This is a genomic window from Streptomyces sp. NPDC111520 (assembly GCF_055635295.1).
The window spans coordinates 53,670-169,012 of the sequence record NZ_JBVKBW010000016.1; the positions used below are offsets into that span (position 1 = coordinate 53,670).

At 73.7% G+C, this 115,343-nt stretch carries 89 protein-coding genes and 5 pseudogenes (2 of these 94 cut by a window edge); 51 read left to right on the forward strand and 43 right to left on the reverse strand.

Going from position 1 to position 115,343, the window contains the following annotated elements:
- Nucleotides 1–204, forward strand: partial view of a TetR/AcrR family transcriptional regulator gene (locus ACZ7MY_RS31665; protein WP_499606722.1) — the final stretch only. It extends 426 nt beyond the left edge of the window; only the last 204 of its 630 coding nucleotides appear in the window; the start codon falls outside the window, past its left edge; its stop codon occupies nt 202–204.
- A gap of 111 nt (nt 205–315) precedes the next feature.
- Here ACZ7MY_RS31665 and ACZ7MY_RS31670 read toward each other — a convergent pair whose 3' ends face one another.
- Nucleotides 316–4,038: a S8 family serine peptidase gene (locus ACZ7MY_RS31670; RefSeq protein WP_499606723.1), complete on the reverse strand. Its 3,723-nt coding sequence runs from the start codon at nt 4,036–4,038 to the stop codon at nt 316–318.
- Between the two features lie 234 nt (nt 4,039–4,272).
- On the opposite strand from ACZ7MY_RS31670, the gene ACZ7MY_RS31675 reads away from it, so the two are divergent.
- Entirely contained in the window at nt 4,273–4,773 is a 501-nt protein-coding gene (locus tag ACZ7MY_RS31675; protein WP_499606724.1) for a hypothetical protein, read from the forward strand.
- A gap of 9 nt (nt 4,774–4,782) precedes the next feature.
- Here the strand turns inward: ACZ7MY_RS31675 and ACZ7MY_RS31680 are convergent, their stop codons facing one another.
- Nucleotides 4,783–5,721 carry a LysR family transcriptional regulator gene (locus ACZ7MY_RS31680; protein WP_499606725.1) on the reverse strand — a complete coding sequence of 313 codons (939 nt, stop codon included), beginning with the start codon at nt 5,719–5,721 and terminating at the stop codon, nt 4,783–4,785.
- A 100-nt stretch (nt 5,722–5,821) separates the two neighbouring features.
- Between ACZ7MY_RS31680 and ACZ7MY_RS31685 the strand changes: the two genes are divergently transcribed.
- From ACZ7MY_RS31685 to ACZ7MY_RS31695, 3 genes are all read left to right on the forward strand, one after another.
- Nucleotides 5,822–6,607, forward strand: coding sequence for an SDR family NAD(P)-dependent oxidoreductase (locus ACZ7MY_RS31685; protein ID WP_499606726.1), 786 nt, complete (start codon nt 5,822–5,824; stop codon nt 6,605–6,607).
- 128 nt (nt 6,608–6,735) lie between these two features.
- Entirely contained in the window at nt 6,736–6,909 is a 174-nt protein-coding gene (locus ACZ7MY_RS31690) for a hypothetical protein (protein ID WP_499606727.1), read from the forward strand.
- An 88-nt stretch (nt 6,910–6,997) separates the two neighbouring features.
- Nucleotides 6,998–7,582 carry a thioredoxin domain-containing protein gene (locus tag ACZ7MY_RS31695; RefSeq protein WP_499606728.1) on the forward strand — a complete coding sequence of 195 codons (585 nt, stop codon included), beginning with the start codon at nt 6,998–7,000 and terminating at the stop codon, nt 7,580–7,582.
- Here ACZ7MY_RS31695 and ACZ7MY_RS31700 read toward each other — a convergent pair.
- From ACZ7MY_RS31700 to ACZ7MY_RS31720, 5 genes are all read right to left on the reverse strand, one after another.
- Entirely contained in the window at nt 7,545–7,931 is a 387-nt protein-coding gene (locus tag ACZ7MY_RS31700) for a thioesterase family protein (RefSeq protein WP_499606729.1), read from the reverse strand. The two genes, ACZ7MY_RS31695 and ACZ7MY_RS31700, sit on opposite strands and share 38 nt — an antisense overlap.
- Before the next feature lie 641 nt (nt 7,932–8,572).
- Complete coding sequence (locus tag ACZ7MY_RS31705) at nt 8,573–8,956, reverse strand: DUF488 domain-containing protein (RefSeq protein WP_499606839.1); 384 nt, start codon at nt 8,954–8,956, stop codon at nt 8,573–8,575.
- A gap of 78 nt (nt 8,957–9,034) precedes the next feature.
- Entirely contained in the window at nt 9,035–11,446 is a 2,412-nt protein-coding gene (locus ACZ7MY_RS31710; protein ID WP_499606730.1) for an ATP-binding SpoIIE family protein phosphatase, read from the reverse strand.
- A gap of 209 nt (nt 11,447–11,655) precedes the next feature.
- The gene (gene murQ / locus ACZ7MY_RS31715) at nt 11,656–12,552 is read right to left on the reverse strand and encodes an N-acetylmuramic acid 6-phosphate etherase (RefSeq protein WP_499606731.1); all 897 of its coding nucleotides are present in this window, start codon (nt 12,550–12,552) and stop codon (nt 11,656–11,658) included.
- Nucleotides 12,553–12,610: 58 nt separating this feature from the next.
- A complete protein-coding gene (locus ACZ7MY_RS31720; RefSeq protein WP_499606732.1) occupies nt 12,611–13,561 on the reverse strand; it encodes a MurR/RpiR family transcriptional regulator in 951 nt (316 codons plus the stop codon).
- 205 nt (nt 13,562–13,766) lie between these two features.
- On the opposite strand from ACZ7MY_RS31720, the gene ACZ7MY_RS31725 reads away from it, so the two are divergent.
- From ACZ7MY_RS31725 to ACZ7MY_RS31745, 5 genes are all read left to right on the forward strand, one after another.
- The gene (locus ACZ7MY_RS31725; protein ID WP_499606733.1) at nt 13,767–14,762 is read left to right on the forward strand and encodes an N-acetylglucosamine kinase; all 996 of its coding nucleotides are present in this window, start codon (nt 13,767–13,769) and stop codon (nt 14,760–14,762) included.
- Between the two features lie 8 nt (nt 14,763–14,770).
- On the forward strand, nt 14,771–16,354 hold the full coding sequence (locus ACZ7MY_RS31730) for a sodium:solute symporter (protein ID WP_499606734.1): 1,584 nt from the start codon (nt 14,771–14,773) through the stop codon (nt 16,352–16,354).
- Between the two features lie 89 nt (nt 16,355–16,443).
- Nucleotides 16,444–17,622, forward strand: coding sequence for an anhydro-N-acetylmuramic acid kinase (locus ACZ7MY_RS31735; protein ID WP_499606735.1), 1,179 nt, complete (start codon nt 16,444–16,446; stop codon nt 17,620–17,622).
- 43 nt (nt 17,623–17,665) lie between these two features.
- Entirely contained in the window at nt 17,666–20,524 is a 2,859-nt protein-coding gene (locus ACZ7MY_RS31740) for an FAD-binding and (Fe-S)-binding domain-containing protein (RefSeq protein ID WP_499606736.1), read from the forward strand.
- A 16-nt stretch (nt 20,525–20,540) separates the two neighbouring features.
- On the forward strand, nt 20,541–20,741 hold the full coding sequence (locus ACZ7MY_RS31745) for a hypothetical protein (protein ID WP_499606737.1): 201 nt from the start codon (nt 20,541–20,543) through the stop codon (nt 20,739–20,741).
- Between the two features lie 11 nt (nt 20,742–20,752).
- Here the strand turns inward: ACZ7MY_RS31745 and ACZ7MY_RS31750 are convergent, their stop codons facing one another.
- The gene (locus tag ACZ7MY_RS31750) at nt 20,753–21,934 is read right to left on the reverse strand and encodes a serpin family protein (protein ID WP_499606738.1); all 1,182 of its coding nucleotides are present in this window, start codon (nt 21,932–21,934) and stop codon (nt 20,753–20,755) included.
- Nucleotides 21,935–22,076: 142 nt separating this feature from the next.
- Here ACZ7MY_RS31750 and ACZ7MY_RS31755 point away from each other — a divergent pair, with 142 nt between their 5' ends.
- Nucleotides 22,077–22,295, forward strand: a complete 219-nt coding sequence (locus ACZ7MY_RS31755; protein ID WP_499606739.1) for a hypothetical protein — start codon at nt 22,077–22,079, stop codon at nt 22,293–22,295.
- Between the two features lie 33 nt (nt 22,296–22,328).
- Here ACZ7MY_RS31755 and ACZ7MY_RS31760 read toward each other — a convergent pair whose 3' ends face one another.
- From ACZ7MY_RS31760 to ACZ7MY_RS31780, 5 genes are all read right to left on the reverse strand, one after another.
- On the reverse strand, nt 22,329–22,805 hold the full coding sequence (locus ACZ7MY_RS31760) for an ATP-binding protein (protein ID WP_499606740.1): 477 nt from the start codon (nt 22,803–22,805) through the stop codon (nt 22,329–22,331).
- 130 nt (nt 22,806–22,935) lie between these two features.
- Nucleotides 22,936–23,988, reverse strand: a complete 1,053-nt coding sequence (locus ACZ7MY_RS31765; protein ID WP_499606741.1) for a hypothetical protein — start codon at nt 23,986–23,988, stop codon at nt 22,936–22,938.
- 365 nt (nt 23,989–24,353) lie between these two features.
- Nucleotides 24,354–26,234 (reverse strand): transketolase, encoded by a 1,881-nt coding sequence (locus tag ACZ7MY_RS31770; RefSeq protein ID WP_499606742.1) that lies wholly within the window; start codon nt 26,232–26,234, stop codon nt 24,354–24,356.
- Between the two features lie 96 nt (nt 26,235–26,330).
- Nucleotides 26,331–26,498, reverse strand: a complete 168-nt coding sequence (locus ACZ7MY_RS31775) for a hypothetical protein (protein ID WP_499606743.1) — start codon at nt 26,496–26,498, stop codon at nt 26,331–26,333.
- A 30-nt stretch (nt 26,499–26,528) separates the two neighbouring features.
- Entirely contained in the window at nt 26,529–26,885 is a 357-nt protein-coding gene (locus ACZ7MY_RS31780) for a PRC-barrel domain-containing protein (protein WP_499606744.1), read from the reverse strand.
- A 220-nt stretch (nt 26,886–27,105) separates the two neighbouring features.
- Between ACZ7MY_RS31780 and ACZ7MY_RS31785 the strand changes: the two genes are divergently transcribed.
- Complete coding sequence (locus ACZ7MY_RS31785) at nt 27,106–28,518, forward strand: RtcB family protein (protein WP_499606745.1); 1,413 nt, start codon at nt 27,106–27,108, stop codon at nt 28,516–28,518.
- A 57-nt stretch (nt 28,519–28,575) separates the two neighbouring features.
- Here the strand turns inward: ACZ7MY_RS31785 and ACZ7MY_RS31790 are convergent, their stop codons facing one another.
- From ACZ7MY_RS31790 to ACZ7MY_RS31805, 4 genes are all read right to left on the reverse strand, one after another.
- A complete protein-coding gene (locus ACZ7MY_RS31790) occupies nt 28,576–29,022 on the reverse strand; it encodes an archease (protein WP_499606746.1) in 447 nt (148 codons plus the stop codon).
- Nucleotides 29,023–29,070: 48 nt separating this feature from the next.
- A complete protein-coding gene (locus ACZ7MY_RS31795) occupies nt 29,071–30,222 on the reverse strand; it encodes a methyltransferase (protein ID WP_499606747.1) in 1,152 nt (383 codons plus the stop codon).
- 124 nt (nt 30,223–30,346) lie between these two features.
- A complete protein-coding gene (locus ACZ7MY_RS31800; RefSeq protein WP_499606748.1) occupies nt 30,347–31,237 on the reverse strand; it encodes an SCO4651 family lipoprotein in 891 nt (296 codons plus the stop codon).
- 296 nt (nt 31,238–31,533) lie between these two features.
- Nucleotides 31,534–32,082, reverse strand: a complete 549-nt coding sequence (locus tag ACZ7MY_RS31805) for a GNAT family N-acetyltransferase (protein ID WP_499606749.1) — start codon at nt 32,080–32,082, stop codon at nt 31,534–31,536.
- 415 nt (nt 32,083–32,497) lie between these two features.
- Between ACZ7MY_RS31805 and ACZ7MY_RS31810 the strand changes: the two genes are divergently transcribed.
- Nucleotides 32,498–35,776 carry a GH92 family glycosyl hydrolase gene (locus ACZ7MY_RS31810; RefSeq protein ID WP_499606750.1) on the forward strand — a complete coding sequence of 1,093 codons (3,279 nt, stop codon included), beginning with the start codon at nt 32,498–32,500 and terminating at the stop codon, nt 35,774–35,776.
- 109 nt (nt 35,777–35,885) lie between these two features.
- Here ACZ7MY_RS31810 and ACZ7MY_RS31815 read toward each other — a convergent pair whose 3' ends face one another.
- The gene (locus tag ACZ7MY_RS31815) at nt 35,886–39,632 is read right to left on the reverse strand and encodes a S8 family serine peptidase (RefSeq protein ID WP_499606751.1); all 3,747 of its coding nucleotides are present in this window, start codon (nt 39,630–39,632) and stop codon (nt 35,886–35,888) included.
- Nucleotides 39,633–39,883: 251 nt separating this feature from the next.
- On the opposite strand from ACZ7MY_RS31815, the gene ACZ7MY_RS31820 reads away from it, so the two are divergent.
- From ACZ7MY_RS31820 to ACZ7MY_RS31840, 5 genes are all read left to right on the forward strand, one after another.
- Complete coding sequence (locus tag ACZ7MY_RS31820; protein ID WP_499606752.1) at nt 39,884–40,885, forward strand: LuxR family transcriptional regulator; 1,002 nt, start codon at nt 39,884–39,886, stop codon at nt 40,883–40,885.
- A 94-nt stretch (nt 40,886–40,979) separates the two neighbouring features.
- The gene (locus ACZ7MY_RS31825) at nt 40,980–41,495 is read left to right on the forward strand and encodes a DUF302 domain-containing protein (protein WP_499606753.1); all 516 of its coding nucleotides are present in this window, start codon (nt 40,980–40,982) and stop codon (nt 41,493–41,495) included.
- 7 nt (nt 41,496–41,502) lie between these two features.
- Nucleotides 41,503–42,342, forward strand: a complete 840-nt coding sequence (locus tag ACZ7MY_RS31830; RefSeq protein WP_499606754.1) for an MBL fold metallo-hydrolase — start codon at nt 41,503–41,505, stop codon at nt 42,340–42,342.
- 112 nt (nt 42,343–42,454) lie between these two features.
- Nucleotides 42,455–43,339 (forward strand): class I SAM-dependent methyltransferase, encoded by an 885-nt coding sequence (locus ACZ7MY_RS31835; protein ID WP_499606755.1) that lies wholly within the window; start codon nt 42,455–42,457, stop codon nt 43,337–43,339.
- On the forward strand, nt 43,339–43,947 hold the full coding sequence (locus ACZ7MY_RS31840) for a TetR/AcrR family transcriptional regulator (protein WP_499606756.1): 609 nt from the start codon (nt 43,339–43,341) through the stop codon (nt 43,945–43,947). Before ACZ7MY_RS31835 ends, ACZ7MY_RS31840 begins: the two co-directional genes overlap by 1 nt.
- Nucleotides 43,948–43,983: 36 nt before the next feature.
- Here the strand turns inward: ACZ7MY_RS31840 and ACZ7MY_RS31845 are convergent, their stop codons facing one another.
- Nucleotides 43,984–45,174, reverse strand: coding sequence for an ROK family transcriptional regulator (locus ACZ7MY_RS31845; RefSeq protein WP_499606757.1), 1,191 nt, complete (start codon nt 45,172–45,174; stop codon nt 43,984–43,986).
- Nucleotides 45,175–45,439: 265 nt separating this feature from the next.
- Between ACZ7MY_RS31845 and mmsA the strand changes: the two genes are divergently transcribed.
- From mmsA to ACZ7MY_RS31860, 3 genes are all read left to right on the forward strand, one after another.
- Entirely contained in the window at nt 45,440–46,987 is a 1,548-nt protein-coding gene (mmsA, locus tag ACZ7MY_RS31850; RefSeq protein ID WP_499606758.1) for a multiple monosaccharide ABC transporter ATP-binding protein, read from the forward strand.
- Nucleotides 46,984–48,282, forward strand: a complete 1,299-nt coding sequence (mmsB, locus tag ACZ7MY_RS31855) for a multiple monosaccharide ABC transporter permease (protein ID WP_499606759.1) — start codon at nt 46,984–46,986, stop codon at nt 48,280–48,282. Before mmsA ends, mmsB begins: the two co-directional genes overlap by 4 nt.
- A gap of 79 nt (nt 48,283–48,361) precedes the next feature.
- Nucleotides 48,362–49,477: a substrate-binding domain-containing protein gene (locus ACZ7MY_RS31860; protein ID WP_499606760.1), complete on the forward strand. Its 1,116-nt coding sequence runs from the start codon at nt 48,362–48,364 to the stop codon at nt 49,475–49,477.
- A gap of 71 nt (nt 49,478–49,548) precedes the next feature.
- On the opposite strand, the gene ACZ7MY_RS31865 is transcribed toward ACZ7MY_RS31860, so the two are convergent.
- Together ACZ7MY_RS31865 and ACZ7MY_RS31870 are read right to left on the reverse strand one after the other, a co-directional pair.
- Nucleotides 49,549–49,899 (reverse strand): hypothetical protein, encoded by a 351-nt coding sequence (locus tag ACZ7MY_RS31865; RefSeq protein WP_499606761.1) that lies wholly within the window; start codon nt 49,897–49,899, stop codon nt 49,549–49,551.
- A gap of 204 nt (nt 49,900–50,103) precedes the next feature.
- Nucleotides 50,104–50,559: a carboxymuconolactone decarboxylase family protein gene (locus ACZ7MY_RS31870; RefSeq protein WP_499606762.1), complete on the reverse strand. Its 456-nt coding sequence runs from the start codon at nt 50,557–50,559 to the stop codon at nt 50,104–50,106.
- Nucleotides 50,560–50,737: 178 nt separating this feature from the next.
- Between ACZ7MY_RS31870 and ACZ7MY_RS31875 the strand changes: the two genes are divergently transcribed.
- Nucleotides 50,738–53,251 (forward strand): helix-turn-helix domain-containing protein, encoded by a 2,514-nt coding sequence (locus tag ACZ7MY_RS31875; protein ID WP_499606763.1) that lies wholly within the window; start codon nt 50,738–50,740, stop codon nt 53,249–53,251.
- Here the strand turns inward: ACZ7MY_RS31875 and ACZ7MY_RS31880 are convergent.
- Nucleotides 53,230–54,276, reverse strand: coding sequence for a DUF4331 family protein (locus ACZ7MY_RS31880; protein ID WP_499606764.1), 1,047 nt, complete (start codon nt 54,274–54,276; stop codon nt 53,230–53,232). The genes ACZ7MY_RS31875 and ACZ7MY_RS31880 overlap by 22 nt on opposite strands.
- Nucleotides 54,277–54,386: 110 nt before the next feature.
- On the reverse strand, nt 54,387–55,235 hold the full coding sequence (locus ACZ7MY_RS31885; protein WP_499606765.1) for a helix-turn-helix transcriptional regulator: 849 nt from the start codon (nt 55,233–55,235) through the stop codon (nt 54,387–54,389).
- Nucleotides 55,236–55,413: 178 nt separating this feature from the next.
- Here ACZ7MY_RS31885 and ACZ7MY_RS31890 point away from each other — a divergent pair, with 178 nt between their 5' ends.
- A complete protein-coding gene (locus ACZ7MY_RS31890) occupies nt 55,414–56,145 on the forward strand; it encodes an SDR family oxidoreductase (protein WP_499606766.1) in 732 nt (243 codons plus the stop codon).
- Nucleotides 56,146–56,274: 129 nt separating this feature from the next.
- Here ACZ7MY_RS31890 and ACZ7MY_RS31895 read toward each other — a convergent pair whose 3' ends face one another.
- The 8 genes from ACZ7MY_RS31895 to ACZ7MY_RS31930 all read right to left on the reverse strand — a co-directional run bounded on the left by ACZ7MY_RS31895 (nt 56,275) and on the right by ACZ7MY_RS31930 (nt 68,935).
- Nucleotides 56,275–56,499: a DUF6479 family protein gene (locus ACZ7MY_RS31895; RefSeq protein WP_499606767.1), complete on the reverse strand. Its 225-nt coding sequence runs from the start codon at nt 56,497–56,499 to the stop codon at nt 56,275–56,277.
- 97 nt (nt 56,500–56,596) lie between these two features.
- Nucleotides 56,597–57,046 carry an ATP-binding protein gene (locus tag ACZ7MY_RS31900; RefSeq protein WP_499606768.1) on the reverse strand — a complete coding sequence of 150 codons (450 nt, stop codon included), beginning with the start codon at nt 57,044–57,046 and terminating at the stop codon, nt 56,597–56,599.
- 62 nt (nt 57,047–57,108) lie between these two features.
- Nucleotides 57,109–58,131, reverse strand: coding sequence for a baeRF2 domain-containing protein (locus ACZ7MY_RS31905; protein ID WP_499606769.1), 1,023 nt, complete (start codon nt 58,129–58,131; stop codon nt 57,109–57,111).
- Between the two features lie 170 nt (nt 58,132–58,301).
- Complete coding sequence (locus ACZ7MY_RS31910) at nt 58,302–58,838, reverse strand: NUDIX hydrolase family protein (protein ID WP_499606770.1); 537 nt, start codon at nt 58,836–58,838, stop codon at nt 58,302–58,304.
- 77 nt (nt 58,839–58,915) lie between these two features.
- Complete coding sequence (locus tag ACZ7MY_RS31915) at nt 58,916–59,554, reverse strand: helix-turn-helix domain-containing protein (protein ID WP_499606771.1); 639 nt, start codon at nt 59,552–59,554, stop codon at nt 58,916–58,918.
- Between the two features lie 108 nt (nt 59,555–59,662).
- Nucleotides 59,663–60,616: a fatty acid desaturase family protein gene (locus tag ACZ7MY_RS31920; RefSeq protein ID WP_499606772.1), complete on the reverse strand. Its 954-nt coding sequence runs from the start codon at nt 60,614–60,616 to the stop codon at nt 59,663–59,665.
- Nucleotides 60,606–61,526, reverse strand: a complete 921-nt coding sequence (locus tag ACZ7MY_RS31925) for a pyridoxal-phosphate dependent enzyme (RefSeq protein ID WP_499606773.1) — start codon at nt 61,524–61,526, stop codon at nt 60,606–60,608. Before ACZ7MY_RS31925 ends, ACZ7MY_RS31920 begins: the two co-directional genes overlap by 11 nt.
- 80 nt (nt 61,527–61,606) lie before the next feature.
- Nucleotides 61,607–68,935 (reverse strand): non-ribosomal peptide synthetase/MFS transporter, encoded by a 7,329-nt coding sequence (locus ACZ7MY_RS31930; RefSeq protein ID WP_499606774.1) that lies wholly within the window; start codon nt 68,933–68,935, stop codon nt 61,607–61,609.
- Between the two features lie 314 nt (nt 68,936–69,249).
- On the opposite strand from ACZ7MY_RS31930, the gene ACZ7MY_RS31935 reads away from it, so the two are divergent.
- On the forward strand, nt 69,250–70,137 hold the full coding sequence (locus tag ACZ7MY_RS31935; protein ID WP_499606775.1) for a LysR family transcriptional regulator: 888 nt from the start codon (nt 69,250–69,252) through the stop codon (nt 70,135–70,137).
- Between the two features lie 99 nt (nt 70,138–70,236).
- Here the strand turns inward: ACZ7MY_RS31935 and ACZ7MY_RS31940 are convergent, their stop codons facing one another.
- The 3 genes and pseudogenes from ACZ7MY_RS31940 to ACZ7MY_RS31950 all read right to left on the reverse strand — a co-directional run.
- Entirely contained in the window at nt 70,237–71,484 is a 1,248-nt protein-coding gene (locus tag ACZ7MY_RS31940; RefSeq protein WP_499606776.1) for an MFS transporter, read from the reverse strand.
- A 186-nt stretch (nt 71,485–71,670) separates the two neighbouring features.
- A pseudogene (locus tag ACZ7MY_RS31945) lies at nt 71,671–72,959 on the reverse strand (cation:proton antiporter).
- A 2-nt stretch (nt 72,960–72,961) separates the two neighbouring features.
- Nucleotides 72,962–73,264 (reverse strand): annotated as a pseudogene (locus ACZ7MY_RS31950) (cation:proton antiporter regulatory subunit); the annotation flags it as partial.
- Here ACZ7MY_RS31950 and ACZ7MY_RS31955 point away from each other — a divergent pair.
- Nucleotides 73,197–73,631, forward strand: a complete 435-nt coding sequence (locus tag ACZ7MY_RS31955) for a DUF5753 domain-containing protein (protein ID WP_499606777.1) — start codon at nt 73,197–73,199, stop codon at nt 73,629–73,631. The pseudogene ACZ7MY_RS31950 and the gene ACZ7MY_RS31955 overlap by 68 nt on opposite strands.
- 155 nt (nt 73,632–73,786) lie before the next feature.
- Here ACZ7MY_RS31955 and ACZ7MY_RS31960 read toward each other — a convergent pair.
- From ACZ7MY_RS31960 to ACZ7MY_RS31980, 5 genes and pseudogenes are all read right to left on the reverse strand, one after another.
- Nucleotides 73,787–73,981, reverse strand: a pseudogene (locus ACZ7MY_RS31960) (helix-turn-helix domain-containing protein); the annotation flags it as partial.
- A gap of 1,696 nt (nt 73,982–75,677) precedes the next feature.
- Nucleotides 75,678–75,890 (reverse strand): annotated as a pseudogene (locus ACZ7MY_RS31965) (cation:proton antiporter regulatory subunit); the annotation flags it as partial.
- A gap of 391 nt (nt 75,891–76,281) precedes the next feature.
- Nucleotides 76,282–76,431: pseudogene (locus ACZ7MY_RS31970) on the reverse strand (ClpX C4-type zinc finger protein); the annotation flags it as partial.
- A gap of 112 nt (nt 76,432–76,543) precedes the next feature.
- Nucleotides 76,544–77,239, reverse strand: a complete 696-nt coding sequence (locus tag ACZ7MY_RS31975) for an SDR family oxidoreductase (protein WP_499606778.1) — start codon at nt 77,237–77,239, stop codon at nt 76,544–76,546.
- Between the two features lie 182 nt (nt 77,240–77,421).
- Nucleotides 77,422–77,862, reverse strand: coding sequence for a MarR family winged helix-turn-helix transcriptional regulator (locus ACZ7MY_RS31980; RefSeq protein WP_499606779.1), 441 nt, complete (start codon nt 77,860–77,862; stop codon nt 77,422–77,424).
- 164 nt (nt 77,863–78,026) lie between these two features.
- Here ACZ7MY_RS31980 and ACZ7MY_RS31985 point away from each other — a divergent pair, with 164 nt between their 5' ends.
- From ACZ7MY_RS31985 to ACZ7MY_RS32005, 5 genes are all read left to right on the forward strand, one after another.
- Nucleotides 78,027–79,481 (forward strand): MFS transporter, encoded by a 1,455-nt coding sequence (locus tag ACZ7MY_RS31985; protein ID WP_499606780.1) that lies wholly within the window; start codon nt 78,027–78,029, stop codon nt 79,479–79,481.
- A 364-nt stretch (nt 79,482–79,845) separates the two neighbouring features.
- Nucleotides 79,846–80,946: a polyprenyl synthetase family protein gene (locus ACZ7MY_RS31990; protein ID WP_499606781.1), complete on the forward strand. Its 1,101-nt coding sequence runs from the start codon at nt 79,846–79,848 to the stop codon at nt 80,944–80,946.
- 46 nt (nt 80,947–80,992) lie between these two features.
- Nucleotides 80,993–82,510 carry a phytoene desaturase family protein gene (gene crtI / locus ACZ7MY_RS31995; protein ID WP_499606782.1) on the forward strand — a complete coding sequence of 506 codons (1,518 nt, stop codon included), beginning with the start codon at nt 80,993–80,995 and terminating at the stop codon, nt 82,508–82,510.
- Nucleotides 82,507–83,508, forward strand: coding sequence for a phytoene/squalene synthase family protein (locus tag ACZ7MY_RS32000; protein WP_499606783.1), 1,002 nt, complete (start codon nt 82,507–82,509; stop codon nt 83,506–83,508). The genes crtI and ACZ7MY_RS32000 overlap by 4 nt, the downstream gene beginning before the upstream one ends.
- Entirely contained in the window at nt 83,505–84,521 is a 1,017-nt protein-coding gene (locus tag ACZ7MY_RS32005) for a Rieske (2Fe-2S) protein (protein ID WP_499606784.1), read from the forward strand. The genes ACZ7MY_RS32000 and ACZ7MY_RS32005 overlap by 4 nt, the downstream gene beginning before the upstream one ends.
- Nucleotides 84,522–84,560: 39 nt before the next feature.
- Here the strand turns inward: ACZ7MY_RS32005 and ACZ7MY_RS32010 are convergent, their stop codons facing one another.
- Both ACZ7MY_RS32010 and ACZ7MY_RS32015 read right to left on the reverse strand, forming a co-directional pair.
- A complete protein-coding gene (locus ACZ7MY_RS32010) occupies nt 84,561–86,132 on the reverse strand; it encodes an FAD-dependent oxidoreductase (RefSeq protein ID WP_499606785.1) in 1,572 nt (523 codons plus the stop codon).
- On the reverse strand, nt 86,123–87,340 hold the full coding sequence (locus tag ACZ7MY_RS32015) for a lycopene cyclase family protein (protein ID WP_499606786.1): 1,218 nt from the start codon (nt 87,338–87,340) through the stop codon (nt 86,123–86,125). The genes ACZ7MY_RS32010 and ACZ7MY_RS32015 overlap by 10 nt, the downstream gene beginning before the upstream one ends.
- A gap of 234 nt (nt 87,341–87,574) precedes the next feature.
- Between ACZ7MY_RS32015 and ACZ7MY_RS32020 the strand changes: the two genes are divergently transcribed.
- Entirely contained in the window at nt 87,575–88,384 is an 810-nt protein-coding gene (locus tag ACZ7MY_RS32020) for a class I SAM-dependent methyltransferase (protein WP_499606787.1), read from the forward strand.
- Here the strand turns inward: ACZ7MY_RS32020 and ACZ7MY_RS32025 are convergent.
- Together ACZ7MY_RS32025 and ACZ7MY_RS32030 are read right to left on the reverse strand one after the other, a co-directional pair.
- Nucleotides 88,346–91,777, reverse strand: coding sequence for a CARDB domain-containing protein (locus ACZ7MY_RS32025; protein ID WP_499606788.1), 3,432 nt, complete (start codon nt 91,775–91,777; stop codon nt 88,346–88,348). The two genes, ACZ7MY_RS32020 and ACZ7MY_RS32025, sit on opposite strands and share 39 nt — an antisense overlap.
- Before the next feature lie 471 nt (nt 91,778–92,248).
- On the reverse strand, nt 92,249–95,854 hold the full coding sequence (locus ACZ7MY_RS32030; RefSeq protein WP_499606789.1) for a S8 family serine peptidase: 3,606 nt from the start codon (nt 95,852–95,854) through the stop codon (nt 92,249–92,251).
- Between the two features lie 676 nt (nt 95,855–96,530).
- On the opposite strand from ACZ7MY_RS32030, the gene ACZ7MY_RS32035 reads away from it, so the two are divergent.
- From ACZ7MY_RS32035 to ACZ7MY_RS32130, 20 genes are all read left to right on the forward strand, one after another.
- The gene (locus tag ACZ7MY_RS32035; protein WP_499606790.1) at nt 96,531–97,319 is read left to right on the forward strand and encodes an SAM-dependent methyltransferase; all 789 of its coding nucleotides are present in this window, start codon (nt 96,531–96,533) and stop codon (nt 97,317–97,319) included.
- 237 nt (nt 97,320–97,556) lie between these two features.
- Nucleotides 97,557–97,790: a metallothionein gene (locus ACZ7MY_RS32040; protein ID WP_499606791.1), complete on the forward strand. Its 234-nt coding sequence runs from the start codon at nt 97,557–97,559 to the stop codon at nt 97,788–97,790.
- 87 nt (nt 97,791–97,877) lie between these two features.
- Nucleotides 97,878–98,111, forward strand: coding sequence for a ubiquitin family protein (locus tag ACZ7MY_RS32045; protein ID WP_499606792.1), 234 nt, complete (start codon nt 97,878–97,880; stop codon nt 98,109–98,111).
- 217 nt (nt 98,112–98,328) lie between these two features.
- A complete protein-coding gene (locus ACZ7MY_RS32050) occupies nt 98,329–100,728 on the forward strand; it encodes a glycoside hydrolase family 65 protein (RefSeq protein WP_499606793.1) in 2,400 nt (799 codons plus the stop codon).
- Nucleotides 100,729–100,790: 62 nt separating this feature from the next.
- Nucleotides 100,791–101,231: a hypothetical protein gene (locus ACZ7MY_RS32055; RefSeq protein WP_499606794.1), complete on the forward strand. Its 441-nt coding sequence runs from the start codon at nt 100,791–100,793 to the stop codon at nt 101,229–101,231.
- Nucleotides 101,232–101,341: 110 nt separating this feature from the next.
- Nucleotides 101,342–102,493 (forward strand): PLP-dependent cysteine synthase family protein, encoded by a 1,152-nt coding sequence (locus ACZ7MY_RS32060; RefSeq protein ID WP_499606795.1) that lies wholly within the window; start codon nt 101,342–101,344, stop codon nt 102,491–102,493.
- A complete protein-coding gene (locus ACZ7MY_RS32065) occupies nt 102,490–103,791 on the forward strand; it encodes an MDR family MFS transporter (RefSeq protein WP_499606796.1) in 1,302 nt (433 codons plus the stop codon). Before ACZ7MY_RS32060 ends, ACZ7MY_RS32065 begins: the two co-directional genes overlap by 4 nt.
- Nucleotides 103,792–103,952: 161 nt before the next feature.
- A complete protein-coding gene (locus tag ACZ7MY_RS32070; protein ID WP_499606797.1) occupies nt 103,953–104,681 on the forward strand; it encodes a helix-turn-helix domain-containing protein in 729 nt (242 codons plus the stop codon).
- Between the two features lie 136 nt (nt 104,682–104,817).
- Nucleotides 104,818–105,264 (forward strand): nitroreductase family deazaflavin-dependent oxidoreductase, encoded by a 447-nt coding sequence (locus ACZ7MY_RS32075; protein ID WP_499606798.1) that lies wholly within the window; start codon nt 104,818–104,820, stop codon nt 105,262–105,264.
- Between the two features lie 339 nt (nt 105,265–105,603).
- Entirely contained in the window at nt 105,604–106,218 is a 615-nt protein-coding gene (locus ACZ7MY_RS32080; protein ID WP_499606799.1) for an RNA polymerase sigma factor, read from the forward strand.
- Entirely contained in the window at nt 106,215–107,444 is a 1,230-nt protein-coding gene (locus ACZ7MY_RS32085; protein ID WP_499606800.1) for a CU044_5270 family protein, read from the forward strand. Before ACZ7MY_RS32080 ends, ACZ7MY_RS32085 begins: the two co-directional genes overlap by 4 nt.
- Before the next feature lie 444 nt (nt 107,445–107,888).
- Nucleotides 107,889–108,686, forward strand: a complete 798-nt coding sequence (locus ACZ7MY_RS32090) for a hypothetical protein (RefSeq protein WP_499606801.1) — start codon at nt 107,889–107,891, stop codon at nt 108,684–108,686.
- 26 nt (nt 108,687–108,712) lie between these two features.
- On the forward strand, nt 108,713–109,942 hold the full coding sequence (locus ACZ7MY_RS32095; RefSeq protein WP_499606802.1) for a L,D-transpeptidase: 1,230 nt from the start codon (nt 108,713–108,715) through the stop codon (nt 109,940–109,942).
- A 106-nt stretch (nt 109,943–110,048) separates the two neighbouring features.
- Nucleotides 110,049–110,642 (forward strand): TetR/AcrR family transcriptional regulator, encoded by a 594-nt coding sequence (locus ACZ7MY_RS32100; RefSeq protein WP_499606803.1) that lies wholly within the window; start codon nt 110,049–110,051, stop codon nt 110,640–110,642.
- A gap of 306 nt (nt 110,643–110,948) precedes the next feature.
- Nucleotides 110,949–111,701 carry an SDR family NAD(P)-dependent oxidoreductase gene (locus tag ACZ7MY_RS32105; RefSeq protein WP_499606804.1) on the forward strand — a complete coding sequence of 251 codons (753 nt, stop codon included), beginning with the start codon at nt 110,949–110,951 and terminating at the stop codon, nt 111,699–111,701.
- A gap of 169 nt (nt 111,702–111,870) precedes the next feature.
- A complete protein-coding gene (locus ACZ7MY_RS32110) occupies nt 111,871–112,467 on the forward strand; it encodes an NADPH-dependent F420 reductase (protein ID WP_499606805.1) in 597 nt (198 codons plus the stop codon).
- A gap of 168 nt (nt 112,468–112,635) precedes the next feature.
- Nucleotides 112,636–112,983, forward strand: coding sequence for a YciI family protein (locus ACZ7MY_RS32115; protein WP_499606806.1), 348 nt, complete (start codon nt 112,636–112,638; stop codon nt 112,981–112,983).
- Nucleotides 112,980–114,272: an RNA polymerase sigma factor gene (locus ACZ7MY_RS32120; protein WP_499606807.1), complete on the forward strand. Its 1,293-nt coding sequence runs from the start codon at nt 112,980–112,982 to the stop codon at nt 114,270–114,272. The genes ACZ7MY_RS32115 and ACZ7MY_RS32120 overlap by 4 nt, the downstream gene beginning before the upstream one ends.
- A gap of 72 nt (nt 114,273–114,344) precedes the next feature.
- A complete protein-coding gene (locus ACZ7MY_RS32125) occupies nt 114,345–115,124 on the forward strand; it encodes a class I SAM-dependent methyltransferase (protein ID WP_499606808.1) in 780 nt (259 codons plus the stop codon).
- Nucleotides 115,125–115,191: 67 nt separating this feature from the next.
- Nucleotides 115,192–115,343, forward strand: partial view of a GNAT family N-acetyltransferase gene (locus tag ACZ7MY_RS32130; RefSeq protein ID WP_499606809.1) — the beginning only. 823 nt of this gene lie beyond the right edge of the window; the window shows 152 of its 975 coding nt (coding positions 1–152); its start codon is at nt 115,192–115,194; its stop codon lies beyond the right edge, outside the window.

The following is a 115,343-nucleotide window of genomic DNA, read 5'->3' on the forward strand; positions in this document are numbered from 1 at the left end:
CGGTTGCGCCCCGACTTCGTCCTGGACGACCTGATCCTCGTCCTCATGGCCAACAAGGGGATCCACGCCGCGTCGGCCGCCACCCAGGTCGCGGCTTCCCGGCGCTTCGCGGGGCTGGTCATCCAGGCGTTCGAGGCCCGTCCCCGGCCCGCACCGCTGCCACCACCGGCACGGCTGGCACCCGCGGCGCCGCCCGAGCGCTGACCGCGGGCGAGCGCTGCCCCGCACGGCGTGGCGCGCGGCGGAACCGCCCGGGAACGCCGGTGGGCGGGGCCGCTGTTCGCGGTCCCGCCCACCGGGTGGTTCGCCGGGGTGTCAGCGCAGGCCGAACGCCCGGGTGATGGTCTGCGAGACGGTGTTGCCCTCCGCGTCCCGGGCGGTGACCCGGAGCGTGGCGAAGCCCGCGGACTTCGGGGCGCGCAGGCCCGTGCGCCAGCCGTCACCGCTGCGGTCCAGGCCGGCCCGCTGCCACGTCTTCCCGTCGTCGTAGGAGACCTCGAGCGAGGGCTTCCCGATGGCGGCGGTCGTGCCGGGCAGGTGCGAGGCGGTCACCGTCAGCTCGGCGTGCCGGTCGGCGCGGCCGGTCTTGTCGGTGTCCACCCCGTAGTCGAGCTGGATCAGCGGCAGCGACACAGCCGCCTCGGGGCCGGTGGCGGCCGAGGCGAAGTTCCACTCGGTCAGGGTGTGCGTCGAGTACGGGTGGGTCCAGGCCGCGCGGTCGTTGTCGACGACCAGCCGGTAGGGCAGCCGCTCGGGGGCGAGTCCGGTGATCGGCAGGTACTCGGCGTTGCCCCAGTTGAGCTGCCGGTCGCCCTGGTAGAGCGACATCCAGTCCTTGACGTCGTAGTTGCCGTAGGCCTCGCCGACGTGGCCGGAGCCGGAGTCGCCCCAGCCGGGTGCGGGGATGTAGACGCCGTCGAGGTAGCGCACCGGCTGGTAGCCGATCGGGCCCATCCGGGGGCGCTGGATCGGCCCGAACCAGGAGACCTCGCCGGTCTTCCCGGCCGGGTAGCGCAGCACGTCCATCGCGTGCTGCCCCGTCTCGCCCGCGATGAACGCGTCGTCCAGCCAGCTGGCGTCGGCGGTGACCCAGTCGGTCCGGTCGCCCTGGGCGGGGGTGGTGAGCTGGTTGCCGACCACCCAGCCGCGCCAGACGTCGGGGCGGAACTCCATCGCCTTGCCCTGGCGGTGGTTGCGGAAGGAGACGTCCACCTTTCCGAGGTCGTGCCGGCTGACGCGCCAGGTCGGGTCCGCCGGCACGGCGCCGGACCAGTGGTGCACCACGTCGTAGAGGTAGTCGGTGGTGGGGTTCGAGGTGACCTTCAGCTTGACCGGTCCGCGCCCGAGCGCGCCGATCAGGTCGGCACCCTGGTCGGCGTCGAGGGTCGCCACCGTCAGCGGCGCCGGGCTCTCCGGGCTCCACGGGGACTCGTCCCACGGCTGGAGCCGGCCGACGCCGTCGTTGACGACGACGAGCACCTGCGCGCCCGCCGCCGCGGCGGCCTGCGCCTGGGCCTGGATCGAGGACGGGTCGTCGCCCCGCACCACGACGGCCTTTCCGCGTACGTGTGTACGGGCCGGCTCGGCGGTCGTGCCCTCACCGGCGTAGACCGCGGTGAGCGTCCGGGTACCGGCGGGCAGCGGCTTGGCTCCGCGCTTGATCAGCGGGTCGGCGTAGGTCTTGGTGGCCGTCCCGATGGTCAGCGCCGGCTGTTCCAGGCGGAAGCGGGCACCGAACTCGAACTCGCCGTCGGTGACCTTCTTGCCGGTCGGGAGCGCCCAGATGCTGTCGTAGGTCGCGTTGGGCAGCATGGACGACTCGACCAGGCTGTCGCCGAAGGACCGGTGGACGTCCAGGCGCGGTGCGACGGCGGTGGTCTGCTGCGGGGCGCGCGCCAGGATCTGGCGCATCTTGCGGCCGTCGAGGGTGACGGTGCGGTCCTGGTCCAACTGCACGTCGTTGAAGGCGAGGAGCGCCATGCCGAGCGAGTGCGGGCCGCCCGCGCCCCGGACGTCCGCGGTGAGCCAGCCGCTGTAGGTGCCGACGGGCAGTCGCGCGGTGCCGGTGCCCGACTCGTCGAGGTCGATCGTCGTGAAGAGGCCCTTGGCGGTGAGCATGACCCGGCCGGCCAGCGGCTTGCCCGACCGGTCCTTGGCGGTGACGGTCAGGCTCTGCCGCCGGCCCTCCTTGGCGGCGCCGATCAGGGTCTTGGCGCGGACCGTTCCGGTGCCGTCCGTGCCGGTGACCATGCCGCTGAGCGACTGGTCGAGCGGGAGCCGGTCCAGGTCGGCGCTCAGGGAGACCGAGGCCGTACCGTGGGCCGGGACGGTGACCTTGTCCTCGGAGAGCGTGAACAGACCTGCCGGGGCCTTCGAGTCGATCGCCAGGTTCAGGGCGACCGGTGCGTCGCCGGTGTTGGTGTAGGTGACCTTCTGGACGTCCGTCTCGCCCGGCGTCTGGGGCCAGGCGTGGAAGCCGGAGAAGGCGCTGACGGTCGCGAAGACCGAGGTGTGGACGGCGGCCGGTGCGTCCAGGCGGCCGGCACCCGCCTCGTACGGGGAGTACGCCGGGGTGGCCTTGGAGCTGCTGACCAGCGCCTCCTTCAACTGCGGGCCGGTCCAGTCCGGGTGGGCGGCGGCCAGCAGCGCGGCGGAGCCCGCCACGTGCGGGGTCGCCATCGAGGTGCCGCTCATCGTGGTGTAGTAGCCCGAGCCCCGCTTGTAGTGGGAGCGGGCCGCCAGGATGTCTACACCGGGCGCGGTGATCTCCGGCTTCAGGCCGGCGTCGCCGTCACGCGGGCCGGTGCTGGAGAAGTCGGCGAGGTGGTCCGCGGAGTCCACGGCGCCGACGGTCAGCGCGGAGTCCGCGGCACCGGGGCTGCCGATGGTGTGCGGTCCGCTGTTGCCCGCCGCGATGACGAACAGCGCGCCGGTCTCGCGGCTGAGCCGGTCGACCGCCTGGCTCATGGGGTCGGTGTGGTCACCGGAACCGCCCAGGCTCATGCTGATGATCCTGGCCTGCTGGTCGCGGGCGGCCCATTCCATGCCCGCGATGATCCAGGACTCCTGGCCGCTGCCCTCGCTGTTGAGCACCTTGCCGATGTCCAGGCGGACACCGGGGGCGACGCCCCGCTCCTTCCCGTCGGATGCGCTGCCGGTACCCGCGATCGTCGAGGCGACGTGGGTGCCGTGACCCTGGTAGTCCAGGGTGTCCGGCTCGTCGGGGATGAAGCTGGCGCTGTCGGCGATCCGGTCGACGAGGTCGGGGTGTTCGGCGTCGACCCCGGTGTCGAGCACCGCGACCTTGACGCCCTCGCCGGTGTTGCCCTCCGCCCAGACCTTGTCCGCGCCGATCTGGGCGGTCGAGTCGGCCAGGTCGGCCTGCACCTTGCCGTCGAGCCAGACCTTGGCGACACCGCCCGCGAAGGCCGGCTTCGCCGAACGGGCCTCCGCCGTACCGGCACCGCCGGTCAGCGCCGACCAGAACGCCGGCGCCTGCGCCCGGTTCTGGGCGAGTGAAGCGCCCTGGATGCTGTCCAGCCGGCGGACGTCGGTCGAACCCGCCATCTTCGGCCGGGTGCGGGACTTGGCGGCGGCGTCGGTGTAGCTCACGATGAGCGGCAGCCGGGACGAGTGCGCGTCGTCGTAACCGTCGGCGATCAGCCGCGTCACGTTGAACAGCTGCTCGTCCAGCTTCCCGGCGCTGACGTAGGGCAGGACGGCGTCGGGGTAGACGTACGTCGCCCCGTCGACGACCGCCCGGTGGAAACCGGTGGTCGTGCCGCCGGCGCCCTGGAAGGACCGGATGACGGTGCCGTCGGCGGCGGTGCCGATGGTCACCTTGTCGCCGGTGATGAGGGTGACGGTGTGCGTTCCGCCGGTGCCGGGTGGCCGTTGTGCGGCGCCGGCGGCGGGCCCGCGACCGGCGTGGTCCGCGGATACGGCGGCCGTGGCCGGTATGACCCCGAGTGCCAGGGCGGCGACCACGCCGAGCGCGATCGCCCCTGACCTGGGCCGGGGGATGTGAACCGTGGGCAAGGGAACTCCTCAAGCCATGTGAAGAGTGGACGGCCATTGATCATCGAGGCGGTCATGTCCCCGCTCAAGGGCTACGCGGCGTCGCTCTTGTGCCATGGCACAGTTGTGTCATCGCAGGTCCGCCCGAACGCCGTCGAGTGCCGTCGAGTGGCGACAAGACCCGCTATGACCGGGAGTTCGGGCACACGGGAAACACCGGTGCGGCCGGGACGCCCGGGCGGGCAGCATGGTCCGGTGCCGGATCTGCTGTGGGACGACGTCCGCGACTTCTTCGACCCCGAGCTGATGGGGTCCCTTCCGGACGTGTGCGTGCCCGGCACCACGGCCGGCGACTGGCAGGCGGTGTTCGACCTCGTCCGCTCACGCGGCTGGGCGTGGACGTACGAACAGGATGGTGCGGCCGGGCCGCTGCCACGGGCTTCTGATGTGCTGGCGCGTCAGAATGATGCAGGGACACCGACGTTGCACGTCTCGCCGGTCCCGGCTGTGACCGCGGTGTTCCGGATGTACTCGGCCGAGGAGGTCGACTTCGACGTGGACCTGCGCGAGTTGCGGGGCCAGCGGGGCGTGGACGTCCTGTGCGCCTTCCTCAGAGCCGTCGGCCGTCGGCTCGGCAAGGCGGTGCTCATGTCCGCCGAAGGGGACCACGGGCACCCGGTGCTGGGTTTCGACCCCGCGGTCGGCCGTGTGGTGCTCATGGCTGCCGCAACGTCAAACAAGCCCCTGCGCACCTGACATCGGGCCTCACCAGTCGCGGGCCGCCGCCATGAGCCGTTCGCGTACGGCGGTGACCGGCGCGCGGGCGGGGGCGCCCGCCCGCGCGACCAGGAAGCCGGTGTTGATCGGCGGGTCCTGCGGCGTCAGCAACTCCACCAGTGCGCCGGACGCCAGCTCCGCCTCGCACAGGTAGCGGGGGAGCACCGTCGCGCCCGCGCCGGCGACGACGGCGGCGAGCACGCCGCGCAGGTCCGGGACGACGACGGCCGGCCGGGCGCTCAGCCGGGTGCGGAAGACGTGGCGCCAGTACCGGCGCAGGATCGGCAGGTCCTCGGCGTACGCCACCAGCGGGACCCCGTGCAGCGGGCCGGGGTCGTCGCAGGTGAGCCGCCCGAGCCCGGCCGCCCACTCCGGCGACGTCACCAGCACGAACTCCTCGTCCATCAGCGGCACCGCGGCCAGGGACCGGCCGCGCGGCCGCACCGCCGACAGGACGAGGTCGAAGCGGCCGGCGTGCAGGCCCTCGAGCAGTTCCTCGGCCAGGCCGGTCGTGACGCGCAGCAGGACGCCGCGCGCCGCCAGCCGCGCGAGGACGGGGAGCGCCCGTACCGACACCATCTCCGCAGGGCCCGCCAGGTGCACCGGTTCCTGGGGCGTCTCCGGTCCCGGCCGGCCGCGGCCGGCGACCTCGGCCAGCGCGTCCAGCGGCCCGGCGATCTGCCCGGCCAGTTCGTCGGCCACGGAGGTGGCGGCCACACCGCGCGGAAGCCGCTCGAAGAGCTGCCGGCCGAGCTGCTGCTCCAGGGCGCGCACCTGCGCGGTCACCGTCGGCTGCGAGACGCCCAGCATCCGGGCGGCCGTGGTGAGCGACCGGGCCCGGTGGACCGCCAGGAACGTGCGCAGCAGCCCCAGGTCCAGGGGGCCGCCGGGGACGGCCGCACTGCCATCGGGATTCTGATGAGCCATGTCGACGATCCTATTGGCCCGCCGATGGACGGGCGACCTAGGGTCGGGCATGTTCCACCGCCGGCCGACCGGCGGTCACCAGGCCAGAAAGGTGAACGACATGGCCACGATCCTCATCACCGGCGCGTCCGACGGGCTCGGCCGCGCCCTGGCGGAGGACCTCGCCGCCGACGGCGGGCACACCCTGCTGCTGCACGGCCGCGACCCCGAGCGGCTCGCCGCGGTCGCCGCGGCCACCGGGGGCGAACCGCACCGGGCCGACTTCTCCTCGCTCGCCGAGGTCCGGCGCCTGGCCGCCGCCGTCGCCGCCCGGCACGACCGGCTGGACGTGCTCGTCAACAACGCCGGCGTCGGCTTCCATGCGGAGGGCACCCGGCGGCAGACCTCCGCCGACGGGCACGAACTGCGCCTCGCCGTCAACTACCTGGCACCGCTCGTGCTGACCCGGGAACTCCTGCCGCTGCTCCGCCGTGCGGCGCCCGCCCGCATCGTGAACGTCGCCTCCATAGGCCAGCAACCGCTCGACCTCGACGACCCCGAACTCACCAGGGAGTACACCGACGTCGCCGCCTACTGCCGCTCCAAGCTGGCGCTCATCTGCCACAGCCTCGACCTCGCCGGGGAACTCGCCGGCACCGGCGTCACCGTCAACAGCGTGCACCCGGCGAGCTACATGCCCACCACCATGTCCCGGCGGTCGGGCATGGACGTCGTCGACACCCTGGAGCAGGGCGTCGCGGCCACCCGGCGCCTGGTCGACGCGCCCGAGCTGGCAGCGGTCACCGGCCGGTACTTCGAGGGGGAGAAGGAGGCCCGGGCGGCTGCCGAGGCGTACGACCCGGAGTACCGCCGGCGTCTCGCCGAGGTGACCGCTTCGCTGCTCTGACCCGGGGCCCCGCGCCCCGCACGGGCAGCCCCGGGGAACCGGCTCAGCAGCCGCGTCCGCGCCGCGCAGGTGGTTTCGACCACCGTCCCACGGGCACGCGGCCGGTGAGAGGTCGTGGAGGTGCCGGGATGAGCGCCGCAGAGAAGACGAAGGCGAAGATGGAGCAGGTCGTCGGGAAGACCGTGCGGAAGGCGGCCCACGCGATGCACAAGGAGAAGCTCGCCGCGAAGGGCGCCGCTCTGGAGACGCGCGGGAAGATGCGGGGCGCGAAGGAGAGCACCAAGGACGTCTTCAAGCACTGACCCCGCCGGCTGCGCACCCTCGGGCGGCCGTCCGTGCCGGGGCCGTGACCAGGTCGTGCCGTCCGGCCTGGTGTGGGACGCTCGAAGTATGATTCCGGCGAACACGACGGGCGCCGGCGGCACCACCATGTACTACGGCGACCCGGACAGCGCCCACGACCTCCAGGTGTTCCTCGAACTGCGGGACCGCCCCAGCCACACCATGGCGGAGAACCTGCTCGGCACCATGCGGAGGACCGCCGACGAGGGCGGCACGGTCCTGAAGTTCCACTTCGCGGCGGAGATCGACGACACCGTGGGCGGCATCGGCTCCCAGCGCGGGCTGAGCGCCCTCGCCGCGGCGAGCGACACGGGGCAGCGGCAGTTCATGGACTACCTGGCGGTGCTCCTCGCCGAGCAGCCGTTCCCGCCCGTGAACGACCGCTACGCCGAGACGCCGGTGCTGCTCTCGCTGGCCAGCCGGGTCGAGGCCCTGAGGTCCGCCGACTTCGACCGCAAGGTCACGGACGGCACCTACCTGAGCTGGGCCGGGGACGCGGTCGGCGGGTTCCGCTCCTTCGGCGTCGTGGGGACGCCCGTCGTCCGGTACGACGACGAGGTCGTTCCCGTGGTGTCGTTCGAGGGCGGCTCGGCGATCACCGCGCAGGAGTTCCTGGACCGTCTCCCGCGCTGAGCGCGGCCGCCAGGAAACGCTCCCGGTCGACCACCGCACGGTCGATCTCCCCCGTCGCGACGAGCCGGCCCGCGCCGTCCACGGCCCGTACGCGGAAGGTGAGGCGGCCGCCGGCGGGGGAGGGGGGAGGGTCCGCGGAGACGTCGACCTTGCCGCCGACCGGCGTGGCGCGGACGTGCTCGACGCGCAGCGCCGTCCCCACCGTCGTCTGGCCCGCCGTGGTGAAGGGTGCCGCCGCGTGCACCGTCTCCGCCTCCATCCAGGCGATCAACTGCGGCGTGGACAGTACGGGTACGTCTCCGCTGCCCACCGTCGTCGCGGTGTCGGCCTCGGTCACTACGTGGCGCATGCCACCACGCTAGCGCGCCCTCCCGTCGCCGGTAGACGATCCGCGCCGCCGGGGCGGCGGCCACGTGCCGCAGCGGGCCGGGGCGAGGAGAGAGGTGAACAGCCTCTCCCGGATGCCGTCCGCAGCCCGACGATCCGAAGGAAACGCCTGGAAGGGCGGCCAGTCGGAACCCGGAGGCGGGGCGGGGGAGACCCGGTTGCCGTGACGCATGTGCAGAGGCCAGTGTTCGTCGATGACCGTGACGGCCTGCTTGCACGCCTCGCAGGCAGTCGGCCACTCGGACATCCACAGGTACGCCGAGGCGCGGAGGCCCTCATGGGACAGCCCGCACAGCGTCGCACCGTAACCGTCGGCGGAGCGTGCGTGTGCCGAGTCGTACGCGTGGGCGACGTCCGCTGGGAGCTGAGGGGATTCCGCCCGCTCCCACGGTGTGTCGCCGTACTGCGGCAGTGAGACCTCGCGCGGGTCGTGGCCGAATTCGGTCCGTGCGTAGCACCGGGGACACAGCCGTCGTTCCTTCACCGCCGGGTCCCGCATCGACGGTTCTCCCACCGGCATGCTTCGCATCTCATGGCCACAGACATCGCAGGTCACACCGCATTGTGCCGCGGGGCCGCTCTGCAGGACCCGGAGGTGACCGCCTAGCGCCGCGAGGATCCCGAGGACGCCTCGGAGTCCAGCCAGTCGGCGAGCACCGCGGCCTCACTGTGGTCGGCGTCCTTGGTGGCGGTGAGCAAGGTGACCTTGCCGTCACCGGCGAGGTCGCGCAGGTGCTCGACGGCCGGCCGGTGATCGGCGTCCTCCAGCTCGGCGAGGTACCGGTCGCGGAACTCGGGGAAGCGCTCGGTGTCGTGGTGGTACCAGCGGCGCAGGTCCGCCGACGGCGCCACGTCGCGGAGCCATGCGTCCAGGTGGGCCCGTTCCTTGCTGACACCCCGGGGCCACAGCCGGTCGACGAGCACGCGCTTGCCCTCCTGCGGCGAGGCGTCCTCGTAGATCCGCCGGTAGCCGAACCGTCCCGCCATGGCCTTCGCCGCCTTCCCGGTGCCGCCGTACCCCCCCGCGATCTTCACTCTACCGGCGGTGCGCCGCCGCGGCCCGGCTCAGCCGGCCTGGTCCAGTTGCTGCTCCGACCAGATGATCTTCCCCCGTGCGGTGGGCCGGCTGCCCCAGCGGGTGGACAGCTGCGCCACCAGGAAGAGGCCGCGCCCGCCCTCGTCGAAGGTGCGTGCCCGGCGCAGGTGGGGGGCCGCGTTGCTGCCGTCGGTGACCTCGCAGATGAGGGAGCGGTCCTTGACGAGCCGCAGGCGGATGGGGGCGCGGCCGTGCCGCAGGGCGTTGGTGACCAGTTCGCTGACGATGAGCTCGGTGGCGAAGGCCCGGTCCTCCAGTCCCCAGTCGGCGAGCTTCGCGTTCACCTCGTCGCGCACCCCCGCGACGGCGGCGGGCTCGGCCGGCACGTCCCAGTGCGCGACGTCGGCGGCGTCCAGTGCGCGCGGGCGTGCGACGAGGAGCGCGGCGTCGTCACTGCCGCCCTCGGGGAGCAGGGTGTCCATGATGTCCTGGCAGACCGCGGTGATCGAGGACGTCGCCGCGGCCAGGGACGCCCGGAGCCTGGCGATCCCCTCGTCGATGTCCCGCTGCCGTGACTTGACCAGTCCGTCGGTGAACAGGACGAGCATGCAGTCCTCGGGCAGGGTGATCTCGACCGACTCGAACGGGAGCCCGCCCAGCCCCAGCGGCGGTCCCTCGGGGAGTTCCACCCGGTTGCTGGTGCCGTCCGCCAGCACCAGCAGGGGTTCCACGTGGGCGGCCCGGGCCATCCGGCACCGGCGCGAGACGGGGTCGTACACCGCGTAGAGGACCGAGGCCCCGACCTCCGGATCGGGGGCGTCGGCCGCTCTCTCCTGGTCCAGCCGGTTCACGATGTCGTCGAGCCCGGTGAGCAACTCCTCAGGGGGGAGGTCGACGTCGGCGAGGGTACGGACGACCGAGCGCAGACGGCCCATCGTCGCGGCCGCCCGCACCCCGTGTCCCACGACGTCGCCCATGACCAGGGCGACGCGGGCGCCGGACAGCGGGATCACGTCGAACCAGTCCCCGCCCACCCCCGCGGCGAGGTCGGCGGGACGGTAGCCGTAGGCGGCGTCGACCGCGTTCTGGACGGGCGGCTCCCGGGGCAGCAGGCTCTGCTGCAGCGTCAGGGCCGTACTGTGCTCGCGCTGGAAGTTGCGGGCGTTGTCGATCGACATGGCCGTCGTGGCGGCGAGTTCCTCGGCGAGCAGCAGGTCGTCGGCGTCGAACCCGGGCCCGCGGCGCAGGAACGTCACCACGCCGAGGGTGCTGCCCCGGGCGGTCAGCGGGGCGCAGATGGCTCCGCCGCGGGCGTTCCGGTCGAAGCCGCCCTCCAGCTCGGCCCAGATCGCGGCCTCGTGCGGCAGGTCGACCCGTACGGCCCGGCGCTCGGACAGGGCGCGGCCGGGCAGCGACCGCCGGTCCACGACGTGCCAGCCGGGGGTGTCGCCGGGCCCGTCGCAAGGGAGGCGGTCCAGCCGGGGGAGTGGCCACTCACGGCCGCTCGCGGCCGCGAGCCGGACCTCCACCGGGTCGCGGGAGGTCGTGCCGCCCCCGAGTGCCTGGGGCAGCAGGTGCACCATGGCGACATCGGCGAGGTCGGGCACCGCGAGGTCGGTGAGCTCATGGGCCGTGCTGCCGACGTCGAGGGAGAGCCCGATGCTCCGGCGGGCGTCGTTGAGCAGGATCAGCCGCCGGCGGGCCCAGTACTCCGCGGAGTTGTCCCGCGCCATCGAGCACAGTGCCACCACCGTGCCGCTCTCGTCCTGGAGGGGGTCCACGTGGATGGCCCATTGGCGGGGCCGCTTCTCCGCGGGCACCTGCTCGTGGGTGACGACGTACTGCGTGGTGCCGGTGTCACGGGCGCGGCGCAGCGCCTCCTCGACGGCGAAGTGCTGGCTGTCGGGGGTGAGGATCTCGGTGAGCCGGCGCCCGCGCATGGCGTCGACCTCGGCGTCGAACAGCCGGACCGTGCGCTCGTTGGCCCACAGCAGGCGCAGGCCGGGGGACCACACGACGATCGCCGCGGACGACTGGGACCAGGCGCGCTCCAGCATGGCGACGGTGCGGTCGGCCTCGTCGTCGCCGTCCTCGCCCGCCGAGGGGCCGGGCGGCCCGCTGACGAACCACACGGTGGAACGGCCGTCCGCGGACGCCGGCCGGATCATGACGTCCGCCTCGACCCGTCGCCCGTCCTTGTCCCGGAGCATCGTCCGGTCCGCCCAGCGGCGGGCGGCCAGGCCCGCCGCCAGGGTCCGGCGCGCGTCGGTGTCGACGAGGTCCAGCGCGGGCCGGCCGATCACCTCGTCGCGGCGGTAGCCGAGGATGCTCTCGGCTCCCGCGCTCCATCCGTCGACGCGGCCCGCCGGGTCGACGGAGATGACCGCGCCCTGGTGCGCCGCCGGTCCTCCGTGTGCGTCCCCCGGTTCCGCTGCGTGCATGTCGGGATCGTCTCGTCCATGGCCGTGTGTGGGGGCGGCTCGCCTCCCCAGGGGGAAACTGCCGCGTAGTGCGGCAGATTCCCCCGATCGCCGAGCCCTACACGGCGGGCGCGGTGACCGGGGGTGCGGACGGGGCGGCCGTGGCGTGGACCGTGCCGGACCGTCGTGACCGGAACGTCGTGCCCGGCCGGCGGCCGTGGCGGCCGGGATCAGGCCCGGCCGGCGGCGGTGCGGGTGTCGCCGTGGGCCTGCTCGATGCGCCGGGCGGCGTCCTCCGCGGTGCTGCCGGTGAGCAGCATGACGATGGCGGTCTTGGCGTGGCCGCCCGCGGCGTCCAGGGCTTCGGCCGCGGTGTCGGGGTCGGCGCCGGTGGCCTGGACGACCATGCGCCGTGCCCGGTCGACGAGCTTCTTGTTGGTGGCCCGCACGTCCACCATGAGGTTCCCGTAGACCTTGCCGAGGCGGACCATCGACGCGGTGGAGAGCATGTTGCAGACCATCTTCTCGGCGGTGCCGCCCTTGAGCCGGGTGGAGCCGGTGAGGATCTCCGGGCCGGTGGGCACCTCGATCGGGATGTCGGCGTAGCGGCTGACGAGGGCGTCGCTGTTGCAGGCCACCGAGACGGTCACGGCACCGCGCTTCGCGGCGTGCTGGAGGCCGCCGATGACGTACGGGGTACGGCCGCTCGCGGCGAGGCCGACGACGGTGTCCCGCTCGCCGATGCCGATCTCGTCGAGGTCGGCGACGGCCCGGGCGGGCTCGTCCTCGGCGCCCTCGACCGCGACGATGAAGGCGCCGGGGCCACCGGAGAGCAGGCCCACGACCTGCTCCGGCGCGGTGCCGAAGGTCGGCGGGCACTCGACGGCGTCGAGCAGGCCGATGCGGCCGCTGGTGCCGGCGCCGAGGTAGACCAGCCGGCCGCCGCGGCGCAGGGACTCGGTGATCGCCTCGACGGCGGTGCCGATCTCGGGGAGGGCCTCGCGGACGGCGAGGGCGACGGTCTGGTCCTCGGCGTTCATCACGGTCAGGAGCTCGGAGACCGGCATGCGGTCCAGTTCGGCGGTCCGCTCGTTGCGGGTCTCGGTGCCGAGTGTGCTGAGGTCCACGGCGCGGTCGTCCTTTCGGTGGTGCTGGTGGTGCGGGGGTGTGGTGCGGGGCCGGCGGTCAGTCTTCGGCCGGGGTGCGGCGCTGGGTCTGCGGGCGCCTGCGGCGTTGCACGGCCCCGTAGGTCTTCTGCAGCGCCGCGGTCGTGGCGTCGTAGGAGCGCTGGGCGACGCCGACGAACAGGCAGTCGATCACGGCGAGCTGGGCGATCCGGCTGACGGTGGCGCCGGAGCGGAAGGGGGTCTCGCGGGCACAGGTGGCGAGCACCAGGTCGGCGCTGTCGGCCAGGGTGGAGCCCGGGACGTTGGTCAGGGCGATGGTGGTGGCGCCGCGTTCCGCGGCGGCCTGCAGGGGCTCGACGGTGTCCTCGGTCTCCCCGGAGTGGGAGATCGCCAGGGCCACGTCGCCGGGGCCGAGGAGGGCGGTGGCGGTCAGGGCCGCGTGTCGGTCCGTCCAGATGAACGCCATGTGCCCGATGCGGTGCAGCTTCTGGTGCAGGTCCTGGCCGACGAAGGCGCTGGCGCCGATGCCGAAGATGTCCACGCGCCGGGCGCCCGCGACGGCGTCGACGGCCCGGCCGAGCGCCTCGACGTCCAGCGCGGCCCCGGAGTCCTCCAGGGCGCGGACCTCGTTGTAGACGATCTTGTGGACGATCTGTTCGAGGGTGTCGGTGGCGCTGATGTCGGTGCCCGGGGTCGGGCGCTCGCCGCCGAGGGCGTGCTCGCGGGCGGCGGCCGCGGCCAGCGCGAGCCGCAGCTGCGGGTAGTTGCCCAGCTTCATCGTCCGGCAGAAGCGCATCACGGTGGCGACCGAGGTGCTGGCCCGCTCGGCGAGGGCGCTGATGGACAGCTCCGCCGCCTGGGCCGGATCGGCCAGGACGGCCTCCGCCACCCGCCGCTCGGAGGGCGCCAGGCCGGGCATGGCCGCGCGGACCCGGGCCAGGATGTCGCCGCCGGAGGCGGTCTCCTGTGCCGGCGGCGCGGAGGCGGGGGTCGGGTCCTGGGAGGCCATGGATGGGTTCCCTCCTGAGTGGGTGGCGTCAGCGTAACCACGCCCCGTCGGCTGCGTCAAAAATTTACGTGATGCATTTCGTGAAGTTACTTATTGACATACGGAGGTCTGCCTTCCGATACTCGCTGCACCGCGATCCGCGCCGGTCACCGCCGACCGTGACCACCCGAGGTGCCGGATCCCGTACGACACGAGGGCGTGCCGCATGACAGCAGCAGTGGCTGTGGACCTGGGGAAGACGGGCTGCCGTGCCGTGCTCGTCGGCACGGACGGCACCGCCGGCCCCGTCCACGAGGTCCCGGGGGCACCCGGGCTCGCTGCCGAGGGCGGTGTCGAGGCCGCACGTGCCGCGGTGCGCGCCGCCGTCCTGCCGCTGATCGAGGGGCACGCCCCCGGCCGGCTCGCCGCCGTCTGCGTCGGCGCCGCCGGAGCGGCCGCGGCCCCCGAGGCCGCCCGCACCCTGGCAGGACTGCTGCTGCGGGACCTGCCCGCCGACGAGGTCGCCGTCACCAGCGACGCCGTCACCGCCCACGCGGGCGCCCTCGGCGGTCGTACGGGCGTGGTGCTGGCCATCGGCACCGGCTCGGTCGCCATCGGCATCGGCGAGGACGGCTCGTACGCCCGCGTCGACGGCTGGGGCCCCTGGCTCGGCGACGAGGGCAGCGGCGCGTGGATCGGGGTGACCGGCCTGCGGGCCGCACTGCGCGCCCACGACGGCCGCGGCCAGGCCACCGCCCTGCTGGCCGCCGCCACCCGGCGCTTCGGCGACCCGGACAGCCTGCCCGCGGCACTCGCCGCCGGCGGCAACCCCGCCCGCACCGCGGCCTCCTTCGCCCCGGACGTGGCCGAGGCGGCCGCCGCCGGAGACCCCGTCGCCGGCGTGATCGTCCGGGACGCCGCCGCCGCACTCGGCGAGGCCGTCCTCGCCGCCGCCGCCCGGATCAATGGCGAGGTCCTGCCCGTCACCGTCACCGGCGGGCTGACCGGCCTCGGTGAGCCGCTCATGGCGCCGCTGCGCGCGGCGCTCGAGGCCTCCCCGCGACCGCTGGACCCGCGGCCCCCGCTCGGGGACCCGCTGGACGGCGCGCGCCTGCTGGCACGGGACGCCACCGTGCCGCACGAACCCCACGTCGTCCGAGTCCGCCGGACGACGTCACCCACTGTCCCCACCGCGCCGGTGATCCCGCCGGCTGTTGTTTAGGAGCGAGCGTGCGTCAACTCGACCTCGTCGTGATCGTCGTCTATCTGGTCGCGATCGCCTGGATCGGACTGCGACTGGCCGGACGGCAGAAGACGGCGAAGGACTACTTCGTCGGCGAAGGGCACATGCCCTGGTGGACCGTCTCCTTCTCCGTGGTGGCCACCGAGACCAGCGTGCTGACCGTCATCAGCGTGCCCGGCGGTGCCTACAGCGGGCAGGGCTTCGGCAACGTCGAACTCGCCCTCGGCTACGTCATCGGCCGCGTGGTCGTCGCCACCGTGCTGATCCCCCTGTACAAGCGCGGCGGATTCGTCAGCGCCTACCAGTACCTGGGCAACAGATTCGGGTTGAAGCTGCAAGGGCTCGCCTCGGTGACCTTCGTCTTCACCCGCCTCCTCGCCGAGGGCGTCCGCCTGTTCGCCTCCGCGATCCCGATCAAGCTGCTGCTCGACGAGTTCGGCGTGAACGCGAGCTACCGCGTGATCATCATCGTCCTCACGCTGATCACCGTCGTCTACACCTACCTCGGTGGCATCAAGGCGGTCATCTGGACCGACGCCATCCAGATGGGCCTCTACCTCGGCGGCGCCATCCTCGCCATCGCCGTGCTCTCCGGCCACGTCGGCACCAGCGGCTTCTCCGACGCCCTGCACTCGGGCCACTTCAAGCTGTTCGACACCAACTTCGACCTCGCGCACATCCTCACCAGCCCGTTCGCCCTGCCGACCGCGATCATCGGCGGCGCCATCTTCGCGATGGCCAGCCACGGTTCCGACCAGCTGATCGTCCAGCGCGTCCTGGCCACCCGCTCCCTGCGCGACGGCCAGAAGGCCATGATCGCCTCCGGTGTCTTCGTCACCCTGCAGTTCGCCGCCTTCTCGCTCGTCGGCGCGCTGCTGTGGTCGTACAACAAGGGCAAGAGCTTCGCCGACCTGGGCCTGCACAGCTCCGACAACCTCTACCCGAACTTCATCCTGCACGGGCTGCCCGTGGTGATCTCCGGCCTGCTCGTGGCCGGCATCCTCGGCGCCGCGATGGGCTCCTTGTCCTCCGCGCTGAACTCCATGTCCAACTCGACCGTCGCCGACATCATCCACAGCTTCTTCCGCAGCACCCCCTCGGAGGAGTCGCTGCTCAAGCTCGCCCGGGTGATGACGCTGGTGTGGGCCGTGCTCATGGCGATCTTCGCCTGCGCCTTCAGCACCAGCACCGGCAACGTGTACATCACCGGACTGACCATCGCGGGCTACACCTACGGCGCGCTGCTCGGCGCCTTCCTGCTCGGCCGGATCGTCAGGCGCGCCAACGAGGTCGACGCGGTCGTCGCGTTCCTGGTCACGGTCGGCGTGATGACCTACATCGTGCGCTCGGTGAAGATCGACGTCACCGTGGCGGGCGCGACGGTGCCGACCGCCATCGCCGCCCAGTGGCTGGTGCCGATCGGCGTGGTGATCACCCTGGTCATCGGCGGTGTGATGAGCCTGTTCCACAAGGCCCCCGAGGTCCGCGAGGTGCACGAGGTCGAGCTGACCGACGGCGGACCGGAGTCCGGCTCCGGACCGGGTCGCGTCGCTGCGGGCGCCGGCGCCTGATGAGGACTCCCGGGGTGGGGGCCGCCGACGGGCGGCCCCCACCCCGGGGCACCACACGACCGCCCCGCACACAAGAGTTGGGAGAAGCCATGCGCGTGATCGGCCTGATGTCGGGCACCTCGTACGACGCCATCGAGGCGGCCGCCGCCGACCTCACCCTGGACGGCGAGACCCTGCACATGCGGCCGCTCGGCCACCTGTCCGTCGCCTACGAGGACGACCTGCGGGACCTCATCGGCGCGACACTGCCGCCCGCGACGACGACCACCCAGGACGTGTGCGCCCTGGACACCGGCATCGGCCGGGCCTTCGCGGGCGCCGCGGCACGCGCCCTCGACGAGCTGTGCGGCGCCGCCGCCGACCTCGTCGTCTCCCACGGCCAGACGATGCACCACTGGGTCGAGGACGGCACCGTCCGCGGCACCCTCCAACTCGGCCAGCCGGCCTGGATCGCCGAGGCCACCGGACTGCCGGTGGTGTCCGACCTGCGCAGCAGGGACGTGGCGGCCGGCGGCCAGGGCGCCCCGCTGGTCGGGATGACCGACACCCTCCTGCTGCGCGGACTGCCCGGGGTGCCGGCCGCCCTCAACCTCGGCGGCATCGCCAACATCACCGTCGTCGCCCCCGGCGCCGAACCGCTGGCCTTCGACACCGGCCCCGCCAACGCCCTGCTGGACGCGGCCGTACGCCACTTCACCGACGGCGCCGCCGCCTACGACGAGGACGGCCGCCGCGCGGCCGCCGGCCGCACCAGCCCCGACCTGCTCGAGGTCCTCCTCGACGACCCCTACTACCGCAGGCCCGCGCCGAAGAGCACCGGCAAGGAACTCTTCCACCTGCCCTACCTGCAGCGGGCGCTGGCCGCCGTGCCCACGCCCGGCACCGACGACGTCCTCGCCACCCTGACCAGGCTCACCGCCGTCACCGTCGCCGACGCCTGCCGGGCGCAGGGGGTCACCAGCCTCGTCGTCTCCGGCGGCGGTGCCCGCAACCCCGTCCTGATGCGCATGATCGGCGAGGAACTGCCCGGCGTGACGCTGCGTCCCAGCGACGAGCTGGGCCTGCCCTCCGACGCCAAGGAGGCCCTCGCCTTCGCCGTGCTCGGCTTCCTCACCGTCAACGGCCTGCCCGGCACCCTCACCTCGGGCACCGGCGCCCGCCGCGCCACGGTGCTGGGGAGCATCACCCCCGGCCTGGCCCCGCTGCGCCTGCCCGAACCCGCAGCACAGCCGCCCCGCCTGCTGCGGATCACCGGCCCCGTCCGCTGACCGCCGCGTGCCCCCGCGTCGTACCGTCGTCACCCGAGGAACCATGAGCACCCCCTCCGCCACCCCCGCCGGCACGTCCCGCACCGCCGACCCCGGCCCGGCCGCGTGGGCGGCCGACTGTGTCGCCGACCCCTCCCGGGTCTCCACCGACGTGCCCCGCAGGGTCGCGGCCGCCCACGACGCCTCCCCGTACCTCTTCACACCGCAGGCCGTGGTGCGCGCCGCCTCCGCCACCGAGGTCGGCGCGCTCATGGCCGGCGCGCACCGGGCCGGGATGCCGCTGACGCTGCGCTCCGGCGGCACGAGCCTGGCGGGACAGGCCGGCGGCGACGGCGTCCTGGTGGACGTCCGCACGCACTGGCGCTCCGCCGAAGTCCTCGACGACGGCCTGCGCATCCGCCTGCAGCCGGGACTCACGGTGCGCCAGGCCAACGCCCGGCTCGCCCGCCACGGTCGCCGCCTCGGCCCCGACCCGGCCAGCGAGAGCGCCTGCACCATCGGCGGGCTGGTCGCCAACAACTCCAGCGGCATGAACTGCGGCACCCAGGACAACGCCTACCGCACCATGGAGTCGCTGCAGTTCGTGCTCCCCTCGGGAAGCGTCGTCGACACCGCAGCCCCCGACGCGGACGCGGCGCTGCGCGCCCACGAGCCCGACCTGCACGCCGGGCTGCTCCGGCTGCGCGACCGGGTCCGCGGCTCCGCCGCCTCACGCGCCACCATCGAGCGGCTGTTCGCGATGAAGAACACCATGGGCTACGGGCTCAACTCGTTCCTCGACCACACCGACCCCGCCGACATCCTCGCCCACCTGATGATCGGCAGCGAGGGCACCCTCGGCTTCGTCGCGGAGGCCGTCTTCCGTACCGTCCCCCTGCTGCCGCACACCGCCACCGGCCTCCTGATCATGCCGGGCCTGGCCGAGGCGACCGACGCCCTGCCCGCGCTGCTGGCCGCCGGCGCCCGCACCGCCGAACTCCTCGACGCCGCCTCACTGCGCGTCGCCCAGCAGGCCGCCGACCCCGTCGAGGAACTGCGCGGGCTGCGGGTGGAGCGCCACGCCGCCCTGCTGGTGGAGTTCGCCGAGGACAGCGCCGAGGCGCTGGACGCCAGGGTGGCCGCCGCCCGCCCCGTCCTGGACCGGCTGCCCGCCGTCACCGGCTCCGCGCTCACCCGCGACGCCGCGGTGCGCGGCCGCCTCTGGCACCTGCGCAAGGGCCTCTACACGGCCGTCGCCGGGGCACGTCCCGCCGGGACGACCGCGCTCCTGGAGGACATCGCGGTGCCCATGGAGCGGCTGACCGGCACCTGCGAGGGCCTGATCGGCCTGTTCGACCGGTACGGCTACCAGGACGCCGTCATCTTCGGCCACGCCCGCGACGGCAACCTGCACTTCATGCTCACCCAGGACTTCGACACCCCCGCCGAGACCGAGCGCTACGCCCGCTTCACCGACGCCATGGTCGACCTCGTCCTGGACGCCGGCGGCACCCTGAAGGCCGAACACGGCACCGGCCGTGCCATGGCCCCCTTCGTCCACCGCCAGTACGGCGACGAACTCTACGACGTCATGCGCGAGTTGAAGCGGCTCTGCGACCCCCACGACGTCCTCAGCCCGGGCGTCCTGCTGACCGACGACCCGGCCGCGCACCTGCGGGACCTCAAGAGCGTCCCCCCGGTCGACCCCGCCGTCGACGCCTGCGTGGAATGCGGCTACTGCGAGCCCGTCTGCCCGACCGCCGACGTCACGACCACGCCCCGGCAGCGCATCGCCCTGCAGCGCGAGATCGCGCTGGCCACCGCCGCCGGCGACGAGGAACGCCGCCGCGCCCTGGAGGCGGACTACGCCTACGCGGCCGTCGACAGCTGTGCGGCCGACAGCCTGTGCGTCACCGCCTGCCCCGTCACCATCGACACCGGCGCCGTCATGAAGCGCCTGCGCGCGCAGCGCCACAGCCCCACCGCCCAGCGCCTCGGCAACACCACCGCCCGGCACTGGGGGAGCGCCGTCACCTCGGTGCGCGCCGCCCTCAACACCGCCCACGTCCTGCCCACCCCGGTCGCCCGCGCCGCGACCGGCGCGGCCCGCAGACTCGGGGCGACGGAACTGGTGCCCACCTGGTCCGGCGACATCCCGCGCGGCGGCCCGGCCCGCCCGGCGCCACGGCAGCCCGAAGGCGCGCGGGCGGTGTTCTTCGCCGCCTGCATCGGCAGCGTCTTCGCCCCCGAAGGGGACTCCGGCGGCGCGGCGGCGGCCTTCCTGCGGCTGTGCGAACGCGCCGGCGTCCAGGTCACCGTCCCGGACGGGCTGACCGGGCTGTGCTGCGGCACACCCTGGCAGTCCAAGGGCTACACCGACGGGCACCGCACCATGGCCGGCCGGACCCTGGAGGTCCTGTGGGAGGCCAGCGACGGCGGGCGGCTGCCGGTCGTGTGCGACGCCTCCTCCTGCACCCACGGGCTCGAGCAACTGGCCGACGCCCTCCCGGAGTCCGAGCGTGCCCGCTACTCGGCCCTGCGGTTCGTCGACAGCGTCGCCTTCACCGCGGAGCACCTGCTGCCCGCGCTGCCCGCCCCGCGCCGCATGGGCAGCATGGCGCTGCACCCCACGTGCTCCACCGTCCACCTGGGCATCGACGCGGCCCTCCGCCAGGTGGCGGCCGCGGTGAGCGAACAGGTCACCGTCCCCGACAACTGGGGCTGCTGCGCCTTCGCCGGGGACCGCGGCCTGCTCCACCCGGAGGTCACCGGGTCCGCGACGGCCGCCCAGGCGGCGGAGATCACCGCCGGCGCGTTCGACGCGTACGCCTCCTGCAACCGCACCTGCGAGATGGGCATGACCCGCGCCACCGGCCGCCCCTACCGGCACGTCCTGGAGCTGCTGGACGAGGCGACCGCCTGACGCGGCGGACGGGTCAGTGCCCGCCGGGTCCCGGCAGGTACGACCCGTCCGCGGTGCGCCCGACCACCTCGGCGTATGCCTTCCCCGCGCTGTCGACGCCGCCGTTGACGGTGCCCGCACGGTCCGGATACGTCTCTACGCCCTGTGGATCAGCCTGCACCTCGGCGTCGCCCTGGGCGGGGCGTACCTGAGCGTGTGGATCGTCGTGGCGCGTTGAGCGGCGGCGCGTCACGTCGTCCCTTCCTCGTCGGCGTCGGCCGCGTGCGACGCGTCCCAGTCGGGGAGGTCCGCGTTCACCCAGCCCGCGTTGAGCACCAGGCGGGAGGTCCGGTGGAGCGTCAGGAAGCCGATCGGCCCGAGGAACTCGACCTCCACGCACTTCGCCGCGTAGGGGGGCGGCATGCCCGCCCCCGCGGCGCCGAACGCCGTGACCGCGGCGGAGCGGTAGCCCTGCGCGCCGAAGGAGGCCGCCACCGTCTGCGCGGCGGCGCCCACCGCCAGCGGCTCGCCGCTGATCCCGGGGAAGTGGCCGCGCGAGCCGTCCTTGGCGGAAGCCAGCCCGAACAGCCCCGCGTGATCCAGCAGATCGTGATGCGCCGTCACCTCGAAGGGCGCCGTGGCGACCGACAGGAACGGCCTGCGGTTGGGTCCCCGCACCCGGGACACCAGGACCCCGGGGCCGGGCTCCCCGTACGGAAGCCGGTCACCGGGGACGGCCGGGTACGCGCGCCGCAGCGCGCCCAGGCCCGCCGCCAGCACCTCGCCGCCGGGCACGCCCGCCTCGCCGCGCAGCAGATGGACGTCGATCCCGCCACTGCCCAGCACCTTCAGCACCGTCACCCGGCCGCAGGGCGCGTCCAGCACCTCGGTGCGGTCCAGCAACGCGGTGGTCCGGTACAGCACACCGCCGTGGTCCTCGAACGGCCGCAGCCAGTCCGTCCTGACGGTCAGCGCCCCGGCCAGCACCAGCTCGGTGCCCTCGTCGAAGGGGATCGGCATCCGGGGGACCAGGCCGCCGGAACGCTTGTCGGCCCAGGCGTCCAGCGCCGCGCGGTCGGCGGCGACGTCACCGCTCAGCACCCCGTGCGCGGCCGGCGGCAACGCGACGGCCCACCCCGGCTCCAGCGGTAGCGCCGCGCTGCTCCACAGTCCGATCGCGGAGGCCACGCCCGGCAGTTCGCCGAGGCGGGCCAGCAGCCGCCCCGCCGCCTCGGCCGCCTCAGCGGCTCCGACGCCCGTCGCCCTCTCGAGTTCGTCCCGGGCCGCGCCGTCCGCCCCCGCCGCCAGCAGGGCCAGCAGCGGCCACACCCCCGCGGCGGAGAACACCGTCTCCTCGCCCTGCCGCAGTACCCTGCCCGCCCACCCCTCGGTCAGCGCGTTGACCGCGCGGACCGTCGTCGCGTCTCCCATGCCCGTGATCCTGGCAGCGCGGTCCCCGCGCGCCAACCGGGTTTCCCGGAAGCTCAGACGAGGCTCAAGCGGGAGGGACACGCCGCTGTTCCGCGGCTACCATCCAGGTCACGAGGCTGATGTCGCACGGGGGAGAGTCGCTGTGGTCGAATTCGGGATCCTCTTGTTCCTGCTGGTGTCCTTCGTGGCGTTCCTGGTCGTCAAGCTCCTGCGCCGCGGCTACCGCCGCACGGAGAACGCCGACGGCCTGCTCATCGAGCAGGCCCGCCGCGAGCAGGCCCACGCCGACCGCTGGACGTACAACTCGGCGACCGTGCACAACGCTCCGCTCACTCACGACCCGAACGTGTTCCGCCGCTGACCCGCGGTCGACCGTCGTCCACGACGGCGGGCCTCAGGGTGTCGGCTCCGCACCGGCACCGGCATCGGTACCGGAACCGGCACCGGAACCGGCATCGCCCGGGTTCCGAACAGGCGGCGTGAAGCACGCCGTTATGGTCTTGCCGTGGTGCTGTGCGTGCGTCTGCCAGCTGTCGGCGAGACCGTCCACGAGGGCGAGGCCGCGCCCGCCGGTGGCGTCCTCGTCGGCGTCGCGCGGGGAGGGCACCGTGTCGTCGTCATCGTGGACGCTGACGTGCAGGCACCGGCTGTCCCAGGTCAGGACGACCTCGGCGTCGCTGTGCGCGTGGACGTGCGCGTTCGTGATGAGCTCCGACACGGCCAGCAGGATGTCGTCGACCGTGCCCGGCGCGTCCTCCGTCCAGTCCAGGGCGGCGAGATGGTCCCGCGTCCACCGGCGGCCGGCGCGCACCCCGCCCGACACGGGGAACGACCGCGCCCAGCCGACGGCCTTCAGTGACGAGTCGGCCATCGCAGTGCTCCCTTCTGCTCCTTGACGGCAGGAGTACGCCTACCCCGCCTGCGCCCCCGCACCCGCGCTGCGCACGGACGGCGCGGATCCCCGCCGCGGTGCCGCGGCGGGGACCTCGTGGAGCGGTGGGTCAGACGGCGGCGCGGGTGCGCTGCTTGGCGGCGCTGATGACGTCGGCACGCCGGCGGTGCTGCCGCTCGTAGTCCATGGTCTGCCGGGCCAGCAGCGGTTCGGCGCCCCGCAGCCGGGCGGTGATCTGATCCGGGCTCATGGTGTCGTAGCCGGGCCAGGGCTGGTTGCCGCGCAGGTTCTCGATGGCGTTCAGGACCCCGACCCGGTCGCCGTGCTCGCGCTCGTAGTCCTCGATCATGGAGAGGTCCGCCTGTGAGAACAGGCGCAGCCGCTGGATGATCTCGGCGACCGGGAGCCGGTCGTAGTCCGCGAGCGGCAGGTCGATGGTGCCGGCCATCGGGGCGTGGGCCGCCGGGGCCTTGCCCGCCGGGCGCGGGGCGTCGGCCGCGGGCCGGGGCGCGGACCCGCCGCCGCCCGCCCAGACCGCCTGCAGTCGCTGGGCGGTGGTGCGCAGCGTGCGCACGGCGGCGTCGGCGATCCCGGCCGCGCCGTGGGGGCGCCGGCCGTCGCCGGCCGCCGTCGTGGCCAGGGCCAGCGCCTGTTCCTCGACGCTGGACTCCAGTTCGCGCAGCAGTTGCTCGTCCTGCCGGCGCAGCGTGGTCAGCAGGGCGGCGGCGCGGTCGTCCTGGGCGAGGGTGGCGATGCTCTCGCCGGCGCGGCAGGCGGCGAGCGCCCGTGCCGTGGCGGTGTACTCGTCCTCGGTGTTCCTCAACTGCTGGTGCTCGTCGGCGTGCGCCCCTCCGGGCAGGACGCCGCGGACCAGGCGGGCGCCGATGTGCAGGGGCGCCATCGCGGTGTGGAACGCGCCCGCCGACGCGGTCCTGACCATCTCGCCGGTGTCGCGCAGCAGGTGGCGCGGGCGCATGTCACGGACGTGGGTCTCGATGCGGGCGATGTGGTGCTGGGTCTGGGCGGCATGACGTTCCAGGGTCTGCCGATGGGGACCGGCGGGGGTGACGGCCATGTCGGCCCGGAACCGGTCGACCACCGCGGCGTGTGCCTCCCGCACATCCTCGAGCGCGGGTATGAGCGCATCCGTCGTCAATGTCATGCCTGCTCCCTTGTGGGGTTCGTGGGGGCCGCGAAGGCCGCCCTCGCGTGCGGCTGCGCCGCCGGGTGGGCGGGCACCGGCACCAGCGTGGGCGAAGCGGATGAAGATCGCCCGGCGAGCGGACACGGGACCGGGGCGTCTGCCGCTGCCCGACGCCGGTCCCGGGGGACGGCCCGGGGGCGCCCCAGCGAGCAGGCCGGTTAGCCCGTCCAGGTGACGGGCCACCCCGCGTTCACCGACCGCACGACGTGCGCGCGCCCCCTGTGCGACGGACCGCGGGCGGGTGCCGGGCGCGGGCACACGGCAGCGGCCGCCGTCACACAGGTGACGGCGGCCGCCGGTGCGCGTACCGGACGTGCCCCGGCTCAGCCGGAGACCAGCCGCTTCGCGGCCTCGGCGATGTGGGTGCGGGAGATTCCGGCGGCGTCCATGAGTTCCTCCGCCGTGCCCGATCCGGGCAGGTCACGGACGGCCAGGTGCGCGAAGGCGGGCCCTTGGTGCCGTGCGGCGAGGGCGGAGAGCACGGCCTCGCCCAGGCCGCCCTCCGGGTGGTGGTCCTCGGCGACGACCAGGGCACCGGTGTCGCGGGCGGCGCGGGCGAGGGCGTCGGCGTCCACGGGCTTGACCGAGTACAGGTCGATCACCCGGGCCGTGACGCCCTCGGCGGCCAGCGCGTCGGCCGCTGCCAGGCACTCGTGCAGCGTGACCCCGGCCCCGATCAGGGTGACCTCGTCGTCCCCGGACTGCCGCAGGGTCTTGGAACCGCCGACCGGGAAGGACTCGTCGGGCCCGTACAGGACGGGGTACGCCCCGCGCGTGGTGCGCAGGTAGGAGATGCCCTCGAGGTCGGCCTGGGCGGCCGTCAGCGCGGCGGCGGACGTGGCGTCGCTCGGGTACAGCACCGTGGATCCGTGGACCGCGCGCATCATCGACAGGTCCTCCACGCCCATCTGCGACGGCCCGTCCGCGCCGATCTCCACACCGCAGTGGCTGCCCGAAAGCGCCATCGAGATCTGCGAGATGGCCGCCATGCGGATGAAGTCGTGCGCCCGGGTGAGGAAGGCGGCGAACGTCGCGGCGTACGGACGGTAGCCGCGCACGGCCATGCCCACGGCCGAGGCGATCATCTGCTGCTCGGCGATGTACGTCTCGAAGTACCGCTCGGGGTAAGCCTTGCCGAAGTCCTCCGCGTGCGTGGAGTTGCCGACCTCGGCGTCCAGGACCACGACGTCGGGGCGGGCGCCGACGGCGACGAGCGCCTTGCCGAAGGCGACCCGGGTGGCGACGGCCTCGCCCATCCGGAACTGCGGCAGCTCCACGGGGGTCGTCGCGGTCATCGGCGGGCGCGGGGCGGCCTCGGGCGGCAGCGGCCCGCGGACGGTCAGGTGGCGCACGCCGCCGAGTTCCTCGATGGCGTGCTCGGCGAGGTCCGGCGGCAGCGGCTTGCCGTGCCAGCCCTCGTGGTCGGCGACCTCCGGGACACCCTGCCCCTTGACGGTCCTGGCCACGATGACGGTGGGCGCCTGCGCGTCCGCCGCGGTGGCCAGCGCCCGGTCGACGGCCTGGAGGTCGTGCCCGTCGACGACGAGCGCGCGGCAGCCGAAAGCCTCGACGCGGCGGGCGTACGCCTCGGTGTCCCACTGCAGTTCGGTGGGGCCGCGCTGCCCGAGCCGGTTGACGTCGACGATCGCGACGAAGTTGGGCAGTCGCCGCTGGCCCGCCTTGTCCAGGGCCTCCCACACCGAGCCCTCGGCCATCTCGCTGTCGCCGCACAGCACCCACACCCGGTACGGCTCGTGCTCCAGGTCGCGGCCCGCCGTGGCGATGCCCACGCCGTAGGCGATGCCCTGGCCCAGCGATCCCGTGGCCACGTCCACCCACGGCAGTACGGGGGTGGGGTGGCCCTGGAGGCGTGCCCCGAAGGTGCGGTACGTCGTCATGAGCTCGTGCTCGTCGACGGCGCCCGCGGCGTGGAACATCGCGTAGAGCAGGGGGGAGGCGTGTCCCTTGGAGAAGATCAGGTGGTCGTTGGCCGGGTTCTCGGGCTTTCGCCAGTCGTACTTCAGATGACGCGCCATCAGCACGGCCATCAGGTCGGCGGCGGACATACTGGAGGTGGGGTGGCCCGAGCCGGCCGCGGTGCTGGCCCGCACGGAGTCCACACGGAGCTGCTGGGCGAGTTCGAAGACCTGTTCCAGGTCGGTGTCCGGCCCGATCGGGCGGGCGGCGGCTTTCTGGTCCGTCATGACGGACTCCCTCTTCGCACGGAGGACTCTGCGTACCTGGTGCCTGCTACCCACCGGTTCGCGTCGCACTCGCCCGTATCGGCCGGGTCCCCGGCGTCAGCGCAGCGGTCCGCGGCGCGAACGCCGCCACCTGACGCCGACGAGGACGAGGTCGAGCACGAGCACGACGATGCCGATGACCAGCAGGTAGAGAAGACCCTCGGCGACCACGCCGATCAGCCCCAGCACCACGGCCACCAGGAGCAGGAACAGGAACAGCGCCACGGCCGGAACACCTCCTTGGCGCGAGGGTCGTCAGCGCCGGGCGAGCTTCCGTTCGCCTCCGGCGCCCGGGTGGTAGGCCATGTCGTAGTACTGGAAGATCTCCCCCTCCTGCTCGACGGGCAGGACGTCGTCCGTCCCGATGGACGGAGCCTTCCTCACCAGCCCCCTGGACTGGGCGACCTGGACGTAACCGGGCCCGACGACCGCCTCGTCGAGGGGCACGAACACCAGTCGGTGCCGAGTGGGCAGCCCGGTGCGCACCGTCGCCATGGCGGGCTCGTCGGTGGCGGTGTCGACGTAGACCGCCTCCAGCGCGCCGATCTTGTGCCCCTTGGGGTCGATGACGTCACGGTCGCGCCACTCGCGGATGTCGGCTGAATGGATCATGAGCTGCTCCTCGGTGGGGCGCCGGACTGGCGTCGTGGCCCCCGGCGCGGGCGCACCGGGACCGCCCTGGCCGGGCCGTCGCAGGTGAGTGCGTTCCTGCTCGTTTTCTCATGCTACGTCCGTCATCCGGATCCGGCCGGGGTTCCGTTTACCGGCGCCCGCCCCGGCAACGCGACCCACAGGGGCGTGTTCGCCCGCCGACCGGGCCCTGGAGGCCGTGATGGACGTCGTGGAAGAGGATCCCTACCGGTTCCGCATCGGCCGGCGCGCCCGGATGCGCGTCCCCGGTGTCGTGTTCGCCTCCCGCGACCTGCTCGGCCACGCCGGGAAGGCGCTGGAACAGGTCGTCAACGTCGCGACGCTGCCCGGCATCGTCACGGCCTCGTACGCCATGCCGGACGTCCACTGGGGCTACGGCTTCCCGATCGGCGGGGTCGCCGCGACGGACGTCGCCGACGGTGGCGTGGTCTCCCCGGGCGGGGTGGGCTTCGACATCTCCTGCGGCGTACGGCTGCTGGCCGCCGACTGCGACCGCGAGGCGGTCGGACCCGCCCTGCCCGCGATCATGGACGGGCTCGGCCAGGACACCCCGCGCGGCGCCGTCACCGGGGCCGTCTGGCACCTCGGCAGCGACCGCCTGCTGGAACGGGTGCTGGCGGGCGGGTCCCGCTACGCCGTGGAGGAGGGCCACGGCGAGGACGGCGACCTGCGGCGCTGCGAGGACGGCGGCACCGTGGCCGACGCCGACACCGGCGGGGTCGGCGCGCGTGCCCGCGAACGCGGCCTCGGACAGGTCGGCAGCCTCGGTTCCGGCAACCACTTCCTCGAGGTGCAGGAGGTCGCCGAGGTCTACGACGGGCCGGTCGCCGCCGCCTTCGGCCTCGCGCCCGGCCAGGTCTGCGTGATGATCCACTGCGGCTCCCGGGGGCTGGGGCACCAGATCTGCTCCGACCACGTGCGGGCGATGGACCGGGCGATGCGGCGGTACGGCATCGACGTCCCCGACCGGCAGCTCGCCTGCGCCCCGGCCGACTCGCCCGAGGGTCGCGCCTACCTCGGCGCGATGGCCGCCGCCGCCAACTACGCCCGGGCCAACCGCCAGCTCCTGGGGGAGCTGTCCCGCCGCGTCTTCCGCCGTGAGGCGGGGGTCCGTCTCACGCTCGTCTACGACGTGTCCCACAACCTGGCGAAGATCGAGGAGCACGAGGTGGACGGGGTGCCGCGCATCCTGTGCGTCCACCGCAAGGGCGCCACCCTGGCGCTCCCGCCCGGCCACCCGGACCTGCCCGCCGACCTGCGCGGCGTCGGCCAGCCCGTGCTCATCCCCGGCACCATGGGCACCTGCTCGTACGTCCTCACCGGCGTTCCCCGCGGCGACGCCTTCCACTCGACCTGCCACGGCGCCGGCCGGGAGCAGAGCCGGCACCAGGCCGCGCGCGGGGTCAGCGGCAGGGAGCTGCGGGCCCGGCTGGAGGCCCGCGGGATAAAGGTGCGCGCCTCGTCCTGGCGCGGGCTCGCCGAGGAGAAACCGGAAGCCTACAAGGACGTCTCGGCGGTGGTCGAGGCGAGCGAGGGCGCCGGACTGTGCCGCAGGGTCGTCCGGCTGGTGCCCCTGGGCGTGGTCAAGGGGTAGTCCCGTGGGACGGCACGCCGCGCGGGACCGCGGGCCGGACCCGGTCCGGACGCCCGCTCAGACGTCGACCGTTGCCGCGCAGGACCACCCGTACGGGCCCGGCGCCAGGTGCAGTTCGCCCAGCGAGACCGCCTTGGGAACGGCTCCGATGACCTCGACCGACCGGACGTCGGCCACCGCCATCCGCACGTCCAGCCCGCCGTCGTCCGACTCGGCCTCGACGTCGACGGGCACCTCCCCGTGCACCTCGAGCCGGAAGATGACCTCGTCGAGGAGGTCCGCCAGCAGGTCGTCGTCGGGGGCCTCCGCCACCGGTATCCGCCGCACGCACGCCGGACGTACCCCCGAGATGTCCGCGAAGCACTCGACCAGCCCCAGTACCGCCTCGACCAGGCACTGCTCCCGGGTCGGCCCCCACGCCTCGATCCGCACGTCGGCGGTGTGCGGCACCGCACGGTGTCCGCCCGCCTCCGCTCCTCCGCCGCCGTACGTCTCGTCCACCATGAGGAGCGTCTGCCCGGTCCGGGCCGCCTCAAGGGTCCCGCGGCCCGGTCAGCGCCTCACGGCCCGCAGGACCACGAACTTCGGATTGGCGGCGACGACCTCGCAGTTCCCGAAGAGCCGCCGCAGGCGCACGTGGTAGCCGAGGTGCCGGTTGCCGACGACCAGCAGCTCACCGCCGGGCCGCAGCGCGGACCGGGCGGTGACGAACATGCGCTGGGCCGTCGCGTCCGTGACCGCCTGGTGGGAGTGGAACGGCGGGTTGTTGAGGACGAGGTCGGCCCCGTCCGGCCCCAGCGCCGCCACGGCGTCGGCGGCGTCCCCGGCCAGGAACCGGGCCCTGCCCCCGGGCCCGGCGATCTCGCGGAAGGTCTCCTCGGCGGAGGCGACGGCCTGATGCGACTCGTCGACGAACAGCACCTCGCTGCCGGGGTTCGCCAGCGCCACCGCCGTCCCCACCACCCCGTTGCCGCAGCCCAGGTCGACCACGCGGTCCTGGCCCTCGCGCTTCGGCAGGTGCTCGAGCAGGAAGCGGGTGCCGATGTCCAGGTGGTCGGCGCAGAACACCCCCGCGTGGTTGGTGACGGTACGGCCGGACAGCGGGCCGATGCCGTCGGGCAGCGCGTACCGCAGCGGCCACGGGTTCGTCCCGCGGGCCGGCGCCGGATCGGGGGTGCTGAGGATCAGCCGCGCCTTGCGCACCGCGAGCGAGGTCCTGGTCGGCCCGACGATCCGCTCGAACAGCCGCAGCGTGGACGTGTGGATCTCGGTGACCATGCCCGTGCCGAGGACGACGGTGCCGGGGTGCAGCGCGGGCGCCAGCCGGTGCAGTTGGTCCTCCAGCAGCGCCAGGCTCTTCGGCACCCGGACCAGCAGCACGTCGATGCGGGCGGGCGGCTCGTCACGCGTGGTCAGCAACCGCGCCTGGGCGTCCGGCACATTGCGCCGCAGGTTCTCCAGCGTGGCCTGCTGCCCGAGGTGGGAGTCCGTGATCTGCGTGGGACGGTACGCGGCCAGCGCCGTCGTCAGCGCCCCCCAGCGGTCGCCCAGGACGACGGTCGTGCCGGTCAGGTCCGTCCCGGTCTCGGCGAGGTGCCGCAGGAGGTACTCGTCCGAGGCGTCCCACGCCCGCAGCGTCTCCCGCGGCTCCGCGGGGAATCGGGTCAGTTCGAGTGCGCCCCACGGCGTGCTGAAGAGGTTCATCGCCCCCTCAGGGTACGGGCTGCCCGCACCGCCCAGGGCTACCGGCCCGGGGGCCCCTGCCGCGACGCGGCGGGTCGGCCGGTGGGTGCGAGCGGTCGCCGCGCACCCACCGGCGCGTGGGGGATCAGCCCTGGGCGGCGCTCTTCAGGATCTCGGCGAACGTGGTGACGTCCTTAGCCGGGGGTGCCGTGACCGTGGAGGTCGCGCTGTAGGCGGACTGCACGATCGTCACCTTGGAAGGGCCCTTGGCCGTCTTGCCGGACTCCACGGTCTTGACGGCGAGGTCGTCGGAGCCGATCCACACCTCGACCTTGACGGTCTTCTTGAGGCCGGTGGCGTGCAGTTCCGTGACGTAGGCGTCGCGCTCGCCCTCACTGATGAGCTCGAGGACCGAGGTGTCCGCGGCCAGCTTGTCGATGTCCACCGTGCCCGTGTAGTGGGTCGCCGTGACACCAGACACCTGCTCTTCACCGGCCTTGGCGAGATCCGCCGCGGTGGACAGGGCGGCGATGCTCGTAGCGGGGCCGTGCGGCAGGTTGCCGGCCGGGTTGTCGTCCATATCGGCGCCGTCGAGCTTCAGCCACTTCTTGCCGGGCGCGGCCTCGGCCATCTCCCCCTCGATCGGGAAGTACACGCCGCCATCGGCGATCATCATGTGCACCTTGCCGTCGGGGCCGGCCATGTCCCGCAGGTCGGCGTCCGAGCCGGCGTCCATGCTCAGCTCGGCCCCCTCGGAGCCCTTCTTCCAGCTCAGGGTGCCCTCGGCCTTGGTGTTGCCGTCGGCCGGGTCGACGGAGTCGACGGTGACCTTCGCGGAAGCCTGCTCCTCCACCGCCTTGGCGGCGTTCCGCAGCGCGTCGACCGGGGAGACCTCCTTCTTCTCCGCCGGCTCGGCGGCGGAGCTCTGGGACGACGCGGCCTTCGGTGCGTCCTTCGTGGAGTCGCCGCAGGCCGCGAGACCGAGTGCGAGGGTGCCGGTCGCAGCGGTGATCGCCACAAGTCGACGAATGCGCATGAAAAGTTCCCCTACAAAGTAAAATTTTTACAATGATCAACGGCCCTGAACGATACAACAGCCCTCGGACACAAGTGCGAGCAGCCTGCGCGTAGTGACCGGGGCACGGCTGAGATCCGCCCGTGCGGGGCGACATCACCGGTCAGGACCTGTTACCGACGCTGATCGCGGACGCCGTTCTCAGGTGGACGCCGACGGGGGTCCGGCAGATCAGGCCGGTGGCCTTCGCCCCCGGCGACCCACGGCCTCCTGGCTGCCGCGCTCGGTCGCGGCCGGCGCCGCAGCCCGGAGCCGCGTCAGGTGATCGTGATCCGGTAGCGCCGTACGGCGGCCGATCCGGCCTCCCCGGCACCGTCGACCTCGCCTCCGCCCTCGCCTCCGTCTTCGAGGACGCCACCGTTCCGCTCGATCGTCCGCGCGGAGGCGGCGTTGTCGGCCTCGCAGACGACGAGGACCCGGTCCAGCCCGAGCGCGCGGGCCTCGCCCACCATGCGCCCCAGGGCCCAGGTGGCCAGTCCGCGGCGGCGCGAGGACGGCCGGACGCCGTAGCCGATGTGCCCGTACCGCTCCACGTGGTCCGCCGGCCCCAGCCGCAGGGCGATGCCGCCGTGCACGCGGTCGCCCTCGACGATCCACCGGTACGTACAGCCGTGCCCCGCGGCCACCGCCTCCGGCTCCGCCTGCGCGGCCAGCACCGCGACCCAGGCCGCGAACCCGTCCGGCGTGCCGACCTCGTCGGACGGCCCCAGCCCGAAGCCGTCCTCGTGCCGGCCGGGACCCCACTCGTGGTGCGCCTCGAGCCAGGCGGAGTGCAGGCGGGCACTGGGCGCGATGAGTTCGGGCATGCGGCGACGATATCCAGGGGCGGACGTCGAACGGATGTCCGCACCGGGGTGGGAATCGGGTGTGCGTGTGGGCGGCGCTGCCCATTTCGGCGACGTGCCGAAGCTCCATCAGATCGTCGCCGTGGCAAAGGGCGTCACGTCGAGGTTCCTCGGGGAATCGACACCGGAGGAGTTACGGGGCCGGCGGTGGGGGCGGAGCCGGTGCGTGCGTGGGGGGCTTGTGGCGGAACCGTGGTGCGCGACAACGTTGTCAACTTGAACCGGGCATGACTATACCGGCCGGAGAGGCAACGTTGTCAAGGGAGTTGACGTGCACCGGAGGCGGTCTACCGGGACACCGGCGGGGCGCGCTACTGTCCCCGCGGCTTGTGTGACCCGTGGTGCGCGACCCGTCCGTGAGAAGAAGGGCCGCGTCATGCGCTTGCGTCCGACGTCCGTGCTGCTGGCCGCCGTCCTGGCGGTCGGCGGCGCCACCCCCGCCCTCGCGGCGCCCGCCGCGCCGCCACCCGATCTCGTACAGGACCCCACCGCCTACGTCGACCCGCTGATCGGCACCACGAACGGCGGCAACGTCTTCCCCGGCGCCGTCATGCCGCAGGGCATGCTGTCCTGGAGCCCCGAGACCACCCGCGGCGACGCCACCCGCACCACGGCGCCCGGCGGCTACCACTACGACGCCACCCGCATCCGGGGCTTCAGCCTCACCCACATGTCGGGCACCGGCTGCGCGGGCGGCAGCGGGGACATCCCGTTCCTCCCCTACGCCGGCGCGGTCACCACCTCGCCCGCCGCGGACACCAAGGACGCGGTGTACGCGGCCGACTTCGCGCACTCCGACGAGACCGCCGAGCCCGGCCACTACAAGGTGGGCCTGTCCTCCGGCGTCACCGCGGACCTGACGGCCACCACCCGCACGGGCTCCGGCCGCTTCACCTACCCCGCGGACAAGCCCGCCTCCCTCCTGATCCGCACCGCCAACTCCGAGGTCGGTTCCACGGACTCGACCGTGACCATCGACCCGAAGACCCGTACCGTCTCCGGTTCGGTCACGTCGGGGAACTTCTGCGGCTACCTCGATCCCGAGGGCCGGCGCGCCTACTACACCCTCTACTTCACCGCCCGCTTCGACCGCGCCTTCACCGCGACCGGCACCTGGCAGGACGACGAGGTGAACCCCGGTTCCACCGGCGCCTCGGGCGGCACCGGCGGCTTCGCGGCCGGTGGGAACCCCGTCGCGGGCAAGGGCGCGGGCGGCTGGGTGGAGTTCGCGCCCGGCGGCGGACCGGTGAACGTCAAGGTCGGCATCTCGTACGTCAGCCAGGCCGGCGCCGACGCCAACCTCGCCGCGGAGAACCCCCCGCGGCGCTCCTTCGACTCGGTGCGGGACGCGGCCCGCCGTGCCTGGCGCGACCGCCTCGGCGCGATCAAGGTCGGCGGCGGCACCGACGCCGAGCGCACCACCTTCTACACCGCGCTGTACCACGCGATGATGCACCCCAGCGTCATCAACGACAGCGACCGCAGATACCGGGGCGCCGACGGCGAGGTCCACACGGTGGCCCGCGGTCACCGGGCCCAGTACGGCACCTTCTCCGGCTGGGACGTCTACCGCTCCCAGGTCCAGCTGCTCACCCTGCTGAGCCCGCGCACCGGCTCGGACATCGCCCAGTCGCTGTACGAACTCGCCCGGCAGAACGGCGGCGTCTGGGACCGCTGGCTGCACGGCGCCGCCGGCACCCACGTCATGAACGGCGACCCGTCGCCCGCCGCCCTCGCCGGGATCCGGGCCTTCGGCGGCACGGACTTCGACCTGCGCGGCGCCCTGGACTCCCTGGTGAAGGCCGCGACCGTGCCGACGGAGGCGGACCTGTCGCCCGCGGGCAAGCCCATCCTCTCCGTGGGCCAGCGCCCCTCGCTGGACAGGTACCTGAAGCTGCACTACATGCCGTCCGTCTCCAACGCCTGGGGCGGTGCGGCCGAGACGCTGGAGATGTCGGGCGCCGACTTCGCCCTCTCCCAGCTCGCCACGGCCGCCGGGGACAAGCGCACCGCCGCCGACTTCGCCCGGCGCTCCCAGTGGTGGCAGAACAACTTCAACCTCGCCGCCGACCCGGGCGGCGGCTACATCGCCAACCGCGACGCCGACGGCAGCTGGGTGACCGGGTTCACGCCGGCCACCGGCAACGGCTTCGTCGAGGGCACGGCCGCCCAGTACACCTGGATGGTGCAGCACGACCCGGCCGGCCTCTTCGCCGCGATGGGCGGGCGGGACGAGGCCCGCGAGCGGCTGGACGCCTTCTTCCACAAGGCGGACGGGAGCTGGGCGTTCACCGGTAGCGGCGGCGACAAGTCGGAGATGGACAACGAGCCGTCGATCAACGTCCCGTACCTGTACGCCTACGCCGGTGAGCCGTACCGGACGCAGGAGACGGTACGGGCCGCGATGGGCGCGCTGTGGTCCACGAAGCCCGGCGGCATCCCCGGCAACGACGACCTCGGGGCGATGTCGTCCTGGTACGTCTTCTCGGCACTCGGCATGTACCCGCAGGTGCCCTCGCGCGCCGAACTCGTCCTGGCCTCACCGCTGTTCCCGCGCATCGAGATCGACCGCCCGGCCGGCAACGACATCTCCATCCGCGCCACCGGCGCGGCGGCCGACGCGCCGTACGTCCGGTCGCTGAAGGTCGACGGCCGCACCAGCGACCGGCCGTGGCTGCCCGCCTCCTTCGTCGAGGACGGCGGCAGGCTGGACTACACGCTGTCGCGCACCGCGGACCGCGGCTGGGGAGCGGACGCCGAGGACGCGCCGCCCTCCTTCCGGGAGGGCGAGCAGCCGTACCAGGTGGGCGTCGGCCCGACCGCGGCGACGATCGCCCCGGGCGGCGGCAGCAAGGTCGGCATCCGGGCCCTGTCGCTGCGCGGCGGCCAGGCGCCGCGGGTGCGCTTCCGTGTGGAGGTGCCCGACGGCGTCACGGCGTCCCCCGCGGAGGGGACGTTCACGGACGGGTCCCAGGAGATCACCCTGTCCACCGCCGGGGACGTCAAGCAGGGCTTCTACGACGCCAGGATCGCGGTGAGCTACGGGGACACCTCGTACGAGCAGCCGGTGTCCCTGACGGTGGCCGCTCCCGGTTCCCTCATCGCGGCGTACAACAGCACGGGCGTCTCCGACGACTCCGGTGACCACGACGAGGCCGACTACGACGGCGGCGGCTGGAGCTACTCCCGTCAGGCCCTCGCCGCGGCGGGCCTGAGCGGCGGCACGCAGGGCACGGTCGCCGGCGGCCTCGCCTTCACCTGGCCGGATTCGCCCGCCGGCCGTCCCGACAACGCCTCCGCGACCGGCCAGACCATCGAACTGGCCACCCCGGCCTCACGGTTGTCGTTCGTGGGCAGCGCCGTCAACGGCGACCAGCAGACGACGGCGACGGTCACCTACGCCGACGGCGGCACCGAGGCCGTCGACCTGTCCTTCACCGACTGGACCGTGGGAGGCGGTGGCGGCAGCGTCCGCTTCGGCAACGAGGTCGTCGCCAAGACCGCGTACCGCAACGTCGCGGGCGCGGACAAGGACCCGGTGGCCACGTACGTCTTCGCCACCACGCCCTTCGAGGCGCCGGCGGGCAGGACCATCACGAGCGTGAAGCTCCCGCAGAACACGGACCTCCACGTCTTCACCCTCGCGGTGGACTGACGCGGAGCCACCCGGGCGCGGGCGCGGAGCCGGCTCCGCGCCCGCGGAAGGGCCCTTGTCCCCGGTGCGTCACCGGGGACAAGGGCCCTTCGTCCGCCGTGCCGTCCGGCTACTTGACGCCGAAGGCGCGGATCAGGGTCTGGCTGACGCTGTTGCCCTTCGTGTCCCGGGCGGTCGTCCGCAGGCTCGCGAAGCGGGCCCGCGACGGCGCGTCGAGCTGCGCCTTCCAGCCGCCGCCCGACTGCCGCAGCGTCGTCCTGCGCCAGGTGGCGCCGTCGTCGTACGACACCTCCACGGTCACGGTGCGCATCGTCCCGGTGCCCGCCGCGCCCTTCAGGTGCGAGGCGGTGACCGTCAGGCAGGTCCGGCGGCCGGCCTTGCCGGACAGGTCGGTCGCCACGGCGTAGTCGAGCTGCACCAGCGGCAGCGGCGTGAGGACCGAGTAGTCCGTCGTGCTCGAGGTGAAGCCCCACTCGGTGCGGGTGCGGGTCGAGTACGGCCGGTCCGGCAGGTTCCGCTTGCCCTCCACGACGATCCGGTAGGGCTGCGGGTCGGGCGACATCCCCTCGGCGGTGACGATCCGCTCGTTGTAGTCCTCGCCGAGCAGTTGGTCGCCCTGGTACAGCGAGACCTTGGACGTGTCGCCGTCGGCCCACGCGACGCCCGCGTGGCCGCCGGAGTCACCCCAGGCCGGCAGCGTGGAGGTGCTGATGATGTCGCCGACCCGGTAGGGGGCCGTCCAGCTGATGCCGTCGTTGAGCGCCCGCGGGTGCTGGACCGGCGCGAACCAGGCCTCGCTGCTGGTGCTGCGCGGCTTGTACGTGCGCACGACGCCGCGCTGGCCGAGGTCGGGCATGGCGGCCGAGGAGATCCATCGGGCGCCGTCGCCCGCCGTGACCCACGAGGTGAGGGTGCCCTGGGCCGCGACCTGCGTCGGATCGATGAGCGCGGGCCGGTTGAAGACCAGCGAGACGTCCTCGCGGTACGCCACCGCCCTGCCCTGCGTGGTGTTGCGGAACGACTCGTCGATACGGGCCAGTTCGCCGGGTCCGGGGCGGTAGGACGGGTCCTTCGGGACCGCGCCGTCGCTGTGCCGGATCAGGTCGTAGGCGTAGCGCGGGTACGGGTGCGAGACGACCTTCAGCGTCGTGGTGCCGTGCCCCCGGAGCCGGCTCAGCAGCCGCGCGCCGTCGTCGGTGCCGAGCGAGGCCACCGGCAGCGGGGCGCCTTCGGGCAGGTCGGCCCACGGGTCGTAGGTGCCGTAGCCGTCGTTGAGGATCAGCAGCTGACGCGCGCCGGCCTTCGCCGCGGCCGCCGCCTGGTCCGGGGCGGACACGGTGTCGCTGCGGCGGACGACCGCCACCTGGCCGCGCACCGGGAGCTTGCGGTAGTCGGCGGCCGAGCCGTCACCCGCCCAGACCGCCCGGTACGTCCCCGTGCCGTCGGGCAGCTTGGGGGACAGGCTCTGGATCGTGACGTCGTCGTAGGTCTGCGAGCCCGCGGAGAATGTCAGCGGCGGCTGGATCTGCCGCCAGCGGGTCGCGAAGTGGTACGAACCCTCGGTCACCTTGGGGGTGGGGGTCACCCAGAGGCTGTCGTACCGCCAGTACTCGGGCATGTAGCTGTCGAGGAACGGGTACAGGTCGCCGTTGGTGCGGTACTGGTCGACCCGCATGAACTGGTTGGCGGTCGCCTGCGGCGTGACGGCGGCCGCCTTGCGGAGGTCCGCGGCGTCGAAGCGGACGGTGCGGTCGGCGTCGAGGTCGATCTGCGGCGCCGAGAACATCGCGAAGCCCAGCGTGTGCGTGCCGTCGATGCCGGGCACGTCGCTGTTCACCCACGCCGAGTAGGTGCTCGGGGGCAGCCGCAGGTCGATGCGGCCCGAGGCGTCGACGGCGAACGCCTTGGGCGCGGTGTTGCGCTTCACGTCCTTGAGGATGAGGGTGCCGGGCAGGGCCTTGCCGTGCCGGTCCTTCGCGGTGACCGTCAGCATGGTCCGGCGGCCCTCCTTGTTCACCCCGACCGTGGTGCGGGCCAGGGCCGTGCCGTCGGCGCCGGTGGCGACGAGCCGGGTGGCGTAGGCGCCGTTGTCCTCGGCGGCGTCGAGGTGGGTGATCACGCCGACGGAGGCGGTGCCGTGGGCGGGCACGGTCAGCCGCGGTTCGGTCAGCGTGAACAGGCCCTCGGGCAGCTGGCCCGGGCTCAGGGACAGGTCCACTGTGACCGGTGCGGCGCCGGAGTTGGTGTAGGTGACGTCCTTGCGGACCGTCTGACCCGGCGTGTAGGGGTAGTGGGCCTGCGCGTACGCGTCGCCGGAGGCGACCAGCGTGGCCTTCACGGCGGCGGCGACGTCCACGCGCCCGCTGCCCGCCTCGAAGGGGCTGAACCGCTGGGTGCTCGCGGTGGCGCTGATCAGGGCGGCCTTGAGCTGCTGCCCCGTCCAGTCCGGGTGCTCGGCGGCCAGCAGGGCCGCGGCGCCCGCCACGTGCGGCGTCGCCATGGAGGTGCCGCTCATCGTCTGGTAGGCGCCCTCGCCCTCAGGGGCGTACTGCGAGCGCGCGGCCAGCACGTTCACCCCCGGGCCGGTCAGGTCGGGCTTGACGGCGTTGTCGCCCACGCGGGGGCCGCGGCTGGAGAACTCCGCCAGCTGGTCCACTCCCTTGCCGGGGCCGTTGACCGCGCCCACCGTCAGCGCGGCGTCGGCGGCACCGGGGGCGCTCACGCTGTACGGGACGGGGCCGGAGTTGCCCGCCGCGACGACGAACAGTGCCCCGGTCTCCTCGCTGAGCCGGTTCACGGCCTCGCTGAGCGGGTCGGTGCCGTCGGTGGGGTCGCCGCCCAGGCTCATGCTGATGACCTTGGCGTGCTGGTCGCGGGCGGCCCATTCCATGCCGGCGAGGATCCAGGAGTCCTGGCCGCTGCCGAAGTTGTCCAGGACCTTGCCGATGTGCAGGGACGCGCCCGGGGCGACACCCTTCTCCGTGCCGCCGGAGGCGGCGCCGGTCCCGGCGACGGTGGAGGCGACGTGGGTGCCGTGACCGTGCCGGTCGGTGACGTCCTGGTCGGGCACGAAGCTCTGCGTCGCCGCTATGCGGCCGGTGAAGTCCGGGTGGGCGGCGTCGATGCCGGTGTCCAGGACGGCGACGTCCACGCCCTGCCCGGTGTCCCCGCCGTCCCAGACCTCGGGGGCGCCGATCTGCGCCGTCGTGTCGGACAGCGTCGCCTTGACCTTGCCGTCCAGCCACACCTTGGCGATGCCGCCGGCCAGCCGTCCGGAGGGCTGTTCGCCGGCCGCGCTCTTGGCGGTGGCGCCGGTGAGGGAGGACCAGAAGTCGGCCGCCCGCCCGTGTTCGGCGGAGATCGCCGCGCCCTGGATGCTGCTGAGGGTCAGGGACTTGCGCGCGCCGTCCGGGGTCTTGGCGCTGCGGGAGCGGGCGGCGGCGTCGGTGTACGTGACGATGAGCGGCAGCCGGTCGCTGCGGGCGTCGTCGTAGCCGTCCGCGAGCAGCGAGGTGACGTTGAAGAGCCCCTCGTCCAGGGCTCCCGACGCGATGTAGGGCACCGCGGCGTCGGGGTAGACGTAGGTGTCGGAGCCCACCGACATCACGTGGGCGCCACCGGACCTGCCCTGCGGGTCGGTGACCGACGTGACGGACGCGGAGCGGCCGTTCCCGGTCACGGTGACCTTGTCACCGGTGATCAGGGTGACGGTGCGCACGGTGGCGGGAGCGGCACCGGTCGTGGCGGGGGAGGGGGACGTCGCCGAGGGGTCGGCCGACGCGACCGGACCCGTGGCCGTCAGCACCACCAGGGCGGCGACGGCGGCTGTCAACCCGCGTCTGCGGGACGGAGGCATGCGCAAGGGAACCTCGTGGACTCGATGGGCTGGAGTTGAACGCAGTCAGCCATCCGTTCGCATCCGTGTAAAGGCGGCCCTTTGGCACTTCTGTGCCATGTCACCAAGTGGACACGGCGCAAAGCGGCGCAATGATCGGCAAGCAAGACACACTGCACGGTGTGGGCGTCCGCTGCGTAGCGGCACACGTGTCACACGTTGCTGACGGGACGTCAGCTCGCCCACCGCACACAGGCCGGAGATGGAGAACGATGACGGACGCCGACGCGCCCTTTGAGCTGGTCGGACTCGACGCGGCGGCGGAGGCCGTCTACCGCGACCTGCTGGCACGCGGTGGCGGGACGCTCGACGACGTCACGGCGGCGTCCGGGCTGGGCGCCGCACCGGCACTGGAACTGCTGGAACGCCTGCACCACTCCGGCCTGCTCAGCCGCCGCTCCTCGGGGGAGTACCTGACCGTCGACCCGCGGCACGCCCTGCGGGCCCTGGTGGAGTCCCGGGAACGCCAACTGGCCGCCGTACGCGACGCCACCGGGCCGCTCGGCGCGCTGTTCGACGAGGCCAGGCGGTCCAGCGCCGGCCAGCCCGCCACACGGACGATCAGCGGACCGGAGGAAGTCGGGGACTGCTACTACCGGTTGCACCAGAGCGCCACGTACGAGATCTGCGGACTGGCCCGGCCCCCCTTCCTCTTCTCCCCGAACGGGCCGCTCGACGAGGCCGCCGTGCGGCGCGGCGTACGGGTACGGGTCGTCTACGCGGCCGCCAGCTTCGACGAGGACGGCGGGGGGCAGGAGCTGGGCAGCCTCGTCTCGCGCGGCGAGGAGGCCAGGGTCGTGTCCTCGCTGCCCGTCAAGCTGACCATGGCGGACCGTTCGGCGGCCATGGTCTCGCTGAGCCTCGGCCCCGACGGCACCGACACCCTCTACACCGAGGCGCCGCCCCTGCTGGAAGCCCTGACCGAGCTCTTCGAGCGCTACTGGGCCGGCGCGGCCTCGCTGAGCGGACCGGGCTCCCAACCCCCGCCGGCGGCGCCGCCGTCCGCCCCGAGCGAGCGGGTGCGCGAACCCACCGACGAGGAACGGAACCTGCTCGCCCTGTTCGCCGCCGGCGTCAAGGACGACGCCATCGCCCGGCAGTTCGGCATGTCGACCCGGACCCTGCGCCGGCGGATCCAGGACCTCTACGCGGAACTGGGCACCACCAACCGCTTCGGCGCCGGCGTCGCGGCGGCCCGGCGCAACTGGGTGTGAGCACCGCGTACGGGCGCGGAGTTGCGCCGGCGTGCCGCCGGGGGACGATGGGAGGAGGGCGCGGCGGTGCGCCGCGCCGTCCGAGGTGGTCCAGGTGCCCGAGGTGCGAGCGGTCGACTACGGCGTCACCAGGTTCGACGTCCCCCTGCCGGGAACGTTCGAGGAGGCCGTGCGGCGTCACGAGTCCCTGGTGCCCCACTACCATGCGGAGGGGATCCGGGACCTCATCCGTTCCGGCGGCTCGTGGGAGAGCGCCCTCGCCGAGGCGGCGAGCAACGCACCGCACGGATTCATGATCTTCTGGAAGGACTCCGGGACGGCGCTGATGACCCTCGCCGGCGACCCGACGCCGTTCGTGATGTACCTGATGGGCAACTACGCCATCGCCGAGCGGATGTTCCGCCACGACCCCGCCGCCATGATGCACGCGCCGCTGCGCACCGAGATCTACCGGGGCGCCGACGCCCCGCGCTTCGTGATCGACCGTCCGAGCTCCCACTTCGGCAGCTACGGCAGCGAGGAGATCGCCCGGGTGGGACTGGAACTGAACCACAAGGTCGCCCGCCTGCTCACGCTGATGGAGGCGCCGGTGCCCGCCGGGCTCGGCTGAGGCGGCCATGACCGGTCTCCGGTACGACACCCACGTGTGCGACGGGTTGCGCCGCGCGAAGGGCCCCCGGCTGCCCGACGGAGGCGCCATCCACTCCTCGCCGCTGACGTCGACGCTGATCCTCGGCGAAGCCGAAGCGGTCCTGGTCGACCCGCCGTTCACCCGCGACCAGGTGCGCGCCGTCGGCGACTGGATCGAACGCTCCGGCCGTCGGCTCACCCACGTGTACGCCACCCACGGCCACGGTGACCACTGGTTCGGCACCGATCTGCTGCTGCGGCGCTTCCCCGGGGCGGTGCCGTACGCGACCGAGGGCACCATCGCGCTGATGCACCAGCAGGCCACGGTGGGCCGGCGGACCCGGTGGGACGTGGACTTCCCCGGGCTCATCCCCGACAGTCCCGTGGTCTACCAGGTGGTCCCGGACGAGGGGTTCACGCTGGAAGGGCACCCGCTGCGCCCGGTGGAGACCGGTCACACCGACACCGACGACACGACGGTTCTGCACGTCCCGTCGATCGGTCTGGTGGTCGCGGGCGACGTGGCCTACAACGGTGTCAACCAGTACCTGCGGGAAAGCGCCGGCGGCGGGATCAACAAGTGGCTCGCCGCGCTCGGCACCGTCCTCGCGCTCGGCCCGCGCGCGGTCGTGGCCGGCCACAAGAACAGGGCCCTGCCGGACGACCCCGTGATCCTGGGGCAGACCCGCGACTACCTGCTCGACGCGCAGCGCCTGCTGGCGGAGGAACCGCGCCCCCGCACCTTCTACGACCGGATGCTCCGGCTCCACCCGGACCGCCTCAACCCGGGCCCGGTCTGGTACAGCGCCCTCGCCCTGCTGCCCTGACGCCCCGCCCGCGGGAACCGGGGCGGCGGATACGGCCCCGGAACAGGCGCCGACCCGGGCCCCGGTTCAGCCCCCGATAAAAAAATGGACGTCCATTCATTATGATGGCGCCATGCAGAACACACCCAGCCGCACCGCGCAGCACGTCGCGCTCTTCCGGGCACTGGAGTCGGTGCGCCGGGGGCCGCGCCTGTTCACCGACCCGTACGCCGCCTCGTGCCTCGACCGCGGCTACCGCCTGGCCGTGACGATCGCCCGGTGCCCGGGGATGGCGCGGTTCCTCGAGCGCCGGATCGACCGGCGCTGGCCCGCCGGTCCGCGCGCCTCGGCGGTGGTCCGCACCCGGCTGATCGACGACCTGGTCGTGGACGCCCTGGAGGGCGGCGCCCGGCGACTGGTGCTGCTGGGCGCGGGGTACGACAGCCGGGCCTTCCGGCTGAACGCGGCGCGCGCCGCCGGTGTCGTGGAGGTCGACCACCCGGCGACGCAGGCGGTCAAGCGCACGCTGGCCGGAACCTGGTCCGCCCGCGCGGGCCGGACGGGTGAGGACGTGAGGTTCGTCGCGGCGGACCTGATGCGGGAGGACCTCGGCGACGTGCTGCGCGCCGCGGGGCTGGACGGCGAGCGCGCGGTGGTGGTCTGGGAGGGCGTGACGAACTACCTCGACGCGGCATCGGTGCACGCCACGCTCACGGCACTCGCCGCCGTACTGGCGCCCGGGAGCCGGATCGTCCTCACCTACATGGACCGGCGGGCCCTGGACGGGACCGGGGACTTCGAGGGCGTCGCCGCATGGGCGGACACCGTGCGCACCGCCGGGGAGCCCTTCACCTTCGGCTTCCTGCCCGGCGAACTCCCGGCGTACCTGGCCGCACGCGGACTGGAACTCACCCTGGACGAGTCGGCGAGGGAGGCCGCCGCGCGCTACCTGGAGCCCCTGGGGCGGCACGAACCGGCCGCGCCCTTCTACCGCGTCGCCCAGGCCGAGGTGAAGTGATGCCCAAGGTCAGTGAGGAGCACCTGCGGGCACGGCGCGAACAGATCCTCGACGCCGCCGCTCGCTGCTTCGCCCGGTCCGGCTTCCACCGCACCACCATCCAGGACATCGCGGCCGAGGCCGGCGCCAGCGCCGGTCTGGTGTACCGCTACTTCACCGACAAGGACGCCATGGTCGTGGCCATCGCGGACCGGTGGCACGACCAGCAGGCCCGCCGGCTGCACCTGGACGAACCCGCCGGGAACACCGTCGACGCCCTCGGTGACGTCGCCCGGGGCTTCCTGGAACTCCTGCGCTCGCTCGCCGAGCCCGGTGAGCGGCAGCGCGTGCAACTCGGCGTCCAGATCTGGGCCGAGGCGCTGCGGGCCCCGCAGGTGCACGCGGTGGCGCGCGAGGGCGTGGACCGTCCCCGCGCCGTCGTCACCGACCTGGTCCGGGCTGCCCAGGAGCGCGGCGAACTGGACGCCACGTGGCCGGCCGACGGCCTGGCCAGGGTGTTCGTCGCGATCTACCAGGGGCTGGCGCTGCAGACCGCCTGGGATCCCGGGCTGGACCACGCCGGATACGTCGAGGCGGTCGAGCGCCTGATCGGCGCGCTCGCACGCTGACTGCACCGCTCTTCACCCCGCGTCATCCGCCCTCCGTCAGTCCAGGACGAGCGACGACAACTGCGGCGAGTAGGTGGCGTGCAGCACGAGTGCGGCGCTGCCCACGACGGCCGCGTCGGAGCCTAGCGGGGAGGCCGCGACCTGGACCACGCGGATGTGCCGGGCCAGGGGCCTGGAGGCCAGCGCGGAGGCGACGGCGTCGACGTACCGGGACTCCACGTGCTGGATGCCGTGGCCGCCGAGGATGATGAGGTCCACGTCGATGAAGTTGGCGATCGACACGGCGACCGTGCCGACGTGCCGCGCGGCCTCGTCGACGACGGCGGCCGCGACCTCGTCGCCGGCTCCCGCCGCGAGCTGGACGGCGGCGTGGTCGACGGAGGCCGGGTCGCGGTCGAACGCCGGTGAGAGCAGGCTCGCCCCGGGCTTCTCGGCGAGACGGCGGTGCGCCTCGGCCACGATCGCCGACGGGTTCGCCAGCCCTTCCAGGCAGCCCCGGTTGCCGCAGTAGCACTCCGGGCCGTCCGACACCACCGTGGAGTGGCCGAACTCGCCGGCGTTGAGCGAACCGCCCCGGTAGACCTGGTGGTTGAGGACCAGGCCGCCGCCGATGCCGGTGCCGAAGAACAGGTAGGCGAAGTTCGCCACGCCGCGGCCCGCGCCGGACCAGCGCTCCCCGACCGCGGCAGCGGTCGCGTCGTTGTCGAGGGTCACCGGGAGCCCGGTGGCGTCGCTGAGCATCTGCTGCAGCGGTACCCGGGTCCAGTGGGCGAGCTGCGGCGGGGCGACGATCATGCCGTTGCGCTGGTCGATCGGGCCGGGGGTGGCCAGGCCCAGCCCCAGGACGTTCCCGCGCGGCACGTCGGCCTCGGCCAGCACCTCGGCGACCAGGTCGGCCATGGCGGCCACCACGTGCGTGGGATCGGTGCCGGGGGGAGTGGGGCGCCGTTTGACGACCAGCGGCCGGCCCAGCAGGTCGACCACGGAGCAGGTGAGTTCGACCGGGTCGAAGACGAGGCCGACGGCGTTGCCGGCGTCCGCGTTGACCCGCAGGGTGGTGCGGGGCTTGCCGCCGCCCGCGCCGCGGCTGGCCCCGTCCTCGCGCACGATGCCCTCGTCCAGCAGACGGCGCACGATCCCCGAGACGGTCTGCGGGGTCAGGCCCGTCTTCTGGGCGATCTCGACCCGGCTGATCCCGTCAGCGAGTTGGATCTGGTCCAGGACCACCGCCCGGTTGTACCGCCCGACTTTGGGGAGGTTTGTTCCTGCTTGCCGCACACGCGTTCCTCTCTTGCCGCAATGACGATACCGCTCCTGGGCGTTGACTTAGTAAAACAAATGGATTTAAAGTCCGGTGCCCAAGCCGTAACAGGTCCGGCATGGAGGCACGGCGCAGTGTCATCGGAGGCAAGTTGATGTCCACGAAATGTCGCATCCCAGGGGAGGCGGGCCCGCGTGATCGTCGCGGGACCCGCAGCGTGGAGCTGCGCGCATGAGCCGCGCCCCGATGCTGCTGGAGATGCGGTCCATCACCAAGACGTTCCCGGGCGTGACCGCACTCGCGGACGTCAACCTGGTGGTGAAGGAGGGGGAGATCCACGCGATCTGCGGCGAGAACGGCGCAGGCAAGTCCACCCTCATGAAGGTGCTGAGCGGCGTCCACCCGCACGGCAGTTACACCGGTGAGATCGTCTACCGGGGCGACACTGTCCGGTTCCACGACATCCGGGCCAGCGAGCAGGCCGGCATCGTCATCATCCACCAGGAACTGGCGCTGGTCCCCGGCATGTCGATCACGGAGAACATCTTCCTCGGCAACGAGCCGCGCAAACGTGGCGGGATCGACTGGAAGGCCGCGCAGCACCGGGCGCTGGAGCTGATGGAGCAGGTCGGCCTCAAGGAGGACCCCGACACGCTCGTCAAGGACATCGGCGTCGGCAAGCAGCAACTCGTCGAGATCGCAAAGGCGTTCGCCAAGGACGTGCGGCTGCTGATCCTCGACGAGCCGACCGCGGCCCTGAACGAGGCCGACTCGCAGCACCTGCTCGACCTGCTGCGCGGCTTCCGGGACCGCGGCATCACCTCGATCATGATCTCCCACAAGCTGAACGAGATCGAGGCGGTCGCCGACACCATCACCATCCTCCGCGACGGCCGGACGATCGAGAGCCTGGACGTCGAGGCCGACGGCGTGAACGAGGACCGCATCGTGCGCGGCATGGTCGGCCGGGAGCTCGACAGCCGGTTCCCCGACCACACGCCCGACATCGGCGAGGTGTTCTTCGAGGTCCGCGACTGGACCGTGCGGCACCCCGCGTCCGACGAACGCCTCGTGTGCAAGGGCTCCAGCTTCACGGTGCGGCGCGGTGAGATCGTCGGCTTCGCCGGCCTCATGGGCGCCGGACGCACCGAACTCGCGATGAGCCTGTTCGGCCGCTCCTACGGCACCTTCCTGTCGGGGCGGGTCTTCAAGGACGGCAAGGAGATCCACCTCAAGACGGTGTCGGAGGCCATCCGGCAGGGCCTCGCCTACGTCAGTGAGGACCGCAAGTCGATCGGCCTCAACCTGCTGGACGACATCAAGACCTCCATGGTCGCCGCCAAGCTCTCCAAGATCTCCCGCCACCAGGTCATCGACCCGGTGCGCGAGCACTCGATCGCCGAGGAGTACCGGCAGAACCTGAGGATCAAGACCCCCGGCGTGGACGAGGAGGTCGTCAAGCTCTCCGGCGGCAACCAGCAGAAGGTCGTCCTCGCCAAGTGGATGTTCACCGACCCCGACCTGCTCATCCTCGACGAGCCCACCCGCGGCATCGACGTGGGTGCCAAGTACGAGATCTACGGGATCATCCAGCGGCTGGTGGGCGAGGGCAAGGGCGTCATCGTCATCTCCTCGGAGCTGCCCGAGCTCATCGGACTGTGCGACCGCATCTACACGGTGTTCGAAGGTGCCATCACCGGTGAGGTGACGCGCCGCGACGCGAACCCGGAACTCCTCATGAAACAGATGACCTCTATGAAGAAGACACCGAGCCCATGAGCCGCATCTCAGACCTGCAGAAGAACCTCTTCGGGGGCACGGCCTCCAACGCCCGCCAGTTCGGCATGATCGCCACGCTGGTCGCGATCGTGCTCCTGTTCCAGATCTGGACGGGGGGCCTGACCCTGACCTCCGGCAACCTCATCGCCGTGGTCAGCCAGTACTCCTACATCCTGATCCTGGCCATCGGCATGCTGATGGTGATCGTCGCCGGGCACATCGACCTGTCGGTCGGCTCGGTGGCCGCCTTCACCGGGATCGTGGTCGCCAAGACGATGCAGGAGCACTCGCTCCCCTGGCCGCTGGGCATCCTGCTCGGCCTGCTCGTCGGCGCGGCGATCGGTGCCTGGCAGGGCTTCTGGGTCGCCTACGTGGGGGTGCCGGCGTTCATCGTCACCCTGGCCGGCATGCTCCTGTTCCGCGGCGGCAACCAGTACATCGGCAACGCCGACACCGTGCCGGTGCCCACCGGGTTCCGCGACATCGGCGCCGGCTTCCTGCCCGAGGTCGGTCCGGACACCGGCTACAACAACCTGACGCTGCTGCTCGGCCTGCTCGCCTGCGCGGGCGTGGTCTGGCGCGAGTGGCAGGCACGGCAGACCCGGCGCGCCATGGGCGCCGACGCCGTACCGCTGTGGATCACCGGGATCCGCCTGGTCGTGATGGTGGGCATCATCATCTTCACGACGCTGCGCTTCGCCGGCGGCCGCATCGGCACCAGCTTCCCGATCTCGGGCATCATCCTGATCGCCCTGGTGCTGGCGTACTCGTACTACACCCGCAACACCATCGGAGGCCGGCACATCTACGCCGTCGGAGGCAACTCCCGCGCGGCCGAACTGTCCGGCGTCAAGCTCCGGCGCGTCAACTTCCTGGTCATGATGAATATGTCCGTGCTGGCCGCGCTCGCCGGCATGATCTTCGTGGCCCGTTCCGCGGCGTCCGGCCCGCAGGACGGTCTGAGCTGGGAGCTCGACGCCATCGCGGCCGTCTTCATCGGCGGCGCCGCCGTCTCCGGCGGTCTCGGGACGATCAGCGGCTCCATCGTCGGCGGCCTGGTCATGGCGCTGCTCAACAACGGTCTCCAACTGGAGGGCGTGGGCTCGGACATGGTCCAGATCATCAAGGGCCTGGTCCTCCTCCTCGCCGTCGCGTTCGACGTCTACAGCAAGAGCCAGGGGCGCTTCTCGATCATCGGCACCCTGATGCGTCCGTTCAACCGGAACGAGACGTCCACACCGGTCGACCCGCCGAAACCGGCCTCCGACCCCGACAAGGCTCCGGTCGCGGGCTGACCGACCGGCAGTACCCAGGGTGCCGCAATCAGGGCGGCGCTCGTCTCTCCCCGCATTACCAGGAAAGGGCACAACCCACATGCGCAGAACCATCACCAGAGGCATCGCCGTGATCGGCGCCGCCGCGCTGCTCGCCCTGGGCACGGCGTGCTCCAACGAACGCGAGGGCGGCTCCACCGGCAAGGACACCAGCGACGCCAAGGGCGGCTTCGCGCAGGACGCCCTGGTCGGTGTCGCGCTCCCGGCGAAGACCTCGGAGAACTGGGTGCTCGCCGGTGACCTGTTCACCAACGGCCTGAAGGACGCCGGCTTCAAGGCCGACGTCCAGTACGCGGGTGCCTCGACCACCGTCGCGGACCAGCAGGCGCAGATCTCCTCCATGGTCACCAAGGGCGCGAAGGTCATCGTCATCGGCGCGACCGACGCCGCGCAGCTGTCCACCCAGGTCGCGCAGGCCAAGCAGGCCGGCGCCACCGTCATCGCCTACGACCGGCTCATCACCAACACGAAGGACGTCGACTACTACATCGCGTTCGACAACTTCAAGGTCGGCCAGCTCCAGGGCCAGGCGCTGCTGGACGGCATGAAGGCGAAGAAGGCCAAGGGGCCCTACACGATCGAGCTGTTCTCCGGTTCGCCGGACGACAACAACTCGAAGGTCTTCTTCGACGGTGCGATGGAGGTGCTGAAGCCCGCCATCGACAAGGGCGACATCGTTGTCGGTTCCGGTCAGACCGACATCAAGCAGACCGCGACCCAGGGCTGGAAGGCGGAGAACGCCCAGAGCCGCATGGACTCGCTGCTGAACTCCACGTACACCGGCAAGAAGACGCTCGACGGCGTGCTCTCGCCGAACGACACCCTCGCCCGCGCGATCATCACCTCGGTGAAGGGCGCCGGCAAGCCGGTCCCGGTCGTCACCGGCCAGGACTCCGAGGTCGAGTCGGTGAAGTCCATCATGGCGGGTGAGCAGTACTCCACCATCAACAAGGACACCCGCAAGCTCGTCGCCGAGACCATCAAGATGGTCCAGTCCCTGCAGAAGGGCGACAAGCCGACGATCAACGACACCAAGTCGTACAACAACGGCAGCAAGGTCGTCCCGTCCTACCTGCTCCCGCCGGTCATCGTGACCAAGGAGAACGCGGCCGAGGCCTACGCCAACGACCCCAAGCTCTCCCCGCTCACGAAGTAGTCCCGCACGGCCGCAGCCGCCGGTGCCCCGGACCCCACGTCCGGGCACCGGCGGCTGCCGCGTCCGCGCCGTCACGAGCAGTGCAGGAGACGGCGCGGCCCGATCCCGTCGTCGTGGATGAGCCGGATCTCGGTGTCGGCCATGCCGTCGTACCCGCTCAGGCACGAGGCGTCGATCTCGTCGCCGGCCAGGGAGACGGCGATCCGCTTCGCCTCCATCGCGTCGTTCGCGCGGTCCACCACGTAGTAGAGCCAGGTGGCGATCGGTCCCCGGGCGCAGACCCGGAACCCCACCAGCCACTTGTCCGCGGGGGTGGCGCGGCACGCCGAGATGTCCGGGCACCGTGGCGCGAGCGAGCACCCCACATGGTCGTGTCCGGGTGCTTGCCCGAGTCCGGACGCGGCCCTGACGATGTGCAGCATCGCGCGCCTCCTCAGACATCGGTCGTGCCCGGGTGGCACACGAGAAGAAGTTGACCCGTCTACCACTTGACCGGACAGCCCTCCGCGGTGTGACAGGTGCCGCGGGCGAGGCGAGGGCGGGGGCGCCCCTCGGTGAGGCCGTGCCGGGCACGCCGGTCCCGGGCGGCGCGTCGTGGACGCGGCCCGGGACCGGAGGGCGCGCCCTCATCCCCAGGCGCCGGCGATCTGCCGGGTCGTCGCGTTGAGCCGGTTGAACAGGTTGGTCACGCCGATCATCAGCACGATCGCGGCCAGCTGCTTCTCGTCGAAGTAGGTGGCGGCCGTGTCCCACACCTCGTCACCGACCGCGTCCGGGCGGTCGGCCAGCCGTGTCGCGGCCTCGGCCAGCGCGAGCGCCGCCCGCTCCTCCTCGCTGAAGTACGGGGCCTCCCGCCAGGCCGCGACCGTGGCCAGGCGCTCGTCGTCCACCCCCGCCTTGCGGGCCGTCTTGGCGCCGCCGTCGACGCAGGCGCTGCAACCGTTGATCTGGCTCACCCGCAGGTGCACCAACTCCAGCGTCTGGGCGTCGACCCCGCCGGAGTGCACGGCCTTGATCAGTTCCTGGATGGGCTGCATCGCGCCGGACAGGACCATGGCCGGGTTCTGCATACGGGACTGCATCGTGGTTCTCCCTCTTCCGGTTCGGCGCCCCGTTCCCCGGGGCGTGACTCCATGACAGCGCCCGGGACTTGCCATGGCGACGGCGGTGGGACACCGTGGGACACCCCGCACCGCCGTGTACAGCGGCGATGCGGCTGCGACGGGTTGGTCCGGGGTGGGACAGGAAGGCGGCGGACGGGTGGTCGCACAGCGGCGGACGGCGGAGGACGACGCACCGGAGGAGCTGGCCGCGCGGCTGCGCATGCTCCAGCAGCTGTCCGGGCGCGGGGTCCGCGCCCTGGCGCGGGACACGGGCCTGAGCTCGTCGTCGCTGTCGCGCTACCTCGCCGGCCGGACCGTGCCGCCCTGGCCCGCCGTCGTGGCCCTCTGCCGCCTCGTCAAGCGCGACCCGCGGCCCCTGCGCCCCCTGTGGGAACGGTCCTCCAACCCCCTGCCGGCGCCCCCGAGGACCAGCCGCCAGGTCCACCCCCCGACGCCGCTCGCGTCGGCCCCGCGCCCGCCCCGCAACGACCTGCCGCGCGACGCGCCCGACTTCACCGGACGCCGGTCCGAACTCGCCGCCGTGCTCGACGCGGTCGGCGGCAGCCGGGTGGTCGCCGTGGACGGCATGGCCGGCGTCGGCAAGACCTGCCTCGCCGTGCACGCCGCGCACCGCCTCGCCGCCGACTACCCCGACGCCCAGCTCTACCTGGACCTGCACGGCTTCACCGAGGGCCGCAGGCCGCTCGACCCCGACCCCGCGCTGCGGGCGCTGCTCGCCGCCCTCGACGTCCCCTCGGAGCGCGTCCCGCAGGAGGGCGTCGAGCAACTGGCCGCCTGCTGGCGGTCGGAACTGGCCCACCGGCGGGCCGTCCTCGTCCTGGACAACGCCGCCGACGCCGACCAGGTCCGCCCCCTGCTGCCCGGCGCGGGCTCCTCCGTCGCCCTGATCACCAGCCGCAACCGGCTGCTGGGCCTGGAGGAGGTGCCGCCGGTCTCGCTGGACGTGCTGACGCCGCAGGACAGCGCCGAACTGCTCGCCCGTGCCAGCGGCGAGCCCGCCGGCACCGAGGGACGGCTGGCCCGCGACCCGCGGGCGGCGGCCGAGGTGCTCCGGCTGTGCGGCAACCTGCCGCTGGCCCTGCGCCTGGCGGCGGCACGGCTGCGCCACCGGCCGGGCTGGACCGTGGGCGTCCTCGTCGAGCGGATGGCGGAGGGCCCGACCGAGTTCGACACGGCGTTCGCGATGTCCGTGAACCAGCTGGACCGCACCCAGCGCCGGCTGTTCCGGCTGCTGAGCCTCCTTCCTGGGGCGAGCTTCGACGAGTACGTGGCGGCGGCCCTCGCGGACACGCCGCTGCGCGACGTCCGGGCGGTGCTCGAGGACCTGCTCGACGCGCACCTGGTCCAGCAGCCGGCGCCCGGCCGCTACCGGCTGCACGACCTGGTGCGCCGCCACGCGCTGCGGGCCACCACCGAGCAGGATTCGGCGGCCGAGCGGGAACGGGCGCTGCGCCGGGTGCTCGACTACTACGTGCACGCCGCGGCGGCCGCCGACGCCACCATGCCCCTGCTGTCCCGCAGCCGCGTGCCCGGCGCGGGGCCCGCCCCCGCGGAACTGCCGCGGTTCAGCGGCAAGAACAGCGCCATGGCCTGGTTCGGCACCGAGTACCCCAACCTGATGGCCGCCTTCGAGGCCGCCCTCGCCGCCGGGGCCGACGCGCACGTGTGCGAACTGCCGCGCTTCATGCGCTCGTACTTCGCGCGGCGCTGCGGCACCACACAGCTCAACGTCCTCTTCGAGGGCTCCCTCGCCGCCGCCCGGCGCCTGGGCGATCCGCGGCAACTGGGCGAGGCGCACAGCGACCTGGGCTTCGCCCGCTACAACGCGGGACGGATGGCGGAGGCCGCCGCCGCGTACGAGGCGGCCGCCGTGCTCGTGGCGGAGACGGCGGACGTCGCGGCCGAGGCCGAACTCGCCATGCGGCGCGGCTACCTGGGCTGGGACCAGGGGTACGTGGAGGAGCCGCTGGAGCTGTTCCGGCTGGCGGGGAAGCTCTACGCGGACGCCGGCAGCCCGATGGGCACGGCCCACGCCACCGCCTACGAGGCCTGGGCCGTGCTGCAGTCGGGGCACCGCGAGGAAGCGGCGCTACTGGCCCGCCGGGCGTTGGAGGTCCCGCACGACGACCCCGCGTGGGCGCCCGCGCTCACCGCGCTCATCACCCTCGGGGTGGCCGTGGCACACGAGGAACCCGAGGCCGCCTCCGGCCATCTGCACCACGCCCTCGCCCTGGCCCGCGAGGACGGGCACCGGCACAACGAGGCGTGGTGCCTGAACTGCCTCGGAGTCGCCCTGCGCCGCATGGGCCGCTACGAGGAGGCGCTGGCCGGCCACCGCGAGGCGTTCGCGCTGCTCGACGAACTCTTCGAGGAGCAGTGGAAGATCCACTTCCTCAACGGGTACGCGGAGACCTGCCGGCTCGCGGGCCTGCCGGAGGAGGCCCTGCGGCTGCACCGCCAGGCGCTCGGCCTCGCCCCCCGGCTGGGGTACCGCTCCGAGGAGGCGAAGGCCCACGAGGGGATCGCGGCGGTCCTCGACGCCACGGATCCGTCCGCCGCCGCGGAGCACCGCGCCGCGGGCCGGGCCCTCCTGCGGGACGCCGGCCCGGACGTCCGGACCGCGGTGCCTCAGCCTGCGGCGGGGACGTAGGGGAAGGCCGAGGACGGCTTCGACGTGACGGACTCCCTGCCGATGCCCAGCGTGACGGGCGTGTCGGCGGCGAAGGAGAACATCACGTCCGGCGCGTTGTCGGTCAGCGACCGGCCGTTCCACCGAGCGAAGCCGAAGGACGCGGGCGTGCCGACCGTGTACGGCAGCATGTTCGGGCAGAAGCGGCCGACGACGAACCGGGCGTACGCCTCGGGGTCCTGGGCCGTGCCGTAGGCGCGGACCACGCCGGCGACCGCGTCGACGACGGCCTCGCCGTGGAGCCGGAGGTCGTCGGCGGGGGCGTTCTGGTTGAGCCGGTTGCCGAGATCCTCGTCGAACTGCGTGAACAACGGGTGGATCATCGGCAGTCCGGCCCGGTTGACCGGGCGCCAGCCACCCGCGTCGGTCGCCAGGGAGTCCAGGCCCCACACCCCGATCCGCCGCTCCTCGCCGGTGACGGGCAGCAACTCCTCGTCGGGGACCTCCAGGACGACGGAGTACACGGTGTGGCCCGCGAAGAGGTTCCTCGCTCCTTCGCGGCTCCAGCCCGACAGGTCGACGGTCGTCCCCTCCTTGAAGGCGCGCCCGACGGCGTGCAGCACGTCCGGCTCGATCCAGAACGGGTCGCCCGCCTTGCCGCACCACACCCGTCCGCCCCCGTCCGTGCCGACCGTCCCGCCGGTGCGGCCCCGGGCGATCACGGTCCCCTCGGCGGCGGGGTCGCGCGCATCGGGACCGGCCAGCCGGCGAACCTCGTAGGTCTGCGCCCCGTCGGCCGTGTCCCCGCCCTCGCGTTCGGCGAAGACGAAACGGTACGTGAGGTCCTCGACGGCGTCGCCGTTGCCGTCGATCTTGATCTCGTACCGTCCCTCGGGGTGGAACCCGCGGGGGACGTCCTCACCCCCCAGGGAGTGGCTGTGGTTCGTCACGAAGACGGTCCCGCCCACGCCCCGGAAGACGTACAGGTCGGTGATGTCCAGACGGGGGTCCTGCCGGGCGAGGGGGCAGTCGAGGTGGTGGGACATGCGGCGCTCCCGGTCGGCTGTGGGGCCGTGCGCATGGCGGCCGGTCCCTTCCACCATGCGAGCCGCGCGAAGCTGCGGCAACCGGGGCGTGAGGGCGCCGCCGCGGCCGGTCAGCGGGGCCCGTCGGGGGAGGCGGGAGAGGTGAGGGAGGTGACGGAGGCGAGCGCGGCTTCGCTCGGGCTTCCCGGTTCGGGGGTTCCCACGTGCAGCAGTTGCCCGGGGGCGTCGACCACCTCGAAGGTCTGGTAGGTCAGCTCGACCCGCCCCAGCGCGGGGTGGACGAACACCTTGAAGGCCCGGGGCAGGCCGCCCACGGTCCGGTCCTCCCACAGTGCCGCGAACTCGGGTGAGGACTGGGTCAGTTCGGCGACGAGACCGGTGATGCCGGGGTCGTCCGGGAACCGCCCGGCGTTCAGCCGCAGCGCGTACACGGTGCTGCGTCGCAGCAGTTCCCGGTCCGTGAACACCTCTGCGCCGCGCGGGTGCCCGAACAGGATGCGAGGCATGTTCCGTTCGGCCCCGAAGGGCGCGAGCAGCGCCTCGGCGACCGGATTCGCGGCGAGGACGTCGAAGGCCGGGCCGAGGACGTAGGCCGCGGCGTGCGGGAACGCCCCGAGCAGCTGCAGAAGTGCGGGGTGCACGCGCCCGGGGAGGTCGTCGCCCACGAGCCGGGGGCCGAGTCCCGCCAGCTGGTGGAGGTGGCCGCGGGCGTCGGGAGCGAGCTTCAGTGCCCGGCCGAGGGCGTCGACGACCTGGGCGGAGGGGTTGCGTTCGCGGCCCTGCTCGAGGCGGGCGTAGTAGTCCGCGCTCACCCCCGAGAGCACGGCGACCTCCTCCCGCCGCAGCCCGCGGACGCGTCGCCCGGAGCCCCCCGCGGCCAGTCCCGCGGCGGCCGGCTCCACGCGTGCCCGGCTCGCGCGCAGGAAGGCGCCGAGCTCGTTGTCGCGTGGCGGTGTCATGCCCTCGATGCTAACCGCGCGCGCCGGTGGAGCCGGGCACGGGCGGCGTGCCGATGCCGGCCGGGTGGGTGTGTGGCACCCAGGTTCACGGACCCTTCCTCCCGTTCCGTCAGCGCGGTCGGATGGAGGGCGCGGCGGGTCGCCGCCGTGACCACACCTTCGAGAAGCAGGAACCACCATGTCGACGAACCCGAAGACCGTCCTGATCACCGGTGCCGCCAGCGGCATCGGCGAGGCCACCGCCCGCCGTCTCGCACGGCAGGGCCACACGGTGCTCCTCGGCGCCCGGCGCACCGCGCGGCTGGCCGCGATCACCGACGAGTTGCGTGCCGCCGGCGCGACCGCCGCGTACCGCGAGCTGGACGTCACCAGCCTCGACTCGGTACGTGCCTTCACCGCCGCCGCCGTGGAGGAGTACGGCCGCGTCGACGTGCTGGTCAACAACGCCGGCGTGATGTCCCTCTCGCTCCTCGCCGACCTGCGCGTGGACGAGTGGGAGCAGATGATCGACGTCAACCTCCGCGGCGTGCTCCACGGCATCGCCGCGGCACTGCCCGTGATGCGGCGGCAGGGGGCCGGGCACATCGTGAACGTGTCGTCGGTGTCCGGCCACCGGGTCGACCCGACGGCGGCCGTCTACAGCGCCACCAAGTTCGCCGTGGCCGCACTCTCCGAGGGCCTGCGCCAGGAGAGCCGGGACGTGCGGGTGACCGTCGTCAGCCCCGGCTTCACGCAGAGCGAGCTGACCGAGCGGGGCGGTTCGGAGGAAGCCCGGGCCGCCGCCCACGCGGCCGCCCAGCAGCTCGCGATCCCGGCGTCCGCCATCGCCGACGCCATCGCCTTCGCGATCGACCGGCCCGCGGACGTCGACGTGAACGAACTCGTCGTACGTCCCACCGCCCAGGGCTGAGAGGGCGCCGTCCACGCCGCCCAGCCCGTCACCGGGCGGGGCGGGCGCCGGACCGGCGTTCCCTCCCGTCGCGGCGTGCGTGAGCGCACGGCCGGCCGCGCCCCCCGATGCCGACCGGGCCGCCGGGGCTCAGCCGCGCCGGTGCGGGTCCCCGGTGCCATGCTCGTCGCGGGTGCGCCAGGACCCGGCGCGAGGCTGGGGCCGCGCCTCCGGTGGCGGCTGCCGCCGCCGTACCCGGCGTCCGAAGGTCACCGCCGCGACGAGCACCACCACCAGCACGATGCCGACGACGAGCGGCACCGTGCCGACGAGGTGGTCATGGGTCAGGGCCAGGGGCATCCGTTCCGTCCGCATGGGACGCGGCTACCCCTCGACTCCGGATGAACGCATGCCGTCGTTGCCCGGGTGCCTCACGTTCGCGCCGATGACGAGCGCGTGACCTCCGCGGCGGTCAGGCCGCGGGGGCGAACTCGGCCCAGTGCGTGGCGCGACCGGTCGCGCACTCGCACCGCTCGCCGTGCGCCGCGGCGACCTGGTCCACGATGGTCAGGCCCCGGCCGTGTTCGCTGTCGCTGCAGCTGGCGGCCCACTCCCCGATGGAGGCGGCCGGTCCGCCGTCGCTGACCTCGACGCGGACCTGCCCGTTGCCGCGCCCGTGGTCCAGCCGGAGCACGATCGGCGGCCGGGCGTATTCGACGGCGTTGGTGACGAGTTCCGAGACGACGAGCAGCGCCTCGTCGGTGGTGGCCGTCGGCACCTTCCAGCGCTGCAGGGTTTCCTTGGTGAGCCTGCGGGCCTGCGCGGGGGCGTCGGCCCGGTAGGAGAGCGTCCAGCCTTCTTCCTGGGCCGGCAGGGGGTGCCGGCCCGGCAGCTGATCCGCTTCGACGGTGTCCATCCCCATCCCTCTCGTTGTACCTGTAGGTACAACAAGGCCGGGTCGCCGCCGATTCCGCGGGCCGGACGCTACGCGCCCGGGTCGGGCGGGCGCAGCAGGGCCCCGACGCCGTCGTCGAGGGCGAGGGTCGCGCGGGGCACCACCACGAGCTCCGCACCGGTGCGTGCCGCGGCGCGCAGCAGGGCGGCTCCGGCAGGTTCCCCCGGCCCCGCCCGGAGCCGGTCCGGGGGCGGGGGCGGGTCGTTGACCAGGACGGCCGCGGCCCGCGCGCCCCGCAGGGCCGCGACGACGGCCGCGGTGCCCTCGCAGGCGGTGCGGTCCCGGGTCCGCTGCGCGAGGTACGCCTCCAGCCGGGCCTGGTCGGCGGCGCTGAGCCGGCCGCCCAGCGCGCGGGCGAGGTGTTCCTCCAGCACGGCTTCGTCGGGCGTGCCGCCGGGTTCGCCGGAGACCGTGACCGTGGCGTTCCCGAGGCGCTCCGGCATGAGGCCGGCCAGCACGTCCGCGGCGCGCGGGTCATCGGGGTCGCGGCCCAGCACGAGCACTTCGGCGGCGCCGCGTTCGGCGAGGTCGGCCAGGTCACCGGCGAGCGGCGGTGCGGACTGGGGCCAGTCCTGCGCCGGTACGGTCTGCCGGACGGCGGGATCCATGTCGGGGCGTCCGGCCGGCCAGCGTCCGGTCCGGGCGGTGACCCGGATGCCGTCCCCGTCCCCGGTGCGGCCGACGAACAGCGCCAGGTAAGGGATGTCCGGCGCGCGCTGCACCACCAGCGGCAGGGCGTCCGGCAGGGCGTCGAGCTCGGCCCGGTCGCGTACCGGGGGCTCGGGCAGTTCCTCCGCCAGCACCAGTTCCCCGCGCGTGGCGAACAGGGCCTGGCCGTGCCGTCCGGGGAGGTCGTCGTCGATCCCCACCGCGGCGTGCAGGGCGTGGACGGTGGCGGGGTCGGCGCCGTGGGCGGTGAGGTCGTCGCGCAGCCGCCGCCAGCGCCGCGCGATGACCCGGTCCGCGTCCTCGACGTCGCGGGAGGTGTCCAGGTAGGCGCTCGCCCACGGGCCCGGCCGGTCGAACAGCGGTTGCAGGAACGACAGCTTCATCAGGGTGCCTCCCGGGACGGGCGCCCGCGGCCGGGAGGCGAGCGGGGCCCGTGCGATCGGAGGGTGCGCCGGCGACCGGTGTGCCGGACCCCTCGAGCGTCCCCGTACCCGGGCGGTGATCCCTTAAGCGTGGCGGCGCGGACAACGGGCCTCCCGGGCCGCCACGCGGCTCAGGAGAGGCAGCCGACGTGTGCGAGGGCCTGCCGGAGCAGTACGCCCTGACCGCCCTGCATCTCCTGCTGCAACTGCGGCGACGACGCCTCCTGCGGGGTGAACCACACCAGGTCGAGGGCGTCCTGCCGCGGGTGGCAGTCGCCCGCAACGGGGACGACGTAGGCCAGCGACACCGCGTGCTGCCGGGGGTCGTGGAAGGGGGTCACGCCCTGCGTCGGGAAGTACTCCGCGATGGTGAAGGGCTGCGGGGAGACCGGGATGCGGGGCAGCGCCATCGGCCCGAGGTCCTTCTCCAGGTGACGGACGAGCGCCTCGCGGACCCGCTCGTGGTGGAGCACCCGCCCGGAGACGAGGGCGCGGCTGACGCTCCCGTCGGGTCCGATGCGCAGGAGGAGACCGATGTGGGTCACCTCCCCGCTGTCGTCGACCCGCACGGGCACGGCGTCGACGTAGAGGATCGGCATGCGTGCGCGGGTCAGCTCCAGCTCGTCCGTGGACAGCCAGCCGGGCGTGGTTTCGGTCATGTCGGCCATCGGGTGATCGTACGCGGAGAGAACGCCACGTGGGGGTGATCGACGACGTGCGCCGCCAACCCGTCCGACGCGCCCCGTCAGGCCCGTTCCCCGTCCGCCCTGAGCTCGGCGAGCAGCGCGTAGAGGGTCGAGCGGGACGTCCCGAGGGCGCCGGCGACGACGGGCACGGCGCCGCGCCTCGCGAAGACCCCGGCGCGTTCGAGTTCGCCGAGGACGGCGAGGCGGTCCACGCGGTCCAGGCGTTCGGCGGGGCGGCCCCGGGCGCGGATGCGGGCAGCGATGACCCGGTCCACCTGCCGGGTCCACCCCTCCTCCAGGGACGCCTCGTCCGCGGGCTCGGCGGCCGGGGCCCCGAACGCGGCCAGGACGGCGGCCGCCCGGTCCAGCGGTGTGCGGTCCAGGTGGACGCAGAGCACGGCCGACGCGGTGCCGTCGGCAGCGCGCAGCACCGCGCTGACGGAGGACACCCGGCGGCCGCCGGGGAGCAGTGTCTCCCGGGGGCCGTCGACGTCGTCCGCCGGGCGCCCCGGCGGTCCCAGCTCGCCCGGCAGCGGCCGGTCCCCGGCGGCGCGGCGCGTCACCGGGTTCCAGACGGCCAGCACGCGCTCCTCCCCGGCGTCGTGCAGGACCACCTCGGCGTGCGGGCTGAGGAGCCTGGCCACGGCCTCGCAGGCCGGCCCCCACAGCGCGACGCGCGGATCGATGTCGTCGTCCACCCGGAACCCCTTCCTCCCCCGGGACCGCCCCCCGGCTCCGGCGAGCCGGCCGTGGCCGCGGGGGAGGGCCGTCGTGTCTGGTGGCGGTCCCGGGAGGGCACCGTGGCGCTACGGGGCCGTCGGCCGGTCCCTGAGCGCCCGCCACAGGATCCGGTAGAAGTCCGCGTAGCTGCGCTCCACGTGCACGGCGAGGGTGCGCGTCTCCTCGTGACGCTCGCCGAGACGGTTGATCGGCACCGTCATCGCCGCGTGGTGCTCGATGTGCAGGTTGTTGCCGTTGGTGAACCAGGTGCTCAGCCGACTGCCGCGGATCGAGCGGGTGTTGCGCAGCACGTCCGTCGTCTCCGTGTCGCACAGCAGGTGTTCCGGCAGTTCCACCAGGAAGTGCAGCGGGACGGCGAGCAGCAGCGGGACGACCCACAGCCGCAGCACGTACTCGCCGTGGCCGAGGACCGCCAGGACGGCCGCGCTCGCCACCGCCGCGCCCAGCAGGGCGTGTTCGGTGACGATCCGCCGCCGCATCGCCGGCGCGACGTGCCCGAACGCGTACGTCCAGCGCCCCGTGACCGCGCGGACGACGTCCGCGCCGACGGCGCCCAGGCGCGGGTAGTCCAGCAGCCCGCGCAGCAGCGCCCGGAAGGTCAGCGGTCCCCGGGTGTCGAAGCCGAAGAACTCCGTGTCCTGCGGGGTGCCCAGGTAGCGGTGGTGCTGCAGATGGCGCACCCGGTAGTGGCTGTAGACCACGAGGAGCGGCATCCCCAGGGGCACGCCCACCAGCCGGTGCGGGAACGCGCGCCGGAAGGCCGAGTGGTGCAGGCACTGGTGCTGCAACTCGACGGCGTGGGTGAACATGGCCGCGAGCACGACGATTCCGGCGCCCGCCGCCCACAGGTTCCCTTGCACGGCCAGCACGGCTCCGGCGCAGGTGAGGAGCGCCAGGAGGGCCAGCTTGCCGAGGAAGACCCGCTCGTCGGAGGAGGTCACCCGCAGCCGTGCGAACAGGACGGCGGGAGCCGCGGGCGGGGCGCTCTCGCGCTCGGGGAGGAGCCGGTCAACGGCCACTGAGCACCACCACGTGCGTACCGGGCACCAGGCCCTCGGAGCGGGCGGTGCGGAGCAGGCCCGCCAGCGCGACGGCCCCGGCGGCGGTCGGGAAGGCGCCGTACTCGGCCAGCGCGTCACGGGCGTCGCACAGCTCCCGGTCGTCGGCGCCGAGGACGGTACCGCCGGTGGCCGCGATCGCCGTCATGGCCTCGTCGCCCTGCAGGGCGTGCCAGTTGACGAGCGGCTGGTTGTGGTCGGTGGTGGAGACGGACTCCGGCGGCAGCGTCCGGTACGGGCCCGGCCAGCAGGTCACCATCGGGTTGTTGCCGGCCGAGCCGACACCGTTGATCACCGTGTCCCAGCCGAGCAGCTCCAGTTGGCGCCGCACCGCGATGGCGGTCGTGCCGTTGCCGACGGGCAGCCAGATCGCCGCGGGCGCTTCGGGCAGTGCGGCCCTCAGCGCGGACACGACCACGCCGTGGCCCTCGAACACGGCCTCGACGTACGGGCCGTCCACGTTGCCGTCGACGCAGTCCCCGGTGGCGGCCAGCCGGCGGGACTCGTCCACGGCGTCCTCGTAGGCCCCGTCCACGAGGTGGACGCGGGCTCCGGCGGCGCGCATCGCCTCGCCGCCGTCGCTCCACCCGGAGGGGAGGACGACTGTGCACTCCACTCCGGCGACCTGACAGGCCGTGGCCATGGCCCGCCCGTAGTTGCCGCAGGTAGCGATGGTGACGTGCCGGTGGCCGTCGGCAACGGCGCGGGCCACGACCGCGCGGGCGGCGGGCTCCTTGTGGCTTCCCGAGGCGTAGCGCGTCTCGTCCTTGACCAGGATCCGGGCGCCGGGCACCAGGGCGGAGACGTCGATGAGGGGCGTGCCGAAGGCGTCCGAGGGCGCTTCGGCGGACAGCGGTGCGGGGGTGGGCATGACGGTTCCTTCGGGGGGTGGTGGAGGTACGTGCCTCCGGTGCCCGGCACGGTCGTGACGGGCACCGGCGTGCGGGGGTGTCAGACGCGGGCCGCGGCGAGCTGGGTGTCGGCGTGGCCCTGGAGGTCGTCGAGGTCGCCGAGTTCCGCCGGGGGCAGGGCGTCGGGCAGGTCGTCCTCGAGCAGGCGCAGCCGGGGGTTCGCCCAGCCGCGGGCCGCCCAGCCCAGCTGCAGCAGTCCGCTGACGACGACGAGCAGCGCGAGTCCGCGTCCGGGCCCGGTGCCGAGCAGCACGCCGACCGTGTCCGCCAGGGCGCCCGCGGGTTCCAGGAGCGGCTTCACGTAGTGCTCGGCCAGAGGGCCGACGACCAGGTAGCCGAACGGCATGGTCAGCATCATCAGCGTCATGAAGATGGCCAGCACCCGGCCCTGGAGTTCCAGGCCGACCTTGGTCTGGACGAGGGCGATCCAGTGGCCGTCGGCCAGGGACTCGCCGAAGGCCAGCAGGAACATCCCGGCGACGATCAGCGGCGGGCTGGCGAAGCCGACCATCACCATCGCCAGGCTGGCCACCGCCATCGAGATGATCATGCCCTGCGTCCTGCGGGCCGTGCCGCCCCACAGACCCATCACCAGGCTGCCGCACAGGCCGCCGACACCGGCGGCGCCGAGGGCCGTGCCCAGCATGAGGGGGGACTGCTCGATGAGCAGCATGGGTGTGATGACCGCGAACCCGAGGGTGTAGAAGGCGTGGTCGATGACGAAGAAGCGCAGCGCCGCGCGGAGCCCGGGCCGGCGGGCGATGTAGCGCCAGCCGCCGGTGATCTCCCTGCCGAACGACTCGTCGCGGCGGCGGAAGAGGGTGTCGGGGAAACGGACCACCAGCAGGGTCACGACTCCCGCCGCGAAGCTGCACACGTCGATCATGATCACGCCGGAGACGCCGATGACCCCGATCAGCCCGGCACCCATCATGGGCGCGAAGACCGTCCCCACCCCGACGCCGAGCTGGCTGATGCCGTTCGCGTGGCCGAGGTACCGCTTGGGGACCAGCTGGGCCACCGCGGCCAGGTAGGCGGGGCGCTGGAAGGCGCCCGCGACGGAGGTGACCGACACGGCCAGGTACACCTGCCACATCTCCAGGCCGCGGCCGAGGACCAGCAGGCCGAGCCCGCCCATCGCCAGGCCCGCCACCGCGTCGCTGGTCAGCATGATCATGCGGCGGTTCCAGCGGTCCGCCACCGCGCCGGCCAGCGGCCCGGCGAGGATGCCGGGGAGCATGCCCACCGCGTTGACCACCGCGAAGTCGGCGATCGAGCCCGTGCGCTGGTACACCCAGATGCTCAGGACGAGGGTGCTGAGGCTGCTGCCGATCATCGACAGGAACTGGCCCAGTGCCACGACGGCGAACCGGGACAGGCTCGGTGCGGTGTCCCTGGTGTGCCGGGTGTCCCCGGCGGCCTCGGTGCTCTTGGCGCGTTCCGGCGTCCGCCTGCCCTGCCCGTCCGCGACCGCCCGTGCGGCGGGCCGGGCCCCGTCCGGCGGCGTGGCGTCCTGCGGGGCGGGCGGCCCCTGCCACCGCTCGGCGTGCTCCACCAGCGTCCGGGCCAGCGGTTCGGCGTGCGTCTTGACGAAGAAGTGGCCCGCCTTGGGCAGCACCGCCAGGGAGACGTCGTCCGCGAAGTGCTCCCACTCGTGGTGGCGTTCCTGGTACAACTCGGTGACCCGGTCCCGGGAGCCCACCACGCTGAGCACCGGGGCCCGCAGCCTGGGGGCCGCGGCGTCCTGGTAGGCCCTGGTGTAGTACTCCTCGGCGTCCCGCGCGTCGTGCCGCACGTTGCGCAGCACGAACTGCTCCTGCTCGGGGTCGTCGAGGTCGGTGAAACCGCCCCGTGCCCGCAGGTAGGAGAGGTACTCCCGGTCGGAGGTGAGCCAGTCGGTGGGCAACAGCCGGTACAGCCAGTCGAAGAACCGCCCGGGCAGCCGCGCGGTGGGGAAGCTCGCGCCAAGGCCGACGCCCACGACATCGACGCCCGCGGCCTCCGCCTGGCGTGCGACCTCCAGCGTCACCGCCGTGCCCAGGCAGTGCCCGTAGAGCATGACGGGACCCTTCACCGCGCCGAGTTCCGCCACCACCCGGGCGGCCACCTCGGCGCCCGGCAGCAGCGCGTCGTCCGGCCTGCTCATGTCGTGCCCCGGCAGCTCGACCGCGTACAGCCCCCACTGCGGCGGCAGTTGCTCGGCCAGCGGCCGGTACGCGACGGCGCTGCCGCCCGAGAACGGCACGGCGACGACCGTGACGCCGCCCGCGCCCGGATCCGCGTCCTGCCCGGACAGCCGGTGCAGCAGCGGCGCCGGCTCGGCTCCCTGCCCCTCGCCGCGCTTCGCGCGGTCCGCGAGCAGCGCGGCGAGCGCGCGCACCGTCGGGGTGCGGTACAGCTCCACCAGCGCCAGGCCGGGGTCGATCTGCCGGACGATCCGCAGCGCCGCGAAGGAGTCCCCGCCGAGGGAGAAGAAGCTGTCGTCGATGCCGACGGCCTCCTCCGCCACGCCCAGCGTCGCGGCCCAGATCGCCGCGATGCGCCGCTCGGCCGCGTTCCGCGGAGCGGTGCGCGCCGGGGCGTCGGAGGCATCGGGCGGGGTCGGCAGGGCCCGCCGGTCGAGCTTGCCGTTCGGGGTGAGCGGCAGCCGCGGCAGGAACACCACCCGCGCGGGCACCATGTGCGGGGGCAGCCCGGTCGCCAGGGCCTCGCGCACCGCCGCCTCGGTGAGGACGGCTTCCGGCGCCGTCACGAGGTAGCCGACGAGCTGGGCGGCCCCGGAGGGCAGGGTGTGCACGGCGGCCGCGGAGGCCGCCGCGCCGGGCAGCGCGCCGAGCGCGGCCTCGACCTCGCCGAGCTCCACCCGGTAGCCGTTGACCTTGACCTGGTCGTCCAGACGGCCGAGGAAGTCCACGGTGCCGTCGCGGCGGTAGCGCGCGCTGTCCCCGGTCCGGTACATGCGAGCGGTGGCCTCCGCGCCGTCCGGGGCGGCGTACGGGTCGGGGACGAACCGCTCCGCGGTCAGCTCCGGCCGCTCGTGGTAGCCGGGCGACACCCCGGCGCCGCCCAGGTGGAGTTCGCCCACCACACCGGGCGGCACCGGCGCCCCGTACGCGTCCAGCACGTACACCCGGTTGTTGGGGAACGGACGGCCGATGGGCAGCGGCGCCTCGGCGGGCAGGTCGTCGACGTCCCCGTCGAAGTACACGTTGTCGACGGTGACCTCGGTGACGCCGTACGCGTTGACGACCCGGTTGCCGGGGCCGACGAGACGCTGCGCGCGCTGGTACTCGCGGACCTGCCACTTCTCGCCGCCGCCGATCAGCAGCCGCACGAAGTCCAGCCGCTCCCCCGCTTGTTCGGCGTGGGCCAGCAGCGCCCGCAGCACGGCCGGCACCAGCTCGGTGCACTGGACGCCCTCGTCGCGCATGAGCGCGTACAGCTCCGCCGGGTCGAGCAGCGTCTCGCGCGGGACGACGACGAGCCGGCCGCCGGTGCAGTGCGCGCGCAGTGTCTCGCCCACGAACATGTCGAAGGAGAAGCTGGCGGCCTGCTGGTACGTCCAGTCGGGGTCGAGGTCGTAGGCGCGCTGCCACATGGCCGCGGCGTGCACCAGGTTGCGGTGGGTCACCACCACGCCCTTCGGGCGGCCGGTGGAACCGGAGGTGTAGATGACATAGGCCGGGTCGTCCGGCGTCCCGGCGGGCACCGGATCGGCGTCCGCCGCGGCGTCGACCAGCGCGGCGTCGCGGTCGAGCGCGAGGACGGCCGTGCCGCTAGGGGCATCAGGGGCGCCCTCCAGGCCGCGCAGGGTGACCAGCGCCACCGGCCGGCTGTCCTCGAGCATGTAGCGCAGCCGCTCGTGCGGGTACGCCGGGTCCAGCGGCACATAGGCGCCGCCCGCCTTGAGGACGCCCCACATCGCGGCGAACAGGTCGATCCCGCGGTCCAGGCAGATCGCCACCCGCTCGCCCGGGCGCACGCCGCGTTCACGCAGCAGGTGGGCGATGCGGTTGGCCCTCCGGTTGAGCCAGTCGTAGCTGACGGTGCGCGGGCCCGAGGTCAGCGCGGGCGCGTCCGGCCGCCGCGCGACGCAGCGTTCGAAGACCTCCTGGAGGCTGTGCGCCGGGGGGATCGCGGCGGCGCTGTCGTTCCAGGTGTGGAGGACGGTGTGGCGCGCGGCCTCGCTGAGCAGCGGCAGCCGGCCCACCTCGGTGCCGGGTGCGGCGGCCGCGGCGTGCAGCAGGGTGAGCAGGTGGTCCACGAGGGCCTCGACCCGCTCGGCGTCGAAGAGTTCGGCCGCGTAGTCGACGGTCAGGACCGGTCCGCCGGCGGGGAAGTCCAGGCCGATCGCCAGGTCCGCCATGGTCGCGGCGGGGGCCTCGTCCCCGGCGTAGGACACCAGCGGGTCGCGTGGCGCGGCCGTGTTGTGCACGGTCACGCTCACCCGGCTCAGCGGGCCGGGCCTGCCCCCGCCGGGCCGCCGCACCGCCGCCGCGATCTCCGGCAGCGGCAGGCCCTGGTGCTCCAGGTCGCGCAGGACCGCGTCCCGTACCCGGCCCAGTAGCGCGGCGAAGCTCGGCTCGCCCGTCAGGTCGCCGCGCAGCGGCAGGATGTTGAGGACGGAGCCCACCACGCCGTCCAGCGAGGGATCCTCCCGTCCCGCCACCGGTGCCAGGACCGTCACGTCGCCGCGCCCGCTGTACCTGCCGAGGACGACCTGCACGCCCGCCAGGACGACCATGAACAGGCTGACCCGGTGCTGCCTGGCGCACGCGTCCAGCAGCGCGAGCGACCCCGCGTCGAGGTCGCGGCTGACCCGGCCCGCGCGGTGGGTCGCCACGGCGGGCCGCGGACGGTCCGCGGGGAGTTCCAGGTCCAGGTCGGCGCCGTCGAAACGGTCGCGCCAGTACGCCGCGAGCCCGGCGTCACCGGACACGGGCGTCCCCCGCCCGGCCACCTGCGAGAGCCGGTCGGGTGCGGCGCGGCGCGGCTCGCGCCCGGCGCTGAGGTCGCCGTAGACCTCGGCCAGCGCGTCCCCGAGGACGCCCACGGACCAGCCGTCGAAGACCAGGTGGTGGACGGCGAGGAGGAGTTCGTCCCCGTCCGGCGTACGCAGCAGCACCGCGCGCGCCACCGGGCCGCGCTCCAGGTCGATCCGCGCGGTCACGATCCGGCGGCGCTCCTCGGCCGCCCGCGCCCGGGCCGCGTCCGGTGCCAGGTCCCGCAGGTCGACCTCGCCGTACGGGACGGTCGCGGAGCGGTCGACGTCCGTCACCGGCCCGTCGCCGGCGTAGGGGAAACGGGACACCAGGGCGGGGTGGCGGGCGGCCAGCACGGCGAGGCACCGGGGCAGCAGCTCGGGGCGGACGGGCTCCGCCCACCGGTAGCGGATGCCGAGGGTGTGCACCGGCAGTTCGGGGGTCACCTGCTCGGCCATCCAGAAGTCCCGCTGCAGCGCGGTGAGCGGGAACCGCGACGGCTCCTCGGCGGGTTCGTCTGTGTCGTGCGCGGCGGCTGCCGGCGCCGGCGCCGCGTCGGCGGCGGGGAGGACGCCGGCGACCTCGGCGAGCGTCGGCGCCGCGTAGAGCGCGCTGAGCGTGAGGTCGGCGCCGTGCGCGTGCCGCAGCCGGCTGATCATGCGGATGGCGGAGAGCGAGTCCCCGCCGAGGGCGAAGAAGTCGTCGCCGGGGCGTATGTCCGCGGCGCCGAGCAGATCCCGCCACACGGCGGCCACGAGCGCTTCGGGCGACGAGCCCTGGGCGCCGTCCGCCGCGAACGGGGGCACCGGCGGCGGCGTGGTGGCCAGCGCCGCGCGGTCCACCTTGCCCTGCACGGTGAGCGGGAAGGCGGCGTGCACGGAGAAGACGGCGGGCACGAGGTAGTGCGGCAGCCGGGCGGCCAGCTCGCGGCGGACGGCGTCGGTGCCCGGCGCTCCGTCCCCGGTCACGAGGTGGGCCGCGAGCCGCGGCGCGCCCGCGCCGGTGTCGACGAGGACGACGGCGTCCGTGACGCCGCGCACCTCGCGCAACGCGTTCTCGACCTCGCCCGGTTCCACGCGGAAGCCGCGGATCTTGACCTGCTGGTCCAGCCGGCCCAGGTACTCCAGGCCGCCGTCCGGCAGTTGCCGCACCCTGTCGCCGGACAGGTACTCCCGCCGTCCGTCCGGTCCCTCGCGGAAGCGGTCCGCGGTCAGGTCGGGACGCCCGAGGTAGCCGGTGGCCACCCCCGTTCCGCCGATGCGCAGCTCGCCGGGCTCGCCCGGCGCCGCCGTCGTACCGTCCTCGGCCGCGACCCGCACGGTGACCCCGGACAGCGGCGTACCGATCGGCACGGGCCCGTGGCCGGTCCACGTGGTGAGGTCGGCGGCGGTCGCCACGACCGAGGTCTCGGTGGGGCCGTAGGTGTTGAGCAGCCGCACCCCGGTGCCGGCCAGCGCCTGCCAGCGGGCGACCGCCTCCGGGTGGACCGCCTCACCGCCGATGACCACCGTGCGCACCGTCGCGGGGAGCGCCGCCTCGCCGCGCCCGAGCGCGCCGACGAGCTCGTGCCAGTACGCGGTCGGCAGGTCGAGGACCGTGACGCCGAGTCCGGCGCAGCGGTCCAGGAAGACGTCGGGACGGCTGATCATGTCCTCGTCCCGGACGACGACCGTGGCGCCCGCGGCGAGCGGCGGGAAGATCTCCTCCACGCTGGCGTCGAAGCTGAGCGAGGCGAACTGCAGCACCCGGTCGGCGGGGGAGAAGCCGTAGCGTTCCCCGGCCGCCCGGCAGAAGTGGGTCAGGGCGCGCCGCGGGACGACCACGCCCTTGGGCCGGCCCGTCGAGCCCGAGGTGAAGACGACGTACGCGGGGTCCTCCGGCGCCGCGGCCGCGCCCGGCAGGGGTGCGGTCCCGGCGGCGTCCACCGCCAGGACCGGCGTCCCCGCCGGGAGGGAGCCGGCGATCCCGTCCGTGCCGCCGGCCGGGACCAGCACCACCCGCGGCGCGGCCTCCTCGACCATCACCGCCAGCCGCGCCGCCGGGTAGCCAGGGTCGAGCGGCAGGTAGCCGGCTCCGGCCCGCAGGACCGCGAGCATCGCTGTGACCGCGTCCCGGCCCCGGGGCAGGCACAGCCCCACCAGGTCCCCCGCCCGGACCCCGTTCGCGTGCAGCGCCCGCGCCAGCGGGGTGACGGCGCCCAGCAGTTCGGCGTAGGTGGAGGTGCCCGTCCCGTCGACGACGGCCGGGGCGTCCGGGGTCCGCCGTGCCTGTGCCTCGATCGCGGCGAGCACGTCCGTCGGCGCGTTCCCGACGGTGCCGAACGTGACGGCATCGGCTGCCGCGGGTCCGGCCGGAGCGGCCGGGTCCACGGCCGGTGTAGCGCGCACGCGATCTCCCTGGGAGCTGTCCCTGTACTGCGGCGCCACCGAGCGGAACGCCTCGGTGAATTTGTGGTACCTGCGCGACGATCATGTGAATGATCTCGATCACTTCGTCTTCGATCACGTGAATGGAGCGTGGTGAAAAGGCAGTTGAGGCAAATCCGACGCCGTGACGAATGGTCATTTTGTGGGGGGTGCCGGACCCGTGCCGCGCGGGTCGGCCGCCGGCCGGCCCGGCGGTGCGATGCTGGAAGCGGTGGATCATCGCCCGCGGAGAGAGCCGGCCGGCGGTCGGCCCGAGGGAAAGGCGGCTGCAGCGCATGGACCTGCGGCAGATGGAAGTGGTCGTCGCGGTCGCCGAGGAGGGCGGGTTCACGGCGGCCGCCCACCGGCTGCACGTCGTGCAGTCCGCGGTGTCCGGCACCGTACGCGCGCTGGAGCGGGAACTGGGCAGCGCGCTCTTCGAGAGGACCACGCACCGGGTGTCGCTGACCCCGGCGGGGGAGGCGTTCGTGCCCGCCGCCCGCGCGGCGCTGCGCGCGGCCGAGGAGGCGCGTGCGGCGGTCGACGCGGTCCGGGGTGAACTGCGGGGGCTGGTGACCGTCGGCATGATGCAGGGGGTCTGGGCCGGACTGCATCAGGCCCTTGCCCGCCTGCGCGCGGAACACCCAGGGGTGACCGTCCGCCTGCGGCAGGCGGCCGTGGCCGACATCCGGCAGGCGCTCCGCGAGGGCACGGTGGACCTGGCCGTGGTGGCACTGGACCGGCAGCAGCAACGGGGGCTGGTGACGCGACCGCTGTCGCGCGAGCGGATGCTCCTGGTCTCCCGGCCGGGTCGCGGCTTCGCGGCGGACGACGTGGTGACCTTCGAGGAGGTCCGCCGCCTGCCCTTCGTCGACTTCCCGCCCGGATGGGCGATCCGCGCCGAGGTGGACCGGGTCTTCCGGGCCGCCGCCGTCGAGCGGACCCAGGTGTTCGAGGTCAACGACATCGTTGCCGCGGCCGAACTGGTCCGGCACGACCTGGGGGTGTGCATCATGCCCGCCTCGATCGCCGCCCGCTTCCCCGACCTCGCCGGCCGCCGGTTCGAGAGGCACGCGCCGTCATGGAAGGTCATGGTGGTGCGGCCGGGAGGCGAACCGGCGCCCGCCGTGGAGGCGTTGCTGCGGTACATCACCCCCGGCACGGTCACCACAGGGCATGGATGACCGGGCGCGCGGGCCGGGCCGGGTGGCTCCCGCGGGCCCCGCGCACCACCGCCCTGCCCGGGGCGGAGGGCAACGGACGGGGCCGGGCGGTGCGGGCGGTCAGCCCGAGGGCTGCCGCGCGGCCGGGTCCCCCGGGTCCTTGCGGCCGGTCCGCCACTCCGTCGCCCAGTAACCGAGGCCGATCAGGGGGAGCGCCGCCCCCAGCGCGCTGACCGCCGTCCACCCGGCCGCGTGGTAGGCCACCGAGCCGAGCTGCGACCCGAGCGCCCCGCCCACGAAGAAGAGGGCGATGAAGGCGCTGTTCAGCCGCGACCGCGCGGCGGCGTCCAACTGGTACACGGTGTGCTGCCCGAGGATGAGCGTCGTCTGCACGGCCATGTCGATCAGGACCGCGGCCAGTGCCACCAGGACGATGCTGTGCTGCCCGAAGCCCGCCACGGTGAAGGCCACGGCCGCGCCGCCGAGGGCGGTCCCCGTGACGGGGCGGACCAGCTTGCGGTCGGCCCAGCGGCCCGCCAGCGGAGCCACCGCGGCGCCCGCCGCGCCGACGAGCGCGAAGACCGCGACGCCGATCTGCGAGTAGTGGAACGGGCCGGTGAGGAGGAAGGAGACGGTGGTCCAGAAGGCGCTGAACGCGCCGAACAGGGCCGCCTGGTACACCGCCCGGCGGCGCAGGGCCGGGTGCGTCCGCACCAGCCGCGCCGTGGAGCGCAGGACCTGGGAGTAGGGCAGGGAGGTCGTGGGGGCGTGCTGCGGCAGGGCGGCGCGCAGCGCCAGGGCCAGCAGCGCCATCAGGATCGCGGAGCCGAGGTAGACGTAGCGCCAGCCGGCGACGTCGGAGACCAGGCTGCTGACGGTACGCGACAGCAGGATCCCGGCGAGCAGCCCGCTCATCACGCGGCCCACGACGCGCCCGCGGGCGTGGTCGGGCGCGAGGCCCGCCGCGAACGGCACCAGGATCTGTGCGACGACGGAGGTGGCACCGCTGACCAGGGACGCGACGAGCAGCACCGGGAAGGCAGTGGCGGTCCCCGCCACCGCCAGGGCGACCGTGGTGACGGCCAGCAGGACCGTGACCAGCCGGCGCTTCTCCAGCCGGTCGCCGAGCGGGACCAGGAGGACCATCCCCGCCACGTAGCCGATCTGGGTCACGGTGATCAGCGCGCCGGCCGTCGCCGTGCCCAGGTGGAAGACCCGGCTCAGGGACGACAGCAGCGGCTGGGCGTAGTAGAGGTTCGCCACGGTCATCCCAGAAGCGACGGCCAGCAGGGCCACCAGCCATCCGGGAACGCCGTGGGCGGCCTCGGTGGCCTTGGCGGCCATCGGACGCCGTGCGCAACGGGCCATGCGGGGACGGGACACGAGGGTCCTTCTCGTGACGGGAACCGGCGGTGCGGTTCGGACGGGAGGAGCGGCGGGCGGGCGACTGCTCGTGCTGCCCGGATGACTGTTCCAGCGTCCGCGACCGGCGATTGCTTCCCCGGCGACGGAGATGGATCACGATGTCTGTCATCTCCAGCGGAGATGACGGCCTCACCGGCCCGCGGGGTGGTCCTCGGGCGGCGCCACCTCGAAGGCGCCGACGGCCAGGAGGTTGTCGGCCGCGGCCGCGTCCGCCACCGCCGGCCGCGGCCGCGTCCGCCACCGCCGGCCGCGCGAAGCGTCCCGCCGCAGCAATCGGGCCGCCCCGATGACCGCGGGCTCGGCGTACCGGGCCGCCAGGGGCCCGACGACGACCAGCATCAGGACGTACGCGGTGGCAAGCGGTCCGATGCGCGGTTCCACGGCCACGGCCAGTCCCGCGATGACGATCGAGAATTCCCCGCGCGCGACGAGCGCGCCGCCCGCCCGCAGCCGGCCCCGCGCGTGGACGCCCGCCCGCCGGGCGGCGTACCAACCGGTGACGATCTTGGTTCCCGCGGTGACCACCGCCAGGGCCAGCGCCGGCAGCAGCACCGGCGGGACGGCCGCCGGATCGGTCGACAGCCCGAAGAACACGAAGAAGACGGCGGCGAACAGGTCGCGCAGCGGCGTGAGCAGACGTCCCGCGCCCTCCGCGACCTCACCGGACAGGGCGATGCCCACCAGGAACGCGCCGACGGCCGCCGACACCTGCAGCTTCTGGGAGATGCCCGCCACCACCAGCGCCAGTCCGAGCACGACCAGCGCAGCATCTCGGGGTTGTCGGACGAGACCGCCCTGCTGATCAGCCGTCCGTGCCGCAACGCCAGGTACAGCACCGTGCCCACGGTGCCGAGGGCGATCGCCAACGTCACGCCGCCGGCCGCGAAGCCGAGGCCGGCCAGCAACGTCGTCAGCAGCGGCAGGTAGACCGCCATCGCCAGGTCCTCGATGACCAGGACGCCGAGCACCACGGGCGTCTCGCGGTTGCCGAGCCGGCCGAGGTCCGTGAGGACCTTCGCGGCGACGCCCGACGACGAGATCCAGGTGACCCCGGCCAGCGCGACCGCGGCCACCGGTCCCCAGCCCAGCAGCAGCGCCGCCACCGCGCCCGGCACCGCGTTCAGGACGAAGTCCACCAATCCCGAGGGGTATTGGGCGCGCAGGTTGCCGACCAGCTCCGAGGCGCTGTACTCCAGGCCGAGCAGCAGGAGCAGCAGGACCACGCCGTTCTCGGCCCCCACGGAGATGAAGTCCTCGCTGGCCGACAGCGGCACGACGCCGCCGTGCCCGAAGGCGAGACCGGCCAGCAGGTACAGCGGTACGGGCGACAGTCCGATCCGGCCCGCGAGACGCCCGATGAGGCCGAGTCCGAGGATGACGGCCCCGAGTTCGACGAGCAGCGCGGTGGTGTGGTGCATCCTCAGCGCCCCGCCACGATCGAGGTTAGGGCGTCCACGCCCTCACGCGTGCCGACCGCCACGAGGACGTCCCCGATGGCCAGCCGGAAGTCCGGGCTGGGCGACGGATGGGCGCTCGTCCGCCGCAGCACCGCCACGACGGAGGCCCCGGTCAGCGTCCGGGCCCGGGTGTCGCCCAGCGGCCGTCCCGCGTACGGCGACCTCGAGTCGACCGGGATCTGCTCGGTGACCAGCCCGATGCCGTCCGTCCGCACGGCCTCCAGCGGGGTCGACTCGTTTCTGCAGCGATGGGCCAACCTCGACGAGGTGGGGCAGGCGCAGTTCATCGTCGGCGAGGCAGCACTGCGCCAACCACTGGCCAACACTCAGGTACATGCCGCCCAGCTACGGCACCTGGCGAACCTGGCAGAGTCGAACCCCCGCATCGACATCCGCGTCATGCCTGAGGGCCGGCCGACGCCGGGCAGGTCTGGGCAGTTCGCCCTCTACGGCCTGCGGGGCGCCAAGCTGTCCCGGCTGGGTTACCTCGAATCCATCGTCGGCGGCTGGTACTCGACGCGTACCGCGGACGTCGTCCGCCTGCACTCCGCCTTTGACACCATGACGGAGGCGGCACTGTCGCCGGACGACTCACGCGCTTTCCTGACGGAGGTAGCAACCGCATGGGGATGATCCCCGAGGCACCGTTCGTGAAGTCCACCTATAGCGAGCCTGGCGACTGCGTCGAGGTCTCCAGGCCCGCGACGCGGATGTAGTGGTCGCGGCCGAGCCGGATGGTGCGCGGCCACCAGTTCGGCGGGGCGACCGGCGGCAGGGCGAGCATCAAACTCCCGGATCGCGGGCTCGACCGCGTCCACCGCCGAGCCCTTCGGCGCCCGCCGGTACTGCGGTGGGCGATCCGAGGCCAACGCCCGCAGCACGGTTCCCCGGGAAATTCCCAGCTCACGGGCCACCGCCCGGGCGGACAACCCCTCACTCCGATGCAACCGACGGATCTCAGCCCAGTCCTCCACGCGGATCACCCTCGCTTCCTCCTGCCTCCAGCACCGCTGAAGCCAGGATGATCACGAGACCGCCGACCGGCCCGAATTTGATCCGCTACCCGTGGCCCTCATTTCAACCGTCGCCGACAGCCCCGCTCCACACCGGCCCCCGCTGACTGCCGCGGCCTCCGACGGCAAGCATCACGGGAGGCCGACGGCCGAGCCCCCACCGTCCCCCGCGGTGGGGGCTCACCCATGTCCGGGCCTAGTCCGTACCGCGGCTGGCGTGAGATCATCCGCCGATGTCAGCAGCTCAATGGGGCCACGTGGTTATCTACTCCGTGCTCGGCATTCTCGGTCTTGTCGTAGTGGTCGGCGACGTGAAGCGACGCCTCTGGCTTTCTGCCACTCGGGACCTGCTTGGCGCAGCAGGTGCGGCCTGCATGGCCGCCAGCGATAGGGACCACGCGTCCCCAGGCACGATTGCCGCGACCAGTCTCTTTGTGGCGGCCCTCGGCCTCACGGCGTATCTCCGACGAACCGATCGCGACTTCACAGGCTGACGGGCAGTCCTCGCAGAGGCGGAGGCGCCCGCCGCAAACGGTGAGGACCGACGCTCGCCACAAGCCCCGCGGTGGGGGCTCACCCAACTCCGGAGCCCGCCCGACTGGACCCATATCCCGTGGAGTACTCACACGGCCAGTCGGGCGGGCGCTTCGGCGGCCCCGCCGGAAAGAGGGGGAGGACGTTCGGCAGGACCGCGTATTCGGGCCCGTCCGGCCAGCCGCGTGGACCACTCGCATGACCGGGCGGGCAGATGCGCGACCCTGCCCTAGGGCATCTTTGGCAAGCGGTGGACAGGGCCACACCTCCAGCATGCGCCCTGTGGTCCGAGCATCGCGAGGCCCCCACCACGCCGGGCGGTGGGGGCCTCCCCTATCTCCTTTGTAGTCCCGCGTGCGTCACGTCGCGTGGGACCGCACTTCCAGGATGCGCGCGCCCCGGGCGACCCGCGCGTGCAGCAAGACAGAGAGCGGGGCCCCCGCCTCTCGCACGGCAAGGGCCCACTCTCGGCCGAGCGACGTTATGGGGAGGGAACGGTCCTTGGGCCTGTGACCACGCTCAGCTCGCTGGCGCTGGCCCGCAAGCCAAGCGGGCACCCGAGAGACGAGCGGCCCCGCCGCGCGTGCGCGGTGGAGGGTCGGCGGAGCCGCGTCCTTGAGCCCGCCCGGCCGCAGCTTCGCCCCGCACGGCCAGACGGGCGCCCGAGCGGCCCCGGCCAGGACAGAGCCGAGAGAACCGACCGGGACCGCGCCCGTGGGTGGCCCCGCCGCGGTCGGTGCGTAGCGAGCGAGGCCGCACTTCCAGGTTGCAAGGTCCCGGAAGGACCTCGCAAACGGTGAGGGCCGGCGCTCGCCACAAGCGCCGGCCCTCTGCTCTCCGCACCCAAGGCCTTCGCACGCCGCGTCACGGATCCGTCACAACGACCATGAGCCGGCAGCAAGGGACCCCAGTTCCCATGCCACCGCATGTCCGGCAAGCCCTTCAGCGACTCCGACCTCGCATGGATCGCGGAGTACAGCCGCAACAAGACCCACGGGAACTCGTTCAGACGTCGCCGGCCAGCGCGCCGAAACCCGCTGGTCTACAACTCCACGGCAAGCATCGTGACGAAGGCACCGACCGTCCCTATCGAGCCCGAGCTCATCGAGCGCCTGACGACCGCTCTCGAAGCGATCGTCCTCGGGTCCAGCAACCGCGCCAGTCCGGTGGCCTCCTCGGCCTCCAGCGGGACCGACCTCCCGCAGGCGTCGGGATCGTCGGCTTCGTAGAAGCCGAGGAACCGTCGTCCGTCCTGGTGCACCACCACCGACAGGTTCCGTCCGGCGCGCGTGGTCACGTCGTACTGCGGCCCGATGCCCGGAAGGGTCGTCCGACGTATGCCCATGTCCTGCCTCCCGGGCGAGCCCGCGCGTCCCGCCGCCGGCGGGGTGCTCCGACCAGCGGCTTTTACGTCCGCATTACGTTCAACCGGACGGTTCTATTCCGGCGGGACGACGCAGAGACGCGGGCTGGGGGCCGCCGGCTGCGGGAACGGGCGGCGGGCTGCCGACGGGTCACTCCTCGCCGGAGAACCGTTCCCACGCGGACTGGCGGGTGATGCCGAGGGCCTCGCCGATCCGGGTCCAGGTGATGCCGCGGCGCCGCAACTCCAGCACCCATGACCGCAGATCGGCCTCGGCCCGGTCGATGTGCGCCGCGACGCGCGGGATGTGGTCCAGCATCTCCGGGTCCGTGAGCGACGCCCACAGGGGTGCGGGCGGCAGGGCCGCGGTCCCCAGGGTGCCGTCGATGATCGAGGTGGACAGCGCCACGCATTCGTCGCAGATCTGCACCCCGGGGCCCGCGATCAGCTTCTGGACCTCGCGGTCCGGCTTGCCGCAGAAGGAGCAGTGGGCGAATTCTTCCCGGGTGGCGGAGGGCGTCACGTTTCACTCCCGTGGTGTCAGGGTCGTCCTGACAGCGTAGGGTTGTCAGGGTGGCCCTGACAACCCTGCCAGGCCGGCGTCCGGGTCCGCTCCGTTCGGCGCGCGCGCCGGGTCAGGCGGCGGGTACGGCGGGGGGCTGGGAGAGGGCCGCCTTGACGTTTCGCGTCTGCTCGTCGGCGAGGACCTCGAGGCGGTCGTGGGTCAGTGCCTCCAGGGTCAGCTCCGCCACGCTCGCGGCACTGATCTTCGGCGCGTCCGTCCAGGCGCTCAGCTCGGTGTCCACGAATCCGCAGTGCACGCCGACGACGAGGGTGCCCTGGGCGTGCAGGCCCTTGCGCAGCGCGTCCGTCAGCGACCACTGCGCGGCCTTGGACGCGGCGTAGCCGGGGAACTGCGGCTGTCCGACCCAGGAGGCCAGCGACAGCATGTTCACCATTGCCCCGCCGCCGTTGCGGGCCAGCACCGGCGCGAAGGCCCGCGAGACCGCCCACGTGCCGAAGTAGTTGACGTCCATGGCCTGGCGGGCGCCGTCGAGGCCGCCCGAGAGGAGCCCGCTCGTGGCACCGCCGATGCCGGCGTTGTTGACCAGTACGGAGACGTCGCCCGCGGCCTCGGCCGCCGCGGCCACCTGTGCCTCGTCCGTCACGTCCAGCCGCAGCGGGACGAGGTCCGGATCGGTCACGCTCCTCGGGTCCCGGACGCCGGCGTAGACCTTCGCCGCGCCGTGCTCCAGGAGCGCCCGGGCGAACGCGTGCCCGATCCCTCGGTTGGCTCCCGTCACCAGGGCGACTGATCCCTTGATGTCCATTCGGCTTCCTTTGCGACACGCCCGCTCGGCTGGGCTCGTACACGGCTCGACAGCGCGGGCTCTCGGAGGCCCGCGCAACCAGGCTAACACCTGGATTTATTTATGAAAGTCAGAGCTGTGGCGTCGGTGGGGAAGGGGGCCGGGTGCGGGTCGACGGGCCGTGCGGCCCGCCGTCCGGTGGGTCAGGGGCGGGGCCAGGGCCGTCCGGCGAGGCGTTCGATGTCGGTGTTGAAGCGCCTGAGGTACCCGGCGAAGGCGGCGATGTCCTGGTCCGACCAGTCGGCCATGACCTTGTCCAGGCCGCCGATGATGGCGTCCCGCTCCTCGTCGAGCAGGCCGGCGCCCCGCGCGGTGATGCGGAACTTACGGGCCATGCCGCCCTCGGGGTCGGGGATGCGCTCCACCAGGCCGGCCCGCATGGCCGCGGCGGTCTGCCGGTTGAGGGTGGAGGTGTCGAGTGCGAAGGCCTCGCTCAGCTCGCCGATCGACATCGGCCCCTGGACCCGGATCCGGCTGAGGAGGATGTAGGCGCTGCGGTCCAGGGTTCCGGACCTGTGGCGCAGCAGTTCGTGGCGGCTGAGGAGCATCTGCTCGTACTCGACCTCGTGGGTGGACCTGCCCATGTCGCTTCCGCCTCCTGCCGTTCACCCGGCCGCCGCTGTGCGTCTGCGGCGCCCGCTGCCATCCTCGCACAGGGCGTGCACCAGCCACATCATGTGTGTGATGCACTTCCTATGTACGATGCATACCGACCCGAACGTACGACCGCCAGGCGAGGAGTGCCGTCATGAACGCCCCACAACCCACAGCCCGTACGGGGGGCGTGGTCGCCACGCTGGCCCTCGCGGGCATCACCGCCGCGATCATGCAGACGCTGGTCACCCCGCTGCTGGGGGAGCTGCCGCAGATCCTCCACACCTCGTCCTCGAACGCCGCCTGGGTGATCACCGCCACCCTCCTGGTGGCGGCCGTGTGCGTGCCCGTCTTCGGGCGCCTCGGCGACCTGGTCGGCAAGCGGCCCATGCTGGTGGTCTGTTCGGTGCCGCTCGTGGTCGGCTCGGTGGTCTGCGCCCTGTCGTCCTCCGTCGTGCCGATGATCGTCGGACGGGGTCTGCAGGGCATGGGCATGGGCATGGTGCCGCTCGGCATCGCCCTGCTCCGCGACGTGGTCCCCGCGGAGAAGCTCAGCTCCTCCATCGCCCTGGTCAGCGCGTCCATGGGCATCGGCGGCGGCCTCGGCCTGCCGATCGCGGCCGCCATCGCCCAGTACGCCGACTGGCGGGTGCTGTTCTGGGGGTCCGCGGGCCTGGCCGCCGTCGTCGCGGTGCTGATCTGGTTCTTCATCCCCGAGGTTCCCGCCGGCGCCAAGGGCCAGCGCTTCGACGTTCCCGGCGCGCTCGGTCTGGGCGCCGGACTGGTCTGCCTGCTACTGGCCGTGTCCAAGGGCGCCGACTGGGGCTGGGGGTCGGGCACCACGCTGGGCCTGTTCGGTGCCGCCGTCGTCGTGCTGGCCGGCTGGGGCTGGTGGGAGCTGCGCACCCGCGATCCGCTGGTCGACCTGCGCACCACGGCCCGGCCCCGGGTCCTGATCACCAACCTCGCCTCGGTCTTCGTGGGCTTCGGCATGTACGCCGGGATGCTGGTCGTCCCGCAGTTGCTGCAGTTCCCGAAGGCGACCGGCTACGGCCTCGGCCAGTCGATGCTCGCGGCGGGCCTGTGGCTCCTGCCGGGCGGCATCATGATGATGATCGTCTCCCCCCTCGGCGGAAAGCTGACCAACGCCCGCGGCCCCAAGTTCACCCTGATCTGCGGCGCCGTGGTGCTCGCCGCCGGGTACGGTGTGTCGCTGCTGCTGACGGGCACCGCCTGGGGCCTGATGCTGGCGGTCATGGTCGTCAACAGCGGCGTGGGACTCGCGTACGGGTCGATGCCCGCCCTCATCATGGGTTCCGTCCCGCTCTCGGAGACCGCCGCGGCCAACGGCTTCAACGCCCTGATGCGCTCGCTCGGCACCTCGGTGGGCGCCGCCGTCATCGGTGTCGTCCTCTCCCAGATGACCACGACCGTGGGCGGCTACACCTTCACCTCCGAGAACGGCTTCCGCACCGGTCTGGTGATAGGCTGCGGCATCGCCCTGCTCGCCGCGCTCGTCGCCGCGGCCATCCCGGCCGCCCGCGCCGCGTCCGGCGACGCGGCGGCCGCCCAGGCCCCCGAGTTCCACAAGGCGGCCCTCGACGGCTGACCGTCCGTCCGCACCCCGCCGTGCGTCCCCCGACGCGCGGCAGGGCGGCCGGCCGCACGCCCGGTGCCGGGCGTGCGGCCCGACGCGGCGTCATGCGCCGCGCTCCGCCGGTTCGCGGGTGCGGGGCGTGCGGCCGGAGCGGGGCCCCGCCCGGGCGGCCCCCGGATGCGCGGTGGCGGGGCCGGTGCCAGAGTCGGGAGCGACCGCGCATCCCCGTGGGCCGTGGGGTGTCCGCGCGCCGCCGTAGGGACGTCCTCCCGGCGGGCACGCGGCTCCGAGGCCGCCGGGGCCGGTAGCGGTCGCCAGTGGGCGCCGTCTTCGCACGCGGAGCACGGCCGCCCGGGACACCGACCGAGAGGCCGACGTGGGAAGCTCGGATGCGGGAGCGGACACCGAGGTGGTGGCGGCGGTCGAGGCCGAACTGTCCGCCTACATGGCCGAGCGGCGCCTCACCGGATCGGGTGTCCTGCCCGCCGACGCCGCCCTGGCCGGCGTCCTCACGGAGTTCGTCTCACGGGGCGGGGCCCGGCTGCGCGCACGATGCGTGTGGTGGGGCTGGCTCTGCGCCGGCGGGCCGCCCTCCGGGGAGGGGATCGCGGTGCCGGTGCGGCTGGGGGCGGCGCTGGAACTGCTGCAGGCCTGCGCGCTGATCCACGACGACGTGATGGACCGTTCGGACACCCGGCGCGGCGGCCCCGCGGTGCACGCCCACTTCGCCCGGGAGCACCTCGTGGCCGGCTGGTCCGGTGACGCCGCCGCCTACGGGTTCGCCCAGGCCGTGCTGGCCGGGGACCTGGCCCTGGTGTGGGCCGAAGACCTGCTCCGGACGGTGCCGATGGACTCCGTCGTACGGCGCCGCGTCGAGGAACTGTGGCAGGCCATGCGCTCGGAGATGGTGGTGGGCCAGCACATGGAGCTGCGCCTGCAGGCCGAGCGCTCCGACGACCCGCAGGCGGCGCTGCGCACCGCCGAGCTGAAGTCCGCCCTCTACAGCGTCGCCCGCCCCCTGGCCGTGGGCGCCGTCGCCGCAGGCGCGGACGACCGCACCACCGAGGTCCTGCACGAGTTCGGCCGCCGGACCGGCCTGGCCTTCCAGCTCCGTGACGACCTGTTGGGCCTCTACGGCGACCCCGCGGAGACCGGGAAGCCGACGGGCGACGACATCCGATCGGGGAAGCCCACCTACCTGACCGCCGTGGCGGTGCAACTGGCCCGCAGGTCCGGCTCGCCCGGAGCCGAGGCCCGTGTCCGTGCCACGCTCGGCAACCCCCTCGCGGACGAGACGGAGGTGAAGGCGTTCCGCGGGCTGTTGCGGGAACTGGGCGCGGTGCAGGCGGTGGAGGCCAGGATCGCCGCGCTGGCCGACGAGGCCGCGGCCCTCCTGACGACCGGTCTCCTCGCGCCGCGGGGCATCCGCCCGCTGGCCGGGCTGGCCCGCCGCATCGGCGCGGTGGCCCTCGCATGACGCCCACCGCCGTCCACCGGGCGCCCGGACGCGAGGAGGCCCGCCGATGAGGACCGTCCAGGGCCGCACCGACCACGTGGTCGTCGTCGGCGCCGGGCTGTCCGGTCTCGCGGCCACCCTCCACCTGCTGGGCGCCGGGCGCAGGGTGACCGTACTGGAACGCGCCGCGGGACCCGGGGGCCGCGCGGGCCTGCTCGAACTGCGGGGCTACCGCATCGACACGGGACCGACCGTCCTGACCATGCCCGACCTCCTCGAAGAGGCGTTCGCGGCCACCGGTGGCACCCTCGCCTCGCGCGTGGAACTGCGGGCGCTGCACCCCGCCTACCGCGCGCGGTTCGCCGACGGCTCCGCCCTCGACGTCCACACCGACCCGGACGTGATGGAGGCCGAGGTCGCCCGGTTCGCGGGCGGGCGCGAGGCACAGGGGTACCGGCGGCTGCGGTCCTGGCTGGGCGAGCTGTACCGGGTCCAGATGCGCAGCTTCATCGACGTCAACTTCGACTCGCCCCTGTCGCTGCTCACCCCCGACCTGGCCCGGCTGGCGGCGCTCGGCGGATTCGGCCGGCTCCAGCCGCGCATCGCGCGCTTCGTCCGGGACGAGCGCCTGCAGCGGGTGTTCTCCTTCCAGGCGCTGTACGCCGGGGTGCCGCCCGCCCGGGCACTGGCCGCCTACGCCGTCATCGCCTACATGGACACCGTCGCCGGCGTGTACTTCCCGCGCGGCGGCATGCACGCGGTCGCCCGCGGGCTCGCCGCCGAGGCCACCGACGCCGGGGCCGACCTCCGCTACGGCTGCGAGGTCGCCGCCCTCGAACGCGGTCACGGCGGCAGGGTGACGGCCGTCCGCACCCGCGAGGGCGAACGCATCCCCTGCGACGCCGTGGTGCTCACGCCCGACCTGCCGGTGGCGCACCGGCTCCTGGGGCGCGTCCCCCGGCGCCCGGTACGGCTGCGCTGGTCCCCGTCCGCGTTCGTGCTGCACGCCGGGACCCGCCGCACCTGGCCGCAACTGGCGCACCACACCCTCTCCTTCGGCGCCGCCTGGACCCGGACCTTCGACGAACTGACCCGTCTCGGACGCCTCATGAGCGACCCCTCGCTCCTGATCACCCGCCCCACGACCACCGACCCGTCCCTCGCACCCGAGGGCCGGCACCTGCACTACGTCCTCGCCCCCTGCCCCAACCTGGCCACCGGCCGCGTCGACTGGGACCAACTGGCTCCCGTCTACCGGGACCGCCTGATGGAGGAACTGGACAAGCGCGGGCTGGAGGGGTTCGAGGCCTCCGTCGAGACCCTGCGCACGGTGTCGCCCGCCGACTGGGCTGCGGCGGGGCACGCGGCGGGCACGCCCTTCTCCGCCGCCCACACCTTCGCCCAGACGGGCCCCTTCCGCTCCCGCAACCTCGTCCCCGGCGCCGGGAACGTCGTCCTGGCCGGCTGCGGGACCGTCCCGGGCGTCGGAGTGCCCACCGTGCTGATCTCCGGGAAGCTCGCCGCCGCCCGCATCGCCGGGGACCGCGCGGTGGCACGGCGGCGGCCACGGAGGGCCGTCCTGTGACCACCCGCGAACTCGACGCCGCCGGGATCACCGAGCCCGCGACACGGGACGCCTACACGCGCTGCCGCGCGCTGAACGCACGGCACGGCAAGACCTACTTCCTGGCCACCCGGCTGCTCACCCCGGACCGTCGCCCCTTCGTCCACGCCCTCTACGGCTTCGCCCGCTGGGCCGACGACATCGTCGACGCCGAGGACGGCCACCGCGCCGACGCGCCCGCGTCCCGCGCGCGGGACCTCGCCGCGCTGGAGACGGTGCTGCTGGACGGGCTGCGCAGCGGCCGGGCGGAACACCCGGTCGTCACCGCGCTCGCCGACACCGTCCGGCGGCACCGGCTCGACCACGCGCTGTTCACCGACTTCATGGCCGCCATGCGGATGGACCTGACCGTCACCGCGTACCCCACCTACGCCGATCTCGCCGCCTACATGCACGGTTCGGCCGCGGTGATCGGCCTGCAGGTGCTGCCGGTGCTGGGCACGGTCACCGCCCGGGAGGAGGCCGCGCCGGCGGCGGCGGCCCTCGGGGTCGCCTTCCAGCTCACCAACTTCCTGCGCGACGTGGGGGAGGACCTGGACCGCGGCCGCGTCTACATCCCCGGCGACATCCTGGCCGCCCACGGGGCCGACCGCGCCCTGCTGACCTGGTGCCGCGGGCGCGGCACCACCGACCCGCGGGTCCGCAGCGCCCTGCGGGAGACCGCCGCCCTCACCCGGGCGGTGTACCTGCGGGCCGCCGTCGGCATCCCCCTGCTCGCCCCTGTCTCACGCCCCTGCGTCCGGACGGCGCTGGTGCTCTACCGGGGCATCCTCGACGAGATCGAGGCCGCCGACTACCCGGTGCTGCACCGTCGCGTGGCCGTGCCCCGGCACCGCCGCGTCCGCGAGGCCGCCCGCGGTCTCGCCGGCGTCGTCTCCAGCCGCGTCACCCACCGGGCGTCCCCCCGGACGGTGGCGTGCGGTACCGCATCCGACACGCCCGAGGAGTCGACCGTATGAGCCGCTCCGGCCGCCCGTTCCATCCGCTGTCCCTGCTCTCCGGGGGCGCGTGGCGGGACCAGCCGCCGACCTGGCGGGAGGCCAGGCCCGCCCTGATCGCGTCCGCGCTCAAGCGCGCCCAGGCGCGTCCGTCCGGCAACTGGTACGTGGTGGCCGCCAGTACCGAGGTCGTCGATCGGCGCGTCACCGGGAGGACCGTGGCGGGGCTCGAAGTGGTGCTGTGGCGCGACCGGCGGGGGCAGGTCCGGGCGGCGCCCGGCGCCTGCCCGCACCTGGGGGCCCCGCTGTGCGAGAGCTTCGTGCGGGACGGCACGATCGTCTGCCACTGGCACGGCCTGGCGTTGAAGCCCTCGGGACACCCGGGGTGGGAGCCCTACCCGGCCCACGACGACGGCCTGCTGGTGTGGGTGCGCCTCGACGCCGCCGGTGGTGAGGAACCCTCGGCGGCGCCGTCCGTCCCCGCGCGGCCCGCCCCCGCGGCCTCGCTGGCGGCGGTCATGACCGTCGCCGGGCGGTGCGAGCCCGAGGACGTCGTCGCCAACCGGCTCGACCCGTGGCACGGGGCCTGGTTCCACCCGCACTCCTTCGCCGACCTCACCGTCGTCGAGGCGCCCGCCGCCCACGGCACGGACGCCTCCGGCGCCGAAGCGGACCGCTTCCTGGTCGACGTGTCCTTCCGGGTCCGCGGACGTCTCGGCGTCCCGGTACGGGCCGAGTTCACCGCACCCGGGCCGCGCACCGTGGTGATGCGGATCGTCTCGGGGGAGGGCGCCGGCAGCGTCGTCGAGACCCACGCCACCCCGCTCTGTCCCGGCGGCGACGGACGGCCGCGCACCGCCGTGACCGAGGCCGTCGTCGCCCACTCACCGCGTCCCGGCTTCACCCTCGCGCGTCGCGCCGCACCGTTGCTCCGGCCGTTGCTGCGGCGCACCGCCGCCCGCCTGTGGCGCGACGACCTCGCCTACGCCGAGCGCCGCTACGCCCTGCGCGGCCAGGGCCGGTTCCCCGGCTGAGACCCCGCCGGCGTGCGCGGCGGGGGCGGCGCGGCGCGGTCAGCCCCGGCGTGCCAGCGCGCGCATGACGGGGTTGCGGCCACCGACCGGGACCGACCACAGCGGGTGGCCGCGCACCCCCCAGGTGGCCAGGAGGGCGTTCGCCGCCTCCATGCCCGTGGTGGCCGCCCGTTCCATCAGGGCGACGGGGAGCGCGGTCCGCACGTGGTCGCCGGCCAGCACCAGCCGGGGGTGGGACGTGCGGACGGTGGGCCGGTCCCGGTAGCCGCCCACGGCGAACAGCGGGCAGTCGCGCCGCCATTCGTGGCGGCTGTCGACCACGGCCGCCGCGGCGCACTCGGGGTAGATCCGCGACAGTTCGCGGCGCATCGCGTCCTGGACGGAGTCGCGGTCGGCCGCCGGGCCGACCGCGTAGGCGTGGAGTTCCACGACCGAGCCGCCGGTCGCCGCCGCCCAGCGGGCCGCCTCTCCCTCCCAGTGGCTGAGGACGCTGACGTTGTCCACCGGGCCGTAACCGCTCGTCCCCAGGAACCCCGGCCGGTCCTTCCGTACGGGGCGGTCCAGCCAGTAGCGCGAGACCAGGAACGGCGGTGCCTGGCGCAGCCGTTCGACCCCCGCGCGCCAGGCGCCGGTCCCCAGACCGGGCGACGCCGCGGCCACGGCCTGCAGGCCGGCCGTGTCGAGGGCGAGGACGACGGCGTCGTAGCGGTGCTCCTCCGGCGGCGGGGACGTCGTACCGGTGGCGGCGACCGCCAGGCGGAAACCCTCGTCCTCGGGGCGCACGGCGAGGACGGTGCTGCCGGTGCGGACGCAGGCCCCGAGGCCGGACAGGTGCCCGGCCAGCGGTTCCCAGAGCGCCTGCGGGTAGGGCTCGTCGGGCACGTCGAACAGCAGTCCTTCGGAGGATCCCAGGAAGTAGATGTGGAACATCAGCACCAGTTCCGCGGCGGACAGCTCCTTCGGATCGGCGAAGAAACTGCGGGAGAACACCTCGAAGGCCAGGTCGCGGGCGTCCTCCGGGAACCGGACCTCGTCCAGGAAGGCGGACGCGCTCACCCCGTCGAGCCGCTCGTACACCTCGGGCACGCGTACGTCGAGCAGCGGCAGGGCGGCCCGCGGGTTCATCCGGGTCAGGCTCGACCAGCCGAAGGCGGGGCTGAGCGCGACGAAGCCCAGCACGCTCCACGGCGGTGTGCGCGGCACGTGGCGGAAGCCGTCGCGGGCGCCGGTGGCGCGCTGCAGCGGGTAGTCGGCGAGCGGCCGCAGCCGGTGAAGGCCCGGGTCGGTCCGGCGGAGCAACGCGCGGAGGTTGTAGTACTGGCGGAAGAAGGCGTGGAAGCCCCGGCTCATCGTGACCTGCCGGCCGTCGGCCAGAGCGGTCCGCCATCCGGCCGCCCGGCCGCCGAGGTTCTCCTCCCGTTCCAGCAGGTCGACGCGCACACCGCGTTCGGCGAGCACGACGGCGGCCGCGATCCCGGCGATCCCGCCGCCCACCACGGCCGCGCGGGGAGCGGGCGCGGGCACCCGTGCGGCACCGCCCCGCGCCGGCCACAGCACGGCCCTGCGGTCACGGCCGGGACGGGCCGGCCGGGACGGGGGGTTCACGGGCATGCGGTGGCCTTTCGTCGCGGGACCAGCGGGAGTTCCAGCAGTGAGCGCAGCATGGCGGGCACCGGCGTGCCCATGCCGATCGCCCATTCGTCGCGCAGGGTCGACGTGCCGTCGAGGAAGCGCAGGACCCGCTCCGGGGGATTGCGCCGGAACAGGCCCTCGAAGAACGCCGCCCCGCCGGCCCGGCCGGTCGCCAGGGCGCGCAGCATGACGGCGTCCATGAGGCGGTGGCGGCCCGCGTGCGGCACCGGGGGCCGCGGGGTCCGGCCGGCGTGCCAGGCGGCGGCCACCGCGGCCGACTGCCGCTGGATGGCCGCGAAGGCGTAGCCCGTGGAAGGCCGGGTGGCGCCACCGGCCACCCCGATGCGGAACACGCTCTCTCCCGCGGACCGGGGGAACCGGCCGTCCGTCATGGGGATGACCCCCTGCTCGACCGCGGTGACCACATGGCCGTCCGGCCGCCACACGCGGTGCACGTACTCCTCCAGCGCCGCGTCGTAGGCGGGCCCGGTCAGCGGCGCGGCGGAGAACTCGGTGTACTCCACCAGTGCCTCGCGCGGTGTGAAGGGCAGCACGTAGGCGAAGGACAGCCCGTGCGCGGGCTGGGGGGTGCGGAAGTCCATCAGGTCGGCCACGCCGGGCTCGAAGCGGTCGCTGCCGGTGGTGACGAACCAGCCCCTGAAGTGCTGCAGGAGCGTGGTGCGGGCCGGCGGCAGTTCGCCCGGGGGCCGCGAGTCGAAGGCCCAGCGGGCACGGAGCCGGACCGGACGGCCCTCGGCGTCGCGGCCGAGCACCTCGGCGCCGCCCGGCACGTCGCGCACCTCGTCCACGGTCGCCTCCACCCTGCGTACGCCGGGCCGGCCGGCGAGCAGCGCGCCGACCCCGTGGAGGAAGTCGGCCGAACGGATCATCCGGTACGCGCGCGGGGAAGTGAACGACACGCGGCGGCCGTCCCTGGCGGTGATCCGCAGCCGGTGCCAGCGGGCGGCGACCAGGTCGTCGAACTCGTCCCGCCCGTCCGCCCAGGAGCACCAGGTGCGTGCCGGCGAGAGCACGGGGGAGCCCGCCGGGGGCTCGACGAGCACGATCGACGCGGGGCGGCCGTCCGGGCCCGGCGCGGTCGTCAGACGGTGCGCCAGGGACAGTCCGGCGGCGCCCGCCCCGACGATCACGACGTCGGCGGCGCCGCGGACTCCGGCCTCGGTCAACGGATCCTCCCGGACGGTGGTGCGTGCGCAGCGGTTGTGGCGATGATCGCCGTTTCCGCGGCCCGCGGGGGCGACGGCCGGGCCGGACACGCGGTGGTTGACCCGTCCGTGGGTCAGCCGCGCCGGGGTGCGCCGCGCGGTGGTGCGGGGTGGGATGGGCAGCGGGCGGGCGCGGCGCGCGTCCGTCCCGTCCCGCAGTCCCGTCCCGCAGTCCCGGCAGCGCAGGAGCCCGTCATGACCGTGATGCACGATGGTGAACTCGCGTCCGCGTTCGACCACGCGGCCACGCTCTACGACCGGATGGTCGCCGCCAATCCGGGCTACCACGCCCATCTGCGGCGGTCGGCCCGGCGGCTGCGACTGCCCGCCGGCGGGTCGGGGATGCGGCTGCTGGACCTGGGGTGCGGCACCGGCGCGTCCACCGCCGCGCTGCTCACCGCGGCCCCGCGGGCCCGGATCACCGCCGTCGACGCCTCGGCGGGCATGCTCCGGATGGCGGCCGCCAAACGGTGGGGTCCCGGCGTGACATTCGTCCACGCCCCTGCCGAGCGGCTGGCGGAAGCGGGGGCCGCCGGTCCCTTCGACGCGGTGTTCGCCGCCTACCTCTTCCGCAACGTGGCCGACACCGATCTGGTCCTCGCCCGGGTGCGGGACGCGCTGGCCCCCGGCGGGCGCATCGCGATCCACGAGTACACCCTCAGCGGCAGGCCGCGCCATCGCGCGGTGTGGACGGCGGTGTGCCGGGGGCTGCTGCTGCCCGTCGCCCGGCTGACCGGGGACCGCTCCCTGTACGAGCACCTGTGGCGCAGCGTCCTCGCCTTCGACACCGCCGACGCCTTCGCCGAACGGCTGCGGCGGGCGGGATTCACGCAGGTCCGGGTGCTGCCCCTGCCCGGCTGGCAGACCGGAGTCGTGCACACGTTCGTGGCGCGGGCGCCGGTCGCCGGGCCGGTCCGGCACCGGGCGGGGTCCCCGGCTCCGGGGGAGCCGGGGACCCCGCCGCTCTCAGAGGGACCTGCGCGCGGAGGCCGCGCCGTTCGGTGAGCCGCTGATCGTGAACTGGGAGCCGGGCTCGATCAGTACGCTGCCCTGGGCCGAGTTCGTGATCGTGACGTTCGTCAGGGTGGCACTGCCGCGGGCGCCGCTCATCGCGAGGATGCCGGAGCCGTTCACGGAGTTGTCGATGCGGACGTCGGTGACCTTGACGCCGGGCATCGTGCCGCCGCCGGTCTTGAACTGGATGCCGTCGTAGGTCGAGTCGTGGATCTCGGTGTCCCGGATGGTCACGCCCGGGATGTCCGTGCCCTGGGCGAAGAGCGTGATGGCGCCGAACTCCTGCGCCTCGCCCCAGAACGCGCCGCCGGTTCGGTACAGGGCGTTGCCGGAGATGAGCGTCTGCCCGGAGAACGGGATCGGGTCGTGGTCGGTGGCGAGCATGATGCCCGGGTAGTTCATCGTGTCGGAGACGATGTTGTTCTCGATGGTGTTGCCGTAGCCGCCGTAGACCGCGATGCCGTTGGCGCGCCAGGGCAGCTGGATCGTGTTGTTGCGGAAGTGGTTGTCGTGGCCGACGTCGACGGAGGTGTCCTTGACGTACTTGCTGGCCCAGACCGCCAGGGCGTCGTCGCCGGTGTTGCGGAAGGAGGAGTTGAAGACGGTGGAGTTGCGGGTGCCGTTGGCGAAGTTGATGCCGTCGGCGTAGGTGTCGCGGATCCGCACCCCGGAGAACTCCAGCCCGTCGCCGGGGCCCCACAGTTCGGGGATGTTGGAGTAGTCGCGGCCGGCCCAGACGCCCACGTTGGCGTGCTCGATCCACACGTTGGTGATCTTCGTGTCCTTGCCGAAGCGCCCGTTGAGGCCGACGCCGCCCTCGGCGTTGCCGTCGCCGCCGCGGATCGTGCCCGAGCCGAAGATGGCGATGTCGGAGATCTGGGTGTTGTCGTCGATGTCGAAGCCGAAGTTGCCCTCGTGCGGGTGGTTGATGCCGCCCGCGTTCTGCGGCGGGGTCAGGGTGTAGAGCTGGGAGTGCCACATGCCCGCGCCGCGGATGGTGACGTCCCTGATGCCGACCTGGTTGTACTGGCCGCGGTTGAGCGGGTCGTCGGTGAGGATCTTCTGCTCCTGGCGCCACTGCCCGGCCGGGATCCACACGCAGGCGATCTGCCCGTTCTGGTCGGCGGTGACCGCCCGCTGGATGGCGTCGGTGTCGTCGAGCCCGTCGCCGGGGACGGCCCCGTACTCGGTGATCGACGTGCAGTTGGCCGGCTTGCTCAACGGGGCGGCGACCTGCTCCAGGTCGATCAGGTCGATGACGTAGTAGGCCGCAGAGTCGCCCGCGTCACGCTGCAGGCGGAAGGTGGTGCCCTGCGGGTAGCTGCGCGACAGCAGCGCGTGCGACTCGTCGAACAGCCGCCGTGCGTCGCCGCCGGGCCGGTTGGTCAGCCCCTCCGGGTCGTCGGTGCTGCCGTACAGCCAGCTGTGCTTGGAGGACAGGGACAGCTTCTGCACGAACGTGCCGTCGGCGTAGAGGCTGATCGTGGCGTCCGATCCGCCGCCGCCCGGGGCGTCGGGGACGGAGTTGCGCACCACGATGGAGTTGGTGGGCGTGGTGGAGGTGAACTCGACGTACTGGCCGCCGGAGTCGAGGCGGACGGACTTGCGGCCGGAGGACTCGGTGGCGAAGTTGGTGTGCCCGAAGGTCCGCTTGGCGTCCGCCGTGAGCAGGGTGCCCTGGTAGCGGCCGTTCTCCGCCTCGTACTCGGTGTACGGCATGGCCGCGCCGCGCCCGACGACGAGGGGCTTGGCGAGCACGTTGTTGTTCTCGTTCGTCTCGGCGACCACGCCGGTGGCGTCCGCGGTGGCCGTGAGGGTGGCGCCGCCCGCGGTCGCCGTCCAGGTGCCGCTGATCGCGACGTTCACCGTCGCGCCCGCCGCGACCTGGCCGGTCGTGCCGTTCAGCGTGGTGGAGCCGGCCTGCAGCCGGGTCACCGAGCCGGCCGCCGCGGCGGTCGTGCCGCGGTTGTGCACGGCGACGGTGAAGGAGACGGCCGAACCCACCGCCGGATTGGCCGGGTCGGTGGTGATGCCGGTGACCTCGAGGTCCGGTCCGGGGGCCTGGCCGACGACCAGCCGGTCCGCGGCGTTGCGGCTGTTGTTGCTGTCGTCCAGTTCCGCCACGGTGTTGCGCGGGTCGACGACCGCGGAGACCGCGTAGCTGCCGGCCGCGCGGGTGCCGGTGGCGACGGCGACCGTGGCGGACTCGCCCGGGTCGAGGGCGGGCACCGCGGCGGACCCGGCGAGCGTGCCCTCCACGTTCACGTCCACGGTCGTCGCCGCCGAGCGCGCGGTGCCGGCGTTGCGGACCCCGGCGTTCACGGTGACCGCGTCGCGCTCGGACGGGGTGGCGGGCGTCCAGCTCAGGCCCGTCACGGTGAGGTCGGGCGCGGGAGCTGCGGTGCCGACGACCTGGAACTCCGCGACCTGACCGCCGGGCGCGCCGGAGTTGGCGGAGAACCGCAGCCGTAGGTCCTCCCAGCGGCCGCTGACCGGGATGGTCACCGCGTTGCCGCTGCCGGGGCTGAAGGTGTAGTCGGCGCGGTCGCGCAGCGAGGTGAAGCCGGTCGCGGACGGCGCGCGGCCCAGCACCTGGACGGCCTGGGTGCGGGCCGCCCACACCGGGTCGGGGTTGAGCTTGACCACGACGCCGGTGACGTCCGCGGCCGAGCCGAGCTTGACGGTGAGGTCCGCCGGGTGGCCGGCCGCCTCCCAGTAGGTGGACGTGGAGTCGTCGGTGGCATTGGCGGCGACGAAGTTCTGCACCGAGGAGGTCGCCTCGACGGGCTTGTTGCGCGCCAGGTTGGTGCCGGTGGGCGGAGGGTCGGTCGGGCCGCCGTCCTCGCCGTACACCTCCAGCTCCGACAACTGTGCGGCGTTCCAGCCGGTGTTGCCGGTGACGTTCACGCGGACGTAGCGGGCGTCGGCGGGCGAGGCCAGGTCCACCGCGACGGTGTTGGCCTGCGCCGGGTTGAACACCCGCCCCGCCGAGGCGGCGAGTGTGCTGAACGAGGTGCCGTTGGTGCTGCCCTGCAGGGACAGCGTCTCGGTCCGGGTCTCCCATCCGGAGGGCAGCTTGAGCACGATCCGGTCGACGCCGCGGGTCGCGCCGAGGTCGACCTGCACCCACTGGGGGAAGGAGCCGGCCGGGCCCTCCCAGTAGGAGGCCTGGGTGCCGTCGGTGGTGTTCCCGGCCGGGTACTCGCCGTGGGAGCCGCCCGCGGTCGCGGGGCGGCCGAGCGCGAGGTTGACATCGGCGGCGGCGACGTCCGAGGCGGTGGGGGCAGCCGCCGCGGGAGCGGACAGCGGCAGCAGCGCGAGGGTCGTGAGCCCGGCCAGGGCGGCGGCGGACAGCGACCGTCGGCCGAGGGGTCTCCAACGCATGGGGTCCTCTATTCCGTGGGGGGCGGGGCGCGCGGCAGGCGGCGGGCGAGGAGGAACCGGGGAGAGCGCGAGGTGCAGCGGGAGCAGGGGAAGGAGTGACCGGGGAGGGCCGCTCCGTCGGGAGAGCCGGCCATGCACGCCAATTGAGTCAGGCAGTCAACTTCTTGCGGAAAGCGCGTCATTAGGTTTCTCGGGCGTCTCGGATTTGTCAACAGCTTGTAATCCAGGCGCAGTTGGCATCCGTTGGCGCTTGCGTCGCTTGCGGAGCGCTTGCGTACGACAGAACGTGCGCGGTGGCGGCGTCGATCCTGGCAGATCCGCCACGGGACCCGGCCGAGGCGCGGCTTCGGTGCATCGCGTCCGCGAACGCAACGCAATTTATTGAGTGCTCTACGCAAGATCGCTGGCTTCGGGCATGCGAAAGGCCGGTGCCCGGCACGTGGTCGTGCCGGGCACCGGCCCGTCAGGACGTCACTTCAGGCCGAAGGCCCGGGTGACGGTCTGGGTGACGCCGCCGCCGTTGCGCTGCTCCGCGGTGACGCGGATCGACACGTAGCCGGCGCGGCCCGGCGCGTCGAGAGCCGCGCGCCAGGTTCCCTTCTTCTCCTTCAGTCCCTGCCGCAGCCAGGTGACCCCGTCGTCGTAGGAGACGTCGAGCCGGACGGAGGAGACCGCGTCCGCGGCGGCCGAGCCGCCGAGGACCACCGGGGTGACGGCGAGTTCCGACCCGCGCTCCGCCCTGCCCTCGGCGTCCAGCTCCGTGCCGTAGTCCAACTGCACCAGCGGGACGGCCTGGACGCCCTCCGGGGCGCCCGAGGTGAAGCGCCACTCGGTGCGGGTGGCGGTCGAGTACGGGCTGAGCCCGGGGTCGCCCTTGGTGTCGACGACCAGCCGGTAGGGGAGCGGCTCCGGCGCCAGGTCACCGACGCCGAACCAGGGGTAGCCCTCCATCCGGGACAGCTCCCGGTCGCCCTGGTAGAACGAGATCGCCTGGTACATGCCCGATCCTCCGCTGTGCGCCGAACCCGCGTCGCCGAAGCCCTGGATGTAGGCGCTCATCGCGTTCTCGCCGCGGTAGGGGAGATCGGAGGTGATCATGCGGGGCCGGGTGATCGGCCCGTACCAGCGGTCCTCGTGCACGCTGCCCGGCCGGTAGGTCACCAGGTCGGTGGACGAACTGCCCCAGCCGTCCAGTGCGGCGTTCTGCTGCCACTGGACGCCCGCGGTGACCCACTCGGTGCGGCGCCCGGGGGCGGCCGTCTCGGCGGGGAGCGCGTTGGGCGAGAACCCCTTGTACGGCGGGTAGTCGTAGGAGGGGAAGTCCAGCCGCGACTCGACGACCCGCCGCCCCGGGGGCGGGGTGAAGTCGACGTCGACGCGGGCGAGACTCCGGGCGTCCGTCCTGGCCGACGGGTCCGCGGGCACCTTGCCGAGGTGCTGGTCGACCAGGTCGTACAGGTACGCCGGCGCGGGATGCGCCTCGACGGCGAGCCGTACGGCCTTCCCGCCCGCTCCGGCGATCTCCCGGATCAGCTCCTCGCCCTCGTCCAGGGTCAGGGACGCGACCGGGACCTGTCCGGTCGTCACCTGGTCCGGTTCCCCGTACCAGTCGCTCTTGCGGCCCTCGCGGTCGTTGACGACCACGAGCAGCGCCGCACCGGCCGCGTGTGCCGCGGCCGCCTGGTCGGCGGGGGCCACGGCGTCGCTGCCGCGGACCACCACGGCCCGGCCGCGTGCGGACACCCCGGCGTACTCGGCCTGTGAGCCGGTGCCGGCGAAGACGGCGTCCAGGTGCGCGGTGCCGTCCCGCATCGGCCGGGAGCCGGGCTGCACGAGGGCGTCGTCGAGGTGCCGGCCCCGGTAGGTGATCGCCAGCGGCGTCTGCTCGGCGCGGATGCGGGTGGTGAAGGCGAAACTGCCCTTGCGCACCGTGTCCTTGGTCGGCAGCGCCCACAGGCTGTCGTAGACGGCCGAGGGCCAGATCCGCTCGCGCAGCGCGTTGGCGTCGCCGGGCGTGGGGGTGGCGGAGGTGAAGGAGCGGTACAGGTCGATCCTGCTGCTCACGACGCCGGTCGGCCGGGGCGTCGCCACCTTCACCTGGCGGGCGCGGGAGGCGTCCAGTTCCACGACGCGGTCGCCGGTGAGCTCGACCTCGGGGGCCGTCAGCACCGCGAGGCCGAGGGAGTGGGGTCCGCCCAGGCCCCGTACGTCCGCCAGCGACGCGACCATGTAGGTGCCCGGCGCCCAGCGGCTGGTGAGCGATCCGTCGGGGACCCACAGGTAGGTGGACGTGCCGTCCGCGTTCCTGACCTCGACCTCGCCGCTCACGGGACGGCCGTCACGGTCCTTCAGCCGGACCGTCAGGTCGTGCTTCTCGGACTCGACGGAGATCCCCGCCGCCGTGTGCAGCTCACCGCCCGCGTGGCGTGCCGTGACGAGGGCGGCGTACTGGCCCGCCGCCAGGCCCTGGGCGTTCGCCACGACCTCGGCCGTGGCCGTGCCGTTCGCCGGCACCGTGATCCGGTCGCCGGAGAGCGCGAACACCCCCACCGGGGAGTCGCCGCGGTCGACGGAGAGCCGCAACGTGACCGGGCGGGCGGTGGTGTTGGTGTAGGTGATCTTCCGCTTGACCGGCGGCCGCTGCGCACCGGGCGCCCACCGGACGAGCCCCGCGTCGACCGATCCGGTCGCCACGACCGCGTCCTCGGTGTACGCGGCGGCCACGTCCAGCCGGCCGGTACCGGCCTGGTAAGGGCTGTAGCCGGGGGTCGGGACGCTGGTGCCCATCAGGGCGTCCTTGATCCGCTGCCCCGTCCAGAGCGGGTGCTTCTGCGCCAGGAGCACGGCCGCCCCGGCGACGTGGGGCGTGGCCATGGACGTGCCGCTGTCGATCCGGTAGTAGCCCTCGCCCCACTCCATGTACTGCGAGCGCGCCGCCAGCACGTCCACGCCGGGGGCGGTCATGTCGGGCTTGAGGGCGTCGCCGTTCATGCGCGGGCCGGCGCTGGAGAACTCGGCGAGGTGGTCGGACGCGTCGACCGCGCCCACGGTGAGCGCGGCGTCGGCCGTCCCCGGCGCGGCGAGGCTGTAGGCCCCGGGCCCGTCGTTGCCCGCGGCGACGACGAAGAGCGCACCGGTCTCGGCGCTCAGCCGGTTCACGGCCTGGCTCATCGGATCGTCCTGGGTGTGCCAGCCGCTGACGCCCAGGCTCATGCTGACGACCTTGGCGTGCTCGGTCCGCACCGCCCACTCCATGCCGGCGATGATCCCGGACACGGTCCCCGATCCGTTGTCGCCGAGGACCTTGCCGACGACCAGGTCGGCGCCGGGGGCGACCCCCCGCTCCTTGCCGTCCGAGGCGGCGCCGGTGCCGGCCACGGTGGACGCCGTGTGGGTGCCGTGCCCGTTCCGGTCGACGACGCCGTCACCCCCGACGAAGCTGCGGGTCGCCACGACGCGGTCCGCCAGGTCCGGATGGCCGGCGTCCACCCCGCTGTCCAGGACGGCGACCCGCACCCCCGCCCCGGTGCCGCCCGCGGCCCAGGCGGCGGGCGCGCCGACCTGCGCCGTGGTGTCGGCCAGCGTCGCCTTCGCCCGGCCGTCGAGCCACACCTGGTCGACGCCGGCCGAGAAGCGCGGCTCCGCCGCGGCGCCCTCGGGCAGGGGGGCCAGCCGCGCCGACGACTGCCCGCCGTCCCGTCCGGAGCCGGTGAGCGCCGCCCAGAGGCCGGCGGCCTTCGACCGCTCGGCGCGCACCGCCTCGCCGCCGACGGAGGGAAGGCTGAGCGTGGTCCGCGCCCCGGGCAGTTCGGCGCGGGCCTTGAGGGCGGCGGAGCCCTCGGCATGTGTGACGATGAGGGGCAGCGCGCTCAGGTGCCCGTCGTCGTAGCCCTGGGCAACCAGCTGTGTGACGTTGAACAGCTGCTTGTCGAGGCGTCCGGCGGCGATGTACGCCAACGCCTCGTCCGGGTACACATAGGTGTCCCCGCCCTCCGTGGCGACCCGCACGGAGCCGGTGGCCCCCGGTGCGCGCTCGACCTGCACCGCCGGGGCGTTGCCCTGGGGTCCCTCAGCCACCGTCACCTTGTCGCCGGTGATCAACGTGACCGTAGCGGGCGGGCGTCGGTCGGTGGCCGCCGCGGATGCCACGGTGTCCGTCGCGGAGGGGGAGGCGCTGTGCGCGGCTCCAGGGCTCACGAGTGCGGCGACGAGAGCCGTGGCTGCCGCCGCTGCGTATCTTCGGGGGAAACGGGGTCTCACATTGCCCTCCAGAGTGGATGATCGGAGGAATCTGATCACCAACGAAGAGGCCGTGTAAAGCACTTGAACTCCGCACTAACGGACTGTAGCCTTCTGTGTTTTCCGTACGGATGGCGCCGATTGCCGATGTGTATTCTGGCGTGAGTTCAGGAACCCCGCTCACCTGCTGGTATGCGCAAGGGATATCGCCCCGGCCGACGTGTGGAAGAGCGCCCGGGCAGTTCACTTGCCGGAAACAAGGGAATGCGGCGTGCGGTGGGGCGCGGGTCCCGCCCTCCGCGAAAGTTTCGACGGGACCGCTGCGCGTGGAAATCAATGATCACGCCGATGTGGCGTGAATTCGGGAGCGCCCGAAGATGTCGCCATTTGTGGGGCCAAAGACCCGGGCGGACCCGGCCGTACACGCCAACTGCTCGTGTCCGCATGCCGGTTGGTGTGCGAGACTGCCGGGACCGAGAGCACGACCGGCCCTCCTCGCGCGACGGAGTCCGTCATGACGACCGGCACCCCCCATCCTCCGCGGATCGACACCGGCCGGGCCCACCCGGCACGCGTCTACGACTGGCTGCTGGGCGGCAGCGACAACTACCCCGCCGACGAGGCCGTGGGCGGGAAGCTGCCGACCGAGGCGCGTGACGCGGCGCGGCAGAACCGGCAGTTCATGCAACGAGCCGCCGAGTGGCTCGCCGCGCAGGGCGTCGACCAGTTCCTCGACATCGGCTCGGGCATCCCCACCGAACCCAACCTGCACCAGATCGTCCAGCGCGTGACGCCGGCGGCCAAGGTCGTCTACACCGACAACGACCCCCTGGTGCTGCACCACGCGCAGGCGCTGCTGGCCGGCCGTCCCGAAGGCGTCACGGACTTCCTCCACGCCGACGTCCGCCGGCCGGAGGAGATCGTGGAGCACGCCCGCCGCGTCCTGGACCTCACACGACCCGTCGCGCTGTCGCTCGTCGCGCTGCTGCACTTCGTCCCCGGCGAACAGGACGCCCACGCCATCGTGCGCACCCTGCTGTCCGCCCTGGCCCCGGGCAGCCACCTCGTCCTGTCGCACGCCGCGTCCGACCTCCAGCCGGAGCTCGCGGCGCAGGTCACCGCCGAGTACGCCAAGGGCGGCATCCGCCTCGCCTTCCGCACCCGCCCGGAGGTCGCCCGCTTCTTCGACGGGCTGGACATCGTCGCCCCCGGCCTGGTGACGGCCCCGGAGTGGTTCAGGCCGCCGCAGGCGCCGGCCCCCGAGGGCAGCGGGATCCACGCCGGAGTCGCCCGCGTCCCCTGACGCCCGCAGAGGCCCGGACCGGCGAGGACCGGCCGCGGGCCGGGGTGGAACCGGTGATTGCCCGGGAGGTGTGTCGCGCTCCCGTCGACGTGAGCCCGTGCCCGTGCCCGCACGCGCACCGCGGCCAGGCGGGTGATCGCACTCGCTCCTGCAGCCGGTCGCCTTGCCTGCGCAAGGGGCCCGGTCCAGCCTCGGAGCGTCCCGCTGTCCACGACACGCAGCGTCAGGAGTCTCCCGGTGCCCGTATGCGAAGTCTGCGGTAACGATTACGAGATGGCCTTCGAGGTCCGCGCGGCAGGCGCCCTCCACATCTTCGACAGCCTGGAGTGCGCGGCGCAGAAGATCGCCCCGATCTGTGAGAACTGCCAGTGCCGGATCCTGGGGCACGGCCTCCAGTCCGACGGCCGGTTCTTCTGCTGCGCCCACTGTGCACGTCAGCAGGGCCACGCCGAACTCGTCGACCACACCTGATCCCCCCCGGGGCCGCCGCCTCAGCTCCGTGCGGAGCGGGCCCCGCGGGCGTACGACGGACGGCGAACGCCGACGGAGGATGTGGTCATGAGCGACGAACACGACATCACCTTGCGGGTCAAGGACGACACCGGAGAGACGATCTTCGAGATCCGTGAGCACACGTCCCTCAAGCAGTTGATGGACACCTACTGCGCCAAGACGGGGCGTTCCCGCAAGGGGCTCGGTTTCCTCGTCAGAGGCGCACCCTGCAGCGCCACGGAAACGCCCGCCACTCTGGGCCTCGTGGACGGCGACGTCATCGACGTCGTGCCCGCATGACCCGAAGGAGACGGCTCGGCCGGGGCCCGCGCCGGCTCGCCTCGGGGTCCGTCGTCGCCGGTCCGCGGGCTGGGGCCGTGCACCCCGTCCGCCCACGGGCGGGGCAGGGCCATCCGGGGGAGACTGGACGGGAGGGAGCGCCGCACGCCCTCCTGCCGCCGGCGGCGCCGTGCCGCAGGCCCGGCACCCGGTCCCGGGATCCCGGAGAGGGGCGACGATGGGGGAGTGGACCTGGTCGTACGAGGGCTACGACCCCGCCCGGGAACGCCTGCGCGAGGCACTGTGCACCCTGGGCAACGGCTACTTCGCCACCCGCGGCGCCGCCCCGGAGACGGTCGCCGGTCCCCACCACTACCCCGGCACCTACGTCGCGGGCTGCTACAACCGTCTCCACTCGGCCGTCGCCGGGCGGAAGGTCGAGAACGAGGACCTGGTCAACCTGCCCAACTGGCTGCCGCTGCGGTTCAGGATCAGGGAAGGCGGGATGTGGTTCACCCCCGACGACGGCACACTGCTCGAGCACCGGCAGCGCCTCGACCTCCAACACGCCACCCTGACCCGGACGTTCCGGCTGCGTGACTCGCGCGGGCGGACCCTCGCCGTCGAACAGACCAGGCTGGTGCACATGCAGGACCCGCACCTCGCCGCCCTGCGCACCGTCTTCCACGCCGAGGGCGGCTGGTCCGGGGAACTGGAGGTGGAGTCCGCACTGGACGGCGACGTCCACAACGCGGGCGTCTCCCGCTACCAGGACCTGAACGGACGTCACCTCACCGGAACGCAGACCGGGACCTCGCCACCCGACACGGTCTGGCTGCGGTGTCGTACGACGGTCTCCGACCTGGCCGTCGCGCTCGCCGCCCGCACCCGCGCCACCCCCCATCCGGCGGCCGCCCGGTCACTGGAGGCCGGGGAGCACACCGCCGTGCACCGGCTGACCGTCCCCGTGGAGCCGCACCGGCCGGCCGTCGTCGAGAAGACCGTCGCCCTGCACACGTCCCGCGACCGGGCCATCAGCGACCCGCTGCACGCCGCGCTCGACCGTGCCGAACGGGCCCCGGACTTCTCCGGCCTCCTCGACTCGCACGCCGCCGCCTGGGAGCGGCTGTGGCGCCGCGCAGGCCTGGACGTCCCCGGCGCGGCCGGACGGATCCTGCGGCTGCACGCCTTCCACGTCCTGCAGACCCTCTCCCCGCACACCGCCGAGCTGGACGTCGGCGTGCCCGCCAGGGGCCTGCACGGAGAGGCCTACCGCGGACACGTCTTCTGGGACGAGCTGTTCGTGCTGCCCTACCTGGACCTGCACTTCCCCGAGGTGTCCCGGTCGCTGCTGGAGTACCGCCACCGCCGCCTGGAGGAGGCGTGCCGGGCGGCCGAACAGGTGGGCTGCACCGGCGCCATGTACCCGTGGCAGAGCGGCAGCGACGGGCGGGAGGAGACCCAGACCCTCCACCTCAACCCGCGCTCCGGACGCTGGCTGCCCGACCACACCAGGCTCCAGCACCACGTCGGCTCCGCCGTCGCCTACAACGTCTGGCGGTACGGCCAGGCCACCGGCGACACGGAGTTCCTCTACACCAAGGGCGCCGAGATGCTGCTGCAGATCGCCCGTTTCTGGGCCTGCCTCGCCACCTGGGACCCGGACTGCGAGGACGGCGGCCGCTACCGCATCCGCGGTGTCGTGGGACCGGACGAGTACCACGACGCCTACCCGGGCTCCCCGACACCCGGTGTCGACGACAACACCTACACCAACGTCACCGCCGCCTGGGTGCTGGACCGCACCCTGGAACTGTGGCGCGCCCTCCCGGCGCCGCGCCGCGACGAACTCCGCGAGCGCACGGGCCTCGGGCCGGAGGAGACGGACCGCTGGGAGGACGTCTCGCGCAAGCTGTACGTCCCCCGGCACGCCGGTGTGATCAGCCAGTTCGCCGGCTACGGCGAGCTGGAGGAGCTGGACTGGGAGGGCTGCCGCGCCCGGCACGGCGACATCCGCCGGCTGGACCGGATCCTGGAGGCGGAGGGGGACTCCGTCAACCGCTACCAGGCATCCAAGCAGGCCGACGTGCTCATGCTGGGCTACCTCTTCCCGCCCACAGAACTGCAGCGCGTCTTCGAGCGCCTGGGGTACCCGCTGGACGACGCCACATGGCGGTCGACGGTCGACTACTACCTGCGGCGCACCAGCCACGGGTCCACCCTCAGCGGACTGGTGCACGCCTGGGTGCTGGTCCGGGCCGACCGGTCCGACGCCTGGTCCTGCGCCCAGGAGGCACTGCTGGGCGACGTCACCGACGTCCAGGGCGGCACCACCGAGGAAGGCGTCCACCTGGGGGCCATGGCCGGCACGCTCGACCTCGTGCAGCGCGGCCTGACCGGCCTGGAGGCCCGCGACGACGCCCTGTGGCTCGATCCGGTGCCGATGCCGCAGCTGTCGACGTTCGCCTTCACGGTGCGCTACCGGGGCCACTGGGGCGTCCGCGTCCACGTCGACGGGGAACACGTCAGCATCGCCGTCCCCGTCTCCGCGGCGGGACCCGTCCGGGTCCGCCTCGGCGGCCGGACCTGGTCCGTCCCCCCGGGCCGCTTCCGGGTGCTCGACCTGCCGGCCCGGTGACACGGCCGCGCGGCAGCGGGCCGTCCACCGCGTGGCGTGACCGATCGACTACTGTGCGTCGCATGATGTGGCGAGCGGGTCAGCGCGTCTCCCCGCGCGGGGTGCTCCTGCTCCTGGCCACGCTCGTGTTCACCGGCATCCATCTGGTGGCCTGCGCGCACGGCCCGGAGCGCGCCGGCAACGACACCCTCGCCGCCGCCTCCGCATCCCCGGCCGCCTGCCGGCCCGCGGACGACGCCGCGCCGCCCGGGCAGGACGCGGCCCGCGGCGGCAGGCCGCGGGACGACCACCACGCGCTGTGCGGGGTCGCCCTCGACCGGCTCCCCGACCCCCGCCCCCGGCCCGTCGGCGCTCCCACGGGTCCCGGCCCCGAGGGCGTACCGCCGGCCGCGGAATCCGCGCCCCACCCGTCCCGCGCCGCACCCGAAAGCGCCGGCCGTCCCTGCGCCTCGCAACGGTCCGGCCCCGGAGCACTGAGCCTGCTCTGCGTATCGCGGACCTGACAGGGCACCGGCCCGCCCTCCCCGCACCGTGCGAAGGGCCCGGCCGCCCGCGCCCCTCGATCCGTACGAGCAGCGGCCGCGCCACGGCGACGGCCGCAGGAGAGACACGTATGAGCACCCTCCCCCGCCCCGGCACGCCCACCTCCCCGGCCGAACTCCCGGCCGGCACGGCGCCCCCGCGCCGCACCCCGGCCGGACTGGTCGGCAACACACCCGTCCTGTGGGTCGGATCGCCCTTCGTCCCCGACGGCCGCGGCTTCTGGGCCAAGCTCGAGGGCTTCAACCCCGGCGGCATCAAGGACCGCTCCGCGCTGTACATGATCGAGGCCGCCCGCGCCCGCGGCGAACTCCTGCCCGGCGCGCGGATCGTGGAGTCGACCAGCGGCACGCTCGGCCTCGGGCTGGCCCTCGCGGGCGCCGTGCACGGGCACGCGGTCACGGTGGTCACCGACCCCGGCATGGAACCGCCCCTGGTCGCCCTGCTCACCGCTTACGGCGCGACCGTCGAGGCCGTCACCGCACCGCACCCCGTCGGCGGCTGGCAGCAGGCCCGCCGCGACCGGGTGCGCGAACTCCTGGCCGAGGACCCGGCCGCATGGTGCCCTGACCAGTACCACAACCCGGACAACGTCGCCGCCTACGCCGTCCTCGCCCACGAACTCGTCGCCCAGCTCGGCCGCATCGACGTCCTCGTCGCGAGCGTGGGCACCGGCGGGCACTCGGCCGGGGTCAGCGGCCCGCTGCGCGCGTTCTTCCCGCACCTGCGGCTGGTCGGCGTCGACACGACCGGGTCGACGATCTTCGGCCAGCCGCCGGCCGCCCGGCTCATGCGCGGCCTGGGCAGCAGCATCCACCCCCGCAACGTCGACTACCCGGCGTTCGACGAGGTGCACTGGGTGGCCGCCGCGGAGGCGGTGTGGGCCTGCCGCCGCCTCGCGCGCGACCACTACGCCACCGGCGGCTGGAGCGTGGGCGCGGTCGCCCTGGTCTCCCGCTGGCTGGCCCGTACGCTGCCGGCCGAGACCCGGGTCGTGACCGTCTTCCCCGACGGCCCGCAACGTTACCTCGGCACCGTCTTCGACGACCCGTACTGCCGGTCCCACGGCCTGCTGGATCACGAACCGTCGGAGGAGCCCGAGGAGATCGCCCACCCGGGCGAGACCGTGGTCGACCGCTGGACCCGCTGCACCACCGTCCGGGACCCGCTCGCCGGAGCGCCGGACCTCCGTCCCGACGGCACGTCCTTCGAGGCCGCCCGGTGAAGGGCCTGTGGCGGCAGGTCCGCTCCTTCGACACCCCGGCCCGGCTGCTGATGGCCAACCAGTTCGCCATCAACCTGGGCTTCTTCATGCTCATGCCCTATCTCGCCGACCACCTCGCCGGCGGCCTCGGCCTGGCCGCCTGGGCCGTCGGCCTCGTCCTGGGCGTACGGAACTTCTCCCAGCAGGGCATGTTCGTGCTCGGCGGCACCATCGCCGACCGCTTCGGCTACAAGGCGCCCATCGTCATCGGCTGCACCCTGCGCACCGTGGGCTTCGCGCTCCTGGGCCTGGTCGACTCCCTGCCCGCGCTGGTCGCCGCCTCGGCCGCCGCGGGGTTCGCGGGCGCGCTGTTCAACCCCGCGGTCCGCGCCTACCTGGCCGTGGAGGCGGGCGAGCGGCGCGTCGAGGGCTTCGCCCTGTTCAACGTCTTCTACCAGGCGGGCGTCCTGATCGGTCCGCTCGTCGGCCTGGCCCTGCTCGCCTGGGACTTCCGGGCGGTGTGCCTGACGGCCGCGGCCGTCTTCGCGGTGCTCACCGTCCTGCAGTGCCGGGCCCTGCCCGACCGGCGGCCGGCCGACGACCCCGGCAACGGCAGCAGCAGCGCCTCCGGCACCGGCCCCGGCGCGGTGGCCGGCGTCCTCGGCTCCTGGCGGCAGGTGCTGGGCAACCGGCCGTTCATGCTGTTCTCGCTGGCCATGATCGGCTCCTACGTGCTGTCCTTCCAGGTCTACCTGGCGCTGCCCCTGCAGGCCCACCGGCTGCTGGGCAGCGGCGGACAGGCCGTGACCAGCGGCCTGTTCATCGTCTCGGCCGTCGTGGCGGTGCTCGGACAGCTGCGCATCACCGGCTGGGTCCGGGCCCGCTGGAGCGGGCCGCAGGCGATCGTCGGCGGGATCCTGCTCATGGGCCTGGCCTTCGCCCCCCTCGCCGCGAGCCCCGACCCGTCCGGGGGGACGCCGAACGCCGTCGTCGCGGTCGCCCTGCTCGTGATCGCCGTCGCGGTGCTCGCGGTGGGCAGCGCGGTGGTCTACCCCTTCGAGATGGACACCATCGTCACGCTCTCCGGAGAACGCCTCGTCGCCACGCACTACGGCTGGTACAACACCGTCTCCGGCCTGGGCATCACCGTGGGCAACCTCGCCACCGGCGCCCTCTGGGACGTCGCGGACAGCGGCCACAGGCCCTGGCTGCCCTGGCTCGCGCTGACGGCGACCGGCCTGCTGTGCGCCGGCTGCGTCCATCTGCTGTCCCGCGCCGGGGGCCTCGCCGCCGTCGCACGCGAACCGGCCCTCGCCTGACCCCCGGCCCGGGCACCCGCCCGGCCGCACCCGCCCGACCGCGCCCGCCCGACCGCGCCCGCCCGACCGCGCCCGCCCGACCGCGCCCGCCGGCTGCGGACTGGCGGGGCGGCGGCGGGTCTGCTGCGCTGAAGGGAGACGTGACGCGGGAGGTGGGCGGAGTGCAGGGTGGTCAGGACCAGGCCGGCGCGGCGGGAGCGGGCTCCTTCGACGGCGAGGACGTGGCCGGCCGCATCGCCGTGCGGCGGGAGCGGCTGGGCATGTCCCGCGAGGAGCTCGCCGTCCGGGCCGGGATGTCGACGGCCTACCTGCGGCAGGTCGAGGACCTGGGCCCCGGGTTCGACGCCGCGGCTCTGCGGCGGGTCGCCCACGTACTGGGAACGACGTACGAGGAGCTGGCCGCGGGCCCCCGCGAGGCGCCGCCGGGACGCGGCGGCCCCGCGACCCGGCCGGTGCTGCAGCGCCTGAGCGAGGGCGAGTGCTGGGAACGGCTGGGCACGCACGGCATCGGCCGCGTGGCCCACACGGCGGGCCGGGGCGACGAGGCTCCCGTCCTGCTGCCCGTCAACTTCCTCGTGGACGGGAACACGGTCGTCTACCGGACGGATCCGGCCGGCGCGGCGGCGGTCGGTCCCGGCACCAAGCTCGCCTTCGAGGCCGACTTCGTCGACGAGCAGCACCGTGTCGGCTGGAGCGTCCTGGTGACGGGCACCGCCGAGTCGATCGGCGACAGCGCCGTCTCGGGCGCCCTCGGCCGACGGCCCGGCGGCGAACCCTGGGCCGGGGGGACGCGCGACCTGTGGATCCGCGTCGTGCCGGGCGAGGTGAGCGGCCGGGCCATCCGGTCGCTGCCCCCGGCCGGGGAGCAGGGGCCGGGGCACCCGGGGTAGTGGCACACGGCGCGAGGGCGCCGGAATCCGCCCGGTGACCGGCGGCGCGTGGCGGGCCTGCCGGCGGGAAGGCGGCAGGTGCGTGAGGATGTCGAGGTTCCGATGCCGATGCCGTATGCCGAGACGGGAGAACGACGTGCCTTTGGTGGGCGAGTACCAGCCGAGCCCCGAGCAGTGGGTCCGTGACCAGGTCGAGCTGTACGAGGGTTCCGGGGGGACCGACGGGACCACGCTGCGCGGCAGGCCCGTGATCGTCCTGACGACGCTGGGCGCCAGGTCCGGCAGGATCCGCAAGACGCCGCTGATGCGCGTGGAGCACGACGGCCGCTACGCGGTGGTCGCGTCCAAGGGCGGCGCCCCCAGGCACCCGGTCTGGTACCACAACCTGGTCGCCGACCCCCGGGTGGAACTGCAGGACGGTCCCGTGCGCCAGGACATGACGGCCCGTGAGGTCACGGGGGAGGAGCGGACGCGGTGGTGGGACCGCGCGGTGGAGGCGTGGCCCGACTACGCCGAGTACCAGAAGAACACCGACCGTGAGATCCCGGTCTTCGTGCTGGAGCCGGCGGCCGCGCCCCACTGACCGGCCCACCGCGACGGCCGCCGCCCCAGGGGCGGCGGCCGTCCGTCGTCGCCCGCGATCCGTCCCGCTCGCCACGCCGTGGCCGTGCGCAGCCCGCCGCCCCCGCGGGTGACGCCGCCGAGGCGGCCTTTCGTAAGCTCTCCCGGTGCCGGTACGCCGGTGACCTGCGCGCAGCACCGCCGGGCGAGCCCGCCGGCGTCCCGCCCGGCGCGGGCCCGGAGCTCCGGAGCTTCCGCGGACGTGATGTGGACCACATCCGCGGGAATTCCCGCCCCGGCGTGTAAGAAACGGGCCGCCGCGCTCACTCCATGGTGAGAGTGCGAGATGAGGGGACGGCGCGTGACACATGCCCAACGCTTCCGGGACGTCTACGAGGAGTGCTACCCGCGGGTCCTTGCCTACGCCACCGGCCTGGTCGGTCGGCAGGTAGGGGAGGACATCGCCAGCGAGACGTTCACCGTCGCCTGGCGGCGGGTTCGGGACGTCCCGGACCCGGCCCTGCCGTGGCTGCTGGGTGTGGCCCGCAACCTGGTGCGCGAACTGCGCCGCAGGGACGCGCACCAGTACCTCCTCGCCGCCGAGGAGGCGCGGCGCATCAGCAGCGGCGCCGGCGCCGCCGCCGGTGACGTCGCGGCCGAGGTCGCGGGCCGGCACGACGCGCTGCAGGCCCTCGCGGGTCTGCCGGAGGCCGACCGGGAGCTGCTCACGCTGATCGCGTGGCACGGGCTGAGCGCCAAGGAGGCCGCACAGGTCCTGGACTGCAGCACCGCGACGCTCACCGTCCGGCTGTACCGGGCCCGCCGCCGGCTCGAGAAGGCCCTGGGGGCGACCCCCGCGACGGAACACCCGCCCGCACCTTCCGCGACGGAGCGCCCGCCCCCCGGGACGGAGCCCGCGCCCGCACCTCCCGCAGACGCCCCGTACCCCACCCACCGCGAAGGAGCACCCGCGTGAAGAAGACCCCCGAGCCGTCCGGGCGGCCAGACGTCCTGAAGGTGCTCGCCGACGCACGACCCGAGGAACTGGACCCGTCCCGGCTGGTGGACCCCGTGCGGCAGCGCCAGGACCTGGCACGCATCGTCGCCGGGGCGACGGACGGCCCCGCGGCACGCTTCCTCGCCCCCCGCCGCAGAAGCGTGTTCCGCCCGGTGGGAGCCGTGGCGATCGCGGCCGCGGCGGCGTCCGTCGTGGTCGTGAGCACCCTCGACGGGCAGCAGCCCGCCGGCCGGCCGGCGGCACAGCCGCCGTCCGCCGCCGTGACGAGCGCACCGGAGGACGGCGCGGACCTCCGCGTCGACGGCCACATCCAGCTGCTCAGCGCGGCCCGGCAGGCAGAGGTCTCGGCCGCCGAGGGAACGTACTGGCAGACCACCACCCGCTCGCAGAACGTGGACGTCGGCGGCGAGGAGGGGCACCTCTTCGCCGTGCGCAGCTCCTCCACCGAGGAGTGGTCGGTGGGCGTGCGCCCGGGCACCGGGAGCCTGATGGTCTCCGGTCTGGACGCCGTGACCGCGCCCCTGACCGCGCAGGACGAAGCCCGCTGGCGCGCCGCGGGCTCCCCGGGCACCGTGTCGGCCGAGATCGGCAAGGCGACCGGAACCGGCAAGATCGCCTACACGATGGGCACCCGGCCCCCGATGGTCATGCGGACCAACGTCGACGACAAGATCTACGCCGTCGGCCCCCGCAACGTCACCTACAAGGACCTGCGCGCACTGCCCGCCACCAGCGCGGAGCTGCGCCGCTACCTGGAGCGGCTGTACGCGCAGGACAACGGCGCCGACACCGGCGGCTCCGGCCGCACCTCCTGGATGCTGCGCCAGGCGGGCAACCTCGCCACCATGCCCGTGAAGCCCGGTGTCCGGGCTGCCGCGTACCGGGTGATGGCGGAACTGCCCGGGGTCAAGGTCACCGGGGGAGTCGCCGACCCCCTCGGCCGTGAAGGCGTGGCCGTCGACTTCCCCGTCACCTACCGCGGACCGCTGGGGACCACACGGCAGCGGCTGATCGTCGACCCGGCCACCGGCGCCATGCTCAGCGACGAACTCGTGCTGGTCACGCCGTCCGCCCGGGCCGCGGAGGCCGGACTCGCCGCCGGCACGACGGTGAACTACAACGCGACCACCCGGATGAGCTGGGGCGAGCACCAGATCACCGTGCCGAAGAACGCCCGCAAGTGACCCCGGGGCCGCGCGACGCGGCCCGGACGGCACACGCACGACGGTGACTCGCCCCGCGAGCCCCGCCCCACGGCCCCGGGGATCCGCCGCTGACGCGACGTCGCGGATCCCCGGGCGACGCGGCTGGCGTACCCGGCCGCGGGCCCGGCGCCGCTCTCTGCGGTCACCGGCCTCGACGACCCTGCCCACGGGCTTGTACGACCCTGCCCGCGGGCCGCACCGCCCCCGGCCCCGATCATCCCCGGCGGCCGGGCAACCCGATCCGGCGTCCGCCCGGTTGAACGGGTGTGAGACCACCCCTGCGGCCCCGGGCCGCTCCCATGGCACGGGCCGCCACGCGAAACGTGCCGCACCGCCCACGGTCACCACCCGGTCCTACGGATCCGTGAGCCCCGCCACGGGTCTGCCCCCCGAACTCCCTTCCTCCCGAGAAAGCCCGCGCCCATGCGCCTCCACAGGCCCTACATATCCGCGGCCGCCGCCGTGGTCGTCTCCTCACTGGGGATCGCCGCCTACCAGCACCTGCCCGAGAAGAACCCCGCCCCGGCCCCCGAGACGGCGGCGGTCGTCCAGGACGCCGAGCCGCCGGCGTCCGGGCAGCCTGCCGACGCGCCCGCCGCGCCGCGGACGTCGGCCCCGCCGAAGCCGCAGTACCCCGAGCTGCTGCCGGGGCTCGGCCCCAAGACCCTCGCGCGGATCCCGGCCGCCACCCGGCAGGTCGTCCTGGTCACGGGAGCCGGCAAGAAGTCCGCGAAGTCGAAGGTCGTGTTCTACGAGCGCGTCGACGGCGGCTGGCGTCCCGGAGCGGTGTGGGACGCGCACAACGGCTACAAGGGCTGGACCGACGAGCACTACGGGGGCGATCTGCACAGCCCCATCGGGGTGTTCGGTCTCACCGACGCGGGGGGACTCCTGGCCGACCCCGGCACCAAGCTGACCTACCACCGCTCCAACGGGTTCTCCACCGACGCCAGAGGCATCCTGGGTGAGTCGCTCGCCGGTTCCTTCGACTACGTCATCGCCATCAACTACAACCGGCAGCCCGGTACGTCGCCGATGAACGGCGCCGCGCCGATGGGCGCGAACCGCGGTATAGGCATCTGGCTCCACGTCGACCACGGCGGCCCCACGCACGCCTGCGTCAGCATCGCCAAGGCGCACATGAAGCAGTTGCTGCGGGTGCTGGACCCCGCCGACCACCCCGTCGTCGTCATGGGCGACGCGGCCTCCCTCGCCCGATGACACCTCCGCGGCCAACAGGAGCCAGCGTGCCGTCCCTTCCCCGCCTCACCGTGATCGCCCTCGCCGTCGTCGGGGCCTCGGTGCTCACCGCCTGCGCGGGCCAGGAGCCCGCCACCACTCCCGACGCGCACGGCACGGCGTCCGCCAAGGCCGCCTCGTCCGAACCCCGGGCCGCGGCGGCCGCCTTCCGGCTCAGCACGGGCGCCGACGACGGCGACCGGCACGCCTCCGTCCGCGGCGCGGGCGACGTCGAGGTCTCCGGCGGCACGATCTCGTCCGTCACCCTCACCACCGCTGCCGGCCGGCCGGTGCGCGGGACCGTGGCCGGCGACCACCACCGCTGGTCTCCGGACGCCGCCCTGGCCTACGGCACGTCGTACCGCCTCGTCGTCCACGCCTCGGACGAAGCGGGCGGCAAGCAGACCCACAGCCTGTCCTTCACCACCCTCGCGAAGGACGACCGCCTCGTCGGCACCTTCACCCCCGAGGACGGCTCGACCGTCGGCGTCGGCATGCCCGTCTCGCTGACCTTCGACAAGCCGGTCACCGACAAGGAGGCCGTGGAACGCGGCATACGCGTCACCAGCGACAGCGGCCAGGAGGTCGTCGGCCACTGGTTCGGCGACCAGCGCCTGGACCTGCGCCCCGAGACGTACTGGAAGGCGCACAGCCACGTCACGCTGAGCCTGCGCCTGGACGGCGTGAAGGGCGCCGCGAACGCCTACGGCACCCAGGACAAGACCGTCCGCTTCACCGTCGGCCGCCGCCAGGTCTCCACCGTCGACGCCGGCACGCACAGGATGCGGGTCGAACGCGACGGCGCCACCATCCGCACGATCCCGATCACCTCCGGCGCACCGGGAAGCACTACCTACAACGGGCAGATGGTGATCTCGCAGAAGCTCATCGCCACCCGCATGGACGGCGCCACGGTCGGCTACGCCGGGGAGTACGACATCCCCGACGTCCCGCACGCCATGCGGCTGTCCACCTCCGGCACCTTCATCCACGGCAACTACTGGGCACCGGACTCCGTCTTCGGGCACTCCAACGTGAGCCACGGCTGCGTGGGGCTCAACGACGTCCGCGGCGGCGGCGACCCCGGGCAGAACGCGGCGTGGTTCTACACCAACTCCCTCATCGGCGACGTGGTCGTCGTCAAGCACTCCCACGACCACACGATCGCCCCCGACAACGGGCTCAACGGCTGGAACATGTCGTGGGAACAGTGGAAGGCGGGATCCGCACTGTCGTAGCCGTGCGCCGGGCGGCGGGGGCGGCCCGGCGGGCGCCCCCGCCGATGGCCCGCCGCGTGCGGCACGCGTTATATTGAATGGTCGTTTCAGTATTCGGAGGTGGGCCATGGCCAGGGGGCGACCCCGCCAGTTCGAGGTCGACGACGTGCTGCAGGCGGCGCTGAACGTCTTCTGGGCCAAGGGCTACGAGGGCACGACCATGGCCGACCTCACCGAGGCGACCGGTCTGAAGCCCGGCAGCGTCTACGCCGCGTTCGGCTCGAAGGCGGGACTGTTCAAGCAGGTCGTCGACCGGTACGTCGACACCGTCTTCTCGTACGGCCCGAGCGGCCTCAAGGCCGATACCGCCCGGGAGGTCGTCCGCAACTGGCTCACCGGAGCCGCGCGGAGCGCCACCGGTGCGAACACCCCGGCCGGATGCCTGCTGGTGCAGGGGGCGCTGGCCACCGGCGACGATTCCCGCGAGGTGGCGGAAGACCTCTGCTCGCGCCGCAAGGCCGCGCAGATCATGCTGGCCGAGCGGCTCGACGTGGCCCAGGCCGGCGGGGAGATCCCGTCGGACGTCGACACCCGCGTCGCCGCCAGGTACGTGGTCACCCTCGCGGAGGGCATCACGGTCGAGGCGGCGTCCGGAGCCGACCGCGAAACCCTGATGGGCCTCGTCGACCTCGCCATGCGCCGCCTGCCCTGGGAGGCGTGAGCCGCAGGGCCACTTGCACGTCCACCGCACCCCTCGACCCGGCTCCGGGTCGAGGGGTGCGGTCCGTGCGCGCCCGCACGGCTCTCCGCCCGAGGTTTGACAGGCCCGTCCACGGTGTCTATATATTGAGCAAGCACTCAATAAATGGTTCCGGGCCACCCGCGCGACCAGCCGCGACAGCGGCCGGAAAGCGCACGTGCCCGGCGCGTCGGTGCTCACTCGCCGGCGCCGGCTTCCCACCGGCGAAGCAGCCGGCCCCACCAACCCCTGCAGCTGGCCGCCGCACGGCCAGGGACTGGAACACCCATGACCGACAGAGCACTCACCGGCAAGGTCGCACTCATCACGGGCGGATCCCGCGGGATCGGCGCCGCCACCGCCGTCCGGCTCGCCCGCGAGGGCGCGGACGTCGCCATCAGCTACCAGTCGTCCGCCGCGAAGGCCCAGGACGTGGTGAAGGCGATCGAGGCGCACGGCGTGCGCGCCGCCGCCTTCGCCGCGGATCAGGCCGACCCCCAACAGGCCGCCCGCCTCGTCGACTCGGTGGTCGGCGCCTTGGGGCGTCTCGACATCCTCGTCAACAACGCCGGTGTGTTCGTGACCGGCCAGGTCGACGCCCAGGACGCGGACGTGCCCGCGTTCGACCGCCAGTTCGCCGTCAACGTCCAGGGCGTCGCCGCCACCACGCGCGCCGCGGTACGGGTGATGGGCGAAGGCGGCCGGATCGTCTCGATGAGTTCCACGGCCTCCGGCAGCTCGCCGTTCCCCGGACTCGGCGACTACGGTGCGACGAAGGCCGCCGTGGACGCGTACACCCGCGGCTGGTCCAGGGACCTCGGCCCGCGCGGCATCACCGTCAACGCCGTACAGATCAGCTCCGTCGGCACCGACATGAACCCCGACACCGGCGCGTTCGCCGACGTCCAGCGCTCCATGAACGCCCTGGGCCGATTCGGACGGCCCGAAGAGGTCGCGGGAGCGATCGCCTTCCTCGTCGGCCCCGACGCCACCTTCGTCACGGGTGCGACGCTGCTCGTCGACGGCGGCTTCGCGGCGTGAACCCGGCGCCGGACGACGGCTTACGGCCGGGCGTACGCACGCACCCGGCGGGGGCCGGCCACGACGCAGCGAACCACGGAGCCGGTCCTCGCCGGCCCGGCCCCCCACCACACCGGCCCGCGCTGTTCCGAGCGCCGGGCCGGGACCGACCGGCAGAACGGGAATTCCCATGCGTATCGGCTTCATCGGCGCGGGCGCCATCGCCCAGGCCGCCGCCACCGCCTTCCTCCGCGGCGGCCACGAGGTCGTCTTCAGCAACACCAGGGGCCCGGCGTCCCTTGCGCCGCTCGTCGCGCACTTCGGCCCCCGGTCCTCGGCCGGCACCGTGGCCGAGGCCGCCCGGCACGACGTGGTGGTGCTCTCCGTGCCCTGGCGTTCCGTCCCTGATGCGGTCGCGGGGCTCGGGCCGTGGGACGACCGGATCGTCATCGACACGAACAACCCCTTGCAGGCCCCGGACTTCGTCCCGGCGAACCTGAACGGCAGGACGTCCAGCGAGGTCGTCCAGGACCTCCTCCCGGGCGCCAGGGTGGTGAAGACGCTCAACACCTGGTCACCCGGGCTCCTTGCCGCCGACCCGCACCGCGAGGGCGGCAGGCGCGTCCAGTTCGTCTCCGGCGACGCACCGGAGGCCCGGGCGGTCGTGAGCCGGCTGCTGGAGTCCGCCGGGTTCGCGGTGATCGACCTCGGTGGCGTCTCCACCGGCGGCGCGCTCCAGCAGTTCCCGGGCGGGCCGCTCCCCGCGCTCGACCTCGTACGGTTCTAGCGCCGCACGGCACCACGTACCCCGCAAGGGGCGGGGCTGTCCGGGTCGGACCTTCGCCGGAACCGGCTCGGGGCGTCGGAGGAGGATTCGCGTACGGTGCTGTCGAATCAGCGCCGCCCGTCCGACGTAGAGGCGTACCGAGCGGACACACGACCAAGGAGACCCCTCGTGGCGCAATACGCGATCCTCATCTTCGACGACCCCGCGGCCGGCGACTACACCCCCGAGCAGCAGGCGGCGAGCAAGCGGCACGCCGACGACCTCGTCGACTCCGGTGCCATGATCACGGCGTACGCCCTGCAGTCCGCCGACACCGCCACCTCGCTGCGCGGCGACGTCGTCACCGACGGCCCCTTCATCGACTCCAAGGAAGTCGTCGCCGGCTTCCTTGTGATCGAGGCTCCCGACCTCGACGCCGCCCTGGAACTGGCGCGCCGCAACCCGGCGGTCCGGTGGGGTCGCGGCGGTGTCGAGGTGCGGCCCGTCGCCGGCGGCATCGCGCCCGTCGCCCGATGACGCCTGCGACGACCGCAGGACGAACGGTCGCCGACGCGCACCGGAGCGAGTGGGCCCTCGTGCTCGCCGCGACGGTGCGCGTCGCCCGCGACCTGGACCTGGCCGAGGAATGCGTGCAGGAGGCGTACGCCGCGGCGCTGTCGGTCTGGGAACGCGACGGGATCCCGGGCAATCCCGCGGCCTGGCTCACCACGGCGGCCAAGCGGCGGGCGATGGACGCGATCCGCCGCGAGCGGACGTTCCGCTCGAAGCTGCCCCTGCTGGTCGAACCCGAAGAGGCCGTCGACGAACTCGCCCTGGACGAGCTCGGCCGACCCGATGGGAGCGACACCCCGGACCTGGAGGACGCCGTACCCGACGAACGGCTGCGCCTCATCTTCACCTGCTGCCATCCCGCCCTCGCCCAGGAGGCGCAACTCGCGCTCACGCTCCGGTTGGTGTGCGGTCTGCCGACACCGGACGTCGCCCGGGCACTGCTGGTGTCGGAACGGACGATGGCCGCGCGGATCACCCGGGCGAAGAAGAAGATCTCCGTCGCCCGCATTCCCTACCGGGTGCCACGGCCGGCGGAGTTGCCCGACCGGCTCACGGCCGTGCTCGGCGTGCTCCACCTGCTGTTCACCAGCGGACACACGGCCCCCTCGGGCCCGACGCTCATGCGCACCGACCTGGCCGATCACGCGCTGCACCTGGCCCGCACCCTGCGGAACCTCATGCCCGACGAGCCCGAGGTCCGCGGGCTGCTGGCACTGCTCCTGGTCACCGACGCCCGACGCGCCACCCGGACCGGCGCCGACGGCCGGCTGTTGCGCCTCGCCGAGCAGGACCGCTCGCTGTGGGACCGTACCGCGCTGGCCGAGGCACACGAGCTGATCGTGACCGGGCTGCGCGGTGGCCGCGCGGGACGCTACCTCGTGCAGGCGGCGATCGCCTCGCTGTACGCCGAAGCCCCGGCGTACGAGGAGACGGACTGGCCGCAGATCGTCGCGCTCTACGACAGGCTGCTGTCGCTCTGGCCCTCACCGGTCGTCGCACTGAACCGGACCGTGCCGGTGTCGATGGCCCACGGACCGGCGGTGGCGCTGGCCCAGGTCGAGGCGCTGGAGCAGGAGGGCCGGCTCGCGCGCTACCCGTACATGCCCGCCGTGAAGGCGGACCTGCTGCGGCGCCTGGGCCGTTCGGGCGAAGCGGCGGCCGCGTACCGGCAGGCCCTGGAACTGACCGGCAACGAGGCCGAGCGCATGTTCCTCACCGCGCGCCTCGCCGAACTGGAGAGCGGTCCCGCGTGAGATGACGGGGGACCGGCCGCGGATCCGGGCCCGGCCAGGAACCGCACCGATATGGGCGACGTCCCTCGCACCGTGACTTCTGACGAGCAGCAAGGGCACGAGAGCCACCCCGGGCGCACCGGCGTGACCGTCGACCCGCCCAAGGTCAACGACTACACCAGCTTCGCCGAGGCGTACTCCGGCGAGAACGAGACCAACCTCATCAACGCCCACTACGAGCGCCCCGCGATGCTGGCCCTCGCCGGGGACGTCACCGGGCGGCGGATCCTCGACGCCGGATGCGGCGCCGGGCCCCTGTCCGCGGCGCTGCGCGACCGGGGCGCCGTCGTGAGCGGCTTCGACGTGAGCGAGGGGATGTTGGAGCTGGCACGGCGCCGGCTCGGTGCGGGGGCGGACCTCCGGCTGGCCGACCTCGGGAGCCCGCTCCCGTACGCCGACGACACGTTCGACGACGTCGTCGCGTCCCTGGTGCTGCACTACCTGGAGGACTGGGGGCCCGCCCTGGCCGAGTTGCGGCGCGTGCTCAAGCCCGGCGGCCGGCTGATCGCGTCCGTCGACCATCCCTTCGTCATCGCCACCATGCACCGCGAGGCCGGCCGGGGGGACGAGCACCACTACCTCGACACGACCAACTGGACCGACGAGTGGACCTTCGGGGACCGGACCGCCCTGATGAGCCTCTGGCACCGGCCGCTCCACGCGATGACCGACGCCTTCACCGCGGCGGGCTTCCGCATCGCGGCCATCAGCGAGCCGGACCCCGACCTCGCCGCCCGCGAACTCTTCCCCGAAGCCCTCGCGGCCAAGCCGCGGTTCCTGTGCTTCCTGTTCTTCGTCCTGCAAGCGGAGTAGTCGTTGCGCGGGCGGCGGTGACGGAAACCGGGATGACACCGTGATCCGGTGTGCCTAGGGTCGGGCCGTGACCCTTGACCTCGCGCGTCTCACCCGCCGTCCGATCGCCCCGGCGGACGCCGCCGCCCTGGCCGAACTCCTCAACGCGATCGAGGCGGTCGACACCTTCGGTGAGTACTACTCCGAGGAGGACGCCGCCGACCAGATCAACGCCCCGCT

Bases quoted from the DNA above. Each gene is read 5' to 3' on its own strand.
- ACZ7MY_RS31800 (WP_499606748.1), bottom strand. From the start codon at position 31,237: ATGCGCATTCGTCGACTTGTGGCGATCACCGCTGCGACCGGCACCCTC.
- ACZ7MY_RS32105 (WP_499606804.1), top strand. From the start codon at position 110,949: ATGACCGACAGAGCACTCACCGGCAAGGTCGCACTCATCACGGGCGGA.
- ACZ7MY_RS31820 (WP_499606752.1), top strand. From the start codon at position 39,884: ATGACGGACGCCGACGCGCCCTTTGAGCTGGTCGGACTCGACGCGGCG.
- ACZ7MY_RS32005 (WP_499606784.1), top strand. From the start codon at position 83,505: ATGAGCCGCTCCGGCCGCCCGTTCCATCCGCTGTCCCTGCTCTCCGGG.
- ACZ7MY_RS31700 (WP_499606729.1), bottom strand. From the start codon at position 7,931: ATGCGCCACGTAGTGACCGAGGCCGACACCGCGACGACGGTGGGCAGC.
- ACZ7MY_RS31685 (WP_499606726.1), top strand. From the start codon at position 5,822: ATGGCCACGATCCTCATCACCGGCGCGTCCGACGGGCTCGGCCGCGCC.
- ACZ7MY_RS32060 (WP_499606795.1), top strand. From the start codon at position 101,342: ATGAGCACCCTCCCCCGCCCCGGCACGCCCACCTCCCCGGCCGAACTC.
- mmsA (WP_499606758.1), top strand. From the start codon at position 45,440: ATGAGCCGCGCCCCGATGCTGCTGGAGATGCGGTCCATCACCAAGACG.
- mmsB (WP_499606759.1), top strand. From the start codon at position 46,984: ATGAGCCGCATCTCAGACCTGCAGAAGAACCTCTTCGGGGGCACGGCC.
- ACZ7MY_RS32120 (WP_499606807.1), top strand. From the start codon at position 112,980: ATGACGCCTGCGACGACCGCAGGACGAACGGTCGCCGACGCGCACCGG.
- ACZ7MY_RS31900 (WP_499606768.1), bottom strand. From the start codon at position 57,046: ATGGGGATGGACACCGTCGAAGCGGATCAGCTGCCGGGCCGGCACCCC.
- ACZ7MY_RS31910 (WP_499606770.1), bottom strand. From the start codon at position 58,838: ATGGCCGACATGACCGAAACCACGCCCGGCTGGCTGTCCACGGACGAG.
- ACZ7MY_RS31885 (WP_499606765.1), bottom strand. From the start codon at position 55,235: ATGACACCGCCACGCGACAACGAGCTCGGCGCCTTCCTGCGCGCGAGC.
- ACZ7MY_RS31680 (WP_499606725.1), bottom strand. From the start codon at position 5,721: ATGGCTCATCAGAATCCCGATGGCAGTGCGGCCGTCCCCGGCGGCCCC.
- ACZ7MY_RS32010 (WP_499606785.1), bottom strand. From the start codon at position 86,132: ATGCCCGTGAACCCCCCGTCCCGGCCGGCCCGTCCCGGCCGTGACCGC.
- ACZ7MY_RS31735 (WP_499606735.1), top strand. From the start codon at position 16,444: ATGCGCGTGATCGGCCTGATGTCGGGCACCTCGTACGACGCCATCGAG.
- ACZ7MY_RS31980 (WP_499606779.1), bottom strand. From the start codon at position 77,862: ATGGGCAGGTCCACCCACGAGGTCGAGTACGAGCAGATGCTCCTCAGC.
- ACZ7MY_RS31895 (WP_499606767.1), bottom strand. From the start codon at position 56,499: ATGCGGACGGAACGGATGCCCCTGGCCCTGACCCATGACCACCTCGTC.
- ACZ7MY_RS31720 (WP_499606732.1), bottom strand. From the start codon at position 13,561: ATGGCCTCCCAGGACCCGACCCCCGCCTCCGCGCCGCCGGCACAGGAG.
- ACZ7MY_RS31785 (WP_499606745.1), top strand. From the start codon at position 27,106: ATGGACGTCGTGGAAGAGGATCCCTACCGGTTCCGCATCGGCCGGCGC.
- ACZ7MY_RS31780 (WP_499606744.1), bottom strand. From the start codon at position 26,885: ATGATCCATTCAGCCGACATCCGCGAGTGGCGCGACCGTGACGTCATC.
- ACZ7MY_RS31790 (WP_499606746.1), bottom strand. From the start codon at position 29,022: ATGGTGGACGAGACGTACGGCGGCGGAGGAGCGGAGGCGGGCGGACAC.
- ACZ7MY_RS31880 (WP_499606764.1), bottom strand. From the start codon at position 54,276: ATGTCCCACCACCTCGACTGCCCCCTCGCCCGGCAGGACCCCCGTCTG.
- ACZ7MY_RS31765 (WP_499606741.1), bottom strand. From the start codon at position 23,988: ATGACATTGACGACGGATGCGCTCATACCCGCGCTCGAGGATGTGCGG.
- ACZ7MY_RS31935 (WP_499606775.1), top strand. From the start codon at position 69,250: ATGGACCTGCGGCAGATGGAAGTGGTCGTCGCGGTCGCCGAGGAGGGC.
- ACZ7MY_RS31830 (WP_499606754.1), top strand. From the start codon at position 41,503: ATGACCGGTCTCCGGTACGACACCCACGTGTGCGACGGGTTGCGCCGC.
- ACZ7MY_RS32045 (WP_499606792.1), top strand. From the start codon at position 97,878: ATGAGCGACGAACACGACATCACCTTGCGGGTCAAGGACGACACCGGA.
- ACZ7MY_RS32110 (WP_499606805.1), top strand. From the start codon at position 111,871: ATGCGTATCGGCTTCATCGGCGCGGGCGCCATCGCCCAGGCCGCCGCC.
- ACZ7MY_RS32100 (WP_499606803.1), top strand. From the start codon at position 110,049: ATGGCCAGGGGGCGACCCCGCCAGTTCGAGGTCGACGACGTGCTGCAG.
- crtI (WP_499606782.1), top strand. From the start codon at position 80,993: ATGAGGACCGTCCAGGGCCGCACCGACCACGTGGTCGTCGTCGGCGCC.
- ACZ7MY_RS31840 (WP_499606756.1), top strand. From the start codon at position 43,339: ATGCCCAAGGTCAGTGAGGAGCACCTGCGGGCACGGCGCGAACAGATC.
- ACZ7MY_RS31750 (WP_499606738.1), bottom strand. From the start codon at position 21,934: ATGGGAGACGCGACGACGGTCCGCGCGGTCAACGCGCTGACCGAGGGG.
- ACZ7MY_RS32025 (WP_499606788.1), bottom strand. From the start codon at position 91,777: ATGCGTTGGAGACCCCTCGGCCGACGGTCGCTGTCCGCCGCCGCCCTG.
- ACZ7MY_RS31740 (WP_499606736.1), top strand. From the start codon at position 17,666: ATGAGCACCCCCTCCGCCACCCCCGCCGGCACGTCCCGCACCGCCGAC.
- ACZ7MY_RS31890 (WP_499606766.1), top strand. From the start codon at position 55,414: ATGTCGACGAACCCGAAGACCGTCCTGATCACCGGTGCCGCCAGCGGC.
- ACZ7MY_RS32055 (WP_499606794.1), top strand. From the start codon at position 100,791: ATGATGTGGCGAGCGGGTCAGCGCGTCTCCCCGCGCGGGGTGCTCCTG.
- ACZ7MY_RS31815 (WP_499606751.1), bottom strand. From the start codon at position 39,632: ATGCCTCCGTCCCGCAGACGCGGGTTGACAGCCGCCGTCGCCGCCCTG.
- ACZ7MY_RS32020 (WP_499606787.1), top strand. From the start codon at position 87,575: ATGACCGTGATGCACGATGGTGAACTCGCGTCCGCGTTCGACCACGCG.
- ACZ7MY_RS31870 (WP_499606762.1), bottom strand. From the start codon at position 50,559: ATGCAGTCCCGTATGCAGAACCCGGCCATGGTCCTGTCCGGCGCGATG.
- ACZ7MY_RS31905 (WP_499606769.1), bottom strand. From the start codon at position 58,131: ATGAAGCTGTCGTTCCTGCAACCGCTGTTCGACCGGCCGGGCCCGTGG.
- ACZ7MY_RS31760 (WP_499606740.1), bottom strand. From the start codon at position 22,805: ATGGCCGACTCGTCACTGAAGGCCGTCGGCTGGGCGCGGTCGTTCCCC.
- ACZ7MY_RS31985 (WP_499606780.1), top strand. From the start codon at position 78,027: ATGAACGCCCCACAACCCACAGCCCGTACGGGGGGCGTGGTCGCCACG.
- ACZ7MY_RS31925 (WP_499606773.1), bottom strand. From the start codon at position 61,526: ATGCCCACCCCCGCACCGCTGTCCGCCGAAGCGCCCTCGGACGCCTTC.
- ACZ7MY_RS31795 (WP_499606747.1), bottom strand. From the start codon at position 30,222: ATGAACCTCTTCAGCACGCCGTGGGGCGCACTCGAACTGACCCGATTC.
- ACZ7MY_RS31860 (WP_499606760.1), top strand. From the start codon at position 48,362: ATGCGCAGAACCATCACCAGAGGCATCGCCGTGATCGGCGCCGCCGCG.
- ACZ7MY_RS31705 (WP_499606839.1), bottom strand. From the start codon at position 8,956: ATGGCGGGACGGTTCGGCTACCGGCGGATCTACGAGGACGCCTCGCCG.
- ACZ7MY_RS31865 (WP_499606761.1), bottom strand. From the start codon at position 49,899: ATGCTGCACATCGTCAGGGCCGCGTCCGGACTCGGGCAAGCACCCGGA.
- ACZ7MY_RS32090 (WP_499606801.1), top strand. From the start codon at position 107,889: ATGCGCCTCCACAGGCCCTACATATCCGCGGCCGCCGCCGTGGTCGTC.
- ACZ7MY_RS31810 (WP_499606750.1), top strand. From the start codon at position 32,498: ATGCGCTTGCGTCCGACGTCCGTGCTGCTGGCCGCCGTCCTGGCGGTC.
- ACZ7MY_RS31835 (WP_499606755.1), top strand. From the start codon at position 42,455: ATGCAGAACACACCCAGCCGCACCGCGCAGCACGTCGCGCTCTTCCGG.
- ACZ7MY_RS31725 (WP_499606733.1), top strand. From the start codon at position 13,767: ATGACAGCAGCAGTGGCTGTGGACCTGGGGAAGACGGGCTGCCGTGCC.
- ACZ7MY_RS31690 (WP_499606727.1), top strand. From the start codon at position 6,736: ATGAGCGCCGCAGAGAAGACGAAGGCGAAGATGGAGCAGGTCGTCGGG.
- ACZ7MY_RS31695 (WP_499606728.1), top strand. From the start codon at position 6,998: ATGATTCCGGCGAACACGACGGGCGCCGGCGGCACCACCATGTACTAC.
- ACZ7MY_RS31805 (WP_499606749.1), bottom strand. From the start codon at position 32,082: ATGCCCGAACTCATCGCGCCCAGTGCCCGCCTGCACTCCGCCTGGCTC.
- ACZ7MY_RS32035 (WP_499606790.1), top strand. From the start codon at position 96,531: ATGACGACCGGCACCCCCCATCCTCCGCGGATCGACACCGGCCGGGCC.
- ACZ7MY_RS31975 (WP_499606778.1), bottom strand. From the start codon at position 77,239: ATGGACATCAAGGGATCAGTCGCCCTGGTGACGGGAGCCAACCGAGGG.
- ACZ7MY_RS31710 (WP_499606730.1), bottom strand. From the start codon at position 11,446: ATGCACGCAGCGGAACCGGGGGACGCACACGGAGGACCGGCGGCGCAC.
- ACZ7MY_RS31955 (WP_499606777.1), top strand. From the start codon at position 73,197: ATGCCGTCCGTCCGCACGGCCTCCAGCGGGGTCGACTCGTTTCTGCAG.
- ACZ7MY_RS32050 (WP_499606793.1), top strand. From the start codon at position 98,329: ATGGGGGAGTGGACCTGGTCGTACGAGGGCTACGACCCCGCCCGGGAA.
- ACZ7MY_RS31940 (WP_499606776.1), bottom strand. From the start codon at position 71,484: ATGGCCCGTTGCGCACGGCGTCCGATGGCCGCCAAGGCCACCGAGGCC.
- ACZ7MY_RS31770 (WP_499606742.1), bottom strand. From the start codon at position 26,234: ATGACGGACCAGAAAGCCGCCGCCCGCCCGATCGGGCCGGACACCGAC.